We start from the raw sequence: 115,343 nt of genomic DNA, 5'->3' as shown, positions 1-115,343 counted from the left end.
TGTGAGCAGGAAGTCCGCGGCGCCGGCCTTGGCGCCCTGGATGAACCTCTCGATTTCATGGTGGGTGTAGATCAGGGCAGGGCCGTCCGGATCGGTCGACTGACGCAGGGCGACCCGCCCGTCCTTCAGCCGCAGGGCCTCCACACAGGCACCGCCGTTGGGGCCGCTCCAGGGCTTGGCCCAGCCTTCGATCGCCAGCTGTTTGGCCGGCATGCCGTTGTACACATCTACCTGATCCACAGTCAGAGCTCCTTGCGAATCCCACGGAGAAAGCTCTCCGTGCGCCGCGCCGGTGTGGCCTGGGTGCCCATGCGGTCCAGGGCCTCCAGATACGCGACCACATCGGAACGTTGGTCGAGATAGCCGGCGCCGGTCAGGCCCTCGGCATAGACGATGTCCGGCAGTTCCGGGATCTGGAACCGGAAGAGCTGGAAGGGGCCGCCCATGCCCGGGTGCGGGCCGGCGGAGAACGGCACCACCTGAAGGGTGACGTTCGGTCTTTGCGCGGCCTCGATCAGGTGGTCCACCTGGGCGCGCATCACCTCGGGGCCGCCGATGGCCAGACGGAGCACCGTCTCGTCCATCACGACCCACAGATGTGGTCCGTTCGGGCGGTGGAGCAGCTCCTGGCGCTCCATCCGCAGGGCCACCCGGCGCTCGAGCTCCCGGTCGGACCCGTGCGGGAAACCGATGGAGAGGAGCGTGCGGGCGTAGTCCTCGGTCTGAAGCAGCCCGGGGACGAAATGCGGCTCGTAGGCGCGGATGCGGCTGGCCGCGCCCTCGAGGCTCACATAGAGACTGAACCAGTCCGGCAGCACATCACGGAACCGGTGCCACCAGCCGGGCCTGTTGGCCTCCTCGGCGAGTGCGAGGAAGGAGTCGATCTCTTCCTGGTCGGCGCCATAGGTTTGCAGCAGCTTCTCGACGTAGGGCAGTTTCAGGCCGACTTCGGCCTTCTCCATCCTGCGCACCGTGGTCTGGTTGACGTGCAGCGCCCTGGCAGCCTGGTCGTAGTTGACGCCGGCTTTCTCGCGAAGGTCCCGCAGCCGCATGCCGAGGACCATCTGCCCGACGGTCGGGGCAGATCGCGCTTCACCCACGTCGTACCTCCTGGGACGGTCTTGTCAGGAATCAGTGTGCCACGTGCGAGGTGAGGGCAACAGAGTGCGCTGGCTATTCTGCATTTTGCAGATCGCGCCTTGCCAACTGATGCTCGCAGCAACGATAGTGACGGGTGTGACCGGTCCAACGTGACTGCTGTGTCGCGCACTTGCGGCATTCACGTACGGCATTCACGCCCCACAGGTAGACGGACGGAAGGCACATGGCCGTGGCATTGCGTCAGCGCTCGACGATGGCCCACCACCCGAGCCCCGGGAGCGTTGACTCCGCCCTCCGCCAGGAGAGGTTCCAGCTGCCCGCCAGAGGCGCGTCGGTCGCCATCGCCCGGCACCGGGTCCGCTCGCGCGTACCGGAGTGGGGCTTCCACGAGGATCTCTGCGACGCCGCCGAGCTGGTGATGTCCGAGCTGTTCACCAACGCCCTGGTGCACACCGGAAGCGAGCAGATCCTCTGTGTGCTGCGCGCCCATGAGCGGCGCATGCTCTATGTCGAGGTCGCCGACCAGGGCGGCGGACCGGCCGTCCCCACGCCGCGGGAGGCCGGTCTGGAGGATGAGTGCGGACGCGGACTGGCGCTGGTCCGCGCCCTGGCCGACGCGTGGGGGGACAGGCCGGGCGTGGACGGCGGACGGGTGGTCTGGGCCCAGATGAGCGTGGCCGTCGGCCGCTGACACCGGATCCGGCCCGGACACCGGATCCGGCCCGCCGCCCCCGTCACACCGCCGTCGTCCGCTGCTTCCCCGGGGCGGCCGGGCCATCGGCGCGGTCCCGGGAGAGGGCGGCGTCGCGGGTCTCCCGCATGGTGAGGTAGACGATGAGCGAGACGGCCGCACACGCCGAGACGTACCAGTAGTACCCGGACTCCACACCGCCCTTCTTGAACCACAGCGCCACATACTCGGCGGTGCCGCCGAACAGCGCGTTCGCCAGCGCGTACGGCAGGGCCACCCCGAGCGCCCGGACATGGGTGGGGAACAGCTCCGCCTTCACCACCGCGTTGATCGACGTGTAGCCGGTGACGATGACCAGCGCCGCGAGCGAGAGCAGCAGCGCCCCGGTGAAGGTGTCGGCGTGTGACAGCGCGGTCATGATGGGCACGGTGCCCAGCATCGAGCCGAAGCCGAAGGTGATCAGCAGCGGACGGCGGCCGATCCGGTCCGAGAGCGATCCGGCCAGCGGCTGCAACAGCATGAACAGGAACAGGGCACAGAAGCTGACCAGCGACGCGTCGGACTTGCTCATTCCGGCCGTGTTCGACAGGTACTTGGTCAGATAGGTGGTGTACGTGTAGTACGCGACCGTGCCGCCCATGGTCAGCGCGATGACGAGCGCCGCCTCCTTGCGGTGGCGCAGCAGCTCGGCGATGGTCCCCCGCTCCTGGTCCTGGCGGGCGTCCTCCTCGGCGTAGATCTCGGTCTCCAGCAGATTGCGCCGCAGCCAGAAGACCACGGCCGCGCCCACGGCGCCGACGATGAACGGAATGCGCCAGCCGTAGGAGTGCAGCGCGTCATCGGACATGGTGTGCTGGAGCACGATCTGGAGACCGAGGCCGATCAGCTGACCCATCGTCATCGACACGTACTGGAAGCTGGAGACGAAGCCCCGGCCGCCGGGCCGGGACGCCTCGGTGAGATAGGTGGCGCTGGCCGCGTACTCACCGCCGACCGACAGGCCCTGGAGCAGCCGCGCCACCAGCAGCACGCCCGCGCCGAAGTAGCCGACCTGGTCATAGGTCGGGGCGATGGCGATGAGCAGCGCGCTGGCCGACATCAGCGACACCGTCAGGGTGAGCGCCGCCTTACGGCCGCGCCGGTCGGCGAACCGGCCCAGCAGCCAGCCGCCGACGGGACGCATGAAGAACCCGACCGCGAAGATCCCGGCGGTGTTGAGGAGCTGTGCGGTGTCGTTGCCCTTGGGGAAGAAGGCTCCGGCGAAGTAGGTGGCGAAACTGGCATAGACGAACCAGTCGTACCACTCGACGAGATTTCCGATCGAGCCGCCGAACACGGCTCGCCAGGGTGTGCGTGGTTGGCTCCGGGGAGCGCTGTCGGTCACGGGGCCTCCAAGTGAGCGGGGTGATCCCTCACCCCTACCCCGCACAGGGCCAGTTGGAAAAGGGATTCCGCGGCGGGGTCGCGCCCCTGGGCGACCTTCTCGGGCCGAGCGGCCCGGCGTCCAGCGGAGCGCTCAGCCCCGGCCGGTCTCCGCCAGCGTCGCCATCCGGCCCTTGCCCCAGGCGCCCAGCGGGCGCAGCGCCGTATTCAGCTCCTCGCCCAGCTCGGTCAGCGAATACTCCACCTTCGGCGGCACCACGTCGTAGCTCTCCCGGTGGACGATTCCGTCCGCCTCCAACTCCCTCAGCTGCTGTGTCAGCACCTTTTCACTCACACCGGGAACAAGCCGCTTCAATTCCCCGAAACGGCACCGCTGGTGATTGAGCGCCCAAATGATCAGCACTTTCCACTTGCCGTCGATCACATCCACGGCCGCGTCCAGACCGCAGACATACGGCTGCTTTTCCATGGCCCCCACTGACCTCAAGGTAAGTACGCACTTTTTAGTGCGTACTTGTCCACATTACCGCCGAGGAAGGAGTCTGTGATCGGCGCGCCGGACCCCTACGACAAAGCGGTATCGGAACAACTGGAGCAATGAAGATGAGCGAAACCCCCGTGACGGTGCTGGGCCTGGGCGACATGGGCACCGCGCTGGCTCGCGCCCTGGTCGGGGCCGGGCACCGGACGACGGTGTGGAACCGTACGGCCGCCAAGGCCGAGGCGCTCGCGGCCGAGGGCGCGCGGACCGCCGCCACGGCCGGTGCGGCCGTCGCGGCGAGCCCCCTGGTGGTGGTCTGCCTGCTCGACTACGACTCCGTACGGCAGGTGCTGACCCCCCTCGGGGAGGCCCTGTCCGGCAGGGCCGTCGTCAACCTCACCAACGGCACTCCGCGGCAGGCCCGTGAGCTGGCCGCATGGGCGGCCGGACACGGCGCCCAGTATCTCGACGGCGGCATCATGGCCGTCCCGCCGATGATCGGGACGCCCGCCGCCTTCCTCCTCTACAGCGGCTCGCCCGCCGCCTTCACGGCCCACCGGACCGTGCTGGACCTCTTCGGCGAGAGCCACCATCTCGGCGAGGACCCCGGCCGGGCCCCGCTGTACGACCTCGCCCTGCTCAGCGCCATGTACGGGATGTTCTCCGGCGTGCTGCACGGCTATGCCCTCATGCGGTCGGACGGGGTGGCGGCGGCCGACGCCGCCCCGCTGATGGGACGCTGGCTGACCGCCATGTCCGGGGTGGTGGACGGCTACGCACGGCAGCTCGACTCCGGTGACCACGCCACCGGGGTGGTCTCCAACCTCGCCATGCAGTCGGCCGCGTTCGTCAACTTCACCGGCTCCGCACGGGACCAGGGCATCAGCCCCGAACTGATCGCCCCGATCGGCGACCTCATGGCCCGGCGGGTGGCCGACGGCCATGGCCATGAGGGCCTCTCGGGGCTGGTGGAGCTGCTCGGCCGGGAGCGGCCGGGCGGCGCCGTCTAGGCGTGGTGCTGTAGGACGGCCTCGCCGCGGCCGGGCAGCCGGGGGTCGGGCTTCTCCTTGCCGGTGGGCTGGCGGGGGATCGGACGGGGGAGATGGAGCGGGGGAACGGGCTCGGCGGGGCCGCCCGGCACCGCATGCGGTCCGGATCCGCCGGGCTCCTCCGGAGCCTTTGGCCCGGCACCTCCGCCGGCGGCATCGCGCCCGTCCTGCCCGTCGGGTGCGAGGGTGTCCGGCCCCACGGCGGCCGCGACCCGCGCCTGAGGGGCGTCCTCGGTGGCCGCTTCGCCCTCGGCCTCGGCGTTGTGCACCGTCAGCATCACCAGGCCGGTGCTCGCGACGAGCGCCGCGACCAGGGCGAGCAGGGTGCCGGGCGCGCCGTGCCGGAAGTGCTCGCCCAGCGCCGCGATGCCGACCGCGGTGGCGACCACGGGATTGACCACGGTCGCCGTTGCCAGCGGTGAGGCCAGCCCGGCGCCCCGGTACGACGCCTGGGACAGCAGTACCCCACCCGAGGCCAGCAGCCCGATCGTGACCAGATTGGGCAGGGCGTCCTCCCACGCGTCCCAGGTCCACTCCACGGCCACGTTCTTGGTGACCACCGACGAGATGCCGAAGGCCGTCCCCGCGGCCGCCGCCAGCAGCACACCGCGGATCCCGGGCGAGCGCATCAGACGGGCTGCCCCGGCCAGCACGGCGATGACGGAGACCGTGATCACGATCAGCCAGAAGCCGTCCCGCTCGGCCAGCGACTGGGCCCGCGAGGAGCCGGTCAGCGAGAGCAGTCCGGCGAGCCCCACGGTGGCCAGCAGCGCGCCCCGCCAGCCGGCCGCGCCGACCCGGCGGCGGACGAATATCGCCGCCATCGGCAGGGCGAAGACGATCGTGAGAGCCCCTAGGGGTTGCACCACGCTCAGCGGGCCATAGGCCAGGGCGATCACATGGAGGACAGCGCCCGCCCCGTTGAGGGACACCGCGGTCCACCAACTCCCGCGCCGCAGCGGAGCGGACGCGAGGCGCGGCGTCGTGGCCGCGACATGCTCCTGGAGTATGGCTCCGGCGGCGTAGCAGACCGCCGAGGCCAGGGCCAGCAGCACAGACAGCGCGAGGGATGTCACGTCGCGGCCCCCTGGGCCGATCGGTCGTCGTCCATGCCCTCATCCTTGACGGTGGGAGGACCCCTCGTCGTCGTCCTTGAGCACAGACTTGCGCGTACTACTTGCGTAGTAGGGCCCTCCACCGATGGGGTGCCTTCGCGGCGGCCGTACGGGCCCGCTGGAGCAGCTCGTTCTGCGGCTCGGCGGGGCGGTAGACGGTGAGCGCCCCGGGCCACTTGTCGACCAGCAGCTCCTCCGCCGGGTCGGCGGCCACCTCTCCATCGTAGGCACGGCTGTCCACGTTGTGGAGGCCCGACAGGCGCAGTTGGCGCATCCGCCGAGTGGTGTAGACGTGCGACCGCCCGAGCGTGCCGGTGAGCGCCGCGATCAGCAGCCGGGTGCGGGCCAGCCGCTCCTCCCCGTCGATCGCCCGTACGTCGAGCAGTCCGCCGTCGAGCTGCTGACGGTAGGTGGGCGCGAAGCCCTCGGGGGAGTAGATCCCGTTGCCCGCGAACAGCATCCACAGCCGCCGCGACCGCCCGTTGACCTTCACCTCCATGGGGCTCGCGGTGCGCAGCACCCGGGTGAGCGCGACGGCGGCCGCGGGCCACTTGCCGAGCCGGCCCTCCAGGCCCTCCCGGATCCGCACCATCTCCGGGTAGAACCCGAGGCTGAAGGTGTTGACGAAGTGGCTGGTCCCGCCGCCTCCCGCGAGGGGGGTGGCCCGGCCGAGGTCCACGGCCACGGCGTCGCCCTCGGTCACGGCGTGCGCGGTGTCCTCGAAGGCCGGTACGCCGAGGTCCAGCGCGAAGTGGTCGAGGGTGCCGCCGGGGAACACGGCGAGCGGCAGCCCGCGTTCGGCCGCGATCGTGGCGGCCGCGTTGACGCTGCCGTCCCCGCCGCAGATGCCCAGCGCCCCGGCCCGGTCCACGGCGCGCTGGGCGGCCTGTCGGAGCAGGTCCATGAGGTCGTCGCCGGGCCCGCACTCCAGGATCTCCGCGCCGGGCAGCAGCACCCGCAGCTGCTCGGCGACCGTGAATCCGCCGGTGGTACCGGCCACCCCGGCCCGCGGGTTGACCAGGACCACCAGCCCCTCGCCCTTGGGCAGGGCGGGTGCCGAGACCCTCGGCCTGGCCTGCGCCGGGACCTCGGGGCGCGGCGGCCAGTAGCGGCAGGTGAGCGCGGCGGCCCCGGCGCCGAGGGCGATACCGGCCAGCACATCGCTGGGGTAGTGGACGCCCACGTACACCCGGGAGACGGCGACGGCGGCGGCGAGCGGGGCGACCAGCAGGCCGTACCGCGAGGACTCCAGGGCCACCCCGGTGGCGAAGGCGGCGGCGGAGGCCGAGTGCCCGGAGGGGAAGGAGCTGGTCCACGGCTGCCGGCGCAGCCGGCGCATCAGGGGCACCGTGTCCAGGACCGGACGCTTGCGCTCCACGGTCCACTTGACCACGACGTTCGAGACGAGCGACGCGGCGGCGAGCGAGCCCATCCCGCGCAGCGCGGCCCGCCGCGCGGTGCGGCCGCCCACCGTGGCGAGCACTCCGGCCGTGGCGAACCACAGCCGGCCGTGGTCGGCGGCCCGGCTGAGCCGGGGCAGCATCGGATGGACACCGCGGAGCCGGCTGTCCGCGACCCGCGCGAACAGCCGGCGGTCGAAGTCACTGATGCGTCTCATGCGTGATGGGTATCCCGGAACCGCGGTCGGCACGCGTCATCCGATGGCGCCCCGGGCCGGGGGATCAGGACGCGGGGAGCCCCCAGCGCGCCGCCGGCTCATCGGCTTCGACCGGGCGGACCGTCAGATCCGGGCGGTCGCCGTGGGCGGTGATGACGGCCTCCTGGCCCCGGGTGAGCGCGATCCGGATCGTTCCCGCGCCCACGGTCTCGTACGGCAGCCGCCGCCCCCGCGCGTCCCGCACCTCGATGGGCCCGTCGAGCGAATGCCGTACGACACACGGCGCGCCCGCCTCGCTGCGCAGCCGCACCCAGCGGGTCCGGCCGTCCTCGCGGGCGGCGCTCAGCAGGAAGGCGCCCTGGGTACGGAAGTCATGGACCACCAGTTCCCGCCAGGCGGCGGGCAGCGCGGGAAATACGCGAATGACGCCGTTCACCCCGCCCCAGCTCTGGCACACCATGTCGTGCAGCGACTGCGCGGCGGACAGCGGCGTCTCGATGACCGGCCCGGACTCCTTGTACATGGTGTTCGGCTGGATGAAGCGGCGCATCAGCTCACCCAGGTACCCGAGCGCGTCCTCACCACGCCCCATCTGGGCCGACATCGAGGCGGCGCCGGTGAAGGTGTAGCCCTGGAGCGCGCCCTCGAAGCCGACCCAGTGGTCGAGGGAGGTCTCGATCAGCTCGCGCTTCGCGGGGTCCTCCCAGGTGACCTCGTACAGCGGATAGACGGCGAGCATATGGGAGTAGTGGCGGTGGGACTTGGCGAAGGGAACACCCGCGCCGATCATGAAGCCGTTCTCGTCCACGGGGTACGGCGTGAGCCTCGCCAGCACATCCCGCCAGCGCGGCGCCGAGGGGTCGTCGACGCCGAGGAGCCGGGCCGAGTCCAGGAGGGTGGCACAGCCCCAGCGCAGCAGCATCAGGTCGTAGTTGCAGTCGGGCGCGTTGACGCCGTACTCGGGCGAGAAGGTGGCGGGCAGATGCAGCCTGCCGTCGCTGCCGGGGGCGAGGAAGTGGAGGTAGTAGGCGACGGCCTTGCGCAGCAGGGGGAAGACCACATCGCGCAGCACCGACTCGTCCATGGTGTGGCGGTAGGTCAGCCAGACGTTGTGCAGCGCCCAGGTGAGGTTGCCGACCTCGGGGGTGGGCGGGTCCTGGCCGGGGATGCCGACCGCGTAGCCGCCGCCTTCCACGCCACCGCCGTTGACCAGGTGGATGTCGGTGGTGCGGGGGATGCCCGCCGAGTCCTTGCGGTACGGGGTGTCGAGCTGGCTGGAGAGGTTGTCGCGGAATTCGCCGAGCGCCCGCGTCACCGCGTCGAGTTCCAGGTGGTTGGAGCCGTGGATCAGCCAGTACTCCAGCTGCACATTGAGGTTCCACCAGGTCGCGGGCCACGGGGTGGACTCCAGCCAGGGCCCCGAGGTGGCCATCACGGGGGCGTCGGCGCGCGCGGCCGCGGCCACCTTGTACAGCTGGATCCAGTAGAAGCGCTGTAGCCGGGCGTCGGGGAGGGAGAGGAAGCTCTTCCGGTAGTACGCGTGCACCAGGAGCGGTGGGCGGGCGCGAGGGCGTCGTAGGAGAGCGCAGAGGCGGACCGGATGTCCTTGAGCGCGCGGTCGCGCGCGGTGCGCCGGGGGTGGGAGTGGGCCACGGTGACGTACAGCGTCCGCCGCCCGGCGCGGGTCCGCTCCCGCCAGGCCGTCACATGCTGCCCCGGCGAGCAGCGGCTGCACGGCGGCCAGGACGCCGCCGTGGTCCTCGACCACGGCCGGGGGATTGCCGGTGTAGCCGTCGGGGACGGGTTTGAAGGCGACCCGCGGGCTGATGGCCTCGGCGGGGTGGAACACCCAGCGGAACGCGGCCTCACCGGCGCTCGGAGTCACCTCGATCGCCAGCACGGAACGGGAGTTGTGGACGAGGGCGCGCAGGTCGAGGGTGCCCTGATCGGTGGTGATGGTCCCGGTCAGCTCGGCGTCGCGCAGCCGCAGCCGCCAGTCGACGGCGGTGATGGCCCCGACCGGCTCCAGGGTGAAGTACCCGATGGGCAGCCGGGCGAGCCCGAAGAGGGAGCCGAACTCCGGCCGGTGGTCCTGGACCTCGCTGTGCTGCACATTGAAGCGCACCGCGTTCGCGCCGCCCGGCTCCGCGTAGATGCCCGAGCCGAGCAGGGCGTTCCCGAGGAAGGGGCCCTCGTACCAGGTCCGCGGCAGCTTCCGCCACACCATGTCGGCGTCGGCGAGGACCCTGGTCCAGGGGTCCTCCGCGGGGCGGGCGGCCGCGGCGGGTGCCCGCGGTCCGGCGGCGTACGCGGTGGCCGGGCCGGCGAGCCCGGCGGCGGTACCGGCGGCCACGGCGGTGCCGACGACGGTCCTTCGGGTGGGTGCGGATGACATGACGCTCCAGGGGGTGTGAACCGGGTGCGGGCGGTCTTCTGCGGGGGCAGCGGCGGCGGTCACGTACATGCCTGAGGTTCCTCGATCTGAACCCCTCGGGCATGATGCAGCCGCGTGAGGTAACGGGAACCCCTTGTGCGCCATAAACATCGGATGGACGGCGGCCACGCAAGGGGGAAATGGCGCCTTAGAGCTGGAGACGCGGTAAGACCTCGGATCTCCCGGCCCTGAAAGTGCTGTCGGCGCCCGCGCCACCACGGAGGCGATCACCGGGAGTCCGGACCGGATACGGTCCGTGAGCACGCGCCCGGTCGCGCCCGGTCGCGCCCGGCCACCGCCCATGGCGGCTGGGCGGGGCGGCGTACGGCCCTGCCGCGGTCCGACGGCCGTGTCGCCTGGGATACCGCCGTGTCCACCTGATGAGACGAGTTCGGCGGGCCTCGCACGTACCAGCTCACCACGGGAGGTTTTCGGCGGTCACCGGGGGTGGAACGCGGTCCGGTCGGCGGCTCGTTGTCCACTTCATGAGAATCGACGCGCGCCGCGTTCGGGCGCTGGTTAATCTGACGACAGATCCGGTTCAGCCGACACGAGGGAGTGTGCGGTGACCCCCGAACAAACACAGAGCGACGACGCGCCCGCCGATAGCAGCGGGCGGTTCGTGCAGACCGCGGAGGTGGGAAGTCTGGAGGTATGGGCGCGTTCCGCGCCGATCCGACTCGCCGGTTACGAGGACGACCTCGCCGAGCCCCACATCCTCCAGAGCGTGGACTGACGACCCGGCGCATGCGCTGGGACGCGAGGGAGGACACCGGTTCCCCGGCCGCGGCCGCTGGCAACAAGCGGACATCGCGGCCGTCGGCCGGCCGCCTCCCTCGCCCCACGGATCACCCTTTTGGCTCAGCTACCAACTGGTAGTTAAGTCGGTCGGCCCCCCGCGATCAGGAACCGGTCTGGTGCCCCGCGCGACGCTCATGGCAGGATGCATCGCGCGGCGTCGTCCGCCTTAACCAACCGTGAGGGTGCTGAACCCGGGAGCCGGCCGTGAGGGGGCGCAATGGCAGCGGATGCCGACAGGTCACCGGACGCGGCCGGCAGCCCGCTGGCGGAGCGGCTCAACTACCTGTTCACCACCATGCACCCGCCGGGCGCGCCGTACACCAACGCACACGTGGCCGAGGAGATCAGCGGCCGCGAGGAGTACGGCGGGGTGAGCCTGACCGAGCAGTATCTGTCGATGCTGCGCAACGGCAGGCGCACCAACCCCAGCCCGGATGTGCTGCGGGCGCTCGCCAAGTTCTTCGCCGTGCCCGTCGGCTACCTGCTGGGCGATCTGTCGCCTTCGCAGGCGGAGCGGGTCGAGGAGGAGGTACGGTTCCTCGTCGCGATGCGCGACAAGCGGGTCCGCAGCATCGCGCTGCGCTCCGTGGGCCTCCCGCCGGAAGTCCAGGACAGCCTCACCACGATCATCTCCCAGTTCCGGCAGCAGATGAACCTCCCGCCCGAACCACCCGGCCCGAACGGCGCCGGAGGGGCGGACGGTTCGGACGGTCCGGACGGCGGGGCGACGAATGGCCGTGGCTGACCCGCAGCTGTTCTCCTCCTGGCGGCGGACCGGATACGAGGGTGGTACAGGCATGCGAGTGGGCCGGATGCGGCGGCGGTGCAAGCAGCTCATCAAGGAGCTCGGGCTGCCCGCCTCGACCGATCTGCCCGGTCTGTGCGACCTGGTCGCCCGCCGCGTCGGACGCCCCGTCCAGCTGGTGCCGATGAGCCTGGGCGGTGTGGTCTCGGGCATGACCGCCTCCACCGACCAGGACTACTGGATCTTCTACGAGCTCAGGACGTCCCCCTGGCACCAGATCCACATCGTGCTGCATGAAATCGGCCATCTGCTGCTGGGGCACGAGCAGGACCCGGCGGTCACCGAGGACGCGCTGCGGATGTGGACGCCGTCGGTGGATGTGACCACCGCGATGCGCCGGCTGGGGATGACCCCGGACTTCGCCCGCCACCACTGCTACGACAACCTCACCGAGCGCGAGACCGAGGTGCTGGGCACCCTCCTGATGGAGCATGTGGTGCCCACCTCGCCGGACCACGGGCTGCCGCCCCAGGGCCGGGCGGCCGAACTCGCCGCGGCGCTCGGCCCGGCGCTGGGCCATGTGCGTACGGACAGGACCGACGGCGGCGACCGCGCCGGCAGGGCCCGACGCACGGACGGCACCGATGGCACCAACGGCACCCATGGCACCAACGGCACCGATGGCACCGACGGCACCGACCGCGACCACGGTGGCGTACGCGGTGAACCGGGTGGTGAGACCGGTGTTTGACCTCGTCTATCTGTGCTTCGGCGCCGCCGCCTGGACGATGGCCGGCTACAAGACCCGGGCCTGGTTCCGCGACCGCGCCAACGCCGATCTCGGCCTGGCGTGTGTGATGACCGCGGCCGTGGCGAATGTGTTCCTGCTCTCCGCGCCCAGCGTCTACCGCTGGTTCGACGGCCTGGTGGGCGTCGCCAATCTCGCGATGGTCTTCCTCTACTCCTCCGTCGTGGTGTTCGCCACCGGCGCCCTGGTGCTGCTGCTGCGCTGGACGGGGTCGGCGGTGCGGCCCGGCCTCGTGGTCGCCGCAGTGGCCGTGGCATGGACCGTGGCCATCGTCGCGTTCGCGGTGGGCCGCCCCGACGCCGTGGAGCACCCGCGCGACTTCAGCACCGCCTACGCCGACGCCCCCGGAGTGGTTCTCTTCCTGGTGCTGTATCTGGCCATTTTCGGAGCCGGTCTGGCGGGGCTCGGGATGCTGTGCCCGCGCTATGCCGCCACCCTGCGCGGCTCTTGGCTGGCCCGGGGGCTGCGGGTGCTGGCGGCCGGATGCTGGCTGGGGCTGGCGTACTGCGCCTGCAAGCTGATCGGTTTTGTCTTCTCCTGGGCGGGCCATGAGCTGTACTGGCTCTCCAATGGGGTGGCCCCGCTGACCGCCTCGGTCGCGGCGCTCCTGGTGCTGGCGGGTTTCGCCATCCCGGCCGTGGGCCCGAGGGCCTCCGCGTGGCGCCGCTTCCGGAGGCTGCGGCCGCTGTGGCGGGAGGTCACCACGAAGGCCCCCGAGGTGTCCATGGGGCACTCCCGCTGGACCGGCTGGTGGCCGTTCGCGGACCTGGAGTGGCGGGCCAACCGTCAGATGGCGGAGATCCGGGATGTCCAGCGCGGCGTACGGCGTCATGTGGAGGCCCGCGCGCTGGAGATCGCCCATGTCAAGGCCGGCGCGGCGCGACTCGACGATTGGCAACTTGCTGCCGTAGTGGAAGCGGCGGCGCTCAGACGCGGTTTGCTGAATCAAGCAGACGGACATGTGCCGGAGTCCGCGGCGGACAGCGTAGTGGTGGCGACGGGAGCCGAACTGGTGGCGGAGCATGAGCATCTCGCCCGTGTCGCCGACGTCTACCACCTGCCGCTGGTGGACGAGGTGCTCGCGGAACTGAGGGAGGAGACCGCCGCCCAGCGGCGGTGAACGGGGGGATCACAGACGAGGTGGCCCTGGACGGGGGTCGGGGCCGCCCGTGGCACAGGCGGCGCCGGGGAGATTCAGCCCCGGCGCCGCCTCCCGGCCACACCATTCGCCCCGGCGTGCGCATCACCTGGACGGGCTGGAACGGCCCACCCGTCCAGGCCCGGAGGACGCCGGCGCCTTGGGCCTGTCTGGGGTTGTGATCTGGGCTCGCGGGGCGTGGCACGCTCCCCCAGCTACCGCTGGGAGGTGCCCCCTCTCGCCGCGTTGCCGGAAGGTCCTAGTAGCTCCGCTACGAGGGCCTTCCGGCGCCTTGCGATCGCACGCACCACGCCCCGCTCCCTGATCCAGATCACAACCCCAGACAGGCCCTAGAGTCGGGAGCCATGCAGAACACCGCGAACGCCGCCGGAGCGGACGGCCCGGAACTCGTTGACACCGCCCCGATGATCGAGGACCTCCACCCGGCCCTCGCCCAGCTCCGCGAGGCCGGTCCGGTCCACCGGATCGCCGGTACCGACGGGCGCCCCGCCTGGCTGGTGACCCGTTACGAGGATGTGCGGCGGCTGTTCGCCGATCCGCGCCTCGCCCTGGACAACCGCCACGCCGCGCCGGGCGACTACAGCGGCTTCTCCCTGCCGCCCGCCCTGGACAGGAATCTGCTCAACATGGACCCGCCGGACCACACCCGGGTACGCCGGCTGGTGGTCAAGGCGTTCACCCCCGGCCGCGTGGAGAAGATGCGCGAACCGGTCCGGCGGATCGCCGACGAACTGCTCGACGCCATCGAGCCCGACGGCCGCGCGGACCTCCTCGCCGCCTACGCCGGGCAGCTGCCCATCATCGTCATTTGCGATCTGCTCGGCGTTCCGCAGCGCGACCGGCGCGACTTCCGGGCCTGGAGCGACGCCCTGATCACCCCCGATCCGGCGCGGCCGCGGGCGGCGAAGGAGGCGGTCGGCAGCATGCTGCGCTTCTACACCGGGCTGATCGCGAAGAAGCGCGCCGAGCCCGGGGACGATCTGCTCTCCGACCTCATCCGGGTCCGTGACGACGAGACCGGGGACGGCAGGCTCACCGAGGACGAACTGACCTCGCTCGCCTTCCTCATCCTCCTCGCGGGCTACGAGAACACCGTCCACCTCATCGCCAATTCGGTGCTCACCCTGCTCGACCACCCCAAGACCCTCCAGGAGCTGCGCGAGGATCCGAGCGGACTCGCGGCCGCCTTCGACGAGCTGGCGCGGTACGAGGGCCCGGCGTCGCTGGGGATCCGCCGCTTCCCGCTCGAGGCGATCGAGATCGGCGGTGTGACCATCCCCGCCGGGGAGACCGTGCTGCTCTCGGTGGCCTCTGCACACCGTGACCCGGCCCACTTCGAGGATCCGGACGGGTTCAATCCACATCTTGGCCGGTCCGGTCACCTTGCGCTGGGTCATGGCATCCACTACTGCGTCGGCGCACCCCTGGCCCGAATCGAGACGGAAATCGCTCTGGCCGCGCTACTTCGGCGTTTCCCGGGGCTTCGGCTGGACGTTCCGAGGGAGCGGCTCCGATGGCGGCCGTCGATCCGCGCGCGTGGCCTGATCTCGCTGCCTGTCGCATGGTGAAGCGGGGAGGGGAACACGTTTTTGATGCATAACCCCCCGCCGATGCGGTAAAAAGGTCTTCGAGCCCGCCCGGTGTGCATCCCCCGTCGCACCGGGCGGGCTTCTGTACGCCCGGGGCCGCCGTCCACGCGGGCCCCTGTATGCGCGAGGCGGTGTCGGCAACGGGCGAGGAGGCGGTCGTGGACATCCGGCACAGTCCGGCACAGAGAGTGTCGCGGACAACGGGCACGGTGGCCGTCGTCGGCAACGGGCATGCGTTCCGCGTCCCGCGCCGGGCCCATCCGCCTCACGCGCCCCGGATGTCGGCATTCGCCACTACGGAATTCCCTGGGAACCATCCCCGAGACCCCTAGAGAGTAAGGTCACAGCCGTACCCTCTGCTCGGGCTTCAGAAGGTCCCATTAGCCTCCTCCTATGACGGTCCTGCCAGACGGGCTTCCCCTAGCCGACGATTTCCCGGAAGTGACGCGAGACCAATGGCGCCACCTCGTCGAAGGCGTGCTGCGTAAAACCGGCACCTCGGACGCCGTGGGCGCCGAGGCCGAAGAGGCCCTCGCGACCGCACTCGAGGACGGAATCACCGTCCGCCCCCTCTACACCGCCGAAGACGCCCCCGAAGACGCCGGATTCCCCGGTTTCGCGCCCTTCGTGCGCGGCGGCCGGGCCGAGGGCTCCGCCCTGTCCGGCTGGGATGTGCGCCAGCGCCACGCCCACCCCGATCCGGTGCGCACCAACCAGGCGATCCTCACCGACCTGGAGAACGGCGCCGGTTCGGTCTGGCTCGCGGCCGGCCGGGCCGGGGTGCCGGTGGACGCGCTGCCCGAGGTGCTCAAGGGGGTCTATCTCGACCTCGCCTCCGTCTGCCTCGACGCGGGCGCCGACTTCGAGGACGCCGCCCGCGCCCTGCTGCGGCTCTATTCCGGACGCGAGGTGCCGCCTGGCGCCGCGCTCGGCAACCTCGGCGCGGATCCGCTGGGGCTCGCGGCCCGTACCGGACGCGATGACGGCCTGGCCGGACAGCTGGCCGCCGCGGCCGACCTCGCGCGGATCTGCGACCGCGACCACCCGGGGGTGCGGGCCTTCGCCGTGGACGCGCTGCCATACCACGAGGCGGGCGCCGGGGCGGCCCAGGAGCTCGGCTGCTCCCTCGCCGCCGCGGTGGCGTATCTGCGCACCCTCACCGAGGAGGGGCTGAGTGTCGAAGCCGCCTGCGCCCAGCTGGAGTTCCGCTACGCGGCCACCGCCGACCAGTTCCTCACCATCGCCAAGCTGCGGGCCGCCCGGCGCCTGTGGGCGCGCGTGGCGCAGGCGTGCGGCGCGCCCTCACAGGCGCGCGCCCAGCGCCAGCACGCGGTGACCTCGCCGGTGATGATGACCCGGCGCGACCCCTGGGTGAACATGCTGCGCACCACCGTGGCCACCCTCGCCGCGGGCGTCGGCGGCGCGGACGCGGTCACCGTGCTGCCCTTCGACAGTGCCATCGGCCTCCCCGACGACTTCGCCCGGCGCATCGCCCGCAACACCTCCACGATCCTGCTGGAGGAGTCGCAGCTGGCCCGGGTGATCGACCCGGCCGGCGGCTCCTGGTACGTCGAGAAGCTCACCGACGACGTGGCCCGCGCCGCCTGGGCCTGGTTCCAGGAGATCGAGCGCGCCGGGGGAATGGCCGCGGCCCTCGCCTCCGGGCTGGTGCGCGACCGGCTCGCCGAAACCTGGGCGCGCCGCGGCCGCGACCTCGCCCGCCGCAAGGAGCCGATCACCGGCGTCAGCGAGTTCCCGAACCTCGCCGAGCGGCCCGTCGAGCGCGAGCCCGCGCCCGAGCCGCCCGCCGGTGGGCTGCCGAGGGTGCGCCGCGACGAGGCGTACGAGGCGCTGCGCACCCGCGCCGACGCCCATCCGGCGGCCGAGGGCGGCCGGCCCAGGATCTTCCTGGCCGCGCTGGGCCCCGCCGCCGCGCACACCGCCCGTGTCTCCTTCGCCACCAACCTCTTCCAGGCGGGCGGGATCGAGGCGGTTCACGAGCCGGTCACCGTGACCGCGGAGTCGGTCGCCGAAGCGTTCACCGCCAGCGGCGCCCGCGTGGCCTGCCTGTGCTCCAGCGACAAGCTGTACGCGGAGGGGGCGGCCGCCGTGGCCGAGCGGCTGAAGGCGGCCGGGGCGACCCGGGTCTACCTGGCCGGACGGCCGGGGGCACAACAGGAAGAGTATGAGCGGGCCGGAGTGGACGGATACGTCTTCGCGGGCTGCGACGCGGTCGAGGTGCTCTCCTCGGCTCTGGACACCATGGGGGTGGCGTGATGACGGGCTCTCCGGTGGAGCCCGGGAAGATCCCGGACTTCTCGGCGGTCGATCTGGACGGACCGGCCGAAGGTCCGGTGCCCAGCTCGGACGACTGGGCCGCCGCCTTGCAGAACAGCGTGGGCAAGGGCGTGGAGGACCTGGTGTGGGACACCCCCGAGGGCATCGGGGTCAAGCCGCTCTACACCGCCGAGGACCTCACGGGCGTCGACTTCCTGGGCACCTACCCCGGCGCCGCGCCGTATCTGCGCGGCCCGTACCCGACGATGTACGTCAACCAGCCCTGGACCATCCGGCAGTACGCGGGGTTCTCCACCGCCGAGGAGTCCAACGCCTTCTACCGCCGCAATCTCGCGGCCGGCCAGAAGGGCCTGTCGGTCGCCTTCGACCTGCCCACCCACCGGGGCTATGACAGCGACCACCCCCGGGTCACCGGTGACGTCGGCATGGCGGGCGTGGCCATCGACTCCATCTACGACATGCGGCAGCTCTTCGACGGCATCCCGCTGGACCGGATGAGCGTGTCGATGACGATGAACGGCGCGGTGCTGCCCGTGCTCGCGCTCTACATCGTGGCCGCCGAGGAGCAGGGCGTACCGCCCGAGAAGCTGGCCGGGACCATTCAGAACGACATCCTCAAGGAGTTCATGGTCCGCAACACCTATATCTATCCGCCGCAGCCCTCGATGCGGATCATCTCCGACATCTTCGCCTTCACCTCGCAGCGGATGCCGCGCTACAACTCCATCTCCATCTCCGGCTACCACATCCAGGAGGCCGGGGCCACGGCCGATCTGGAGCTGGCGTACACCCTCGCCGACGGTGTGGAGTACCTGCGGGCCGGGCGGGACGCCGGGATGGACGTGGACGCCTTCGCGCCCCGGCTGTCGTTCTTCTGGGCGATCGGCATGAACTTCTTCATGGAGATCGCCAAGCTGCGGGCGGCCCGGCTGCTGTGGGCCAAGCTGGTCAAGCAGTTCGACCCGAAGAACCCCAAGTCGCTGTCGCTGCGCACCCATTCGCAGACCTCCGGCTGGTCGCTCACCGCCCAGGACGTCTACAACAACGTGGCGCGCACCTGTGTGGAGGCCATGGCCGCCACCCAGGGCCACACCCAGTCGCTGCACACCAACGCGCTGGACGAGGCGCTCGCGCTGCCCACCGACTTCTCCGCGCGGATCGCCCGCAACACCCAGATCCTGCTCCAGCAGGAGTCGGGCACCACCCGGGTCATCGACCCGTGGGGCGGCAGCGCCTACGTCGAGAAGCTGACGTACGACCTGGCGCGGCGGGCCTGGCAGCACATCGAGGAGGTCGAGGCGGCCGGCGGTATGGCCAAGGCCATCGACGCGGGCATCCCCAAGCTGCGCGTCGAGGAGGCCGCGGCCCGCACCCAGGCGCGGATCGACTCGGGGCGCCAGCCGGTGATCGGCGTCAACAAGTACCGGGTCGACAGCGATGAGGCGATCGAGGTCCGCGCGGTCGACAACTCCGTGGTGCGCGCCCAGCAGATCGAGAAGCTGCGGCGGCTGCGCGCGGAGCGCGACGAGGCGGCCTGCCAGGACGCGCTGCGCGCCCTGACCGCGGCCGCCGAGTCCGGCCCCGGCGCGGGCCTGGAGGGCAACCTGCTGGCGCTGGCCGTGGACGCCGCCCGCGCCAAGGCCACCGTGGGCGAGATCTCCGACGCGCTGGAGAAGGTCTATGGCCGCCACTCCGGCCAGATCCGTACGATCTCCGGTGTGTACCGAGAAGAGGCCGGACCGTCGTCCGGCGTGGACCGCACCCGCACGCTGGTCGAGGCGTTCGAGCGCGAGGAGGGCCGCCGCCCCCGCATCCTGGTCGCCAAGATGGGCCAGGACGGGCATGACCGCGGCCAGAAGGTGATCGCCACCGCCTTCGCCGACCTGGGCTTCGACGTCGACGTCGGCCCGCTGTTCCAGACCCCCGAGGAGGTCGCGCGGCAGGCGGTGGAGGCCGATGTGCACATCGTCGGCGTGTCGTCGCTCGCGGCCGGCCACCTCACGCTGGTGCCCGCGCTGCGCGAGCAGCTGGCCGAGGCGGGGCGGGCGGACATCACGATCGTGGTCGGCGGGGTCATCCCGCCGCAGGACGTCCAGACCCTGCACGAGGCCGGTGCCGCCGCCGTCTTCCTGCCGGGCACGGTCATCCCGGACGCCGCCCACGATCTGGTGCGGAAGCTGGCCGCCGACCTGGGCCACGAGCTGTAGGCCATGCCGCGGACGATCGACATCGAGGAGTACGCCAAGGGCGTGCTCGACGGGAAGCGCGCGTACATCGCCCGTGCGATCACACTCGTCGAGTCCACCCGGCCCGACCACCACGACCTCGCCCAGCGGCTGCTGGTCGAGCTGCTGCCGCACACCGGAGGGGCGCGGCGGATCGGCATCAGCGGGGTGCCCGGGGTGGGCAAGTCCACCTTCATCGACGCCCTGGGCACCATGCTCACCGGAGTCGGCCACAAGGTCGCGGTGCTCGCCGTCGACCCCTCGTCGACCCGCACCGGCGGCTCCATCCTGGGTGACAAGACCCGGATGGAGCGGCTGGCGGTGGACCCCGACGCCTTCGTACGGCCCTCGCCCAGCGCCGGGACGCTGGGCGGGGTCGCCCGCGCCACCCGCGAGTCCATGGTCGTCATGGAGGCGGCGGGCTATGACGTGGTGCTGGTGGAGACCGTGGGCGTGGGCCAGTCCGAGACCGCGGTGGCCAATATGGTCGACTCCTTCCTGCTGCTCTCCCTGGCCCGTACCGGCGATCAGCTCCAGGGCATCAAGAAGGGCGTGCTGGAGCTGGCCGACGTGGTCACCATCAACAAGGCCGACGGCCCCCACGCACGGGACGCCAAGTCGGCGGCCCGGGAACTGGCGGGCGCGCTCAGGCTGTTGCAGCCCCCGGACGCGCCCTGGAACCCGCCGGTGCTCACATGCAGCGCCCGCGAGTCCACCGGGCTCGATGTGGTGTGGGAGCGGCTGGAGCAGCACCGCCGGGTGCTGGAGGCCACGGGCGCGCTGCACGCCAAGCGGCGCGACCAGCAGGTCGACTGGACCTGGTCGATGGTGCGCGACCAGCTGCTCGCGCGGCTGCACGCCCACCCCGAGGTGCGGCGGCTCGGACCCGAGCTGGAGCAGCGGGTCCGCGAGGGCACGCTGACGGCCACGCTGGCGGCGGACCAGCTGCTGGAGGCGTTCCGGGCCCCGGCCGACGGTGGATGAGGCGCCGCTTTCCGAAGCGGCGCGGGCCGGGCCGTTCTTCGCCCTGCGCACCGGCACCGGCGAGCCACGCGAGGAGGGGTACGCGCGGATCGGCGAGGCGTACCGGCTGACGAGCGCGGGCGCCGCCGGGCCGGTGCTGCGCGCGCGTGTCGAGGCGGTTGCCGCGAGCCTGCGCACCGATGAGCCGAGGGTGGCGGCCTCGCTCGTCTTCCAGGGGCTCGCCGCCCGGGTGTGGTCGCTCGCGCTCGGCCCGGCCGCCCTCTCCGGCCGGGTGCCCCACCTCCGGCCCGACCGGCTGTGGTGGAACCCCGGGCGTGTCGCCCCCGACGACCTGTGGTGGCCCGGCGTGCCGCCCATCATGGGCGAACCGGGGGGACTCGCCGGTCAGGTGGGCACCGCGGCCTTCGTCCATCTGATGCCGCTGCACCATGCCGTTCGACGCGGCTACCGGGTCTCGGGGCGGCTGCTGTGGGGCAACGCCGCCTCGGCGCTGACCGGTTCGCTGCGGGTGCTGCACGACTGGTGCCGGGAGCGGGGCCTGGCCGAGGCGGCGGACCGGGCCGTCGAGCTGACGCGGGCCCAGCTCGTCCACCCGCCGCTGCGTGACGCCGGCACTCTGACCATTGAGCCGCTCGGCTACCGGCGCCGCACCTGCTGTCTCTACTACCGGGTGCCCGGGGGCGGGCTGTGCGGCGACTGCGTACTGCGCGACGCGCCGGGGCGCGGGGGCGTGTAGGGGCGCCGGGGTGTGGCGGACGGCCTTCCGGGGTGTGGCAGACGGCCTTCCGATGGGCCGATACGGTGGGCGAATGCCGAAGAACGAGAACCTGTTCTCATCCTGGCGGGGCTGGTGCGGACGCGTCACCTCCCGTCTGGTCCACCGCGGGTGGCGCGCCGTCCAGCGGGCCGGCGCGGTCACGGCCGAGCGCCCCGGACCGTACCGGTTCGGCCGTATCGGCGTCGGCACCCGGCTGGCGTTCCCCCAGGGCACCGTCTTCGGTGAACCGTGGATCGAACTCGGTGAGCACTGCGTCATCGGCGAGCAGGTGACCCTCACCGCCGGCATGATGCCCGATGTGGACCTCGGCCCCGAGCCGGTGCTGCGTATCGGCGACGGTGTGGTGCTGGGCCGGGGCAGCCATGTGATCGCCTCCGTAAGCGTGGAGTTCGGCGACGATGTCTTCTGCGGTCCGTATGTCTACGTGACCAGCGACAACCACTCCTACGACGATCCGGAACAGCCCATCGGCCGCCAGTGGCCGCGCTCCGCACCCGTTCACATCGGCCCCGGCAGCTGGCTGGGCGCGGGCGCGGTGATCCTGCCGGGGGCCCGGCTGGGCCGCAATGTGGTGGTCGCGGCGGGCGCGGTGGTACGGGGCGAGGTGCCCGACCATGCCGTGGTGGCCGGGGCGCCGGCCCGGATCATACGGCGCTGGGCCCCGGACGAGGGCTGGCAGCCGCCACTGCGCACCCCGGCGCCGGTGCCGATACCCGAGGACATGACCGTCGAGGAACTGCTCGCGCTGGCGGAGCTGGAGCGCGGGCGGGAACTGGAGTTGGATCGGGAGCAGGCGGGGGAGCGGGGCCCGGATTGGGGGCCGGAGCGGGAGCGGGGACTGGAGCGGGAGCCGGGGGCCGGGGCGTCGTAGCAGGTCAGTAGAGTTTCGTGGACCGTCCCCGACCCACGAGGTGACCACTGTGAGCCCGCCGCCTCTCCCCGTGACCGTCATCGGCATCGGCGCCGACGGCTGGGACGGACTCGGTCCCGCGGCCCGCGAGGCGCTGCGCACGGCCGAGGTGGTCATCGGCGGACGGCGCCATCTGGGCCTGCTGCCGCCGGAGTGCCACGGCGAACGCGTCCCCTGGCCATCCCCGCTGCGCCCCGCCGTCCCCGGGCTGTTCGCCGCGCGTACCGGGCGCCGGATCTCCGTGCTGGCCAGCGGCGATCCGATGTTCTTCGGCATCGGCCGCACACTGGCCGAACTGCTGGGCGCCGAGCGGCTGCGGGTGCTGCCCCATCCGTCGTCCGTCTCGCTGGCCTGTGCGCGGCTCGGCTGGGCGCTGGAGGAGACCGAGGTGGTCAGCCTCGTCGGCCGCCCCCTGGCCACGCTGAACCGCGAGCTGTACGCGGGACGGCGGCTGCTCGTGCTCAGTGCGGGCGCCGACACCCCCGCCGAGGTGGCCGGTTCGCTCGCGGAACGCGGCTTCGGCCCGAGCCGGATGCGGGTGCTGGAGCAGTTGGGGAGCGCGCGGGAACGCTGTGTGGAGGGCACGGCCGAGGAGTGGCCCCATCCGCCCGGCGACCCCCTCAACGTCATCGCCGTCGACTGCGCACCGGCGGACGGCACCCGGCCCCTGTCGCTCGCCCCTGGGCTGCCCGACACGGCGTACGACCACGATGGACAGCTGACCAAGCGCCATGTGCGGGCCGCCACCCTCGCCGCGCTCGCCCCCGCCCCCGGGGAGCTGCTGTGGGACGTCGGCGGCGGCTCGGGCTCCATCGCCGTGGAGTGGATGCGCGCCCACCGGACCTGCCGGGCGGTCTCGGTCGAACGCGATCCGGTGCGCGCCGAACGCATCGCCCGCAACGCCGCCGCGCTCGGTGTACCCGGGCTGACCGTCGTCACCGGCGCCGCACCGGACGCCCTGGCCCAACTGCCCGCCCCCGACGCGGTGTTCATCGGCGGCGGCCTGACCGTGCCCGGGGTGTTGGAGGCGTGCTGGGCGGCCCTGCCGCCGGGCGGCAGGATCGTCGCCAACACCGTGACCCTGGAGTCCGAGGCGCTGCTCGCCGACCGCCACCGCCGCCACGGCGGCGACCTCGTCCGGCTCGCCGTCTCCCACGCCACCCCGGTCGGGGCCTTCACCGGCTGGCGGCAGGCGATGCCGGTCACCCAGTGGTCCGCCACCAAACCGCTCGATTCCCCAGGCCCCGGCGCGTACGCCGCCGATCCCACGGGGTCCGTCGAAGCGGCTCAGGCCGCACAAGGAGAGACACGATGACGGTGTACTTCATCGGCGCGGGCCCCGGCGCCGCCGATCTGATCACGCTGCGCGGCGCCCGGACCCTGGCCCGCTGCCAGGTGTGTCTGTACGCGGGCAGCCTGGTGCCCCGTGAACTGCTCGACGAATGCCCGCCCGGCGCCCGCCTCGTCGACACCGCCCGGCTCGACCTCGACCGGATCACCGCCGAACTCGTCGCCGCCCACGAGGCGGGCCATGATGTGGCCCGTCTCCACTCAGGCGATCCGTCGGTCTTCAGCGCCGTGGCCGAACAGATGCGCCGCCTCGACGCGGCGGGCGTTCCGTACGAAGTCGTCCCGGGCGTACCCGCCTTCGCCGCCGCGGCCGCCGCGCTGAAACGCGAACTGACGGTCCCGACCGTCGGCCAGACCGTCATCCTCACCCGCGTCGCCCAGCAGGCCACCCCCATGCCGGAAGGCGAGGACCTGGCCACCCTCGGGCGCGGCGGCGCCCTGCTCGTCCTGCACCTCGCCGCCCGCTACGTGGACCGCGTCGTCGCCGAACTCCTCCCGCACTACGGCGCCGACTGCCCCGCGGCCGTGGTCGCCATGGCCAGCCGCCCCGACGAACTGGTCCTGCGCGGCACCCTGGACGACATCGCGCCCCAGGTGAAGGCCGCGGGCGTGGTACGGACAGCGGTCATCCTGGTGGGCCGCACCCTCGCCGCCCACCAATTCCGCGACAGCCACCTCTACTCCCCGAACCGCGAACGCCCCCACGAGCCCTGCGACACACCCGGCAGCTGAGCCCACCGTTCCCGGGTGCGGGAGGCCACCGCTTCTGCTCTCCGGGGGCTCTTCAGCCGCTCCTCCCGGCTCGGCGGAGTCGGTCAGCCGTCCCGTGGGGCGCGTGGTTCCGCGCGGCCGACGATCGTACCGGCGCGGTCGACGCAGATCACGTCCACCGCTACCGGGGCGCCGCGCAGTACCCCGAGGGCCGTGTCGCGGGCCGTGGCCGCGACCAGGTCGCCGAGGGGTACGCCATGGGCGGCGCACAACTGCACCGTTTCCAGGCCGGTGTTGGCCGTTGCCACGGCCTGTGCCAGCTTCTCGTCCGCCCCTCCCCGGCGGGCCAGTTCCGCGAGGAACCCCTTGTCCACCTGGGAGCGCGAGGAGTGCAGATCCAGGTGGCCCGCGGCCAGCTTGGAGAGCTTGGCGAAGCCTCCGGCGATCGTCAGCCGGTCCACCGGGTGGCGGCGCAGATACTTCAGCACGGCCCCCGCGAAGTCGCCCATGTCCAGGAGCGCGTCCTCCGGCAGCCCGTGGACGGCCACCGCCACCTTCTCGGATGTCGAGCCCGTACAGCCCGCCACATGGCTGCGCCCCGCCGCGCGTGCGACGTCCACCCCGCGCCGGATGCTGTCGATCCACGCCGAGCAGGAGTAGGGCACGACGATGCCCGTCGTGCCGAGGATGGACAGTCCGCCGAGGATGCCCAGCCGCGGATTCCAGGTGGAGCGGGCGATCTCCTCGCCGTGGTCCACCGAGATCTCGATCTCGACGTCACCGGTTCCGCCGTGCCGGGCCGCGACGGAGGCGATGTGGTCGCGCATCATCTGGCGCGGCACGGGGTTGATGGCCGGTTCGCCCACGTCGAGCGGCAGCCCGGGCCGGGTGACCGTACCGACGCCCGGACCGGCCCGGAAGACCACTCCACTGCCGGGCGGCAGAACCCGCACCGTGGCCCTGACCAGCGCGCCGTGGGTCACATCGGGATCGTCCCCCGCGTCCTTGACGACGGCGGCCATGGCGCGGTCCGCCGTCAGTTCCTCGGCGGCGAGCGCGAACGCGGGCCGCTGCCCCTTGGGCAGTTCGATGGTCACCGGATCGGGGAACTCCGCGCCCAGCAGCGCGGTGTACGCGGCCGTCGTCGCGGCGGTGGCACACGCCCCCGTGGTCCAGCCGTGCCGCAGTCCCGACCGCTCCAGCTGCGCGCCCCGGCCCCCGGTCGCCTCGGCCGTCGTCTCCGCCTCAGCCATGGGCGGGCCGCCGCGCATACGATGACGGGCGCACGGACGACGAAAGGCACCCGATCCCGATGAACAGCGCACCGGCGCGCCATGTGCTCATCCTCGGCGGCACCACCGAGGCGCGCCGCCTCGCCGAGGAACTCGCCGGTGACCCCGCCCTGCGCGTCACCAGCTCCCTCGCGGGGCGGGTCGCCGCACCGCGGCTGCCCGTGGGGCAGGTGCGGATCGGCGGGTTCGGCGGTGCCGAGGGCATGGCCCGCTGGCTCCGCGAGCACCAGGTGGACGCGCTCATCGACGCCACCCATCCTTTCGCCGACACGATCAGTTCCCACGCGGCCCGGGCGGCCGCCGACGTCCATGTTCCCCTGCTCGCCCTGCGCCGCCCCGGGTGGGTGCCCGGTCCGGGCGACCGCTGGCATTCGGCCGGCTCGCTGGCCGAGGCCGCGCGGCTGCTGCCGGACCTGGGGGAGCGGATCTTCCTCACCACGGGGCGGATGGGCCTGGCCACCTTCGCCCATCTGACCCGGCAGTGGTTCCTGGTCCGCTCGGTCGACGCCCCCGAGCCGCCGGTCCCGCCCCGGATGGAGGTGATCCTCGACCGCGGTCCGTTCACGCTCGAGGGCGAGGCGGAGCTGCTGCGCCGCCATCGCGTCGAGGTGCTGGTCACCAAGGACAGCGGCGCCCACGCCACCGTCCCCAAACTCACCGCGGCCCGCGCCGCCGCCCTCCCGGTCGTCATCATCCGCCGCCCACCCGCCCCCCAGGGCATCCCGGTGGCCGAAACCCCGTCGGAGGCCGCGACCTGGCTCCGCACGACGCTGGCCTGAGGCCGGTGTCCGGGTCCGGTGTCCGGCTCCGGTGGCTGAGCCCGGTGCCTTAGCCCTGTGCCTGGGTCCGGTGCCCGAGCCCATCGCCCGGGTCCGGGCCCGAAGCCCGGGTCCGGGCCCGAAGCCCGGGTCCGGGCCCGAAGCCCGGGTCCGGGTACGGGCACGAGCCCGGAGGCTATGCCTCCGGATAGCGGCGCGGGGTCCAGACGACCTCCGTGTCGTCGCCGCGGCGGGCCGTGCGGGTCTGGGAGGAGCCCACCAGGATGATCGTGCGCATGTCGACCTGGGCCGGGTCGAGGTCGGCCAGGCGGACGATCCGTACCCGTTCCCCCGGGCCGCCGATGTCGCGGCCCAGCACCACGGGGGTGTCGGGGGCGCGGTGTTCCAGCAGGAGTTCGCGGGCCTTGCCCACCTGCCAGACGCGGCTGCGGGAGCCGGGGTTGTAGAGGGCGAGCACCAGGTCGGCCGCGGCGGCGGCGCGCAGCCGCTCGGCGATCACCTCCCAGGGCTTGAGCCGGTCGGAGAGGGAGATCACCGCGTAGTCGTGGCCGAGCGGGGCACCGACTCGGGCCGCGGCGGCGTGGGCCGCCGTCATACCGGGGACGATCCGTACCGGGACCTCGCGGTAGGGGTCCTCGCAGGCGGCCTCCAGGACGGCGGTGGCCATGGCGAACACGCCCGGGTCGCCCGAGGAGACGACGGCGACACGCCGGCCCCGCCGGGCCAGGTCGAGGGCGAACTCGGCGCGTACGGCCTCGACCTTGTTGTCGGAGGAGTGACGCCGCTGGCCCGGCCGTACCGGCACCCGGTCCAGATAGGTGGTATAGCCGACGAGGTCATCGGCGGCGGCCAGTTCGCCGCGCGCTTCGGGGGTGAGCCACAGCGGACCGGCCGGGCCCAGGCCGATGACCACGACCTCGCCCGCGCCGGACGCACCGCGCGGCGCGTCCACCCGGCTGGGCAGCACCGCCATCGAGAAGTACGGCACCGACTCCGGATCGACCTCGGCCAGCGCGGCGGTCCGTTCCGCGCTCATCGTGGCGCGCTCCACATAGCGCGCGTCCGCGAGCCGCCCCGAACGCTCCAGCGCCCGCCGCACCGCCGGGAAGGTCCGGCCGAGCTTCATCACGGCCGCCGCGTCCGCCGTCGCCAGCCGGGCCGTCAACTCCTCCTCCGGCAGGGTGCCGGGGAGGACCGTCAGCACCTCCTCGCCCTCCACCAGCGGTGCGCCGAGCCGGGCGGCCGCCGCGCTGACCGAGGTGACACCGGGGACGACCTCGGTGGGGTAGCGGTCGGCGAGCCGCTTGTGCATGTGCATATACGAGCCGTAGAAGAGCGGATCGCCCTCCGCGAGCACCGCGACCGTGCGTCCCGCGTCCAGATGCGCGGCGAGCCTGGCGGCCGCGTCCGCGTAGAACTCCTCCATCGCGCCGCGATAGCCGCCCGGATGGTCGGTGGCCTCCGTGGTGACCGGGTAGACCAGCCGCTCCTCGATGTGGTCGGGCCGCAGATGCCGCTCGGCGATGGAGCGCGCGATGCTGCGGCCGTGCCGGGCGCTGTGGTACGCGATGACATCGGCCTCGGCGATGACCTCCACGGCGCGTACGGTCATCAGGGAGGGGTCGCCGGGGCCGAGCCCCACACCGTAGAGCCGGCCCGTCTGCTGCTCGCTCACTCTTCCTCGCTCGCTATCGCGTTGATCGCGGCCGCGGCGATGGCGCTGCCGCCGCGCCGGCCGTGCACCACCAGGTGGTCGAGCGCCGCCGGATGCCCGGCCAGCGCCTCCTTGGACTCGGCGGCGCCGATGAAGCCCACCGGCACACCGATCACGGCGGCCGGGCGCGGCGCGCCCGCCCCTCCTGCCCCCCCTTCTTCGATTATCTCCAGCAGGCGGAAGAGCGCCGTGGGGGCGTTGCCGACCGCGACCACCGCCCCCTCGAGCCGGTCCCGCCACAGCTCCAGCGCGGCGGCGCTGCGCGTGGTGCCCATGCGCCGCGCCAACTCCGGTACGGCGGGGTCCGCGAGGGTGCAGATCACCTCGTTGTCGGCGGGCAGCCGCTTACGGGTCACCCCGCTGGCGACCATGCGCGCGTCACAGAGCACGGGCGCGCCGGACCGCAGCGCGGCGCGGGCGCGGGAGACCACCCCGGGGGTGTACGCGAGGTCCTTGACCAGGTCGACCATGCCGCAGGCGTGGATCATCCGCACCGCCACCTGACTGACGTCGGCGGGAAGCCCGCCGAGGTCGGCCTCGGCGCGGATGGTGGCAAAGGAGGCGCGGTAGATGGCCGCCCCGTCCTTCTCGTAGTCGAACACGGTGTCCTCGATGTCCTCGATCATGTCGTTCCATGGGCCGCCGCCACAGCGCCGGCCAATTGCTCCGCTGTCACATCCACGCTGTCCGTCTCCGGTGTGTCTCCTCCCGCGCCCCGTACGGTGACCCGATAGCCCGTGTCGCCGATCGCCAGCGCGTCCACCCAGTGGCCCCCGGGGTGACCGCAGCGGCGTTCGCAGCCGGAGACGTACACCGGCAGTGGCTCGGGCCCGGCCCGGCCGCCCCCGGATGTCGTACCGCTCACCGGCCACGGCGGCGAACCGCCCACGACCATGTGTCCGGTGTCCGCGTGTCCGCTGTCCGCGTGTCCGCTGTCCGCGTCCCTCCGTGCCGGGGCCGCGACCGCACCCGCCGTGCGCGCGACCGCTCCCGCCGTGTTTGCGGACGCCCTCGCCGTGTCCGGCGTGTCTGCCGCGCCCGCCACGACTCGCCCGGTGCCCGTGGTCCGCCCCCGCGCCACGTCCGCGACCATGCGCGCCGCGTCGGCCCGCACATCCGCCAGGGACTTGGCGCAGCCGGGGCGCCCCGTGCACGCGCCGACCCCGAGCCACGGTGAGTCCGGCGTGGTCACCAGCCCCGCCCCGGCGAGTTCGGACATGGCGCCGGGCGCGTCGTCCCGGGCGAACCCGGGGAGCACCACGCCGCGCCAGGGTGTCATACGCAGCTCATCCGCTCCGCCCCGGGAGGCGAGCGTCGTGAGCAGCCGCCATTGCGCGGCGCTCACCCGGCCCAGGGGGAGGGCGATGGACAGCGCGTGGCGCCCGTTCGGGCCGGGGACCGACCCGGGGGCGGGGGGTGCGGCGGAGGCGGGTGCCGGGGCGTGTTCCACCGGTACGGCCTCGATGCCCGCACCGGCGAGTCGCGCGGCCAATCCGCCGGTCGTCACGGCGTGTTCGGCGGGGAGGTCGCGTACCCGCCACGCCCGTGTCCCGCTCTCCCGCACCCGTGTCAGGAACTCCACCGCGGCAAGCGCCGCCGCCCGTGGCGCGTCCTCGCCCCGCACCCGGAGGCCGCCGCCCCCTGCCACCGACCCGTCCGTGGCGAGGCTCGCCGCGCCCTCACCGCCGGTGTCCGCCTCCGCGCCACGGCCGAGCGGGTCCGAGCCGTCCGTACGACGCGCCCGCCGCGCTGCCGTGTCCGGGTGTGTCGCGCCCGACGGCGGTGACACACCCGGGCCCGGCAGCGGACCACCGCATCGCAGCACCGCTCCACCGTCCGCCGTTGCGATCAATGTCACATCCGCGCCCAAGGCGGCCACATCGCCACGGCCATCGTCCAGCGCGAACAGAAACCTGCCCGACAAGCCGGATAGAGCGGACAATTCCCCGCGCCCCGCCGGTCCCGCCGGTGTGTCGTCACACAGCGCGGCGTCCAACTCCCGCACCCACGCCACCACATCCGCGTGCCCCCGGCCGTCCAGACCGGACAGCGGCGACGCCACGATGTTGCGCACCCGGTCATGGCGGTCCGAGGGAAGCAGTCCGGCCGCCCGCAGCCGGGCCGCCAGCTCCGCGCCGCACCCCGCCGCCAGGCCGCGGACCTGCGCATTGCCTCGTGAGGTGATGTCCAGCCGCCCGTCCCCGAGCTCCTCGGACACCCGCCCCAGCGCCTCCGCCTGACGGGCCGTCAGCAACCCGCCGGGCACCCGGATCCGGGCCAGCGAACCATCGTCCGCCGGGTGCAGCCGCAGCGCGCCGGGACAGGCGTCATCGCGTCCGCGCACGGGGGTTTCATCCCCTGGTGGGGTGGTTGTCGGGGGGAGGGGCATGGCGGCGAGCATACCGACGATCCGGTCCGGCCCACCGCCCCGGCCAGGCTCCACGGAGGCCGGAACGCACCATCCCGCGGCAGGTCAGCAACGCTTACTATGCTCAGCGGTGGGTCGGTCCCGACCCGCGACACGCATAAGACGGCACTCACGGCAGGAAGCCGGTGGAAATCCGGCGCGGTCCCGCCACTGTGAGCGCGGTGGCTGCCAGAAACGGCAGCGGCCGAGCGAGCCAGGAACTGCCGCCGTCTTCAACCCGCCCGGGGCGCGGACCCCGAGGAAGGTATGCCGCCGCATGATTCTGCTGCTGTCGACGTCCGACACCGACCTGCTCAGCGCCCGTGCCGCCACGGGCCCGGTGCCGTACCGCCTCGCCAACCCGGCCCGCCTCGCCCTCGACGACCTGCCCGGTCTCCTGGAGGGCGCCGAACTCGTCGTCGTACGGCTCCTCGGTGGCCTCCGCGCATGGCAGGAGGGGCTCGACACGCTGCTCGCGGGCGACCTCCCCGTGGTCGTCCTCACCGGTGAACAGGCGCCCGACGCCCAGCTCATGGAGGCGTCCACGGTCCCGGTCGGCATCGCCGCCGAGGCCCACGCCTACCTCGCCCACGGCGGGCCCGCCAACCTGGGCCAGCTGGCCCGGTTCCTCTCCGACACCGTGCTGCTCACCGGCCATGGCTTCGAACCGCCCGCGCCCGCGCCCACCTGGGGCCCGCTGGAGCGCACCGGCCGCGCGGCCAACCCCGCCGATGCCATCGCCCCGACCATCGCGGTGCTCTACTACCGCGCCCACCACATGAGCGGCAACACCGCCTTCGTGGAAGCCCTGTGCCGGGCCGTGGAGGACGCCGGGGGCCGCCCGCTGCCGCTGTTCGTCGCCTCGCTGCGCGCCCCCGAGGCCGAGCTGATCGAGGCCCTCGGCGCGGCCGACGCCATCGTCACCACCGTCCTCGCGGCCGGTGGCACCCGACCCGCCGAGGCGTCCGCGGGCGGCGACGACGAGGCGTGGGACGCGGGCGCGCTCGCCGCGCTGGACGTGCCCGTGCTCCAGGCGCTGTGCCTGACCTCCTCGCGCGCCGTGTGGGAGGAGAACGACGAGGGGCTGTCGCCGCTGGACGCCGCGACCCAGGTCGCCGTCCCCGAGTTCGACGGGCGGCTCATCACCGTGCCGTTCTCGTTCAAGGAGGTGGACGAGGACGGCCTGCCGGTCTATGCCGCCGATGCGGAACGGGCCGCGCGTGTCGCCGGAATCGCGGTACGACACGCCCGGCTCCGCCACCTCCCCGCCGCCGACAAGCGGCTGGCGCTCGTCCTCTCCGCCTACCCCACCAAGCACTCCCGGATCGGCAACGCCGTGGGCCTCGACACGCCCGCGAGCGCCGTCGCCCTGCTGCGCCGACTGCGCGCGGAGGGCTATGACCTCGGCCCCGAGGACGGGCCGGACGCACTCCCGGGCCTGGTCTCCGGCGACGGTGACGAGCTGATCCGCGCCCTCATCGAGGCGGGCGGCCATGACCAGGAGTGGCTCACCGAGGAGCAGCTCGCCCGCAACCCCGTCCGCGTCCCCGCCGCCGACTACCGCCGCTGGTACGCCACGCTCCCCCAGCAGCTCCGGGACGCGGTCGAGGAACACTGGGGCCCGCCGCCCGGTGAGATGTTCGTGGACACCAGCCGCGATCCGGACGGCGACATCGTCCTGGCCGCGCTGCGCCGCGGCAACCTCCTGGTCGTCATCCAGCCCCCGCGCGGCTTCGGCGAGAACCCCATCGCCATCTACCACGACCCCGATCTGCCGCCCTCGCACCACTACCTGGCCGCCTACCGCTGGATGGCCACACCCCGGACGGACGGCGGCTTCGGCGCGGACGCCATGGTCCACCTGGGCAAACACGGCAACCTGGAGTGGCTGCCGGGCAAGAACGCCGGACTGTCCGCCGCCTGCGGCCCCGACGCCGCGCTCGGCGATCTGCCGCTGATCTACCCCTTCCTGGTCAACGACCCGGGCGAGGGCACCCAGGCCAAGCGCCGCGTCCACGCCACCCTCGTCGACCACCTCGTCCCGCCGATGGCCCGCGCCGACTCCTACGGCGACATCGCGCGGCTGGAACAGCTGCTGGACGAGTACGCCGCCATCTCCTCGATGGACCCGGCCAAGCTCCCCGCCATCCGCGCCCAGATCTGGACCCTCATCCAGGCCGCCCGGCTCGACCACGACCTGGGCCTGGAGCAGCGGCCGGACGACGACGGCTTCGACGACTTCCTGCTGCACGTCGACGGCTGGCTGTGCGAGGTCAAGGACGCCCAGATACGCGACGGACTGCATGTCCTGGGCGCCGCGCCGACCGGGCCCGGACGGGTCAACCTCGTACTGGCCATCCTCCGCGCCCGCCAGATCTGGGGCGGTACGTCCGCGCTCCCCGGTCTGCGCGAGGCACTCGGCCTGGACGAGTCGGCCGCCACCCGCACCGGCGCCGACGAGGCCGAGGAGCGGGCCCGCGCGCTGGTCCAGGCGATGGAGGACGCCGAATGGGCCCCGGAGGCCGTCGAGAAGGCTGTCCTCACCCTGCCCGATGACCAGCGCCCCGCCGTCTCCGCGATTCTCGACTTCGCCGCCCGCGAGGTCGTGCCCCGGCTGGCCGCCACGACCGACGAGATCGACCACGCCGTGCACGCCCTCGCCGGCGGGTTCGTCCCCGCCGGGCCGTCCGGCTCACCGCTGCGCGGACTGGTCAACGTCCTGCCGACCGGCCGCAACTTCTACTCCGTCGACCCCAAGGCCGTGCCCAGCAGGCTGGCCTGGGAGACCGGCCAGGCCCTCGCCGATTCGCTCCTGGAGCGCTACCGCGCCGACAACGACGGTCAGTGGCCGAAGTCCGTCGGCCTCTCACTGTGGGGGACGAGCGCGATGCGCACCTCCGGCGACGATGTGGCCGAGGCGCTCGCGCTGCTGGGCATCCGTCCGGTGTGGGACGACGCCTCGCGCCGGGTGACGGGACTCGAACCCGTGACACTCGACCAGCTGGGCCGCCCGCGCGTCGATGTCACCCTGCGCATCAGCGGGTTCTTCCGGGACGCCTTCCCGCATGTCGTCGGGCTGCTGGACGACGCCGTACGGCTCGCCGCCGCCCTCGACGAGAGCGACGAGGACAACTACATACGCGCGCACACCCGCGCCGACCTCGCCGAACACGGTGATGAGCGCCGCGCCACCACCCGCATCTTCGGCTCCCGCCCCGGCACCTACGGCGCCGGGCTGCTCCAGCTCATCGACAGCCGCGACTGGCGCACCGACGCCGACCTCGCCGAGGTCTACACGGTCTGGGGCGGCTACGCCTACGGCCGCGGGCTCGAGGGGCGGCCGGCGCGGGCCGAGATGGAGAGCGCCTACCGCCGGATCGCGGTCGCGGCCAAGAACACCGACACCCGCGAGCACGACATCGCCGACTCCGACGACTACTTCCAGTACCACGGCGGCATGGTGGCCACCGTGCGCGCCCTGAAGGGCACCGCCCCCGCCGCGTACATCGGCGACTCCACCCGCCCCGAGACGGTCCGCACCCGCACCCTCCACGAGGAGACCTCACGGGTCTTCCGCGCCCGGGTGGTCAACCCGCGCTGGATCGAGGCGATGCGCCGCCACGGCTACAAGGGCGCCTTCGAGCTCGCCGCGACGGTCGACTACCTCTTCGGCTACGACGCCACCACGGGTGTGGTCGCCGACTGGATGTACGACAAGCTCGCCCAGACCTATCTGCTCGACCCGGAGAACCGCTCCTTCCTGGAGGAGGCCAACCCCTGGGCGCTGCACGGCATGGCCGAGCGGCTGCTGGAGGCCGAGAGCCGCGGGCTGTGGGACGAGCCCGACCCGGAGGTGCTGGAGCGGGTGCGGGAGCTGTATCTGGAGACGGAGGGCGGCCTGGAGGGCGGGGACGAGTAGGCGCGATCCGCGCCGCGCCGCGGCGGCGTCCGGGTCTCCCGCACGGTGACCTCCGCGCTCGCCGTGCGGTGATGTCCGGGATGCCCGCGCGATGACGTTCGCGGTGTCCGCGCGATCCCCGCGCGGGGACCCGGGCGGTGGCTCAGTCGGCGGACGACGACCGTGCGGCCGGGCGGGTCGCCGCCCGGATCCGGTCCGGCCAGGGTGGACAGTTGACCAGTTCGGTCCACTCGCGGTCGTAGCGCCCGGGTACCGCGCGCCCCGCGGACGCCCAGCGCTCGACCAGCGCGGCGTAGATCGGTACGGATGTGGATGTCTGAACGGTCTGATGAACCGTTCCGTCGCCTTCGGTGCTCCGGTCCAGCGCTCTGCTCGGCTGCGAGAGAGAACGGCGTCGCATCGTCGTCGTCATATTCGGACAACGCGCCCTGCCCCGCCCGGTCACCTTCCGCGAGCCGGTCTCACCCGCATCGGCGGGGTGTCGCACACGTCAGCGACTCTCCGGCGGCATGCCAGGGCGACCGGACCGCGCACCCTTTTCACACTCCGAAATGAAAAGCATTGCCGCATTCATAAAGCCCATTCGCCGCCGGTGTGAGAAGTCTATTGATAACCGTGTCCATTGCAGCCTTTGGCGAATTCCCCCCGGTGCTGTTTCAATTGCGCTGTCCCGAAGACGATCCGAGACGATCCGAGGAGGAGCCGGTGGGGGCTCATGCGCACGGACCCGACGAGGGGCACTGCGGACCCGGGCACGGTGGCCACGCGCACGGCGTGGCGGAGAATGCCGACCGCCGGTGGCTGACCCTCGCCCTCGCGCTGATCAGCGGCTTCATGGCGGTGGAAGTTGTCGTCGGGATCATCGCCCGCTCCGTGGCGCTGCTGTCCGACGCGGCTCATATGCTCACCGACGCCGCCTCGATCGTGCTCGCGCTCATCGCGATCCGGCTCTCGGCGCGCCCCGCACGCGGCGGATACACCTATGGGCTCAAGCGGTCGGAAATCCTTTCCGCCCAGGCCAATGGTCTTTCCCTGCTGCTGCTCGGCGCCTATCTCGGCTATGAGAGCGTGGGGCGGCTGATCGACCCGCCCGAGGTGACCGGCGGTCTGGTGCTGATCACCGCGCTGGCCGGTGTGGCGGTGAATCTCGCCGCCGCGTGGTGCATGTCGAGGGCGAACCGCTCCTCGCTCAATGTCGAGGGCGCCTTCCAGCATGTGCTCAACGACCTCTACGCCTTCATCGCCACCGCCGTCGCGGGACTGGTGGTGGTGACGACGGGCTTCGCGCGGGCCGACGCGATCGCCGGTCTGCTGGTGGTCCTCCTCATGATCAAGGCGGGCGTGGAACTGCTGCGGGCCTCCGGCCGGGTGCTGCTGGAGGCCGCCCCGACCGGTGTCGAGCCCGATGAGGTGGGCGGCCGGCTGGTCGCCCATGGACAGGTGGCCGAGGTGCACGATCTGCATGTCTGGCAGATCACCTCGGGCGAGGTCTCGCTCTCCGCCCATGTCCTGGTCGCGGCGGGCGGTGACTGCCACGCGGTCCGGGAGGACCTGGAAGCGGTGCTGAGCGGCGAGTACGGGATCACCCACACCACGCTCCAGGTCGACCATCTGGACGACCCGGCCGCGCGGGGACGGGCGGACGGGGAGCACTGCCCGACCGCCCACGGTCCGGTGCACCGGGCGGCGTCGTACGGCCACTGAGCGGGGCCGAGCGGCGCCGCTCAGTGGCCGTACGGAAGGCCCGGGAGCGGCATGGCGTTTCCGGGCCTTGATGACGATGAAGCCTTGATGGGCGTATCAGGCGGCGGCCGGCGCGGCGGCCGGCCTGAAGGCCGCTGTCAGAAGCGACTTCGCGAGCTGGGCGACCAGCGCCTCCAGGGCGATCTGGGCCAGCTTGACCAGGACGGTCGTCAGGATATTGGCCATGGGTACCTCACTGGATGGAACACGAGCGGAAGCGAGGCATCCGCTTCCAGTTCGTAGGTTGACCCGGGCCGGGAAGCGGGCGGCGCACACCAGGTAACCATTCGGTGAATGAAAGGAAAGATCTGGGTGAGAAACGCCTGAGATGTCCCGTTCCCGGGTGACGCGTTCAGACCGCGAGCGGCATCCGCCGGGGGAAGAGCAGCCGGGGTGCGACGGCCGCCCCCAGGGTGGCACCGGCCGAGCAGACTCCGACGACCGACCAGGCCATCGGGCCCAGGGGCGTACAGCCGAAGAAGTGGCTGACCACCGGAGTCTCCACGATGGCGAACAGCGTGGCCGCCGACGCCAGGCTGGTGACCAGCACCAGCGGGCTGTGCCAGTCGGTCATGAAGGTCTGGCCCAGCTGGGTGCCGACCAGCGCCGCGAGCCCCATGGTGCTCGCCCGCCGGGCCCGGCCCGTCATCCGTCCGCACTGCCAGGCCGCGGCCGCGCCCAGTGCGGTGGCGCTGCCGCGCACCGCGAGGATACGGCCCAGATCGGAGCCGAACAGCGCGGATGCGGGGCCGCCCACCAGCGGGTCCTCACCGGACTTGGCGCGCTCCGGACGCCGCGCCCGGGCCAGGGCCACCGCGAGGGCGGGCAGCATATCGGTGAGCAGATTCACCAGGAGCAGCTGACGGGTGCCCAGCGGGGCCCGTCCGGCCACCGCCGCGCCGAGCAGGGTGAAGGCGACCTCGCCCGCGTTCCCGCCGACCAGGATCGCCACCGCGTCGCGCACACTGCGCCACAGCGCCCTGCCCTCCCGCAGCGCGTCGAGGATCCGGGTCGGGTCCGGGTCGGTGAGGACCAGGTCCGCGGCGGCGCGGGCCGAGGCCGAGCCGCGTGCGGACAGTCCGATGCCGATGTCCGCGAGGCGGATCGCGGCCGCGTCGTTCACCCCGTCCCCGGTCATGGCCACCACCTGTCCGGCCTGCCGCAGCGCCTGGACGATACGGACCTTGTGCTCGGGGGAGACCCGGGCGAAGACGGTGGTACGGGTGATCCGCTCGACCCGCTCGCCCTCGGGCAGGGTGTCCAGCTCCGCCCCGGTGAGCACCGGCTCGGCGTCCGCGATGCCGAGCTCCCGGGCGATGGCGACCGCCGTGGTCGGGTGGTCGCCGGTGACCATGGCGACGCGTACCCCGGCGTCCGTCAGCCGCTTGACGGTCTCGGCGGCGCCCGGCCGCGTGGTGTCGGCGATGGCGATGAAGCCCAGCAGGGTGAGCTCCCGGGCGATCGCGGCCACTTCCGTTGTCGGCGTGTCGGACCCGGCGGGCCGGGTCTCGGCCACCGCCAGCACCCGCAGCCCGTCGGAGGCCAGCGAGTGCAGCAGGCGCTCGGTGGCGCGCAGCCGTTCCGGGGTCAGTGGCCTGGTGCCGTCGGCCGCCCCCGGGGTCAGTGGCATGGTGCCGTCCGCTGCCCCCGGGGGCAGCGGCCCGGTGTCGTACGCCGCCATCGGGCTCAGTGGCATGGTGTCGTCCGCCGCCCCGGGGCTCAGGGTGTAGGCGCATCGGGCGAGCACGATCTCGGGCGCACCCTTGACGGCCAGGTGCGGGCGCCCGGACTCGGTGCCCAGACACGCCGAGAATCCCCGGCTGGCCTCGAAGGGCAGTTCGGACACCGGACGCCACACGCCGTCCCCGTCGCAGTGCGCCGCCGCGGCGTCGATGACGGCCTGGTCGGTGGCGTGGGCCAGCGCCCGTCCGCCCTCGGGGCAGGCGCGGGCCGCCGTGCGCAGCAGCCGCTCGCCCAGCGCGCTGCCGGTCGGCAGCTCGTGGTCGTACGCGGCGACCCGGGCCACGGCCAGCCGGCCCTCGGTCAGGGTGCCGGTCTTGTCGAAGCAGACGATGTCCACCCGGCCCAGGGCCTCCAGCACCCGTGGCGAACGTGTCAGCACCCCGCGGTGCGAGAGCCGGCGCGCCGCGGCGGACTGCGCCACCGTGGCCACCAGCGGCAGCCCCTCGGGCACGGCGGCCACCGCGATGGCCACTCCGGTGGACAGCGCCTCGCGCACCGGCGCCCCGTGCAGCAGCCCCAGCAGGGTGACGGCGGCGCCGCCGAGGCCGGTGGCGGGCAGCGCGACCTTGGTGAGCGCGGCCAGCCGGCCCTCGATCCCGATGGGCGCGATGGGGCGCCCGGCCAGTTCGGCGGCGCGCCCCGCCTCGGTCTGTGCTCCGGCGGCCACGACCACGGCGTATCCGGTTCCGGCGAGCACCGTGCAGCCCTGGTAGACCATGCAGGAGCGGTCCGCGAGGTCGGCGCCCGGAGTGGCGGCCGGGTCCTTGGCGACCGGCCCGGACTCGCCGGTCAGCCCGGCCTCGTCCAGCTCCAGCCGTTCGCTGACCAGCAGCCTCGCGTCGGCCGGTACGACGTCCGAGGGCCGCAGCGCGACGATGTCCCCGACCCGCAGCTCCTCGGCGGCCACCGTGTGCACCGGGGCGGTGGTCAGCCCCGCGAAGAACACCTCCCGGTCCGCCGCCACCCCGTCCGCCAGGGACATCGCGGGCGCCCAGCCGACCAGCCGGCCGTTCATCCGCTCGCTCAGCAGCAGGCCGCGCAGCGAGCGCTCGGCCCGCAGCCGCTGTGCGCCGCTGATCACCGCGTTGCCCGCCATCACGCTGAGGACGAGGAAGGAGTCCACCCCGGATCCCACCGCCGCGGAGGCCGCGGCGCCGAGCGCCAGCACGGGGGTGAGCGGATCGTGCAGCTCCTCGCGCACCGCGTTCACCAGCGAGGCGGTGTTCCGGGCCAGGGCCACGAAACGGGAGGCGGCGGCCCCCACGGCACCGGCCCCTACGACACCGGCCCCCACGGCACCGGCCCCCATGGCACCGGCCCCCATGGCACCGGCTCCCACGGCACCGGGCGCCCCGGCCCGTACGTCCGTCCCGGCCGCATTGGGCACGAGGCGTGTCGCGTCGGCCCACAGCGCCCGGGAGGACCGCGACGCGCCCGGGTCCCCTGGAGCCGCGCCCGGTTCCCCGGGGCCCGCGCCGTGGGGCGCGCCCGAGCCGTCGGGCGGCTCCGTCCCGTTCTCCCGGAAGGCGCACAGCACGCTGAGGGTCTCCCGCGCGCCCAGGGCGTGCCAGTTGCCGCGGACGCGGGGCGCCGGCGCGGGGCGGCGCTCCACCCGGCGCGCCGCGCGGATCCCGCCGAGCATGGCCAGGAACGCCGCGCTGTACACCGGAGAGGTGGCGAGCCCGGCCACCGCGGGCCGGGTCCCCGCCGCGGCGATCAGCGCGCCGAGCGCGGACCCGCCCGTCGACAGCCGGGCCGAGCGCCGGCTGACCGAGCGCGCGTCCTCCAGGGCCCGCAGGACACGCCACGCGTGGACCAGTCCGGGGCCGCAGAGCAGATCGGCCGACCAGCACACCCGGCCCGCACCGCGCGCCATGACGGCGACGCCGAGATCGGCCGCGCCCAGCGCCTCGTCGTCCGCGCCGCTGATCACCAGCACGCCGTGACCGTCGAGCTGGAGGCGGCGCACCGTGTCGGGGAACGACGCGCCGGGCGGGAGCAGCTCATCGGCCCAGGGAGCGATCTCGTCCGTACTGGCGTGGTGGGTGAGCACCAGTCGCCGCGCGCCGCGGCGGGCCGCCGCCACCAGGGCGTCGGCCAGTGGGTCGAGTTCGCAGCCGATCCGGACCCGGGCCTGCCGCCGGCCGTCCGCGCCGTACAGGTCCGCGGTCAGGGCCGGCGGACTCGCCGGGAGCGCCGCGGGGAGTTCATGGGGCCGCTCCAGCCGCCAGGGTCCGCGCGTCCAGGGCCCGTCGCCGGACAGCTCCCGCAGCGGGCGGCGGTCCAGGACGGACTGCGCGGCGCTCCATGCCTCGGCCTCCCCGAGGTCGCCGACGGCGGCGACCGACAGCAGCCGCGGCCGGCCGGCGCACAGCACCCGCGCGTCGATCAGCACCGCCGACACGCGGTCCAGCAGCCGCAGCGCGGTGCCGTCCATGGGCACCACACCGTCCCGCGCCAGTACGTCGCCCAGCCGGGCGGCGAACGCCTCCCGGCCCATCGCGGCCGCCTTCGGCACGGTGGCCAGCAGCGCCTTACCTGCCTGCTCGAGGTCGCGGGTCCACGCCAGCAGCCCGCCCGCACCGGACAGCGAGGCCAGCGAGGTGCGGTCGACACAGGTCTCCACCGGCCCGGGAGGCAGGGGAGCGGGCCGGGGTGCGGCCGGGCGCGAGCGCTCCGGGAGCCCGTCGCCGTCCGCCACCAACTCGGGCTCGCGGCGCCGCCATACGGTCTGCCGGCCGCGGATCTCGGCGAGTTGCAGCAGACGTTGCAGCGCGTCCAGGGCGAGCGGGGCCTCGCCCCTGGTCAGGGCGTGCACCACGGCGTTCGACACGCCGATCAGCGCGTCGGCCTGGGCGCGGCCGAGCCGGGACTCCAGCACACCGCGCAGCCGCGGCTGGATCTCCGCCATCACCGTCGGGATCCGCAGCGTGGGGGAGAGCGCGGGCCGCATCGTCACCCGCCGGATGGCGGCCGTCGCCAGGCCGAGGCAGTCGGCGGCGAGCGCGGTCGCGGCGAGCGTCGCCGGTGTGGAGGCGAACGGCGGTTGCGGACGGCCCGCCGGGAAGTCGTCCGCGCCCGTCCCATGGGCCGCCTCGACGCGTTCGACCACCTCCAGTACGTCCTCGGGGCCGAGCTCGTCCTCGTCGAAGTCGACCAGCACCTGGCCGAGCGACGCGTTCACCCCGGCCCAGTTGACGCCCTTCACCTGCCGCAGCGCGGACTCCAGCTCATGGACCAGCCGTTCATGGCCCGCCCCGTGGCCGGTCAGCCCGCGTACCTCCATATGGGCCCGCCCCGCCCGGGTCCACACCCGCCGGCTGGTGCGCCGGTCGCCGGTGTCGCGCAGGACGTCGGAGATGTCCGCGAGCCGCAGCCGCAGACCGCTGATTCCGCGGGACGGTGCGGAGACGAGGCCCGTGAGCGTAGTGATGGGCAGCACCCGCTGCTCTCCCCTCGGTCCTGGTATGCCGGGTTCGTGAAATCGGCCTATACTTACCTAATTCCGCCATAAAGTAATCAAAGGGGCATCTGGCAGGAGGAAGGCGTGAGCGCAGCGACGACGACACCCAAGACCACCGACACCCGGAAGACGGGCACGTCCTCCGGGAAGAACGACCGCACGGTCACCTTCACCGTTCCCCGTGTCGCCATGGCCACGGCGAATGTGGCCGCGGTGCCGATCAGGACCGCACGGCGGGTCCTGCCCGCCAAGGGCGGGCTTCCGCTCTACCTCGGCCTCGGCGCGATGGGCCTCGCCGGAGTGCTGGAGTGGCCCATCGCGGTGGGCGTCGGCGTCGGCTACGCCGTGCTGCGCAACCCCCCCGCCGGGCGCCGAGACTCCGAACGCGAAGGGCGCCGCCGCCTGAGTGTCGGCCGGCCTGGTGTCACACCCGCGGCGAGTCGTGGTCTTCCAGCCTGACCGGCGGCAGGAACTCGCCCAGCAGGGTCCGGTGCCACCAGGCCCCGGTGGCCCGCCGCTCCGCCGGGGTGGTGAAGCGGTAGAGATACAGCCGCGCGCGCAGATGGGTGGGCGGCGCCCCCGGGAAGGGCGTGGCCCGCAGCAGGCGCACCGTCGCCCGGTCGTTGACCAGCAGCTTGCCGATCAGCGGGGTGAACCACGACCCGGCGTAGGCCGGTGAGATCCCCGCGAACCACATCATCCAGTCCAGCCGCAGATGGTACGGGGCGTACTGGCGCGGCATCCGGCGCACATCGCCCGGCTTGCCCCGGAACTCGTAGTCCTTCCAGACCGTGTCCGGGGTGAGCACCGCATCGCCGGTGCCCTGGATCACCACTTCCTGCCGACTGCGGTTGACGCTGCCGAAGGCCCCGTAGGTGTTGACCAGGTGCAGCGGGTTGAACGAATAGTTCATCAGCTGGCGGCCCGACAGCAGATTGCGGGCCGGCCAGTAGCTGAGCACCAGCACCAGCGCGGTGGCCGCCAGCACCACCGCCTCGTACCAGACCGGGGGAGCGGCGAGCTCCGGCGGCCCGGGCAGCCCCAGCAGCCCGGCCGCCCGGCGCCCGTCGACCGCCGGGAGGGCCAGCAGGATCGTCAGCCAGTTCAGCCAGGAGAAGTTCCCGGACGCGACCAGCCACAGCTGGGTGACCACGACGATCCCCGCGGCCACGCTCGCGACCGGCTGCGGGGTGAACAGCACCACGGGCACGATCAGCTGCGCCGTATGGTTGGCCGCCACCTCCACCCGGTGCAGCGGCTTCGGCAGATGGTGGAAGAACCAGCTCAGCGGACCCGGCATCGGCTGGGTCTCATGGTGGTAGTACAGACAGGTCAAGTCCCGCCAGCAGCGGTCCCCACGGATCTTGATCAGCCCGGCGCCGAACTCCACCCGGAACAGCAGCCAGCGCAGCAGCCACAGGATGAGCACGGGCGGCGCGGTGCGCCCGTTGCCCAGGAACACGGCGAGGAACCCCGCCTCGAGCAGCAGGGACTCCCAGCCGAAGCCGTACCACACCTGTCCCACATTGACGATCGACAGATACAGCAGCCACAGCACCAGCCACGCCACCATCGCGACCGCCAGTGGCGCCCGGTCCCCGGCCCCCACCAGCAGCGCGACCGACAGGGCGGCCCCCAGCCAGGCGCAGCAGACGAAGAACCGGTCGGAGTAGTGCAGATGGAACAGGCTGGGCGAGCGCCCGAACGGCACCTGCGCGAGGAAGCGCGGCACCGGGGTCAGCCCGCGCTCGCCGAGCAGCGCCCGGCCCTGCCGGGCCGCCACCACAAAGGCGATCAGATAGACGGCGGCCAGACCCCGTTGGAAGACCAGCCGGCTCAGCCAGTAGTCGGATGAGGTGAACCACTCCATGGGGGCCGCTCCCTGGGCCTGTCTGCGGTTGGCCTGCATGTATCCGGTACCACCTCCGGCGGGTGCCCGCCATGCGCACGGGTCTGCGGCGGTGCGGAGTTCGCCCGGTAGGGGGCCTAGGGGGGTGATGGGTTAGGGGTTATCCGTGCCGTGCCCGGTCCGTAGCGTCGAAGCCCGGCATGGATCCGGAGGGAACCACTCAATGCTTCTTCTCGAGCACCGCCTTCTTCGTGAGCACTGCCGCACCCCGCGAACCGCGACGACAGCGACGGCACCGGCGAAGGCGGCGGCCGCGTGGGCCGGGAGACCCGGATGACCGAGCACCCGGTCCGGACACCCGGTGGCCGGCCCATCGGGACCCTCGGCACCGGCTCGTATCCGCCCGCCGGGACCGTGTCCAACGAGCTGGTGGCCGAACGCGCGGGGACGACCCCGGAGCGGATCTCCGTTAAGGCCGGGATCCACAGCCGTTGTTACGCCGCCGACCACGAGGCCACCTCCGATCCCGCCGTGGAGGCTGCCCGCGCCGCCCTCGCGGACGCCGGGATCCGCGCCGATCAGCTCGGCCGGATCGTGGTCGCCACCTCGACCCCCGATCACCCCCGGCCCGCCACCGCCTGTCCGGTGCGGCACCGGATCGGCGCTCCGGGCGCCGCGGTCCGTGAGCACACGCAAGGTACCGGCCAGTGAAAGGACTCATCGGCATGGCACAGCGCTTTTCCACCGTCGCGGTGTTCGGGCTCGGCACCACCGGCCGCCACCTCGTGGACGCCCTGGTCCGCGGCGGCCGGCGGGTGATCGCCGTGGAGCGGGACGAACCGGCCCTGCGGCGCGGCCGGGAGCGGGTGACCGCGGCGGAATCCGCCGTCGAGTTCACCACCGACCCGGCGGCCGCCGCACGGGCCGATCTGGTGGTCGAGGCGGTCCCCGAACGGCTGGAGACCAAGCGCCGGCTGCTCGCCCGCGCCCACGCCGAGTGTCCGCCGGAGACGGTGTTCGCCACCACGACCACCGGGCTCCCGGTGACGGAGATCGCCTTCGGCTCCGGGCGGACCGACCGCACGGTGGGGCTGCACCTCTTCCCGCTGGGACCCGACCGCGAGGCCCCGGCGGTGGAGGTGGTGGGCACCCCGCTCACCGCGGACGCGGTGCTGGCGGACGTCCGGGAGCTGATCCGCGACCTGGGCCGGATCCCGGTGCCGGTGGCCGACCGGCCGGGCTTCATCGGGGGCGCGCTCACCATGGCGTACCTCAACAACGCGGTGGCCATGTACGAGCGGCGCTACGCCTCGCGCGACAGCATCGACACCGCCATGACCCTGGGCTGCGGACTGCCCATGGGGCCGCTGGCCCAGCTGGACGCCATGGGCCTGGACACCGCGCGGGACTCCCTGGAGGCGCTGTACGAGCGCACCGGTGATCCGCGGTACGCGCCCGCGCCCACCCTGGCCCATATGGTGACGGCCGGTCTGGTGGGGGTGAAGGCGGGCCGCGGCTTCTACGAGTACGGGGCGGGCGGCGCGGCGCGGGGTGGCGCGGCGGACGGCCTGGGCGAGCCCGTACCGGCCCGCGCCGTGCGGCGGATCGGGGTGGTGGGCTCGGGCACCATGGCCGTCGGTATCGCGGAGGTGTGCGCGCTCCGGCTATCCGACGGCGCTGGTGGCCCGGAGCGAGCGGCGCGCGAAGGAGGCGCGGCCGCCGTGGAGCGCTCGCTGGAGCGCGGGGTGCGGCGCGGCAAGCTGGCGCCCGGGCTGCTCACCGAGGCGATGGGCCGGCTGACCGCGGGGTGCGAACTCCAGGCGCTCGGCGCCTGCGACCTGGGGTCGAGGCCGTGGCCGAGGGCATCGACGTCAAACGGGGCGTCTTCGCCGATCTGGACCGGGTGTGCGCACCGGGGGCGGTGCTCGCCACCTCCACCTCGAGCCTGCCCGTCATCGAGTGCGCGATGGCGACACGGCGGCCCGAGGACGTCATCGGGATGCACTTCTTCAACCCGGCTCCGGTGATGCGGCTGGTGGAGGTGGTGCACACCGTGCTGACCTCCAAGGAGGCCCTCGGCACGGCGCACGCGCTGGCCGCGGCGCTCGGCAAGCGTGCGGTGGACTGCCCGGACCGGGCCGGTTTCATCGTCAACGCCCTGCTCTTCCCCTATCTGAACAGCGCGGTGACGATGCTCGACGAGGGCTGGGCCACCGCCGATGACATCGATACGGTGATGGCGGCCGGACAGGGCTATCCGATGGGGCCGCTGCGCCTGCTGGATGTGATCGGCCTGGATGTCTCCCTCGCCATCCAGCGCACCCTGCACGGCACCTTCCGGGATCCGGCCCTGACCCCGGCCCGCCATCTTCAGCGGCTGGTCGAGGCGGGTCACCTGGGCCGCAAGGGAGGGCGGGGGCTGCACCTCCATGAGCGATGACAATGGGCGCGCGGATGTCATTGGAACAGTGCGGCGGCGGGTGGCGGCAAAACCCTCGAAGCCGTCACGGCTCATGCGGCGAAGGCCGGAGCCCTCGTCCTCAAGGCATACGGCACCTCGGCCGACCGGGCTCCGCTCGGCACGCTGCGCCAGCTCCTGGACTCCCCCCGGCTGCCCAAAGCCACCGCCGACCATCTGCACCGGGCCCTCGACCAGGCCCCTCCTCGGCGTCGCACAGCCCTGTGAAACCCCTGGTGGCGATCGCGCCGACGCAACCCCGACCCATGTTCAGGGAGCCCGCGAGTTCCGCGCCGCACTCCATGAACTCGCCTCCCGCGAACCGGTGGTGATCTGCGTCGACGAACTCCAACTCGTCGACGCGGCGTCACTTCAGTACCTGCTGTATCTGGCGACCCGTTCGCGCTCCGCCAAACTCCTCATGGTGTTCGCGCAGGCGACGGACAGCGAGCAGAAAGACGCCGTCTTCAATACCGAACTGCTGCGTCAGCCCAATTTCCAGCGGCTGCGGCTGGAGAGGCTGTCCTGGGAGGAGACCGCGCAGCTGCTCACCACCCGGCTGGGGCTTCCGGATTCGGCCGATGTGGCCTACAGCTGGTATGAGGTGAGCGGCGGTAATCCGTTGTTGCTACGCGCGGTGATAGACGATTACCGCACCGCGGGGGCGCCGCCACGGCGCGGCGGCGCGGTGGAGCCCGTGGTGGGCGACATGTTCGTCCAGGCCGCGCTCACCTGTGTCTACCGCAGCGGGCGCATCGTCTCCCGGCTGGCCGAGGGTATCGCGGTGCTCGGCGCGTCCACCTCCCTCGAACTCCTCGGCCGGCTGCTGCGCACCGGCCCCACCGGAACCCGGCGCGGAGCCGCCGCGCTGGACGCGGCCGGCCTCGTCGACGGGCTCGCCTTCCGCCACCCGTACGTCGAGGCCGCGGTGCTGGAGGACATGGACCCCGAGGCCCGGCTGGACATGAACCGCCGCGCGGCCGTACTGCTGCACCAGGGCGGCGGGGCGACCCTCGCCGTGGCCCGCCATCTGCTCGCCGCCCAGTCCGCCGACGAGCCCTGGGCGGTGCCGCTGCTGCGGGACGCCGCGCAGCAGGCGCTCGCCGAGGACGACGCCAAGCTGGCGGTCGCCTGTCTGGAGCTGGCGTACTCGGCCTGCGAGGACGAGGAACTGCGGGCCGGCATAAGGATCGGCACCGCCGGGATCATGTGGCGGCTCAACCCGTCGGCGTCCGAGCGGATGCTGGCGGAGCCGCTGGCCGCGCTGTACGCCGACCGGCTGCCCGCCGCCCATATCGGGCGGCTGATCGAGCTGTTGCTCGCGCACGGCCGGATCGAGGAGGCGCGCGGCGCCATCGGCCGGCTCAACGCCGTCATGAGCAACGCGGGACCCGCCTCGATGTCCCAGTTCCGGATGACCGCCCGCTGGGCCCAGGAGTCCGGTGCGCAGGACCGGGCCCTCGGGGCCGCGGCGCGCCAGGGCGAGGACGCCGGCGCCACCCGGGCGCAGCTCAGGTCCCGCAGACCCTCCGCGCTGTCGACGATCACGGCCGCGTTCAGCGGCTTCTTCGGCCGCGGGGGGAGCGAGGAGTCGCCGGTGGCCGCGGCGGAGAAGGTGCTCGAGGTCCCGCCGCTCACCGACGCCACCTTCGAACCCATCGTCAACTCGGTGAACGCACTGGTGTACGCGGGCCGCCCGGACAAGGCGGCGCCGTGGTGCGATGCGCTGATGGACGAGGCCGAGCGGCGCCGGGCGCCGGGCTGGCGGGCCATCTTCGACTCGATCCGGGCCGAAATCGCCCTGCGGCAGGGCAATCTCGTGGAGTCGGCGGCCTATGCGACCACCGCCCTGGAGATCGTGCCAGGCCGCGACGGAAGCGTCTTCATCGGCGGCCCCCTGGCCAGCCAGATCCTCGCGTACACGGCGATGGGCAAGTACGACGCGGCGGCCCGGCAGCTGAGCCGCCCGGTCCCCGAGGCGCTGTTCAAGAGCATCTACGGACTGGGCTACACCCGCGCCCGCGGCTGTTACTACCTGGCCACCAACCGCATCAACGCCGCGCTCGGCGAATTCCTGATGGCCGGCCGGCTCGCCCAGCTGTGGGAGCTCGACCATCCGGCGCTGCTGCCCTGGCGCTCCGACGCCGCCGAGGCATGGCTGGAGCTCGGCGACCGGGAGAAGGCCGCGAACCTGGTCTCCGAGCAGCTGGCCAGGAACGGCGCCGGGGACTCCCGGGTCCGCGGGGTCTCGCTGCGGATACTGGCCGCGGCCGGGGACATCGAGAACCGGTCCCGGCTGCTGGGCCAGGCCGTGGAGGAGTTGCAGTGCTCCGGCGACCGCCTGGAGCTGGCCCGGGCGCTGGACGATCTGGGCCGTACGCTGCGCGGCTCCGGGGAGCTGGGGCGGGCCGACGCCATCATGGGCCGGGCCTGGCGGATGGCCAAGGAGTGCGGCGCCGAGGAGCTGTGCGCCCGGATCCGCCTCGACTCCGGTCTGGAGGCCCGCGATCCACGGCCGGTGGTGCGTCCGGTGTCCGGACCGCTCGGCCCGAAACCCGCGGTGCCGCAGTCCCTGGGGACCAAGCTCAGCGAATCCGAGGCCAGGGTCGCCGCCCTGGCGGTGGACGGTTATACGAACCGGGAAATAGCCGCCAACCTGTTCATCACCATCAGCACGGTCGAGCAGCATTTGACGCGGGTCTACCGCAAGCTGAATATAAGGAGCCGACAGCAGCTGCCGACCGCGCTGCGGGCCCAGGTGGATGAAATCGCCTGAGCGATGACGGGGGCGATGTCCCGCGGAAGGGGTGGCCGCATGAGGCCACCCCTGTTCCATGCCCACCCCTGATTACCCCCCTATCGCACCGGCAGACCTGGAGCGCGGGCCGACGGCGTTGATAGCTTCTGGCCGCATGAAGGGCATAGTCCTCGCCGGAGGAAGCGGTACCCGACTGCATCCTTTGACACATGCGGTGTCGAAGCAGATCCTTCCCGTCTACAACAAACCGATGATCTATTACCCGCTGTCGGTGCTCATGCTCGGCGGTGTCAGGGAAATCCAGATCATCTCGACCCCGCTCCATGTGGGGCTGTTCCGCGCGCTTCTCGGCGACGGCGGCCGACTGGGCCTTTCGATCGAGTACGCCGAACAACCCGATGCCAATGGAATCGCCGAGGCATTCATCATCGGAGCCGAATTCATCGGCGATGACCAGGTGGCGCTGGTCCTCGGCGACAACATCTTCCATGGGCCCGGATTCTCGAAGATGCTGCACCATGAGGCAAGTCATGTCGACGGCTGTGTGCTCTTCGGCTACGGAGTCAAGGACCCCGAGCGCTACGGTGTCGGAGAAATGGATGAGCACGGTCGGCTGATCTCCCTCGAGGAGAAGCCGGCCGCACCCAAATCCAACCTCGCCATCACCGGTCTCTATCTCTACGACAACGACGTCGTGGACATCGCCAAGAACGTACGGCCCTCCGCACGCGGCGAACTGGAGATCACGGACGTCAACCGCGTCTATCTGGAACGCGGAAAGGCCAGGCTCGTGGGGCTCGGCCGCGGATTCGCCTGGCTGGACACCGGAACCCATGACTCGCTGCTCCAGGCGGGCCAGTATGTGCAGCTTCTGGAACAGCGCCAGGGAGTGCGGATCGCCTGTCTCGAAGAGATAGCCTTCCGCATGGGGTTCATCGACGCCGCCGCCTGCTATGAGCTCGGAGCCGAGCTCGGCAAGACGGACTACGGAAAATATCTGATGGATATCGCGGTCAATCACCGCTGAAGGGTTGTCTCCAGTGCGCATAGTTGTGACCGGCGGCGCGGGCTTCATCGGCTCCCACTTCGTCCGGCAGACCTTGACAGGGGCGTACCCGGCGTGGGCGGACGCCCAGGTCGTGGTGGTCGACAAGCTCACCTACGCGGGCAGCGAGGCCAACCTCGCCGAGGTCGCCGACAGCCCCCGGCTGCGCTTCGTCCGCGGCGACATCTGTGACGGCGAACTCGTCGGCGAGCTGCTGCGGGGCACCGATCTGGTGGTCCACTTCGCCGCCGAATCACATGTCGACCGCTCGATATCCGGCGCCGAGGAATTCGTGCGCACCAATGTCCTGGGCACGCACACCCTCCTCAACGCGGCCGTGAACGGGGAGGTCGGAAAATTCGTCCACATCTCCACGGACGAGGTCTACGGCTCCATCGAAAGCGGCTCCTGGAGCGAGGAGGAACCGCTGGAACCCAACTCGCCGTATTCCGCTTCCAAGGCGTCATCCGATCTGCTGGCCAGGGCCTTCCACCGCACCCACGGACTGCCGGTCTGCGTGACCCGCTGCTCCAACAACTACGGTCCCTACCAGCACCCCGAGAAGGTCATTCCGCTCTTTGTCACCCACCTCATGGACGGCAGACCGCTGCCGCTCTACGGCGACGGCGGAAATGTGCGGGACTGGCTGCATGTGGACGACCACTGCCGCGGTATCGCCCTGGTCGCCGAGAACGGCCGACCGGGCGAGGTCTACAACATCGGCGGCGGCACCGAACTGACCAATCTGGAACTCACGGAACGGCTGCTCGAACTGCTCGGCGCCGACCGGTCGCTGATCGAGCGGGTGCCCGACCGCAAGGGCCATGACCGCCGTTACTCGGTGGACATCGCGAAGATCTCCGCGGAACTCGGATACCGTCCCGAGATGTCATTCGAGAACGGTCTCGCGGAAACCGCCAAGTGGTATATGGCTCACCGCGGTTGGTGGGAGCCGCTCAAGAAGATATGACCACCCCTACACCTGCGGTTAGGGGTGGATGCGGTTAGGGGTGGTTGAGTCGACTCCCGCCCCATACCGTCGACTTCCGGATCATGGTCAGTCCAGTCGCGTCGTATCTCAACTGAGAGAAGAGTCTGAGGTCGTGATGTCGGAGAACTCCCTGGTGCGTGACGGGCACATCGCGGTCATCGGTATGGCATGTCGCGTGCCGGGCGCATCGACCCCGGATGAGTTGCGGCAGTTGCTGCGCAATGGAGAGAGCGCCATTACTCGGATCCCGGCGGACCGGTATGCCGATGAGCTGCGGGACGCCGGCATTCGATTCGGCGGGTTCGTCGAAACGGCAGCGGAGTTCGATCCGGAGTTCTTCGGGATTTCCCCCCGCGAGGCACTGGCGATGGACCCCCAGCAGCGGTTCGCGCTGGAACTGTGCTGGGAGGCACTGGAAAATGCCGGACTCCTTCCCGCACATCTCGAAGGCAGCCGCACCGGAGTCTTCATCGGCGCGATCGCCGATGACTACGCGACGCTGGTCCACCGGCGCGACCCGGCCGCCATCACCCAGCACACCCTCACCGGTCTGAACCGCGGCATCATCGCCAACCGCGTCTCCTACGCCCTCGGGCTGCGCGGCCCCAGCGTGGCCGTGGACACCGGGCAGTCCTCCTCGCTGGCCGCCGTACACCTGGCCTGCGAGAGCCTGCGGCGCGGCGAGACCGAGACCGCCGTGGCGGGCGGCGTCCAGCTCAACCTCGCCCCCGACAGCTTCATCGCCGCCTCCCGGTTCGGCGCGCTCTCCCCGGACGGCCGTTCCTACACCTTCGACGCCCGCGCCAACGGGTATGTGCGCGGTGAGGGCGGCGGTCTCGTCGTGCTCAAGCGGCTCCCGGACGCGCTGCGCGACGGCGACCCCGTGCTGTGTGTGATCCGCGGCTCCGAGGCCAACAACGACGGCGGCGGCGACAGCCTCACCACCCCCGCGGCCCACGGGCAGGAAGCCATGCTGCGCGCCGCCTACGAGCGCGCCGGGGTCGACCCCGCCAAGGTCCAGTACGTCGAACTGCACGGCACCGGACCCAAGGTCGGCGACCCGGTCGAGGCCGAGGCGCTGGGCGCGGTCCTTGGCGCCCGCAGGGCCGACGACGCGCCCCTGCGGGTCGGCTCCGTCAAGACGAACGTGGGCCACCTCGAAGGCGCGGCGGGCATCACCGGCCTCATCAAGACGGTGCTCTCGCTCGCCCACCGCGAGCTGTTCCCGACCCTCAACCACGAGACGCCGAACCCCGCGATCCCCCTGGACACCCTGGGCCTGACGGTCCAGACCAGCCTTGACGCCTGGGCCACCGAGGCGGACGCCCCACGGCTCGCGGGCGTCAGCTCGTTCGGCATGGGCGGCACCAATGTGCACATGGTGCTGGAACAGGCACCCGCCGAGAACCCGACCCCGGCCCTGACCCCGGCCCCGACCCCGGAACGGCCGACGGCCCCGGACGCGGTGCCGTGGGTGCTCTCGGCGCGCGGTGAGGGGGCGTTGCGGGCTCAGGCGCGGCGGTTGCGGTCGTTCGTCGCGGAGCGGCCGGAGCTGGGTGCGGTGGATGTGGGGTACTCGCTGGCGTTGACCCGGTCCGCCTTCGGTCACCGTGCGGCGGTCGTCGGCCGTGACCGCGAAGCTGCTGAGGGGCCTCGACGATCTGGCCGCGGGCATGGTCCCGGGCATGGCGACGAGCGGCGGTGGGACGGCGTTCCTGTTCACCGGGCAGGGTGCGCAGCCGCTGGGTATGGGGCGGGAGTTGTACGGAGCCTTCCCGGTGTTCGCGGTGGCGTTCGATGCGGTGTGTGCGGAGTTGGACCGTCATGTGGATGGTTCGGTGCGGGATGTGGTGTTCGGCGGGGATGCGGTGGCGTTGGACCGGACGGTGTTCACACAGACCGGGCTGTTCGCTTTGGAGGTGGCGCTGTTCCGGTTGGTGGAGTCGTGGGGTGTTGTGCCGGATTTCCTGGTGGGGCATTCGGTGGGGGAGTTGGCTGCGGCGCATGTGGCGGGGGTGTTCTCGCTGGCGGACGCCTGTGCGCTGGTGGCGGCCCGGGGGCGGCTGATGCAGGCGCTGCCCGAAGGGGGCGCGATGGTGTCGCTGAAGGCCGCCGAGGCGGATGTGACACCGCGTCTGGCCGGTTACGAGGACCGGGTGAGCGTGGTGGCGGTCAATGGTCCGGCGGCGACGGTGATTTCCGGTGAGGAGTCGGCGGTGCTCGCGGTGGCGGAGGCGGTGGGGGCCAAGAGCAAGCGGCTGAGTGTCTGCGGGACCATCTGGAGGAGCGGCCGGAGCTGCGCCCGGCGGAGGTCGGTTACGCGCTGGCGACCAGCCGCTCGGCCTTCGGCCACCGGGCCGTGGTCGTCGGCGCCGAGCGGGAGGAGCTGCTGCGGGGCCTGGCGGAGCTGGCCTCGGGGGCGGCCCCGGAGACGGTGGCCGACACCGGGAAGACGGCCTTCCTGTTCACCGGCCAGGGCGCTCAACGGCCCGGAATGGGAAGCGAGTTGTATGCGGCCTTCCCGGTGTTCGCGGCGGCGTTCGACACGGTGTGCGCCGAGCTGGACCGCCATCTCGACGGTTCGGTGCGGGAAGTGGTCTTCGGCGCGGACGCGGAGCCGCTGAACCGGACCGTGTTCACCCAGACCGGGTTGTTCGCCGTCGAGCTGGCGCTGTACCGGCTGGTCGAGTCCTGGGGTCTGCGCCCGGACTTCCTGGTCGGCCACTCGGTGGGCGAGCTGGCGGCGGCGCATGTGGCGGGGGTGTTCTCGCTGGCGGACGCCTGTGCGCTGGTGGCGGCCCGGGGGCGGCTGATGGACTCGCTGCCCGCCGGAGGCGCGATGGTCTCGCTCCAGACCGGCGAGGCCGGGGTGCTGCCCCATCTGGAGGGCCACGAGGACCAGGTGGCCCTCGGCGCGGTCAACGGCCCGGCCGCCACGGTGATTTCCGGCGAGGAGACGGCCGTCCTGCGGATCGCGGAAGCGGTCGGCGTCAAGAGCAGGCGGCTGCGGGTCGGCATCGCCGCCCACTCGCCGCTGATGGAGCCCATGCTGGAGGAGTTCGCCAAGGTCGCCGGTGAGCTGTCCTATGCCGCCCCCCGGATCGCGGTGGTGTCCAATGTGACCGGCGAGGCGGTGGCGGAGGAGCTGTGCTCGCCCGAGTACTGGCTGCGCCATGTGCGGCAGCCGGTGCGTTTCCAGGACGGGATGCGGTTCCTCGAGGACCGAGGCGTGACCCGCTATGTGGAGGTCGGCCCGGCCGGTGTGCTGTCCGTGATGGGCCAGGAGTGTGTCGCCGACGCCGGTGCCGCCGCCTTCATCGCCCCGCTGCACGAGGACCGCGACGAGGCCGAAGCGCTGCTGGCCGGGGTCGGCCGGGTGCACGCCCATGGCGGCGCGGTGGACTGGGAGATGGTGTTCGCGGGCCGCGGCGCCCGCCGGGTGGAGCTGCCCACATACGCCTTCCAGCGGCAGCGCCACTGGCTGGACGGCCCCGACCGGGCGGGCGATGTGACCTCGGCGGGTCTTGGCGCGGCCGGGCATCCGCTGCTGGGCGCCGCCGTCGAACTCGCCGACACCGACGGCCTGGTGCTCACCGGACGGCTGTTCCTGGCCACCCAGCCCTGGCTGGCCGACCACGCCGTCTCCGGTACGGTCCTCTTCCCCGGCACCGCCTTCCTGGAACTGGCCGTCCAGGCCGGACCAGGTCGGCTGCGACCAGGTCGAGGAGCTGACCCTCCAGGCGCCGCTGATCCTCCCCGCCCGTGGCGCGCTCACCCTCCGGGTGACCGTCGGCGAACCCGACGAGAGCGGGCGGCGCCCGCTGAACGTCCACTCCCGCCCCGAGGGCGCCGGGTTCGGCGAGCCATGGACCCCGCACGCCACCGGTACGCTCGCCACCGCCGGATCCGCCACCGCCGCATCCGCCACCGCCGCATCCGCCACTCCCGCGGAGCTGACCGCGTGGCCTCCGGCGGACGCCACCGAACTCGACGTCAGCGACATGTACGAGCGGTACGCGGCGGGCGGCTTCGGCTACGGCCCGGCCTTCCGGGGCCTGCGGGCCGCCTGGCTGCGCGGCGACGAGGTGTTCGCCGAGGTGCGGCTGGCCCAGGAGCAGCGGTCGGCCGCCGCCGGGTACGGGATCCACCCGGCCCTGCTCGACGCCTCCTTGCACGGCATAGCGCTCGGCACCCTCTTCGCCGGGGAGGACCCCGGGACGGCCCAGGGGCGGCTGCCGTTCTCCTGGACCGGGGTGTCGCTGCACGCCGCCGGGGCCGACGAGGTGCGGGTGCGGATCTCCCCGGCCGGGGAGGACACCGTGGCGCTCGCGGTGGCCGACCCGACCGGCCGCCCGGTGGCCACCGTCGAGGGGCTGCTGCGGAAGATGGCCGGCGACCAGCTCAGCGGCGCCCGCGCCGCGAGCAGCGAATCGCTGTTCCAGCTCGACTGGCCCGCTCTCACCGGCTCCGACCGGCCCACCCCGCTGACCCGGGCCGCGCTGGTCGGCGACGACGGGCTCGAGGTGACCGAGAGCCTCTTCGCGGCCGGGGTCCACCTGGAGTCGTATGTGGACCTGGAGTCGCGCCCGGACGTCCATCGTGACGAGCGCGGCGCGTTCGTCGCCCACTACACCGAATCCGCCTTCTCCGCGGCCGTCGGCCATCCGCTGCGCCTGGGCCAGAACCACCACAGCGTCTCCCGGCGCGGCACCGTCCGCGGGGTGCACTACGCGGACGTCCCCCCGGGCCAGGCCAAGATGGTGACCTGCGTCAGCGGTGAACTCCTCGATGTGGTGGTCGACTTGTGGGTGGGCTCGCCCACCTTCGGGCGCTGGGACAGTGTGCGTCTCGACCCCGTCTCGTACCGGGCGGTCTATCTGGAGGAGGGCCTCGGCCACGCCTTCATCGCGCTGCGGGACGACACGGTGGCGGCCTATCTGAACTCGGCGGAGTACAACCCGGGCGCCGAGCACGAGATCGACCCCTTCGACCCGGCGCTCGGCCTGCCCTGGCCCGGGGACCTGGAGTATCTGGTCTCCCGGCGCGACCGGAACGCCCCCGGTCTGGCCGAGGCCGAACGGGCCGGTCTGCTGCCGTCCTACGAGGTCTGCCGGGCGCTGCACCCCCGGCGCGGCTGACCCGGCCCGGCCTGCCCCCATCCACCGATCGGTTGATGCGGCCGCTCAGCCGGTCGGTGGAGGGAGGATCAGCCCGGTGGGCAGCCGATGGGCCGATCCGCGGGGGATATCCGCTTCCTACGGTGGAAGAGTGAAGGAACCGAGCGAGGAGGACCCGGGCCGATGCCGCTGATCGAGGTCAGTAACCTGCGCAAGGAATACCGCAATCATGTGGCGGTACAGGACGTGTCCTTCTCCGTGGAGGAGGGCGAGATCTTCGGCATCCTCGGGCCCAACGGCGCGGGCAAGACCACCGCCGTGGAGTGCATCGAGGGAATGCGCAAACGCGACGGCGGCGAGATCTCCGTGATGGGCCTGGACCCGCTGAAGGACAAGGACCTCGCCGAGCTGCGCGAGTCCATCGGGATCCAGCTCCAGCAGAGCGAACTGCCGCCCAAGATGAAGGTGTGGGAGGCGCTCGAGCTCTACAGCACCTTCTACCGCGACCCCGTCGACTGGCGCGAGCTCATCGAGGAGTGGGGTCTGTCCGGCAAGGCCGACGCGGCCTACGGATCGCTGTCCGGCGGACAGCGGCAGCGGCTGTCCATCGCGCTCGCCCTCGTCGGCAACCCCAGGATCGCCGTCTTCGACGAGCTGACCACCGCACTGGACCCGCACGCCAGGCGCGAGACCTGGAAGCTGATCGAGAAGGTCCGGGAGCAGGATGTGACCGTGCTGCTGGTCACCCACTTCATGGAGGAGGCCGAGCGGCTCTGCGATCGGATCGCCATCATCGAATCCGGCCGGGTCGTCGCCCTGGACACCCCGTCCGGACTGGTGTCCAGGGTCGATGAACAGCAGATCATCCGCTTCAAGCCGTCCGTTCCGATGGACGACGAACTGCTCACCTCGCTGCCCGAGGTGAGCAGTGTGACCCGGTCCAAGTCCCAGGTGACGGTGGTCGGCAAGGGCAATGTGGTCTACGCGGTGATCTCCGTCCTGGCCCGCAATCAGATCGTGGCGAACGAACTCCGCCTGGAACAGGCGAGTCTCGATGACGCCTTCGTCGCCCTGACCGGCTCCAAGCCCGCCAACTAAAGCCGCCGAGGAGACCGCGCCGAACCCGGCTACACGGACGTGGTGGAGCTGGCACCCACCGTGCAGTGCACCCCGCGCAACTACACCCATCTGCCCGCGGGGGCCACCCCGCCGTTCCTCGAGGACGTGGTGGAGGCGCCGGCCGACCGGGTGCGGTTCGACACCGTGCTCTCCGAGGAGGGTGGCCGCTTCTTCCACGCCTTCAACCGCTATCTCGTCGTGGAGACGGAGCTGAGCGCCGTTCCCGAGGAACCGCCGCACTACCGCTGGATGGCGGTGCGTCAGCTGCTCGACCTGATTCGCCACAGCCATTACGTCAACGTCGAGGCCCGCACACTCATCGCCTGTCTGCACTCCCTGGCCGTATAGGGGGGCGCCTAGGGGGCCGGACCTGGGCGGAGCTAGGGGTTATTCGGATCGTGGCCGCTGCCATAGCCTCCGGGACACAGGGTGCCCGGAGCGGTACATCGGAGGACATGTCGTGCAGGACATCATCAGTGCCATGCTGGCAGAGGATGCGGTGGCCGCGGATTTCGCCGCCTTGAAGGTTCCCGAGTCCTATCGGGGCGCGGTGATCCTCAAAGAGGAATCCGAAATGTTCGAGGGCATGGCCACCAAGGACAAGGACCCCCAGAAGTCGCTCCACATACGTGAGGTGCCCACCCCCGAACCGGGCCCGGGTGAGGCGGTGATCGCGGTCATGGCCAGCGCGATCAACTACAACACCGTCTGGAGCGCCATCTTCGAGCCGCTGCCGACCTTCGGCTTCCTGGAGCGGTACGCGCGGACCGACGACCCCGGAGCCGCCCGCCACGACCAGCCCTACCACGTCCTCGGCTCCGATCTGGCCGGTGTGGTGCTGCGCACCGGGCCGGGGGTGCGCCACTGGAAGCCGGGCGACCGGGTGGTGGCCCACTGCCTGTCCATCGAGCTGCGCTCCCCGGACGGCCATGACGACAGCATGCTCGACCCCGAGCAGCGCATCTGGGGTTTCGAGACCAACTTCGGCGGGCTCGCCGAGCTCTCGCTGGTCAAGGCCAACCAGCTGATGCCGATGCCCGCCACCTCACCTGGGAGGAGGCCGCCTCCTCCGGCCTGGTCAACTCCACGGCCTACCGGCAGCTCGTCTCCCGCAACGGCGCCCGGATGAAACAGGGCGATGTGACCCTCATCTGGGGCGCGGCAGGTGGACTCGGCTCGTACGCGTCCCAACTGGCCGTCAACGGCGGGGCGATCCCGGTGTGTGTGGTCTCCGGGCGGCGCAAGGCCGAACTCGTCCGCTCCATGGGGGCCGAGCTGGTCATCGACCGGGCCGAGGAGGGCTATCGCTTCTGGAAGGACCCGGTCACGCCCGACCCCAGGGAGTGGAAGCGCTTCGGGTCCCGGATCCGCGAGCTGACCGGCGGCGAGGACCCGGACATCGTCGTGGAGCACCCCCGGCCGGGAGACGTTCGGCGCCAGTGTGTATGTGGCGCGGCGCGGCGGCACGATCGTCACCTGCGCCTCGACCTCCGGCTTCCGCCATGAGTACGACAACCGCTATCTGTGGATGGCGCTCAAGCGGGCGGTCGACTCCTCAGGGAGCGGTCTTGCCGAGGCCGAACCGGCGCAGTGTCCGGCCCAGTGTGACCGGGTTGAGCAGCCCCAGCGGGGCCGGTAGCCGGTGCCAGGGCACACAGCGGTTGACCAGGCCGAAGGCGGCGCGCACCGGCAGATCGACGGCCGCGCGCACCGGGTCGGGCAGCAGCGGGGCGCGCGGCGGTTCGGCGGTGTGGTGGAGGCGCGGGCCGAGGCGGTCCGCCGCGGCGGTCTCGGACGCGGCCTTGCGGGCCCGGTTGAGATTGCCGAGCGGACGGAACTCCTCGGTGGTGTGCCAGGGGTTGAACGCCAGCCGCTCGACCCGGCCGGCCGCGGACCGGGCCCGGTCGCTGTCCAGGTCCTGGCGCGGCACGGTGAGCACCGCGACCGGGACGACCGGCGCGTCGCTCTCCCGCCACTCCACCGAACCGTCCTCGACCGGGGTGCGCCGGTCGTCCAGATAGCGCTGCACACACAGCTCGAAGGCGATGTCGCCGGTGGACAGCCGCATCGCCAGCTCACGGTGGAGATAGTCCGGGTCGCCGCGGTCGGGCGGGGGAGCGGGGGTGCCGCCGGGCGCCGGGCGCAGCTGGAAGCGCACCGGACCGGCCGGGCCCCACAGGATCGCGCCCCGGCTCCAGAAGGTCTCGCGGGCCAGCGAGCCCACCGTATGGCGGGTGGCGATCCGCAGATTGCGGCGCATCCGGTCGGCGGTGGCCCAGCCCACCGCCAGCGGCAACTGGACGAAGAGCCCGAACGCCTTCTCCACGGTGCTCCCCGCGCCCGCCGTGGCCTTGGCGAAGGCCACGAACTCATGCGCGTCGGCGGCATGCGACACCGGGAAGCTGGTGGCCAGCAGATCGTGGGTCTCCTCCGGACCTGCCTGCACCCGCACCGCGATCCGGCGCAGATCGGGCGTGGCGCCGTACGGCTCGGTGCCGCTCGCGCTGGACAGCCGCACCACGGCCGGGTACTCGGCGCCCGGCCGGGCGTAGCCCACGCACAGCCCCGGCGGAAGGCCGTCATGGAACCGCAGCCGGGCGTTCTCCACGCCCAGCGCCGCCCTGGCGCGGAAGGGGCGCAGCAGCTGGGGGACGCCCGAGCCGTCCGCGCGGTCGGGGTGCACCCGCTGCATCCGCAGCAGCTCACGCGTCAGCTTCTCGAAGCGCAGCCGCTCCGCCTCGGGGCTGCCGCCCTCATACGCCTCATAGCCCTCGTACCTCGCGCCCCGCGCCCCGCCCATCGCCTCGTGCCGCGCCACCTCGCCGACGCGTACCACCTCACCGCCGTCTGCCGTCTCGCTTCGTACGGACTGCTGTCCGGTGTTGATCATGAGGAACGCTCCGTACGGGGCAAAGGGCGACGATAAGGAACAAAAGAGACGGTAGGGGAGCGTTCGCGCGACCGCAGCCCGGAGCGGTGCGTCGGTGGTAATCGGTGGTGATCGAGGTGATCGGTGGTGATCGGGGTGATCGGGGCGATCGGGTGGTGATCGGCTCCTCGGGGCGCCCCGGCGGGTTCCGCCGCGGGCCCCGGGCGGTTCCGTCGCGGCCTGCGGCACACTGGTGGCATGCCGGAGCTGCCCGAGGTGGAGGCCCTCGCCGCGATCCTGGCCGAGCGCGCCGCCGGCCGGGAGATCGCCCGTGTCCTCCCCGTCGCGGTGAGCGTCCTGAAGACCTACGACCCGCCGCTGAGCGCGCTCGAAGGCCGCACCGTCACGGCGGCGGCCCGCCACGGCAAGTTCCTCGACCTGGCCACCGACGGCCCCCATCTGGTCGTCCACCTCGCCAAGGCGGGCTGGCTGCGCTGGCGGGACGGACTCCCCGAGGCCCCGCCCCGCCCCGGCAAGGGCCCGCTCGCGCTGCGGCTGCTCCTGGCCGGCCCGGAGCGCTCCGGCTTCGACCTCACCGAGGCCGGGACGCGCAAGGGGCTCGCGGTGTACGTGGTCCGCGACCCCCAGGAGGTCCCCGGGATCGCCCGGCTGGGCCCGGATCCGCTGGACGACTCCTTCACCCTGGAGACCTTCGCCGGGCTGCTGCGCGGCGTACGCCACCGGATCAAGGGGGTGCTGCGCGACCAGAGCGTCATCGCCGGGATCGGCAACGCCTACTCCGACGAGATCCTGCACGCCGCCCGCATGTCGCCCTACCGGCTCGCCTCGGACCTCACCGAGGAGGAGATCGCCGGGGTGTACGAGGCGATGGGCACCACGCTGCGCTCCGCCGTCGAGCGCTCCCGCGGCCTGGCCGCCACCGACCTCAAGGGGGAGAAGCGCGACGGCATGCGGGTGCACGGCCGCGCCGGACAGCCGTGCCCGGTGTGCGGGGACACCGTCCGCGAGGTGTCCTTCCGCGACTCCGCGTTGCAGTACTGCCCCACCTGCCAGACCGGTGGCAAGCCGCTCGCCGACCGCCGGCTGTCCCGGCTGCTCAAGTAGCGGGGCCTCCACCGGGAGTGGGCTGCCGGCGTCGGCGGCCGTCTCAAATGCCGCCCGCCACCGGCCAGTTGATCTCCCGCTCTTGACCCGAGGAGCTCCGGCCCGCCATATGGTGCTGTCGCAACCCCACGACACGACACCCCACGCCACGTCACGGAGCACCATGACCACAGCCCTGATCATCGGTGGCGGCATCGCCGGCACGGTGACCGCGATGGCCCTGCAAAAGGCCGGGATCGACGCGGTCGTCCACGAGACGTACCCCACGGACGCCATCGACGCCGGTGCGTTCCTCGTCGTCGCCGCCAACGGCCTGGAGGCACTGCGCACCATCGACGCCCATGAACCCGTGCTGGAGAACTCCTTCCCGGTCGGCCGCGTCGACTTCATCAGCAACACCGGCAAACGGCTCGGCAACCGCCCCATGTCCGGATCACAGGACGGCGGCCTCGGCTCCGTGACGCTCAAACGCGCCACCCTCGCCCGGGTGCTGCGCGAGGAGGCGGTGCGCCGCGGAGTCCGCATCGAGCACGGCAAACGGCTGCTCGCCGCCCACACCAGCCCCGACGGCCGGATTGTCGGCTCCTTCGCCGACGGCGGCCGTGCCGTGGGCGACATGCTGATCGGCGCCGACGGCATCCACTCGCTCGTCCGCAGGATCATAGACGCGGGCGCGCCCCGCCCCCGCTACACCGGACAGCACACCGTCTGCGGCTACACCCGCGACGCCGACTCGCCCCCGGACCCCGACGCCTACACCATGATCTTCGGCAAGCAGGCGTTCTTCGGCTGCACCACCGCCCCGGACGGCGAGATCTGGTGGTTCTGCAACGCCCCGGCCCAGGAGATGTCCAAGGCCGAGCTCGCCGCCGTCAGCGCCGAGGAGTGGCGCGAGCGGCTGCTGGCGCTCCTCGCCGACGACAACACCCCCGCCGCCGACCTGGTCCGCGCCACCGGTGACTCCATCGTGGCCACCGCCGCCTACGACATCGTCTCCACCCCCGCCTGGTCCGAGGAGGCCATGGTCATCGTCGGCGACGCCGCGCACGCCTGCGCGCCCAACGCCGCACAGGGCGCGTCGATGGCCATCGAGGACGGTGTCGTGCTCGCCAAGTGCCTGCGTGATCTGCGCACGCCCCAGTCGGCCTTCGCCGTGTACGAGGCGCTGCGCCGGGGGCGGGTCGAGAAGGTCGCCATGGCCAGTGCGGGCATGGCCCGCCGCACGGCACAGGGGCCCGTGGGGCGCGCCCTGCGCGATGTCACCATGCCGCGCAAGCTGGACCGGGCCGCGGGCGGCGCCTCGGACTGGCTGACCGGCTACCGCATCGACTGGGACGAGCGGATCGACGCACAGACGGCCCGCCGGCGCCGCTGACGCGAGCGCGGCCCCGCCCCCGGGACCGTAGCGGGACCGGGGGCGGGGCCGGGGGCGGGGCCGCCGGGACCGTAGCGGGACCGTCCGGAAGGCGTTCGGAAGGCGGTCCCCGGGGCGGGCAGACCGGGCCGCACGTTTGGTCCGGGCTCTCACGGGCACTTGGAGCGCCCTGGCCCCCGTACGCCCGGGAGATTCGTGTGAGCCCAGTACGCATAGTGATCGTCGGTGCCGGTTTCGCCGGTTACCAGACCGCCCGTACGCTCTCCCGCACCCTTCGCGGCGCGGCGGACATCGTCCTGATCAATCCCAACGACTACTTCCTGTATCTGCCGCTGCTGCCCGAAGTGGCGGCCGGGGTCCTGGAGCCCCGGCGGGTCTCGGTCTCCCTCACCGGCACCCTCCCGCATGTCCGGCTGGTGCTGGGCGAGGTCCACGGCGTCGATCTGGACGCCCGCCGGATCTCCTGGCGGGACCCGGACGGACGCCCCGGCGAGATGGCCTACGACCGGCTCGTCCTCTCCGTGGGCAGCGTCAACAAGCTGCTGCCCATCCCCGGAGTGGCCGAGCACGCCCACGGCTTCCGCGGTATGCCGGAGGCGCTCTACCTGCGCGACCACATCACCCGGCAGATGGAGATGTCCGGCACCACCTCGGACCCGGCGGAGCGGGAGGCCCGCCGCACCTTCGTGGTGGTCGGCGCCGGCTACACCGGCACCGAGGTGGCCGCCCACGGGGTGCTCTTCACCGACTCGCTCGCGCGGAAGAACATCTCGCTGCGCGACGGGCCGCGCCCCCGCTGGCTGCTGCTCGACATCGCCCCCAGGGTGCTGCCCGAGCTGGACGAGAAGCTGTCCCGCACGGCCGACCGGGTGCTGCGCAAACGGGGTGTGGAGGTCCGCACCCGCACCACGGTCAAGGAGGCCACCTCGGAGGGGGTGCTGCTGGACGACGGCGAGTGCATCGCCACCCGGTCGCTGATCTGGTGCGTCGGGGTACGCCCCGACCCGCTGGTGGAGCGGCTCGGACTGGCGGCCGAACGCGGCCGGCTGAGGGTCGACCAGTATCTGGCCGTGCCCGGCTATCCGGACGTGCTGGCCTGCGGGGACGCCGCCGCGGTGCCCGATCTGACCCGGCCGGGCCAGTTCACCCCGATGACCGCACAGCACGCCCAGCGGCAGGGAAAGGTCGCGGCCCACAACATCCTCGCCTCCCTCGGGCACGGCGACCCCAAGCCGTACAAACACCATGACCTCGGGTTCACCGTCGACCTCGGCGGGGTCCAGGCGGCCGCGGACCCGCTGCGCGTACCGCTGTCCGGGCCGATCGCCAACGCGGTCACCCGCGGCTACCACCTGATGGCGATGCCGGGGAACCGGGTCCGGGTCGCCTCCGACTGGCTGCTCGACGCGGTACTGCCCCGCCAGGCGGTGCAGCTCGGGATGGTCCCGCCGTGGGCGGTGCCGCTGGACACCGAGTCGCCCGAGATCGCTCAGACGGGCCGGGCGGGCCGCCGCTGACCGCCGGCGCGCCCCGAGCCGCGGCCGACCGCCGCAACCTGGAAGGAGAACAATGCGACACGAACAACTCAGCGAGCTCGGGCAGCAGCTCCGGGTGGACTCGGTGCGTGCCGCCGCGGCCGCCGGGTCCGGCCATCCCACGTCGTCGATGTCGGCCGCGGACCTGATGGCCGTCCTGATGGGAAACCATCTGCGCTATGACTTCGAGCAGCCCGACCACCCCGGCAATGACCACCTGATCTTCTCCAAGGGCCATGCCTCCCCGCTGCTCTACTCGGTCTACAAGGCGGCCGGCGCCCTCCGCGACGAGGAGTTCGTCACCTTCCGCAAGCGCGGCAGCAGGCTGGAGGGCCACCCCACGCCCCGGCTGCCGTGGGTGGACGTGGCCACCGGATCGCTCGGACAGGGCCTGCCCTACGGCGTGGGCACCGCGCTCAGCGGCAAGCGGCTGGACCATGTGCCCTACCGCGTATGGGTGCTGTGCGGCGACAGCGAGATGGCCGAGGGGTCGATGTGGGAGGCGTTCGAGCACGCGGGCTACGAGCGGCTGGACAACCTCGTCGCCATCATCGATGTGAACCGGCTCGGCCAGCGCGGGCCCACCCGCCACGAATGGGACCTGGACGCCTACGCGCGGCGCATCCGCGCCTTCGACTGGCACACCATCGAGATCGACGGCCATGACATCGAGGCCATCGACCGCGCCTACGCCGAGGCGCTGTCCACCGTCGGGCGCCCCACCGCCATCGTCGCCCGCACCATGAAGGGCCGCGGTGTCGCCTCGGTGGAGAACCGCGAGGGCATGCACGGCAAGCCGCTCACCCATCCGGACGAGGCCATCGCCGAACTCGGCGGCGTACGCAACCTGGCCGTGCCGGTGCTCGGCCCGCCCTCGGTGACCCCCGCCCGGCCCGCCTCCGAGGGCCCGCTGGCCCTGCCGCGCTACAACACCGGCGACTCGGTGCCCACCCGGGACGCGTTCGGGGAGGCGGTGGCCGCCGTCGGCACGGCCCGCGGCGATGTGGTGGCGCTCGACGGCGAGGTGGGCGACTCCACCCGGCTGGAGTACTTCCACAAGGAGCACCCCGAGCGGTACTTCGAGTTCTTCATCGCCGAGCAGCAACTGGTGGCCGCCGCCGTCGGCATGCAGGCCCGCGGCTGGAACCCGTACGTCTCCACCTTCGCGGCCTTCTTCACCCGCGCCTACGACTTCATCCGGATGGCCTCCGTCAGCGACGCGAACCTCAACCTCATCGGCTCCCACGCCGGGGTGGCCATCGGCGAGGACGGCCCCTCGCAGATGGGCCTGGAGGACCTGGCGGCCCTGCGCGCGGTGCACGGCAGCACGGTGCTCTACCCGTGCGACGCCAACCAGGCCGCCCAGCTGACCGCGGCCATGGCCGGGGAGTCCGGGATCCGCTATCTGCGCACCACGCGCGGCGGAACGCCGGTCATCTACCCGTCCTCCGAGACCTTCCCCATCGGCGGCTCCAAGGTCGTCCGCGCCACCGACGGCGACCGGGTCACGCTGATCGGCGCGGGGGTGACCCTGCACGAGGCCGTCGAGGCCGCCGACCGGCTCGCCGAGGAGGGCATCCCCGCCCGCGTCATCGACCTGTACTCGCTGAAGCCGGTGGACGCCGAGACGCTGCGCACGGCCGCCGAGGTGACGGGGCGCCTGATCACCGTGGAGGACCACCACCCCGAGGGCGGACTGGGCGACGCGGTGCTCGGGGCATTCGCCGACGGCCGTCCGGTGCCCCGGATGGTCCGGCTCGCGGTGCGCATGATGCCGGCCTCCTCGACCCCCGCCGAGCAGCTGAGCGACGCGGGAATCGACGCGGACGCGATCGTCGCGGCCGCGCGGGAGCTGGTCGGCAAGGGCTGAGGACGGCTGAGGGGCGGGATCGCCGAGAGCACGAAACGGCCGGAAGGAGCGGACAGATGGGCGTCAAGCAGGGAATGCGTGTGGTGGTGGTCGGGGCCACCGGCAATGTCGGTACGAGCGTCGTCCGCGCCCTCGGCGAGGCCCCGGACATCGCGTCGATCGTGGGCATCGCCCGCAGGGTGCCCAACTGGTCGCCGCCCAAGACGACCTGGGTACGGGCGGACATCGGGCGGGACTCCGGCGAGGAGGCCGACCTCGTACGGCACTTCGAGGCCGCCGACGCGGTCATCCACCTCGCCTGGCTGATCCAGCCGAGCCACCGGCCCGCCGTCACCTGGGACACCAATGTCCTGGGCAGCATCCGGGTCTTCGAGGCGGTGGCGCGGGCCGAGGTGCCGGTGCTGGTGTACGCCTCCTCGGTGGGCGCCTACTCGCCCGGCCCCGAGGACGGCCGCCCGGTGGACGAGTCCTGGCCCACCCATGGCTGGCCGGAGGCCGCGTACTGCCGTGAGAAGGCGTATGTGGAGCGGGTGCTGGACGCCTTCGAGCTGGAGCATCCGCAGATCCGGGTGGTGCGGATGCGACCCGGCTTCCTCTTCAAGGAGGAGGCGGCGGCCGAGCAGCGCCGGCTGTTCATGGGCCCCTTCCTGCCCCGGCGGCTGATCCGCGACACCTTCCTGCCCGCCGTCGTCGACCTGCCAGGACTGCGGCTCCAGGTCCTGCACACCGACGACGCCGCCGAGGCGTACCGGCTGGCGCTCGGCCGCGAGGTGCGCGGCGCCTTCAACCTCGCGGCCGAACCGCCGGTGGACGGCGACACGCTGGCGGGCCTCCTCGACGCGCGCAAGGTGCGCATCCCGCGCCTCGCCGCCCGCTCCGCGATGGCCACGGCCTGGCATCTGCGTCTGCTGCCGCCCTCGCCCCAACTGCTCGACGCCGCCTTGCGGCTGCCGCTGATGGACACCACCCGCGCCCAGGAGGAACTGGGCTGGCGGCCCCGGCACACCGCCGTCGAGACGCTCCGGGAGTTCCTCACCGGGCTGCGGCGCGGCACCGGTATGGATCTGACCGCCCCGCTGGCTCCCAAGCCGCCCGGCGGACGGCCGCACGAGACCGCGACGAGCGGTGCGGGGGAGCGCCCCTGACCCCTGAACGGCCCCCGGCGGTGTGAGACGCGGCCCTCGGCGGTGTGGGAAACCGCCCCCGGCCGTGTGAGACGCGGCACATGAGACGGGCTCAGCGGCAGCAACGCCGCCGGGCCCGTACCGCTGTGACCCATGACCCCTCGTAACCCGTGACGCGACTCCCGTACGCTTCTGCCCAGTTGGTCGGGACATCGACGAGGGTGGGGGCACATGGGCAAGGCGGGGAGTCCGGTGCGCGGTCATGCCCGGCGCACGGGAACGGTGGCGGTCGCCGTGGCGGCCGCCGCACTCTGTCTGACGGCATCGGCGGAGGCCCGGCCCGCCGCGGCGGACGATCCGTCGTATTCCGCCACCACCTCGGTGGGGGTGCACAACGCGTACGAGGACGCCAAGTACCCCTACTTCGCCGACGCGCTGGACTCAGGCGCCTCGCTCCTGGAACTCGATGTGTGGACCAACGCGTTCGGCGCGGGCTGGCGGGTCTCACACAGCAATCCGCTCGGCAACGACAACAACTGCGAGAACGCCGCCGGACCCGGCGAGCTGCGCACCAAGCCCCGCAACCAGAGCCTGGCCGGCTGCCTCGCCGACATGCGGGCCTGGCACCAGGCCCATCCCGGACACCGTCCGATCTTCGTCAAGGTGGAGCTGAAGGACGGCTTCAACGGCAAGAAGGGACGCGGTCCGGGCGACCTCGACGCGCTCCTCGGCGCCACGCTGGGCGACGCGCTGCTGCGCCCGGCGGATGTGGTGGGCGGCCATGCCGACCTCGACGAGGCGGTGCGGGCGGACGGCTGGCCGTCCCGCTCGGCGCTCGCGGGCAAGTTCGTCTTCGAGCTGATACCGGGCACGGTCGAGGAGAACAACCCCCTGGACACGCTGTGGACCGACCGTGAGTACGCCACCCATCTGCGGGATCTGTCCGCCGCCGGGAAGCTCGGTCAGGCCGCCGCCTTCCCCGCCGTCCACAACGCCGCCTCGGGCGACCCGCGCACCCGCTATACCGACGCCACGCTCCGGCCGTGGTTCGTGGTCTTCGACGGGGACGCCTCCACGTATGTCACCAGCGGGATCGACACCGCCTGGTACGACGACCGGCACTACCTGCTGATCATGACGGACGCGCACAACGTGGCCCCCGCGATCGACGGCACCAACCCCACCGAGGCCCAGGCCAGGGACCGGGTGTCCGAACTCGCCGCCCGCCACGCCAGCTTCGCCACCGCCGACTGGTATCCGCTGCCGTCCGTGCTGTCCACCGTCGTCCCCCGTGGCTGAGCACGCGCCCGCCGGGGCCGCGGGGTCAGCCGGCCCGGTTCCCGGTGCCGGAGTCGGGGTCCTCGAGCCGGAAGCCGACCTTCAGGCCCACCTGGTAGTGCGCGATCCGGCCGTTCTCGATATGCCCGCGCACCTGGCCGACCTCGAACCAGTCGAGATTGCGGAGCGTTTTCGAGGCACGGCCGATGGCGCAGCGGATCGCGTCGTCGACGCTCTCGCTGGACGAGCCGACGATCTCGGTCACCCGGTAGGTGTGGGCCATCGCAGTCTCCCCGGTGCGTGGGGCGGTCCGTTCGCTTCTCCCACCGTGCCTCACCACGCCGGGCTCCGCGAGCCGGCAGGGGCCCTAAGCGGATCGACGGAAGTCGGCTGCGGTTCGGTGGCGCCCCGAAGGGGCGCGGGGCTGTGTCGATATGCGGCTCCGCCGCGGGGCGCGGCCGGCCACGACGGCGCTGCGGACGATCGACGGCAGGTCTGGGTACTTCCAGCGGAGCGCTTAGGGCACCACGGTGACCGGCCAGCGCCCCGCCTTGACCAGCCGTACCGCCACCGAGCCGATGAAGCGGTGCCCGGCCTGCTCGGACGCGCCCACCACCACGGCGTCGGCCTTCAGCTCATCGGCCGCCTGGACCAGTCCGTTGTACGGATCGCCCCGGAAGGTGTGGAACTCCCAGCGCACCTCGAAGGCGCCGCGCAGCCGTTCGGCGGCCTGCCGGATCTCCCCCATCAGCTCCTCGGCCACCTCGCCCGTGGTGTCGGCCACCGATGCCCCCAGCGCGGCCCCGGCCGCCAGCACCGGCTGGATGTAGACCACGGCGAGCAGCGCCTTCTGCCGTCTGGCCAGTCCGGAGGCGTAGGCCGCGGCACGCCAGGAGGATTCGGAACCGTCCAGTCCGACCACGATGACCTTCGGTCCGTCGGTTCCCCGTTCAAAAGACGGAGGGAGTTTGTCCACCACATCTGCGAGGCTAGCGCCAGGGACGGTCCGGTGATCAACCGGCCCGTAACCGCGGTGCCCGCGCACCGCGACCGCGTCATGACCGCCACCGTACGACAGGAGAAACAATGGGCGGCACCCACGGGGGCGAACTCCTCGCAATCAGCGACCTTCATGTGGCCTATCCGGAGAACCGGGCGATCGTGGAGCGGCTGCGGCCCGGCTCCGACGACGACTGGCTGATCGTCGCGGGGGACGTCGGCGAGGTGTTCTCCGAGATCGAGGAGGTCCTCGGCCTGCTGAGCGAGCGTTTCGCCAAAGTCATCTGGTCACCGGGAAACCACGAACTGTGGACCCATCCCAAGGACCCCTTGGAAGTCCGGGGGGTGGCTCGCTACGACGCGCTGGTGGAGATGTGCCGGGCCAAGGGCATCGTCACCCCCGAAGACCCCTACCCCCTCTGGGAGGGCATCGGCGGGCCGCTGGTCATCGCCCCGCTGTTCCTGCTCTACGACTACACCTTCCGGCTCGACGGCCTGGCCACCAAGGAGGCCGCGCTGGCCCACGCCCACGAGGCGGGCGTGGTCTGCACCGATGAGCACTTCCTGCACCCCGACCCGTACCCCACCCGCGACGCGTGGTGCCGGGCCCGGGTCGCCGAGACCGAGGCCCGGCTGGCGGCCGTCGACCCGGAGCTGCGGACCGTGCTCATCAACCACTGGCCGATGACCCGGCTGCCCACCCGGGTGCTGCGCTACCCCGACTTCGCGCTGTGGTGCGGCACCGAGCTGACCGCCGACTGGCATGTGCGGTTCCGGGCCGAGACCGTCGTCTACGGCCATCTGCACATCCCCCGGACCACGGTGGAGGACGGGGTGAAGTTCCAGGAGGTCTCGGTCGGCTACCCCCGGGAGTGGAAGGCCCACGGCCGGCTGCCGGAGGACCCGCTGCGCCGGATCCTCCCGGTGCCGGTGCCGTAGGGGCGCGGTCAGACAGGGCCGGGATGCCTGCTGGGCTGAGGGGGACGGGTGAGGCCCAGGGCATCCGGCGGCCTTGGGGTGTCCTGACGGGCTGAGGGCGTCCTGATGGGCTGAGGGCGTCTTGACGGGCTGAGGGCGTCTTGACGGGCCCGGAGGGCGGCGCCGTACGGTCTCGGCTGTGAACCCTGTCGAGGCGTTCCTTCCCGAGACCTACACCGCCGGTGTGCCCTACGCGCTCTTCGCCGAACAGCGCGCCACCCGCCCGGTCTGCCGGATAGACGAGCCGGCGGTCGGGGCCTGGCCGGCCGGCCCCGGCTTCTGGGCGGTGTTCCGGCACGCCGACGTCAAACACGTCCTGCGCACCCCCGAGGTCTTCTCCTCCCACCTCGGGGCCACCCAGATCCGCGACCCCGACACCCCCGCCGATCTGGAGTTCGTGCGGGCGATGATGCTCAACCAGGACCCGCCCGACCACTCCCGCACCCGCCGTATCGTCGCCGCGGCCTTCACCCCCCGCGCCGTACGGGAGCTGGAGGCGGTCATCGAGGAGCGTGCGCTGGTGCTCGTGGACTCCGTGGCCGGGCGCGGCGAGGCCGACTTCGTGGAGCTCGCCGCCGATCTGCCGGTCTGGACCCTCGCCCATGTGATGGGCGTCCCCGAGGGCGACCGGCGGCTGCTGTTCGACTGGGCCGGCAGGGTCATCGGCTACCAGGACGCCGACTACGCCGGACTGTCCACCGCGGCCCAGGAGGAGCTCAGCCCCATGGCGCGCGCCGCCCTCGTCCGCAGACCCGCCTCGGCGCCGCGCCGCCCCGACGGTCGGCCGATGAACCCGCGCTCCCGCGAGGCCCTGGCCGATATGTTCGCCTATGCCCACGCACTCGCCGAGCGGCCCCGGCCGGGCAGTGTGATGGCGCGGATGCGGGAGGGCGGGCTGAGCCGGGACGAGTTCGAGAACATGTTCTTCCTCTTCGCCGTGGCGGGCAACGAGACGCTGCGCAACGGCATCCCCGGCGGGCTGCTCACCCTCCTCGACCACCCCGACAGCCTGCGGCTGCTGCTCGACCGGCCCGAGCTGACCGGCTCCGCGGTGGAGGAGATGCTGCGCTTCTGGCCGCCCGTCATCGACTTCCGGCGCACCGCCACCCGCGATGTGGAGCTGGGCGGACAGCTCATCCGGCGCGGTGAGAAGGTCGTCGTCTTCCACGCCTCGGCCAACCGCGACGAGACGGTCTTCGCCGACCCCGACCGCTTCGACATCACCCGCGCCCCCAACGACCATCTGAGCTTCGGCTTCGGACCGCATGTCTGCCTGGGCGCGCATCTGGCCCGCGTCCAGATGCGGGCCATGCTGCGCGCCACCCTGGACCGGCTGCCGGGGCTGCGCCGGGCGGGTGAGCCGGTGCGGCTGACCTCCAACTTCCAGAACGGGCTCAAGACCCTCCCTGTGCGCTGGGGAACAGATCGGTGAAGGCCGTGGTCGAGTCGCCGACCGACCGTCCGAAGGGCTCGTCGAAGTCCCACACCAGGAAGAGCAGGAAGACGATGAGCGCGGTGAACATCACCGCGAGCAGCAGCTCCCGGGGCGAGCGGCGGATCTGGAGGGTGAAGACCAGCCCGATGACCAGCGCCGCGCCCAGCACCAGGCCGAACCAGACCAGAGGGGGCATCGTGGGCCCCGCGCTCTGCTGCCGGGCGGTGCGCGCGTCGTCCACCGCGGCCACCTGATCCACCATCGGCTGATACGCCTGCGACTGGAGATCGCTGTGCGGAGTCGCGAAGGTGACATCGCGGCGCAGGGTGGTCAGCAGCTTGGCGCCGCGGTCGGTGAGTTCGCCCTTGTCGATCATCACCTTCCACTCGGTGTGCACCACATGGCGCACATACGCGTCCACGTCGTCACGGATCCGGTCGCGCACCGGGCCGGGGTGGACGCTCGCCCGCTCGGCCACCTCGTGCAGCGCCTGCGCCTCCGTACGGACCCCGTCCTGCGCGGCGGAGCGCCCCTCCCAGACACCGGCGATCGCCAGGCCCAGCACGATCGCGTAGACCACGCCGATCATCATGATCATGTAGTCGAGGACATCGGGGGTCTCGTCCGGATCGTCATCCTCCCCGAGCCGACGGGAGTTGAGGACCGCCCCGGTCACCACGACCGCGCAGGTTCCGGCCATCACCAGGGTCATAATCAGCCATTCGGGCATGGATAGCCTCCCAAGCGGTTCGGCGGTGCGCCGTCAGCCACGCCGTCCGCCACGCCCGCCGCGCGTGCCGGAGCGCGAACGCGGACGGAGCGCGGCGGCCGCGAGGACCGCGGGCGCGGTGAGCAGCAGGGTGAAGGTGACCAAGGAGGTCCCGTTGTCGGGCTTCTCGCGCGTGGGTTTCTGATACGCGTGCATCTCGACGGCACGGGTCCTGGTCGGTGCGGGAGCCGGTGCGGGGGGTGATGCCGGAGGCTTGGTGCGCGGGGGCGAGGGCGGGGGCGGAAACGCCGGCGTGAGTGTGGGCCCCGGCGCGGGGAGCCGCGGAGTGGGCGTGGGGGAGGGGGCCCGCGGTGCCCGGGTGGGTGCGGGAGTGGCGCTAGGGGTCGGCGTAGGCGTCGGCGTGGCGGACGGGCTGGGGGTGGGCGTTGGGGACGGTGTCGCCGTCGGGGTGGGCGTCGGTGTGGGCGTGGGAGTGGGGGTCGGCGTGGGCGTAGGTGTCGGTGTGGGGGTCGGCGTGGGGCACCAGCCGAACCGGGCGATGAAGTGGACGCGGCTCGCCGATGCCGCGACGCAGACGCACAGGCCGGGACCGATCCGGATCCGCACCGAGGCGTGCGGTCCGTCGTCCGGGCCCCCGGCCCCGGCCCCGGACCGGGCATCGGCCGTCGGCCGGGGGGAGGCGGGCGTGGCCGCCGGACCGACACCGCCCTCCTCGGCCAGGGCTGTCGCCCCCGCCGAGGCGAGAACAAGGGCAGTGGTCAGGACCCCCGCACGCCATACGCGCTGCCATCGCTTCACCAGGAGATGTTCGGCCGAACGGGCGCCCGCCAGCCGGGTGAACGCCTGGATTCCCTCGAATAGGGGAATGAACCCGGATATTGGCGCATTGAGGTTTAGCCGAGGACATTCATCCGACCTGCGCTCAGCTCACCCCGCGGCGGGTTCCGTCCCTGGTCAGAGCTGGCCGAAGCTCCCATGCCGACCCGCGCCCGCCGCGAACCGCGCCGCGCCGTCCAGCCCCTCGGCCAGTGTGGTCTGGCCATGGCGCAGCTCCCGCGCCATGGCGTCGTCCTCCGGCAGCCCCTCCTGCTCCAGCAGCGAGGCCCGGTCCGAGCGCAGACACGTCTGCGGGAAGCGGGCGATCTCGGCCGCCAGCCGCTCCGCCTCCGCGCGCGCCCGCCCCGGCGGTACGAGGCGGTTGGCGAGCCCGATGGCGTACGCCTCGTCGGCTGCCACCGGCCGGCCCGTCAGCACCAGGTCCATCGCCCGGCTCGCACCGATCAGCCGTGGCAGCCGTACCGTTCCGCCGTCGATCAGCGGGACGCCCCAGCGGCGGCAGAACACCCCGAAGACCGCGTCCTCCTCGGCGACGCGCAGATCGCACCAGAGCGCCAACTCCAGTCCGCCCGCCACGGCGTGGCCGCTGACCGCCGCGATCACCGGCTTGGACAGCCGCAGCCGAGTGGGTCCCATCGGGCCGTCGCCGCCCTCGGCCACGCGATTGCCGTGCGGTGTGCCGACCGCCTTCAGATCGGCGCCCGAGCAGAAGGTGCCGCCCTCGCCCCACAGCACCGCGACCCGCGCCTCGGGGTCGGCGTCGAAGGCGCGGAAGGCGTCGGCCAGCGCCGTGGCGGTCGCGCCGTCGACGGCGTTGCGCACCTCGGGGCGGGAGAGGACGACCGTGGTGACCGGGCCCTCCTGCTCGGTGCGAACCGTAAGGGGCGCACCGGCCGCGTCCGCGGCCTCCGGGCCCGCCGCGCCGTCCGTGGGCGTCACCGCGCGTCCTTCGGCCGGGCGCGCTCCAGGATCGGGCCGGTGTCCGTACCGGGCGGCAGGGTGCCGAAGGCATGTCCCCAGTCCCCGTCGAGCCGCGAGGCGCAGAACGCGTCGGCGACCGCGGGGTGGCTGTACCGCACCAGCAGGCTGCCCTGGAGCACCAGCGTCATCTGCTCGGCCAGCCGGCGCGCCAGCAGCTGCGCGCGCTCGGGGTCGGCGAGCTGCGGCAGCAGCCCGCGCAGCCGGTCCACGGCCGCGTCCAGCCGGGCGTCGGCCCCGGCCGCGGCGTCGACCTCGGCGAGGAACGCCTCCAGGGCGCCGTTCTCGCGGCCCAGCGCGCGCAGCACGTCGAGCGCGGCGACATTCCCCGAGCCCTCCCAGATCGACAGCAGGGGTGCCTCGCGATACAGGCGCGGCATCCCGGACTCCTCCACATAGCCGTTGCCACCCAGGCATTCCAGGGCCTCGGCGGCGTGGGTGGCGCCGCGCTTGCACACCCAGTACTTGCTCACCGCGAGCCCCAGCCTGCGCAGTGCCGCCTCGCCCTCGTCCCCGGCCTCCGCGCCGTCCAGGGCGGCCGCGAGCCGCATCGCGAGCGTCGTGGCCGCCTCCGACTCGACCGCCAGATCGGCGAGCACATTGCGCATCAGCGGTTGGTCGACCAGGTCGGCGCCGAACGCCCGGCGGTGCTCGGCGTGGTGCAGCGCCTGCCGCAGCCCTGCCCGCATGCCCGCCGCCGAGCCGATGACACAGTCCAGCCGGGTGACGTTGACCATCTCCACGATGGTCCGCACGCCGCGGCCCGGTTCGCCGACCCGCCAGGCCACGGCGGACTCGTACTCGATCTCGGCCGACGCGTTGGAGCGGTTGCCCAGCTTGTTCTTGAGCCGCATCAGCCGCAGCGGGTTGCGGCTGCCGTCCGGCAGCACCCGGGGCACCAGGAAGCAGGTGAGCCCCTCCTCCGTCTGGGCCAGCGTCAGGAAGACATCGCTCATCGGCGCGGAGGTGAACCACTTGTGGCCGGTGAGGACATAGCGGCCGGCACCGTCCGGTACGGCCCGGGTGGTGTTGGCGCGGACGTCCGAGCCGCCCTGCTTCTCCGTCATCGACATGCCCGCGATCAGGCCCCGCTTGCCGAGCGGCGGCCGCAGCCCGAAGTCGTAGGTGCGGGCGGCCAGCAGCGGTTCGTACCCGGCGGCGAGCTCCGGTTCGGCGCGCAGCGCCGGGACCGCGGCGTACGTCATGGAGATGGGGCAGCCATGGCCGGGCTCGGCCTGCGCGAAGGCGTAGAACTTGGCCGCGCGCACCAGATGGGCGCCGGGGCGGCTCTCGCTCCACGCGGCCGCGTGCTGGCCGCTCTCCACGGCCACGCCCATCAGCTGGTGGTAGGCGGGGTGGTACTCGACCTCGTCGACGCGATGGCCGTAGCGGTCGTGGGTGTGCAGCACCGGGGGGTGCTCCTCGGCCATCCGCGCCCAGTCCTGGACCTCGGCGGAACCGGCCCGCGCGCCCAGCTCCCGCACCTCCCGCTCGCCCCAGCCGCCGCCGTGCCGCCGCAGGGCCTCCAGCAGGGCGGGCTCGTCCGCCGTGCTGAAGCCGACGAGCGGCGGGGCCTGGTTGAGGACCTCGTGCGTAGCGCTCATGGCAGACATCTCCTCGTTCGCGGTCTCCCGGGGCGGCCGGCCGGGGTGGTCTTACACTTCCATAATGCGCGATGGGGAACTGTAATGGATAGGGTTTCGGGTAACCATGGACGACACCGGAACGCTCACCCTGCGGCCGCTGACCGCGCGCTCGATCGTGCTCAGCACCCTGCTGGGCCATCACCCGCCCCAGCTGCCCGCCCGCGCGCTGGTGCGCGTCGGCGCGCTCTTCGGCACCGCCGAGGGGACCATCCGGGTCGCGCTCACCCGTATGGTCGCGGCCGGTGACCTGGAGCAGAGCGGCGGCACCTACCGGCTCACCGACCGGCTGCTGGCCCGCCAGGCGCGGCAGGACGACAGCCGCGCTCCCCGCACCCGGCGCTGGGGCGGCGACTGGGAGATCGCGATCGTCACCTCCGACCGCCGCGAGGCGGCCGAGCGGGCCGCCCTCCGCCAGGCCATGGCCGCCCTGCGCCTGGCCGAACTGCGCGAGGGCACGTGGATGCGCCCCGCCAACCTCGTCCACCCGCGCCCGGACGTCGCCGCCGAGCAGTGCGGCTGGTTCACCGGCGCGCCGGAAGGCGATCCGGCCGAGCTCGCCGCGCGCCTGTGGGACCTGGACGGCTGGGCCCGCCAGGCCAGGCTGCTCGGCGCGGCGCTGGACGCCGCGGAGGAACCGGCCGAGCGCTTCACCGTCGCGGCCGCGGCCCTCCGCCACCTCCTCGCCGACCCCGTCCTCCCCGCCCGCCTGCTGCCGAAGAACTGGCCGGGCGCGGCCCTGCGACGCCGCTACGACGCGTTCGAACGGGACTTCCGGGCTTGGCTGCCGCGGTATGCGGGGGGTGGCTGAGCGGGCGCCTCCGCGGCGGGCCGGCGGTACGGGTTGCCCGGCTCGGGCTGGTCGGCTTGGGCTGCTGGGTTGCTCGGTTCGGGTTGGTCGGCCTGGGTTGGTCGGCTTGGGCTGGTCTGCTTGGGCTGGTCTGCTTGGGTTGCTCGGCTCGGTTGGGTGCGGGTTTCGTCTCGCGCCTTCGGCGCATTTGAGCAGCGGGGCAGGGGGTGGGGGCGTGGCACCGCCGCCGGGCGCCGGCCCGGTGGGTGTGGGCGCCGGTGGCGGCGCCCCTGGCCGAGGGCTGGGGCCGACGCCGGACAGCCGCGAGGGGTTGGGGTACCCCCTCTGAAAACGTTTGACAAATTAGTTGCTTCAGGTCAAGCGTTTTTTCGAGGGGTACCCGGAGGAGCCGCCAGCCCAGCACCAAGCAGCCCCTTCCGGTGCCACGGCCGCACCGTTTTCCAGCCCCCTGGCAGCCCCGCCCCGACCTAGGCACACGACAGCCGCCAGGCCCCGCCAGCTAGGCCCCCACTACCCGCCAGCCCGGGACCGGCCTCAGCTTCCGGCCTCCGGTGCCGCCCCCGGCGCCTACATCCCCTGGCCCGGCGCTCGGCGGCGAGGCCCGCGCCCCCCACTCCCTGCCCCGCTGCTCAAATGCGCCGAAGGCGCGAGACGAAACCCGCACCCAACCGAGCCGAGCCGCCCACGACAGGCCCGCCCACGACAGGCCCGCCCACGACAGGGCCACCCCAAGGGCACCGTGTCGCGCGCCCGACTACGCCGACTCGCGGATCACCAACTCGGTGGGGAGAACCAGCGCCGGTTCTATCGGCTCGCCCGCCGTCAGGCGGAGCAACTGGCGGGCCAGGCGGCAGCCGATTTCGGCTATCGGCTGGCGCACGGTGGTCAGCGGGGGCTCGGTGTAGCCCGCGGGCTCGATGTCGTCGAAGCCGACCACCGCCACGTCCTCCGGCACCCTTCGCCCGGCCCGGCGCAGCGCCCGCAGCACCCCGATCGCCATCAGGTCGGAGGCCACGAACACCCCGTCCAGCCCCGGCTCCCGGTCCAGCAGCTCCCGCATCGCGACCGCCCCGGACTCCTGGGTGAAGTCCCCGGCCGCCACGTACGCCTCCAGCCGCGCACCGGTCAGCGCCACCCGGTAGCCCGAGAGCCGGTCGATCCCGGCCACCATGTCCTGGGGACCCGCGACCGTGGCGATACGGGTGCGCCCGGAGCGGATCAGATGCTCGACGGCCAGCGCCGCGCCCGCCGCGTTGTCCACCCCCACGTACGGCGGCGACGCCGGGCCCGGCACCCGCTCGTTGCAGACCACCGGGATGCCCATCCGGACCAGCGCGGCCGGCAGCGGATCGGCGCCGTGCATCGACGCCACCATGACGCCGTCGACATGGCGGGCCAGGGCGAAGCGCTCGATGCGGTCACGGCTGGCGGGGGAGCGGGCCATCATCAGCACCAACTGCTTGTCCGCGGCCTCCAGCTCCTGGCTCACCCCGCGCACCACGCCCGGGAAGAACCGGTCGTCGGAGAAGACCCGGCCCGGCTCCTCGGGGAGCACCAGCGCGAACGAGTCGGTGCGCTGGGTGACGAGGCTGCGGGCGGCCTGATTGGGGATGTAGCCCAGCTCCTGGATGGCACTCAGGACCGCCTCACGGCTGTCCTCGCCGACCTTCGTGGAACCGTTGACGACACGGGAGACGGTGGCGCGCGAGACGCCGGCGCGGCGCGCCACGCTCTCCAGGGTGGGTCGTGGCCGGTGCATCCGCGCATACCTCGCTGTTCGCTCACTGATGGTCGATACAGCATGGATCAAGACCGGTCAGGGCGCGAGGACGCGGCAGTGAGGACGCGGGAGCGGCAGACCGACGGGGAGCCCCAGGCGGTACGCAGGGCGCGGGCCTTGCGGATCCACAGCGAGAGGTCGTACTCCTCGGTGTAGCCGAGCGCGCCGTGCAGTTGGAGGGCGGTGCGCGCCGCCGTGTACGCGGCCTCCCCGGCGGCCACCTTCGCCGCGGCGACCTCCGCGCGGGCCTCGTTCGCGGGCGTCGATGCCAGCGCGACCGCGGCCCCGTACAGCAGCGGCCGGGCGAACTCCAGCCCGATGAGCGCGTCCGCCAGTCGGTGCTTCACCGCCTGGAACGAGCCGATCGGGCGGCCGAACTGAGTGCGCTGCTTGACGTACGCCGCGGTGCGCTCCACCAGCGCGAGCCCGGTCCCCAGGGACAGCGCGGCCGTGGCGAAGGCGGCCCAGTCCGCGGCGCGCGCGGCGGCCGTGGCCACGGCCAGGCCCCGGGCGAGCGGCTCACCGCCCGGCAGTGGCCGGGCCAGTCGGCGGGCCGGGTCGAACGAGGGCTGGACCGGCCCGTGCCCCGGGGCCAGCCACAGCTCCTCGCCCTCGACGGCGAAGACGGCGTCGGCGGCGTCCGCGTCCAGCGCGTACGGCCCGCCGTCGGCCGCCGCGAGCGTCACCAGCGCCCGCCCGTCGGCGATCCGGGGCAACCAGTGTCCGGCCGCCTGACCGGCCCGCGCCGTACCGCCCTCGGCGAGCGCGGCCAACAGCACCGCGGCGGCGGCCGTCTCGGCCAGGGGCCCCGGCACGGCGTGCCGCCCCGCCGCGACATACGCCACGCCCAGCTCCACCGGCAGCGGCCCGACACCCTCGTACGCCTCCGGTACGGCCAGCCCGGTCACCCCGGCTTCGGCGAGCCGCCCCCACACGGCACGCCCCGGCGCATGCTCGCCGCGCGCCCACGCCCGGACGGCGCGCGGCGTGTCGGCCCCGCCGAGCATCCGGTCCAGGGTGCGGCCGAAGTCCGTCTGCGCCTGATCCAGCATGAATTCCATCCAGGCGTTCCCCTCGTCAACCACTGGTCCGGTCACCGGCGACACCACAGCTCACCGGCGCCCCTTCGGAAGCCCCAGCAGCCGCTCGGCGATGATGTCGCGCTGGATCTCATTGGTGCCCGCGTAGATCGGCCCCGCGAGGGCGAAGGTGTAGCCGTCGGACCAGGGGCCGGGCGCGGCGGGGTCGTCCGCGGTGTCGGCGAGTTCGCCGTAGGGGCCGAGCAGGTCCAGGGCCGTCTCGTGGAGGGCGATGTCCAGCTCCGACCAGAAGACCTTGTTCAGGCTGGACTCGGCCCCGAGCGAGCCCCCGGCGGCCAGCCGGGAGGCGCCCGCGTAGGCGAAGAGCTCATACGCGCGGGCGCGGATCACCGCGTCGGCGACCCGGTCGCGCACCGCGGCCGCCTCGTCCGCCCCGCTCCCCGGCGCGTCCGCCCGCTCCCGCCACAGCGCCACCAGCCGCCGCGCCGCCGCGGTGAACCGCCCTGGGCTGCGCAGGGTCAGCCCGCGCTCATTGCCCGCCGTGCTCATCGCGATGCGCCAGCCCTGCCCCGGCTCGCCGATGACGTCCTCGTCGGGGACGAACACCTCGTCGAGGAAGAGCTCGGCGAAGGCGGGCTTGCCGTCGAGGCGGCCGATGGGGCGCACGGTCACACCGGGCGCGTCCAGGGCGAACATCAGATACGTGAGCCTCCGGTGCGGTGCGTCCGCCGCCGGATCGCTGCGGAACAGCCCGAAGGCCCGGTCGGCGAAGGCCGCCCGGGACGACCAGGTCTTCTGCCCGCTGAGCAGCCAGCCGCCGTCGGCGCGGCGGGCGGTGGAGCGCAGCGAGGCGAGGTCGGAACCCGTCTCCGGCTCGGACCACGCCTGGGCCCAGATCGTCTCGCCACACGCCATCGGCGGCAGGATCCGGGCGCGCTGCTCGGCGCTGCCGTGCTCGAAGAGGGTGGGGGCGAGCAGGCTGATCCCGTTCTGGCTGACCCGGCCGGGCGCGCCCGCCGCGTAGTACTCCTCCTCGAACAGCAGCCACTCGACCAGCGAGGCGCCCCGGCCGCCGTACTCCTCGGGCCAGGTCACCACCGACCAGCGGTCCGCCGCGAGCATGCGCTCCCAGGCGCGGTGCGCCGCGAACCCCTCGGCGGTCTCCAGGGAGGGCAGGGCAGTGGCGGGCGTGTGCGCGGCCAGCCACCGCCGGGCCTCGGCCCGGAAGGCCAACTGCCCCTCGCTGAGATCGAGGTCCACCGGACGCCTCCCCCTCCGTCCCGCCATCGGACGCTTCCCTAACAAGTGTTTGGTAGGTTACCGTGGCGTTGTGATGGACAACAAGGCGCCGTACGTCCCCGGCCACGGCCTCCTCACCGGTCGCACGGCCGTCATCACCGCCGCCGCGGGCGCCGGAATCGGCGGCGCCACGGCCCGCCGGTTCCTGGAGGAGGGCGCGCGTGTCGTCCTCGGCGACGCCCATGGGCGCCGTCTCAAGGAGACGGTGGCCGCGCTCGCGGGGGAGTTCGGCGAGGAGCGGGTCGCCGGATGCGTCAGCGATGTGACCGACGAGGCGCAGATCGCCGCGCTGTACGACCTCGCCGAGGAGCGCCACGGACGGCTGGACGCGGTGGTCAACAACGCCGGGCTCGGCGGCACCGCCCTGCTGATCGAGATGACCGACGAGCAGTGGGACAAGGTCATCGACGTCACCCTGAACGGCACCTTCCGCTGTACCCGCGCCGCGCTGCGCCGGATGAAGGCCGGCGGCCACGGCGGGGTCGTGGTCAACAACGCCTCGGTCGTCGGCTGGCGCGCCCAGGCCGGCCAGGCCCACTACGCGGCGGCCAAGGCGGGCGTCATGGCGCTCACCCGCTGCGCCGCGGTCGAGGCCGCCGGGTACCGGGTGCGGGTCAACGCGGTCTCGCCCAGCCTGGCCATGCATCCGCATCTGGCGAAGGTCACCACCCCCGAACTGCTGGCCGAGCTCACCGAGCGCGAGGCGTTCGGCCGGTACGCCGAGCCCTGGGAGGTGGCCAACGTCATCGTCTTCCTGGCCAGCGGCTACTCCTCGTACATGACGGGCGAGACGGTGTCCGTGAGCAGCCAGCACGCATGAGGCGAGAATGAGAACGTGCCGAATTCCACCAGGAGCCGCGCTTCCACCGGAAACAGTGCGAAGAACAGCGAGAAGAAGACGACCGTGAGCCCGTCCCCCGAGCGGCGGCGCGAACTGCTCTCGACCGCGGCGGAGGTCTTCGCCGCGCAGGGCTACAACGCGACCACCGTCCGCCGGATCGCGGACGAGGCGGGGATGCTCGCGGGTAGCCTCTACTACCACTTCGACTCCAAGGAGTCGATGGTCGACGAGATCCTCTCCACCTTCCTGGACGAGCTCTGGGCCGGGTACGAGGCGGTGCTCGGCGCCGGACTCGGCCCCCGGGAGACCGTCGAGGCACTGGTCACCGAGTCCTTCCGGGAGATCGACCGGCACCGCGCCGCCGTCGCGATCTACCAGAAGGAGTCCAAACACCTGTCCGCGCAACCGCGCTTCGGCTATCTCACCGAGTCGCAGCGGAGGTTCGAGCGGGCGTGGCTGGGCACGCTGGAGCGCGGCGTGGCCGAGGGGGTCTTCCGCGCCGACCTCGACATCCGGCTGGCGTACCGCTTTCTGCGCGACACCGTATGGGTCGCCGCCTCGTGGTACCGGCCGGGCGGACAGCACAGCCCGGAGGAGATCGCCCGCCAGTACCTGTCGATGGTCCTGGACGGCATCACTCCGCGAGAACCACGAGCAGAGCGAAAACCACGAGCAGAGCGAAAACCACGAGCAGAGCGAGAAGCACAAGCAGAGCGAGAACGGCCGGCAGAGCGAGAACGGCCGGCAGAGCGAGAACGACCGTAAGACCGTCATGACCTGAGGGACCTCAAGGAGCTGCCATGCCCGAGGCATACATCGTCGAAGCGGTAAGGACGCCGGTGGGCCGGCGGAAGGGCGGGTTCGCCTCCGTCCACCCCGCCGACCTCGGCGCACACATCCTGCGTACGCTGATGGAGCGCTCGGGCGCCGATCCGGCCGCCGTCGAGGACGTCGTCTTCGGCTGTCTGGACACCGTGGGCCCGCAGGCCGGGGACATCGCGCGCACCTGCTGGCTGGCCGCCGGGCTCCCGGAGGAGGTCCCGGGCGTGACCGTCGACCGGCAGTGCGGCTCCTCGCAGCAGGCCCTGCACTTCGCCGCGCAGGCGGTGCTCTCCGGCACCCAGGACCTGGTGGTCGCGGGCGGGGTGCAGAACATGTCGATGGTGCCCATCGGCTTCGCCAGCCGTCAGGCGTCCGAGCCCCTGGGGCTGACCGAAGGCCCCTTCGCGGGCTCCGAGGGGTGGCGGGCGCGCTACGGCGACCGGCCGGTCAGCCAGTTCTACGGAGCCGAGCTGATAGCTGAGAAGTGGGGCATCACCCGCGAGGCCATGGAGGAGTTCGCCCTGGGCTCGCACCGGCGGGCGCTGCGCGCCATTGACGAGGGCCGCTTCGACCGCGAGGTGGTCCCGTTCCGGGACGTCCTGGTGGACGAGGGGCCGCGCCGGGACACCAGCCTGGAGAAGATGGCCGCCCTCAAGCCGATCATCGAGGGCGGACGGCTCACCGCCGCGCTCTCCTCGCAGGTCTCCGACGGCGCCGCGGCCCTGCTGCTCGCCTCCGAACAGGCGGTGAGGGAGCACGGTTTGACCCCGCGCGCCCGGGTGCACCATCTGTCGGTACGTGGCGAGGACCCGATCCGGATGCTGTCCGCGCCCATCCCGGCGACCGCGCACGCGCTGAAGAAGACCGGGCTGACCATCGGCGACATCGACCTGGTCGAGATCAACGAGGCGTTCGCCCCCGTCGTGCTGGCCTGGCTGAAGGAGACCGGCGCCGACCCCGAGCGGGTCAATGTCAACGGCGGCGCCATCGCCCTGGGCCACCCGCTCGGTGCCACCGGCGCCAAGCTGATGACGACACTCCTGCACGAACTGGAGCGCACCGGCGGCCGCTACGGGCTCCAGACCATGTGTGAGGGTGGCGGCCAGGCGAATGTGACGGTCGTCGAGCGGTTGTGAGGGCCTTGACCACCGGCTCGCCGGACGGAGTCCTACGCATCGTCGAGCGGTTGTGAGGACTCCGACCGGACCCCTTCCCGTGGCGACCGGGCCAGGCCCCGCAGATGATGGTGCTGCTCCGAGGGCCTGACCCAAGCCGGGAGGACAGCGCCATGGCGTGCGGATCGACCAAGCTCTGGAACGGCGAGGCCACCTGGTTCTGTTGTGGCAACTCCTGGGGTCCGTGCGCCACGACGGGCGGCGGCGCGTGCGGCACCTGCCGCTCCAGCGCCCTGCACGCCGCCTGGCCCAACGCCTCCAAGGCGTGCTGGGACATCACCCGGCCGGACCTGTGCGGCGAGGACATACCCCGGCGCGGCTGCGGCTCGGAGATGAAGGTGCGCCACGACTGCTCGGGCGCGAGCGTCTGCGTCACCGTCACCGACTGCGGCCCGCGCACCCGTAGCTTCTGCTCCGAGTCCACCTGCTGCGACGGGGTCTGCCGTACCAACCGGGTCATCGACCTCACCCCCGCCGCCTTCTCCGCCATCGGCAGCCTGAGCACCGGCACCCTGCCGGTCTCCATCTTCGAATGAGGCGGGCCAGGCCATGAGCGCGTACCGAACCGGCGACACCCTCGCCCGCCGTCGCTTCCTCACCGCCGCCGCCCTCCGCGGCGCCACCGTCATCGGCACGGGAGCGCTGAGCGCGAGCGCCCTGAGCACGGGAGTCCTCGGCACCCGAGTCGCCGGAGCCACCGGAACCACCGGAGTCATCGGGGCGACAGCCCTGGGCGCCGTGGACGCCGACGCCGCCTTCGCCGCGCCCATACGCCCCCTGGACCCCGCGGTCGCCGAGAGCGCCTTCGCCGAGGGGCGGATCGCCGCGATCAACGGCGACGTCCTGGAGGTCGCGGGCTCCTACGGCGACCACTCCCGGGTGCGGATCACGGGCGCCACCAGCGTCTGGAAGGGCCGGGCCACCACCGCGGCCGACATCGAGACCGGCGACGGACTCTACGCCCGCGGCCTCCCGCTGCCCGACGGCACCCTCGCCACCGACGCGGTGTGGGTCAACATCGTCAACCTCCACGCCACCATCCGCGGCATCGAGAGGACCCGGCTGCATCTCGCCCACGGGCAGCACGAGATCATCGGCAACCTCATGGCGGAGAGGACCAGCGCCGCGTACGGCGACGCCTCGCCGACCGCCGATCTGTCCCGGCTCACCATCGGACAGAGCGCCCAGGTCCTGGGCGCGTGGCGGCCGTCCGACGGCTCGGTGGACCTCGTACGGGTCGCGGTCGCGCCCGGTGCGGGGAGGCGGCGGTGAGCGCCCTGGCCCGCGACCTCGCCCCGCTGGTGCTCGCCGGGGTGCTCGGACCGGCGGGGGCCGGCAAGCTGTTCGGCCGGGGCACCGCCCGGCAGGCGCCCCGTACCGCGCTCGCGCGGCTGCTGCGCGACGGCGGCCGGGCCGCGCTCGTCCTCCGCGTCCTCGGCGCGGTCGAACTCCTCCTCGCCGCCGCACTGCTGGCGCCGCCCACCACCCCGCTCCCGGGAGCGGCGGCCGCCCTCCTCGGCGCGGGCTTCCTCGGCTATCTCGGCTACGCCCGCGCCGCCGCGCCCGGCTCCTCCTGCGGCTGTACGGCGCGGCAGGAGGCGCCCCTCACCTGGCGCGCCTTCGCCCGCGCCGCCGCGGTTCTCGCGGGCGGTGCCGCGGCGGCCCTGGCGCGGCAGCCCTGGTGGACCGCGGCGGCCCGCCATCCGGCCGCGGCGGCGTGCCTGGTCCTGGCCGCGGCGGTGGTCCTGACCGCCCTCTCCGCCAATCCGGAGCGCCGCTGGCGAATGCCGCTGCGCCGGCTGCGGCTGCGGATCGCCGGACATCCGCTCGCCGCGACGGCGACGGCCACGGCGGTGGCGCCTGCGACCACGCCTGCGACCACGCAGGTGGCCGTGCCGCCCGATGCGGCCGGAGCCCCGCCACCGGTGCCGCTCACCGCGGCCGGAGCGCGGACGGCGGTCCCGGTCGCCGCGACCGTCGAACTGCTGGAGCGCTCCCGCGCCTGGCAGAGCGTCTCCCGCGTGGTGCGCTCCGCTCTGATGGACCACTGGGACGACGGCGGCTGGCGCATCCTCCAGTTCGCCGGGGTGTACGGGGGCGGCACGGCCGCGAGGCCCGTTCTGGTGCTCTTCGCGATGGACGCCGCGGCCAGCCTGGACACGGTGCGTGAGCCCGCCGTCCGGGTCAGCGTCATCGACGCGGACAGCGGAGCCCCGGTCATGGCCACGGCGTGAGGCCCGCCCAGCGGGCTCGCACGGCCGCCGGGACACCGCATGGGTGCCCCGGGCGAGCTCCCGGCGGAACGTCACCACCCCGAGTAGCCTGGACGGCACTGCCCAGGTCGAGCCGGTGGCGCGGGTAGGGGAGTGGGTATGTCCGAGAATCGGTCCGCGTCCGGCTCCCGGGGGCCCAGATGGTGGCGGCGGCTGGAGGGCGCGTTCCACCGGTCGGCACTCGGACGCGGCTGGCGGCGGGGCAGTGAATTCGAGCTGCTGCACCGCGCGATGGGCTTCGCCGCCCTGGGCTTTCTCACCCTGGTGCCCCTGCTGATCGTGGTGGCCGCGGCCGACCCGGTGAACCGGCTGGGATTCGCCCAGTGGCTGGGCGAGGGCCTCGGACTCTCCCCGACCTCGCGGGACGAGGTGCAGCGGCTGTTCGCCCCGCCCAAGCAGGCGCTGGAGTCCACCACCGCCTTCGGTCTGGCGACGCTCGCCATCTTCGGGCTGCGCTTCGGCACGGTGCTCCAGGTCGGCTACGAGAAGGTGTGGGAGCTTCCGGCCGGCCGCTGGCACACCGTCTGGCGCCATCTGGTGTGGCTCGTGGTGCTGATCTGCTACCTGCTGCTCTCCGCCCATCTGGTGCCCGGTCTCTCCCGGGTCCTGGTGGCGGTGGTGGGCACGGTGCTGTTCTTCTGGTGGTCGCAGCATCTGCTGCTCGGCGGGCGGATCAGCTGGGGCGCCCTGCTGCCCGGCGCGCTGGCCACCGGCGTCGGGCTGCTGGGGCTGCGGGTCTTCTCCCAGCTGGTGTTCTCCCCGCTGATCGCCTCCAGCACGGTCTCCTACGGTCCGGTCGGCACCGTCCTGGTCGTCCAGTCCTGGCTGGTCGGCGTCGGCTTCGTGGTCTTCGGCGGTGCGCTCGTCGGGCGAGTGCTGCACGAGGACTATCTGCGGATGGTGGCATGGCGCCGCAAGAGACACCGCGACCGCGCCAAGGCGGACCCACCGGCCGGCTGACGCCCGGACGACGAGCGTACGGGCCGCTTGGCCCGCCGCCCCCGGTGGTTCCCGCCGACGGTCCGCTTTCATGATCGTCAAGCCGGGGGCCGGACCGGAAACGCCATCGCCCCGAGCCGGGCGCGCCTGGCATGCTGGCGGTGTGAACGGACCCGAGATCCACCTCAGCCTCGCCCCTGAACTGCGGTTCTTCACCGTCCCTGAGCGCCGCCGCCCCTGGACGGCCGTCGTCACCGACGGCGCTTCGACTCTCGGCCATGTCGTCGAGTCGCTCGGGGTCCCGCTCACCGAGGTCGGCAGGCTGCTGGTGGACGGCGAGGAGACCGCCGTCTCGCATGTGCCGAGCGCGGGGGAGACCGTGGAGGTCCACCCGGTCGTCCGCCCGCAGCGGGTGCCGGGCGCGCCGCTGCGCTTCCTGCTCGATGTGCATCTGGGCACGCTCGCGCGCCGGCTGCGGCTGCTGGGTGTGGACGCCGCGTACGAGAGCGAGGACATCGGCGATCCCGAGCTGGCCGCGCGCTCCGCCACCCAGCGCCGGGTGCTGCTCTCCCGCGACCGCGGGCTGCTGCGCCGCCGTGAGCTGTGGGCCGGGGCGTATGTCTACAGCGACCGCCCCGATGAGCAACTGCGGGACGTCCTCGGCCGGTTCACCCCGAGCCTGGCGCCCTGGACCCGCTGCACCGCCTGCAACGGCCCGCTGGAGGACGCCGACAAGGAGGCGGTCCGGGAGCGGCTCCAGCACGGCACCCGGCGCACCTACGAAGTCTTCGCCCGCTGTACGGCCTGCGAGCGTGTCTACTGGCGCGGCGCCCACCATGCCCGTCTGGAAGCCATCGTGGCCGGGGCGATGGGCGAGTTCGGCGACGCCAGGGCCGCCCTGACCTGAGCGGAGCCGCAGGTCAGGGCGGTGCCTCGGCGGTGACTGGCGGCGGTGGCTGCTACGGCGACTGGTGGCGGTGGCTGCTTACGGCCGCCTTCGACGGTGGCGGTGACCTCCAGGGTCCTCGACGGTGGCGGTCACCGCCGGCGCGGAAACCCCAGGGCGGAAACTCAGGACACCTCGTCCTGGAGAGCCTCCGGGATCGTGGTGTGGAAGGCCGGATGGGCGTGCAGCCGCCGTACATAGGCGTGCAGCCGCCCGTGCCGGGAGACCCGGTCGGCCGCGTCGGCGTCCAGGAGGGGCCGGTACTCGGTGTCGAGCTGGACGAGGGCCACCCACAGGTCCACATCGGCGGCGGTCAGCTCGTCACCCAGTGCGTACGGCGCGGTCGCCAGCTGTCGGTCGAGCCGGTCCAGGGCGGTCAGCAGTCGCTCGAGCGCCGCGTCCCGGCACTCCGGCTCGTGCGCCGTCCCGGCCTGCCGTGCGGCATGGGTGATGTCCTCGTCGAGGAGTTCGCGGAGGGCGTCGATGTCCGCGGCGAGGGCCGCCGGGCGCAGCCGGGGAGATCCGGCGCCGCCCGGGTCGCTCAGATGGCCGGCGAGATCGCGCAGGATGTCGGGCGTGTGATTGCTGACGACACGTCCGGTCCAGCCGTCGCACAGCGCGGGCGCGTCCAGCGGTCCGCCGTATCGGTGCCAGGTGGCCTCGTAGGCCCCGCGCAGCGCGGCGAACGCTTCGGGGGTGTCGTCCGGGAGCCCGAGGAGAGTGGTGGCGACGGTGTTCCGCAGCCCGAGCAGATCGAGGGTGATGGACACGCGCAGCGAGAGCGGACAGCTCGCGGAGAGGTAAAGCCGATAGCGATGCGGCACCGGATAGAAGCCACCGGCGAGGTCGACGCCGATACGGCTGCGGAAGCGGTGCGGCGGTGCGGGCGGGGCGATCCGGGGGCGCGGCGAACAGGGGTCGGGGTCGAGCAGAGCGGCGGGACCTGAACTGACGGAAAACGTCTCGGACATGGCTCTCCAAGGCAATGACGGAGCCCCGGCCCCGCCGGTCAGGCGGCGCCGATGGCGCAACGGAAGGGAAGCCCGCGCGGGGCGCCCGCCGGGACGGTGCCGGGACACACCCGGCCCGGCCCCGGCGCGCGAGGCCGCGCTCAGTGCTCGGTGACCGCGTCGATTCAGACGGCTGGACTGGAGGCGCTGCAAATGCGCAGCAGATCGATGTGCAGCCGCCTGGTCAGGAGGTGACCCGCCGGAGCCAGGAGACGGCGGAGCGGGGACAACGGCCGGGGACGCCGACGGGCGCCGTCCCTGTGGCTGTCGGTCCTGGGCATCTCCACCGATCCCATCATCGGGGGCTCGCGAGGCAGCGAGACCGCGCTTGTCCCGTCCACGCCGACGGGACCTGGTCGTCACCCGGGGGCACCCCGTCGCGGAAGAAGGGTTGCCTGTCAGCGAGCCGGGGCCGATGACCCACCTGAGCGGGGATACCGCACGGTGGGCGCTGACAATCGTGACCGTCCCTCACAGTGTCGTCGCGCTCCGCGAGGGCGTCAACCCATGCCAAGGCGGCCAACGCGGGCCGACGGTACGGCGGATGTACGGCGCCGGCGTGGCGGAACCCACTCGGAGAACCGGCTGGGAGAATCCACTTCGGAGAACCGGCTGGGAGAACCCACTTCGGAGAAGCGGCTCAAAGAACCCACACAAAGAACCCACACAAAGAACCGGCTCAGAGAACCGGCCGCCCCGCGCCGCCGATGACCCGCTCGATGAGGACCATCGCCGCGTCGTCCGACAGCCGCCCCTCCGCATGCCGGACCAGGGCGTGGCGGAGCCCGTCCAGGTACTCGGACGGAGTGGCGCCGTCCAGCGTCTCCATGGTCCGGTGCAGCGGGAAGAACTCGTTGTAGTGGTTGCGGGCCTCGACCACTCCGTCGGTGTGCAGCAACAGCCGGTCACCGGGCAGGAACGGAAAGGTCTCGACGCGGATCGGGGGAGGGGCGAGGAAATCCTCGAGGCCGAGCGGCGGCAGCGGGCGCACCGGGTCCAGGGAGCGCACCTTGCGCCCGCGCATCACCAGGGGCGGCGGATGGCCCCGGTTGATCAGATGGACCAGTGACTCCTCCGAGACCTGGGCGAGCAGCACGGTGACGAACTGCTCCTCCAGCTCCTGCGGGTCCTGGAACTGGGAACGGTCCAGCAGCTCGTACTCGCGCCCCAGCGCGGCCGCGCAGCGGTGCATCACCTCGGCGAGATCCTGCTCGTAGTGCACCGCCTCCCGGAAGGCGCCCACCACGGCCGCGGCGGACCGCACCGCGGCCAGCCCCTTTCCCCGCACATCGCCGACGATCAGCCGCACTCCGTAGCGGGTGGACATCGCCTCGTACAGGTCCCCGCCGATCTGCGCTCCGCGCTCGGCCGCCATATAGACACTGGCGGTGTTCACCACGCCCATCCGGGCGGGCAGCGGCCTCAGCACCACGTTCTGGGACACCTCGGCGATCCGGCGGATATGGGCCAGCTCACGGTCCCGGCGCACCCGCACCGCGCTGGTCGCCACGCTCGCGACCGCCACCACCACCAGGGCCAGCAGATTCGCGTACACCACCTCGCTGCCCCACGCGTCGTTGTGGGCGGTGGTGATCCCGCAGATCGCCGCGGCCAGCAGCGCCACACCGGCGCTGCCGAACGGCCCCATGGTCACCGCCGCCAGCGCCGGCGCCGGGGAGAGCAGAGAGCCGGTGTAGAGGGTGTGCGCGGGGGAGAGCTCAATGCTGAGCACCGCCGCCAGGACCACGAACGGCAGACACCGTGTGATCGCGAACAACGTCCGGCTGCGACCGCTCGCCCCCGGGGCCGGGCGCATGAATCGCATAATTCGGACTTTAGCCGACGAAAGCCCCCGAAGGGATGATTATCCATAACGCGAGACATCAGCCCCGGGCGTAGCCTGACGCTATGCCCGAGCTACCGGATGTCGAGGGGTTCCGGCGGACGCTCGCCTCCTGTGCGCAGGGCCGCCGCGTCGAGCGGGCGACGGTGGCCGACGCGGGGGTGTTGCACGGGGTGACCGCCCAGCGGCTGAAGCGCGACCTCAAGGGCCGCCGCTTCGCCGCACCGCGCCGCCACGGCAAGTGGCTGATCGCCCCCACCGACGGGCCCACGGTCCTGCTGCATTTCGGCATGACCGGGCGGTTGGTGTGCGGGCCGGACTCCGAACCGGCCGGCCGGTTCGAGCGCGTCGCCTTCGACCTCGACGACGGCCACCGCCTCGGCTTCGAGGACCAGCGCAAACTCCAGGGCATCTGGCTCGCCGCCACCGACGCCGACATCGACCGGATCATCGGCGATCAGGGCCCGGACGCGCTCTCGCTGAGCCGGGCCGAGCTCGACCGGCTGCTGGCCGGGCGACGCGGACGCGTCAAGGCCACCCTGACCGATCAGGCAGTGATCGCCGGGCTCGGCAATCTGCTCGCCGACGAGATCCTGTGGCGGGCCCGGATCCATCCACAGCGGCCGGTGAACTCGCTGACCGACGCCGAACACGATCGGCTCCACACCGCGATGCGCGATGTGCTGCGCGCCTCGGTGCGGGCGGGCCGGGTGCCGGACGACCCGGACTGGGTCACCGGGCAGCGCGACGACCCGGACCCGCACTGCCCCCGCTGCGGTCATCCGCTGCGCCACGGCCGGATCGCGGGCCGGACCACCCTGTGGTGCCCCCACTGCCAGGGAGAGGAAGCCTGAGGCCACGCCGGGGCGATCCGTCCCGCCGCGGCACCCGCACCCGCGTCCCCGATGAGCCCCCCCGCACTCGCGCGCCCGATCAGTAGATCCACGCCTTGTAGGAGATCACGTCGCCCGCTTTGAGCCGGTACTCCGGATCGTCCCGGGTGATCGTCTCCTCGACGTCCAGCACCGTGCCGTCGGCCGGATCGAGGACGATCAGGTACCGGAGCCCGGAAGCGCGCGGGGTGAACCGGAACGCCTGCCCCTCCCGGCCCAGCCGGTCGGTGACCTTGCCCGCAGGGCGCAGCCCCTCGATCCGGGACAGCAGGGTGGTGATGTCCGCCCGCTGGCGCGGGCCCGGAGTCCACACCGTGATGAACGACTCGATGGCCGAGATCAGCTCCGCCGGGTCGCGGTCCGCGCCCGGGGACCAGACGGCGAGATAGTCGCGCAGCGCCGCGGCCCCGGCCGGCGGGTCCTCGAAGTAGTCCTGGTTCGCGCTGTTGATCCCGGGTGGATAGCGCTCCTCGCTCAGCACCTTGCCCTCGTGGACGGTGCGCGGCGGGGGACCGTCCTCGATCACCGCGCGCCTCGGATGACTCGGATCGGTGGCCACCTCCAGCGTGAAACCGCTGCCGTCCGCGTTCCACCGGGTCAGCGACTCCCGGGGCAGCGTCACCGGATCCTCGCCCGACTTCATGCTCAGCGCCCAGCTCTGGAGATGGCTGCCCCGCTCGCTCTTCCCCGGGGACTCCTCGGCCGCCGTCCGCGCCCGCCGGTCGATCTCGGCGAGCGATACGTCCGCCCGGGAGGCATGCGCCACCAGCGGCAGTGGTCTGGACGCCGCCACCGCGGAGGAAGGGGTGCCCGAGACGGTCAGCGCGAGGGCGAGGACCGTCGCGGCCGCCGCGGCCTCCAGGCTCCAGATCACGCGTCGCACCGTACGGCGCCCCCGGTCCCGGGACGGCAGCTGCCGCAGCAGCAGCTCGGCGTGCGCGTTCAGCGGCCGGTCCCGCCAGGGGCCGGTGTCGGCGGACACGGGGTTGGCCTCGCGGAGCAGATCCAGTTCGTCGGTCATGCGTGTCCATCCTTGTGGGCCCTGTCGGCCCTGTCAGCGCTATGGGCCTTGTCGCCCTTGCCGCTCGTGCACCCCACTGAGACCCGGTCGTCCCGGCGCAGGGCCTCTATCTGCTCCCGCAGCCGCCGCCGCGCCCGGTGCAGCCGCATCGCCGCCGCCGACCGGCCGCACCCCAACACGGTGCTGAGCTCCTCGACGGTCAGCTCCTCCCACGCCGTCAGCCGCAGCACCTCCTGGTCGGCCTCGGTGAGCCGGGACAGCGCCTCCAACACCCAGGAGCCCGGCCGCTCGGCGTCCGGGCTCGCCACGGTGCGCCCGCCCACAGTCGCCTCATGGTGGCCCAGCTTGGCCAGCAGCCTGCGGTAACGGCCCTTGCCGCGCACGGTGTTGGCCAGACAGTGCCGGGCCACCCCGTACAGCCACGGCAGCGGTGACTCGGGCACTTCGGCCCGGCGCCGCCAGGCCACCGCGAAGACCTCGGCGACCACTTCCTCGACCTCCCATGCCTGGTCGTCCAGCCGCCGTGCCACAAAACGGCTGACCGCCCAGTAATGCTCGCGGTAGGCGGCGTCGAAGGCGTCGTCGGTGCTCATGATCCGAAGGTGTCCGGCACGTCTTGGATCATCACACCCCGGAGCGGAAAACATCGACTGGCCCTCGGAGTGACGATCCGAGGGGGTGCCGGACACCTAGCGGTCATGAGGAACAACACCGTTGTCGCGGCGCCGGCCGCCTTGCCGTCGCGCCGCCCCGGACCGGGGGCCACGGCCGTCGGATGGCTGACCACCACCGATCACAAGACGATCGGCACGCTCTACCTGATCACCTCGTTCGCCTTCTTCTGCATCGGCGGGGTGATGGCGCTGCTGATGCGTGCCGAACTGGCCCGTCCGGGTTCGCAGATCATGTCGAACGAGCAGTTCAACCAGGCGTTCACCATGCATGGCACGATCATGCTGCTGATGTTCGCCACCCCGCTGTTCGCGGGGTTCGCCAACTGGATCATGCCGCTTCAGATCGGTGCGCCCGATGTGGCGTTCCCGCGGCTGAACATGTTCGCGTACTGGCTGTACCTCTTCGGCTCGCTGATCGCGGTGGGCGGGTTCCTGACCCCGCAGGGCGCTGCCGACTTCGGCTGGTTCGCCTACTCCCCGCTGTCGGACGCGGTGCGTTCGCCGGGTGCGGGCGCGGATATGTGGATCATGGGTCTGGCCCTCTCCGGCTTCGGCACGATCCTCGGCTCGGTCAACTTCATCACCACGATCATCTGCATGCGCGCTCCCGGCATGACGATGTTCCGCATGCCGATCTTCACCTGGAATGTGCTGCTGACCGGAGTGCTGGTGCTGCTGGCCTTCCCGGTGCTCGCGGCGGCGCTGTTCGCCCTGGAGGCGGATCGTCAATTCGGGGCGCATGTCTTCGACGCGGCCAATGGCGGTGCGCTGCTCTGGCAGCATCTCTTCTGGTTCTTCGGCCATCCGGAGGTCTATATCATCGCCCTGCCGTTCTTCGGCATCATCTCCGAAGTCATTCCGGTCTTCTCCCGGAAGCCGATGTTCGGTTATGTCTCGCTCATCGCGGCGACGATTTCCATCGCGGGCCTTTCGGTCACCGTCTGGGCGCACCACATGTATGTCACCGGCGGAGTGCTGCTGCCGTTCTTCTCGTTCATGACGTTCCTGATCGCGGTGCCGACCGGTATCAAGTTCTTCAACTGGATCGGCACGATGTGGAAGGGGTCACTGAGCTTCGAGACCCCGATGCTCTGGGCGATCGGCTTTCTCATCACCTTTGTCTTCGGCGGTCTGACCGGCGTGATCCTGGCCTCGCCGCCGATGGACTTCCATGTCTCGGACACCTACTTCGTGGTGGCTCACTTCCACTACGTCATCTTCGGCACCGTGGTCTTCGCGATGTTCGCCGGATTCCACTTCTGGTGGCCCAAGTTCACCGGCAAGATGCTGGACGAGCGGCTCGGAAAGATCACCTTCTGGACCCTCTTCCTCGGCTTCCACGGCACGTTCCTGGTACAGCACTGGCTCGGCGCCGAGGGAATGCTCCGCAGAATTCCCGACTATCTCGCCGCCGACGGCTTCACCACGCTGAACACCATCTCCACCATCAGCTCCTTCGTCCTCGGCCTGTCGTTCCTGCCGTTTCTCTACAACGTCTGGAAGACTGCCAAGTACGGCGAGAAGGTCGTCACCGACGACCCCTGGGGATATGGCCGTTCCCTGGAATGGGCGACCACCTGCCCGCCGCCGCGCCATAACTTCGTCAGCCTGCCGAAGATCCGTTCCGAATCCCCCGCGTTCGATCTGCACCATCCCGATGTCGGCCAGAAGGAGAGTGTGGCGTGAGCATGGCCAGAGCCGCCGAGCCCCCCGGTATCGCCGCCGGAATCAACCAGATCGAGGGCTATCTGCTGCTCCAGACCGAGCGGGACGCGGCCCGGGAGCGGGCCCGCCGCCTCACCGGTCGGCTCGACTGGCTGACCTCCGCCCAGCGGGCGGAGGTCGAGCGGCTCTACCTCCAGGACCAACTGGCCGTCACCGAGCGGACGTTGCGCACGGTGGTGCGGCGCTGCGAGGAGCTGCGGGCGGAGTACCAGGAGGTGTACCGGACGCTGCGCCGCCGGCTGCTTCTGATCTGCCTCCTCGGGGCAGCGGGCCTCGTCGGCGGCTTCGCCGCCGCGCTCACCGTTCGCTAGATGATCGATTCCAAGGGGTGCCTGCGGAGACAAGAGCGAGGGTGTCCAAGATCGTTTTGTGACGAACAACCTGGACACCCTCGCGACAGCACTCTATGCGACGACCGACGATCTGCTGAAGGAGCGTCTGGACTTGGTGCCGTGGCGGCCGGCCGTGGGGATCGCGCCGCAGCTGACCGACGCCGAGCTGGTCACCCTTGCGATGATGCAGGCCATGCTCGGTTTCACCTCCGAGGCCAGGTGGCTCCGGTATGCCCGGGCCCACCTGCGCCATCTCTTCCCGTACCTGCCGCAGCAACCCGGCTACAACAAGCGGCTGCGCAAAGCAGCCGATCTGCTCCGCCGGATCACCCGGATACTGGCCACCAGCACCTCGGCGTGGAGCGATGACGTGTGGATCGTGGACTCCACACCCGTGGAATGCGGCCGCTCGCGGGAGACCGTCAAACGCTCCGAGCTGGCCGGATGGGCCCAATACGGCTACTGCGCCAGCCACAGCCGCTTCTTCTGGGGTCTGCGCCTGCACCTGGTGTGCACCCTCCAGGGCCTGCCCGTCGCCTTCGCACTGACCGGAGCCAAAGCCGACGAACGCGAAACACTGCTGGACCTGCTCGCGGCCGAACCGCACCTCCTCGCCGCCCGGCCCGGCCAGACACTGATCGGCGACAAGCACTACTTCGGCCGCGCCTTCGAACAGGAACTCGCCCAGCAGGGCATCCAGCTGCTACGGCCGACCCGCAAGGGCGAACGGCAACGGCCCGGTGGATCCCTGTTCAAGCCGTTGCGGCAGGTCATCGAGTCGGTCAACGAGACCTTCAAGGGGCAACTCGACCTCGAACAGCACCGAGCGCGCACGCCTGGAGGTGTCATCGCCCGTGTCATGCAGCGAATACTCGCCCTGACCGCCGTGATCTGGCACAACGACCACACCACACGAGGCACCCTCCGTTCGCTCACCCCGTACGATCACTGACCCCTTGGAATCGATCATCTAGGCGGATCGGCGGAAGTCGGCTGCGGTTCGGTGGCGCCCCGAAGGGGCGCGGGGCTGTGTCGATATGCGGCTCCGCCGCGCGGGCGCGGCCGGCCACGACGGTGCCGCGGACGATCGACGGCAGGTCAGGGCACTTCCGATCCAGCGGAGCGCTTAGGCACCATCTGGTCCGGGACCGGCAGCGTTCCCGGCCCGGGGCCCATGTCGAACCAGGTCGCGGGCACACCCCGCAGCGCCTTCTCGGTGTACTCGCTCCAGAGACCGGCGATCCGCTGAACACCGGCGTTCTTCAAGGGGATCTGCTTCCGCTTCTCGGCGTCCTCGCCGAAGAGGGCGATCGCGGTGACCAGGTCCGGGGTGTAACCGATGAACCAGGCCGCCCTCTTGTCGTCGGAGACCCCGCCCTTGCCCGCGGTGGGCCGTTTGACGGCGCGGGCGGTGGTCGCTGCGGCGTCGTCGACGAGGCTCTGGGTGATCAGCCGGGCCGCCGAGGGGTGGATCGCCTGGTCGCCCACCGCCTTCGGCGGTCCGGCCGTCTCGTCGCCGCGCCGCGCGGACTTCACGATGCTCGGGGTGACCCGCTTGCCCTGGTGGTCGAACGAGGCGTAGACACCGGCCATCCTGAGCGGGCTCGAGCCCATCAGCCCCAGCCCGACCGACTCCTTGGAGTCGAAGCCGCCGCCGTCGGTGTCCATGCCCAGGGCCCCGGCGGTGCGCTTGACCTCAGACAGTCGACCCGCGGCCCGCTCGTTCCGCATCTTGGCGTCCATGGCCGTGGCGGTGGTGACCGGTTCGAAGACGGCGCCCACCTGGTAGTCGCCCCGGGTCGCGTTGGACAGATAGTGCCGGGTGTAGTCCCGGCCGCCGTAGAGCGCGAGGATCCGGCCGTTCTCCGGGTCCACCGAGACCGCACCGCCCTGGGTGGCGGCGGCGTCCGCACGGCCCTGCTTGCCCTTGGCGGCGCCGTCCAGGCCCTGCCGCATCGTCTCCTCCAGGGCCCGCTGTTTGTCCGGATCGACGTTGAGGGTGATGGTCCAGCCGCCCGCGGCGAGTTCCTGTTCGCTGACGCCAGAGGCGATCAGCTCATTGCGGGCCGCGTCCACCAGATAGCCGGCCTGGCCCCCGAGGCCGGGGGCGGGCTCCGGCGCGACGGGGGCGGGGAAGCGCATGCCCTTCCGCTGGTCGGGGTCCAGCCACCGCATGTCGACCATGTTGTCCAGCACATAGTTCCAGCGCCGTTTGACCAGGCGCTTGGCCGTGGGGCTCGCGACGGCCCAGTCGTACTGGCTGGGGGCCTGCACCAGCGCCGCCAGATACGCGCCCTCCTCGACCGTGAGGTCGTCCACGTCCTTGTCGTAGTACGCGCGGGCGGCGGCCTGGATGCCGTAGGCGACGCGGCCGAAGTAGCTGGTGTTCAGATACCCCGCGAGGATGTCCTCCTTGGAGTTGCTCTGATCGACCTTGAGGGAGATCACCAACTCCTTGATCTTGCGGGTGGCGGTCTGCTCCTGGCTCAGGTAGTAGTTCTTGACGTACTGCTGGGTGATGGTCGAACCGCCCTGGGTGCCCTTGCCGGTCGCGGTGTTGACCAGCCCTCGCAGGATGCCCATCGGGTCCACGCCCGAGTCCTTGTAGAAGGACTTGTTCTCGGCCGCCACGAACGCGTGCTGCACACCGGTGGGTACCCGGCCGAGGGTGACCATCTCGCGGTTGATCTCACCGGTCCGGGCGAGGATCGTGCCGTCGCTGTACTTGTAGATGTTGCTCTGCGCCTTCGCCTGGGCGTTGGCCCTGGGGATGTCGATGGAGTAGTAGAGCACGGTGAACGCCCCGATCAGCAGGGCGCACAGGGTGAGCACATAGGCGACCAGCTTCCGCCAGGTGAAGAACCGCCGGATGCCGGTCCGCTTCCGCCTCCCGTGCCCTCTCGTCCGGCGGCGGCCCGGGGGTCTGGTGTCCCGCGGCGTCTGCTCCGAGTCCGGTGTGAACCGTACGCGTAGTGCCGTCAGGGGACCTGCCATGCCGATTGCTCCTCCGTCGATCCCGGCCGCGAGGTTTCGCGGGGGTCGCCGCCATCCTCCTCAGCGAAGATCTTCGGAACCGCAACGGACGGTGTCGGCCTGGGCTCGGCCGTGTCTCGACTTCCGCTCGACGATGTATCAGCCGTGTATCGGTCCGGGATCGGGCAGCTCAGGCAGGTCGGAGAGCTCCGGCCGCTCGGGCCCTTCGGGCAGACGCAGCGTGGCGACCGCGCCGCCGTCCGGTGCGTTGCCGAACTCCAGCGTGGCGCCGATGACTTGAGCCTGGCCGACCGCGATCGTCAGCCCGAGGCCATGGCCCCGGCCGCGCTCCCGGACCCCGGTGCGGAACCGCTGCGGGCCCTTCTCCAGCAGATCGTCCGGATAGCCGGTGCCGTGGTCGCGCACGGTCACGGTCCGGCCGTCCGCCGCCACCGTCACCTCGACCGGTTCGCGGCCGTGGCGATGGGCGTTGACCACCAGATTGGCGACGATACGGGTGAGCCTGCGGGGGTCCGTCCACACCTTCGGGCCGTCCGTGGAGTGCCACGGCCCGGTGTCGTCCGCGGAGTCCCGCTGTCTGGTCCGGTCCGTGGCATCCCGCTGCCCGGTGTCCTCCGCGGAGTCCGGCTGTCCGGTGCCCTCCGCCGTGCCGGTCCGCAGCCGTGCCGACAGCCCGGTGCCGGCGATGGCCTCGTCCAGCACCGGCCCCAGAGGACACGGGGACAGATCGGCCTCCTCCGCGCCCGCGTCCAGCCGGGAGATCTCCAGCAGCTCCTCGACCAGGGTGCTCAGCACCCGTACCCGGTCGCGCACATACCCGGCCGCCTCGCCCGGCGGCAGCAGTTCGGCGGCGGTGACCAGCCCCATCAGCGGCGTGCGCAGCTCATGCGCCACATCGGCGGTGAACCGCTGCTCGTCCAGGAGCCGTTCCTGGAGCGCGGCGGCCATCGAGTCCACGGCCCCGGAGATCTCGGCGATCTCGTCGTGCGGGCGGGCGGCGGGGGAGATCCGGGCGTCCAGGTCCCCGGCCGCGATCCGCCGCGCGGTGGCCGCCGCGAGCCGCAGCCGCCGGCTCATCCGCTCGGCGGTCAGCACGCCGAGCGGCAGCACCACGGCGGTGGTCATCAGCCCGGCCAGGATGATGTTGGTGTCCAGCGCGCTGATGTTGCGCATCGCGGTGCTCATGTCGATGCGTACGGACAGGACTTGGCCATCGGCGGGCCGGGCCGCCCACATCGCGGGTCCGTCCGGGCCGGTGGCGAACTCGGTGCCCTGATGCCCCTTGGCCACCAGCCGCCGCAGACCTCCGGGGAGCCCGGGTGCGTCCAGCACCGCGCCGGAGCCCTGGACGCCGCCGGTGCGGGCGTAGCCGAGCGCGGCGCGCTCGAGGGTGGTGCGCGCCCCGTCGCGCGCCTGGGACAGTTCGCGGTCGCGTGAGGCATGGTGCACCAGCACCCCCACCGCGGCCGCGGCGGCACAGGTCGCCGCCGCCACCAGGGCGACGATCCGCCATCGCAGCGTCATCGTCAGCGCCGCAGCTTGTATCCGAAGCCGCGGACCGTCTCGATCCGTTCGGCGCCTATCTTCGCGCGCAGCCGCTGCACATGGAGGTCGACCACCCGGGTGTCGCCCTGCCACGCGTGGTCCCAGACCCGGCTGAGCAGCGTACGGCGCTCCAGCACCACACCCGGCGAGCCGGCGAACTCCAGCAGCATCCGCAGTTCGGTGGGGGTCAGGGCGAGCGGCTCGCCCGCGCGGCGCACCTCCATCCCGAGGGTGTCGATGGTCAGTTCGCCGAAGACGAGGGTGTCCGGTCCGGCCGCGCCATCCGGCTCCGGAGCCCCGCCGCGCGCCTCGGCGTGCGGGGCGCGGGCCATGGGGGTGAAGGAGGCGCGGCGCAGCAGCGAGCGGATACGGGCCACCAGGACGGCGCTCTCGCAGGGCTTGACCACATAGTCGTCGGCTCCCGCCTCGAGACCGGAGACGACGTCGAGGGAGTCACCGCGCGCGGACATCATCAGGATCGGCGCCAGGCTGAACTCGCGGACCCTGCGGCACAGTCCGATGCCGTCCAGTTCGGGCAGCATCACATCCAGCAGGAGCAGATCGGGCTGTCTCTCGCGGAAGATCTCCAGCCCGGTGAGGCCGTCGCCCGCGGTGGACACGGTGAAGCCGTACCGCTCCAGGGACATCCATACCGTATTGCGGATCACCTCGTCGTCCTCGACGAGCAGCAGATGCGCCTCGGTCGGGGAGCCGGGGCCCGGGGCGGCGCCGGGTGGGGTGAAGCCGGTGGTCATCGCGTCGTCCTCGTCTCCGTACGGTTGGCCGGGTCCGCCGCGCCGCCGTCCGACGGTACGGCCCGCGGTTCGGACGTGACGTCCGGCCGGGGGCCCGCGCCGTCCTCGGGCGTCAAGGCGGCCATGACGGTGCCGTTCCAGTGGAAGCGGGTGGTGACCCGGCCGTCCTCGCCGATCGCGCTGATCAGCAGATCGCGGCCGAAGGTTTCGCCGGTGAGCCCCGGCGGGCCCCAGTAGATCAGCACCGGGCGGACCGTGTGGCCGGAGGCCGTGTAGACCTGGAGCAGCGTCCGGTCGAATCGCGGCAGATCGACCGCGACCACCAGTTCGTCCCGGCCGTCGCCGGTGAGATCGCGGTGGACGGCGTCCCGCAGCGCGCAGTTGCCACCGCCCGGACAGACGGAGATCTGCTTCTGCACCAGCGCCGGCACATTCGGGTCGTGGAGCAGCAGGTCCTTCGCGGAGAGGGCGGCCAGTCCGCCCGCGGGCAGCCGGACCTTGTCCACTGGCAGATAGCGGGCGAGATCGGGTTTCTCACGGGGCGGGGCCGTGACCGAGGGGGTGTACCCGGGCCAGAGCGGAACCGCGCTGGCCGGTGCCGAAAGCGAGGGCGCCGCGCCGTCGTCCCGCACCCCCGCCTGGGCCGCGCATCCCGTGGCGGTCAGGGCGGCGCATACGGCGAGCACGGCGGGCGGCAGGCCGCGTGGCAGCCGGTGGCGGGGGCGCCGTCGCGCGGGGCGCGACCGGGAGGGGAGTGAACGCATGGCCGTCTCAGCCTACTGAGCGGCGGAGGTGTCCCACGCGGGGCCCGTGAAGTCGCCGGAATGTGAAGTGCCCGCCGGGCGGCGGAAATCCACAGGCCCGGGGCGCTGGCGCCCCGGGCCCGAAGGGAGTGACACGGCGTCACATGATGAACATCACTTGATGAATTCGGGGCGTACCCGGGCCGGCCAGGTGCCCACGGTCAGCATGCCCGCCGCGTAGGCGCGCGAGACCAAGGCGGCCCGGTTGGGTGCCTTCATCTTCCGCAACATCGCTCCTACGTGGTATTCGACGCCCTGTCTGCTGAGATAGAGCTTGGCGGCCATCTGCACGGTGGACGCACCGGTGGCCACTCCCTCGAGTATTCGGGCCTCCAGCGGAGACAGTAGCTTCTGGCCGGTGGGAGGCGGTTCCTCCGCCGGCCGTTCATCGTCCGGTTTGACCATCACGACGATGGCCGAGAGCCGGTCGGACCGGCCCTGGATGGCCGTGCCGGTCAGCTTGCCCGAGAAGACCCGGCCGCGTGAGTGGTAGCCGAGGACGCGCTCGGTGAAGCGGGTGCGCCGCCCGTCGTGCAGTCGCGAGAAGTGTTCCCGTAGGACGGAGGGGGCGCTGGGGTGCAGCAGATCGAACAGGCTGCGCCCGCACAGCTCGGCCGATGACGCGCCGAAGTGTCGGAAGAAGTCCTCGTCCCCGGCCACCACATGGAGGTCGGGGGCGAGTGTGGCCATTCCGGTGGCCGAGTGCCGTGAGGCGGCGGGCACTGCCTGTCCGGGCACTCGAGGGGCACTCTGAGCGCTGTGGGGGAGGGCCAAGAGGAGTCACCGCTTTCGGTCGATTCGTGACGGAGTGGTCAGTCCGCCTCGGGTGAACCCCCAGATGACGGAGGGTCGACGACACCGCGGCCAAGCAATGCGCCGGACCCCAGGGGGATTTCAGTGACGGGTGTTAGGCCCGCTTCCTGGTGTATACCAACGCTACAGTGACTGTGGGGTGCCCGTTTCCAGCAGAGTCGTGCCCGATTTCTGCCCGCTTTGCGGACGGAATCGACCTGATGCGGAGCCGCTGGTCGTAGCGTTACGTCGCGGCCTTGGCGGATCCGCGTGTCTGGGAACGGCCTCCGGAGCGGCCGCTCTTGGCCCGTCCGGCGGTGCGGCCCTCGGTGCCCTTCTCGGGCTGGGCCATCATGCCGCCTTTGCGCAGCACCGCGTAGCCGACCCCGATGCCGAGCGCCACCGGCCATTCGATGACCTCCGCGGCACCCAGCGCGCCGAGCCCCACGTACAGGGGGAGTCCGCCCTTGGCGGGCAGCACCCGGCGGGCCATCTCGATCGGCTTCATCGCCACCTTCGCGGCCCCGCCGGTCGCGCGGCCGGTGGCCTGGCCGACCGTGTCGAGGGTCTCCTTGGTGGCGTGGCCCACGGTGTCGAGGGTTTCCTTCGTGGCGTGGCCGACGGTGTCGAGTGTCTCCTTGGTGGCGTGGCCCACGGTGTCGAACGTGGGCACGGTGACGGTCAGGCTGCGCCTGCCGTCGGCGGACGATATCTCCATGGGGCCCTTGGCGGCCTTCGCCGTCCGCTGCCGCTGCGTGGTCTTGGACGGCCTGCCGGCCCTCGTCGGCCGCTTCGCCTGTGAGGTCTTCGACGCGGCCGACGGAGCCGCCGCGGTCCGGGCCTTCGTCGACGTGCCGCCGCGTGCCGGTGCCGTCTTCTTCGCGGCTGTCGAGGAACTGCGCTTGCGTGAAGTAGCGGGAGTGGTCACTGGTCTCACGTCCACACGGTGATGGCGAATTGAATCTTCTTCCCTTTTCAGGGTAATAGGGATGAACCGGGCAGGCTGCCCGGGGAGCGGAGGTTCCCTCGATGTCACCGCTGTCCTCGCTGTCCTCGCTGGCGGCACTGCGCCTGCCCATGCCGCCGGCACTGCTGCTCGCACCCCTGAAGGGCGGTGTGGCCGCGGGTATGCGGGACGCCGCCGGAGCCGTCGGGCGGCTGGTCCGGCCCTCCCAGCGGGGGGTCTGGTCCTATCCGGGGCGTTACTACATCGAGGTCCGCGGGGTGCACGGGATCGGGGGCGAGCTGGTGGCCCGCCGAGTGGAACGGGCCCTCGAAGACCATCCGCGGGTGCGGTGGGCACGGGTGAACGCCCCCTCCGAGCGCGTCGTGGTGGCCGTGGACAAGCCGCCTCCGTCCGAGCAGAACCTGATCGCCCGGATCGAGCGCGCGGAGGTCCAGGCGCCCGTCGCGCCCACCGAGGAGTTCGACGAGTGGGCACCGGAGCCGCGCCACCCCTCCGGCGGCCCCAAGGAGGCCCAGTCGCTGGCCGTCGTGGCGGCGGACGTCGTGGGGCTGAGCGTGGCCACCGCCCTGCGCCTGACCCCCTGGCTCAAGCTGCCGACCGAGGTGGCGGCGGCCATGTCGATCATCCAGGGCCACCCCCGTCTGCGGCGGCTGGTCCTGGCCATCACCCGCGGGGAGCCCACCGAGGCGGCACTGCCGGTGCTGACCGCCCTGACCCAGGGCGTGGCCACCCGGGGCGGCGGGCTCGCGCTCGACCTCATCCAGCGGATGGCCCTGTGGCGGGAGGCGGAGGCGGAGGGCCGGGCCTGGGCCACGATGGAGCCGCACCTGGTGCACGGCCCCCAGGACGTGGTGGCCGAGCCCATCGTGGTCGAGCGGCCGGGGCCGTCCCCCAAGGACACCGTGGAGCGCTTCGCGGAGCGCTCCATAGCCGCCGGGGCCGTGGCCGGTGTCCTCGCCGCCCCCTTCGCCGGGCCGCGCCGCGGGTTCGCCGTCGGGTTCTCGTCCGTGCCCAAGGCGCCGGGGGCCGGCCGGGAGGGGTTCGCGACCAGCCTCGGCCGGTTCCTGGCGCTGCGCGGCGTGCTGGCCATGGACCGCAGCTGTCTGCGGCGGCTGGGCCAGGTCGACACCGTGCTGCTGGACGAGGCGGCGCTGCGCGGCGACCGCTACGAGCCCATCGACCTGGAGCTCCTCGGCGGCGCCGACCCCGAGCGCACCGCCGAGCGGCTCTTCGGCCTCTTCGACCCCGACGAACCCCTGGAGACCCGCCGCGACAGCGGATGGGTGCTCGGCCCCCTGGACCGGCTGGAGCTGACCGGCCGCACCGGGCGGCAGACCGCGGCCAGGCTCCGCCGCCGAGGCAGCGAGCGCGTACTCGGCCTGGCCCGGGGGCGCACGCTCCAGGCGGTGGTGGGCCTCGCCCCGCAGACCGTGCCGGGCGCCGAGGCCGTGGCGGCCGCCGCCCGCCGGGCCGGAGCCCGCATCGTCCTGGCCACCGACCGGCAGCAGCCCACGGACATCACCTTCGCCGACGCGGTGGTGCCCTCCGGCGGCCGTCTCGTGGCCTCCGTACGCTCCCTCCAGGCCGATGGCGCCGTGGTGCTGCTGCTCTCCGGCAACCGCCGGGCCCTGGGCGCCGCCGACTGCGGCATCGGGGTGCACCGCGAGGGCGAGCCCCCCGCCTGGGGCGCCCATCTGCTCGTCGGCGCCGACCTGGAGTCGGCCGGGCTCATCGTGGACGCCGTCGGCGTGGCCGCACGGGTCGACCGGGAGAGCGCCCTGCTGTCCTCCGGCGGCAGCGCCATCGGCGCCGTGGCCGCCCTCCAGGCGGTCCCGAACCAGGCCACCGCGCGCGCCGCGGCGTCCAGCACCAGCGCGGGGACCCTGGCCTTCGCCCTGGGCAACTGGCGGGCGCGCCAGCTCCTCGCCCGCCCCATGGACCCGCCGGTGACCACCACCCCCTGGTATCTGATGCCCGTCCCCCGGGTGCTGGAGCGGCTGCGGACCGGGCATGACGGCCTGACCACGGAGGAGGCCGCCGCCCGCACCGGGCAGGGGCCGCGCCGGGGCGAGCCCACCGGCACCAGCCTGCCCGCCGCGTTCATCGAGGAGCTGGCCAACCCCCTGACCCCGGTCCTCGCCGCCGGGGCCGCCCTGGCCGCCGCCGTGGGCTCGCGCACCGACGCCGCGCTCGTGGCCACCATCACCGGCATCTCCGCCCTCGTCGGCGGCTTCCAGCGGGTCAGGACCGAGCGGGCGCTTTCGGAGCTGTTCGCCCGGTCGGCGATCGGCGCCCGGGTCCGCAGAAGTGGTACGGAACGCCTGGTGACCGCCGGGGACCTGGTCCCCGGCGACATCGTCGTACTGGGCCCCGAGGACGTGGTGCCCGCCGACTGCCGGGTGCTGGAGGCCGAAGGGCTCGAGGTCGACGAGTCCTCGCTGACCGGCGAATCCCTCCCCGTGAACAAGTCTCCGGTGCCGGTCGTCGCCGCCCACATCACCCAGCGCCGCTCGATGCTCTACGAGGGCACCACAATCAGCGCGGGGCGGGCCGTGGCCGTCGTCGTGGCCACCGGACCGGCCACCGAGGTCGGCCGCAGCCTGGCCACCGCCCGCCAGGCCGCCCCCGTCACCGGTGTCGAGGCGCGGCTGACCTCGCTCACCCGGGCCAGCGTGCCCATCGCCCTCGGATCCGCCGCGGCGGTCGCCGGTGCCGGACTGCTGCACGGCCTCCCGCCCACCGAGAACCTCGCCTCCGCCGTCAACCTCGCCGTCGCCTCCGTCCCCGAAGGGCTTCCGTTCCTGGTCAACGCGGCCCAGCTCGCCGCCGCCCGCCGACTGGCCGACCTCGGCGCCCTGGTCCGCAACCCCCGCACCATCGAGGCGCTCGGCCGTGCCGATGTGCTGTGCTTCGACAAGACCGGCACCCTCACCGAGGGCAACCTCGAACTCGCGGCCGTCAGCGACAGCGGCGGCCCGCTCCCCGCCGACCGGCTCGACGCGCCCCGTAAGGCGGTGCTCGCCGCCGCGCTGCGCGCGACCCCGCCGGCCCGCCAGGCCGAGCCCATGGCGCACCAGACCGACCGCGCGGTGAGCGTGGGGGCGCGCCGGGCCGGGGTCGGGGTGCGGCGCGGAGCGCCCCGCTGGCGCCGCACCGACTCGCTGCCCTTCGAACCCTCCCGCGCCTACCACGCCACCGCCGGGCGCACCACACACGGCGCGCTGCTCAGCGTCAAGGGGGCGCCCGAGGGCGTCCTGGAGCGGGTCGCCCGGCGGCGCGCACCGGGCACCGGAGAGGCCACCGAACTGGACGCGCGGGACATCGAGAAGCTGGCCGACGCCGCGGAGGAGCTGGCCGGTGCGGGGCGGCGGGTGCTGGCGGTGGCCGAGCGCCGGATGCGGGAGGGCGAGGAGCTGACCGACGACACCGTGCGGGACCTGGACTTCCTCGGCTTCATCGCCATCGCCGACCCCGTCCGCACCAGTGCCGCCCCGGCCCTCGCGCGGCTGCGCGAGTCGGGTGTGCAGACCGTGATGCTCACCGGCGACCACCCCGCCACCGCGGACGCCATCGCGGCCCCCATCCTGGACGTCCCCGAGCCGAAGGTGTCCACCGGTCCTGAGCTGGACGAGATGGACGACGAGCGGCTGGACGAGCTGCTGCCGACGGTGGACGTGATCGCCCGGTGCAGCCCGCACCACAAGGTCCGCATCGTCCAGGCGTACCAGCGCCTCGGCCGGGTGGTGGCGATGACCGGGGACGGCGCCAACGACGCCCCCGCGATCCGGCTCGCGGACGTCGGGATCGCCCTGGGGCGGCGCGGCACCCCCGCCGCGACCGCCGCGGCGGACCTGGTCGTCACCGACGACCGCCTGGAGACCATCGTCTCGGCCCTCATGGAGGGGCGCGCCATGTGGGCCTCGGTCCGGGCGGCCCTCGCCATCCTCATCGGCGGCAACTTCGGCGAGGTCACCTTCAGCGTGGCCACCTCCGCCCTGACCGGCTCCACCCCGCTGAGCGCCCGTCAGATCATGCTGGTCAACCTGCTGACCGACCTCGCGCCCGCGCTCGCCATCGCGGTGCGCGAGCCGACCGGGCACACCGGCGAACGGCTGCTCAAGGAGGGCCCCAGCCGCTCGCTGGGAGTGGCGCTGACCAAGGAGATGCTGCTGCGGGGCGTCATCACCGCCGCCGGGGCCGGACTGGCGTGGACCGGCGCCCGGCTCACCGGCAGGGGCCGCCGGGCCAGTACGGTGGCGCTCGCGGCCCTGGTCGGCACCCAGCTGGCGCAGACCCTGACCACGGGCGGCCTGGACCCGCACGTCCTGATCGCGGGACTGGGCTCCGCCGCGGTGCTCGCCGCCATCATCCAGACCCCGGGCGTCAGCCACTTCTTCGACTGCACCCCGCTCGGGCCGGTGGCCTGGGGCCTGACCCTGGGGTCGATCGCGGTGGCCACCCTGTTCGGCCCCGTCCTGGCGCCGCTGCTGCACCTGGAGCAGGCCCCCCTCGTGACGGAGGCGGCGGAGGGCGTGGACGCCGCCGACGGGGCGGAGGTCCCCGCCGCATCGCGGTGAGCCCCGAACCTCTTGCGCCGCCCGGCCTGAGCGATAGTGTTGATTGTCCCGGTTTGGGATGGCGGGGGCGGGGCGGTGCAGAGGAGGGCGTGATGCGGAGCCGAGAGCGGTATGAGCTGGTCTTCGTGGATACGACCGCCCCGGACCCGGGGGCCGAGGACGTGGTGGTGGTGCACCGTACGGACACCAGTGGTGCGGGCGGGCACCCCGTGTACGTGGACGACACCGGCATCGTGCGGGCCGAGATCAGCGACCGTGCCGAGGTGCGGATGATCGCCAGCGGCGGGCATCAGGTGCACGCCGCCGCGGTCAGTGCCCGACCGATGCCCTGAGGCATCCGTCCTGTGCCCCGAGCCGTCTGTCGTTTCCGCAGGTCGGCGCCGTTGTCAGTGGTGCCCGCTAGTTTGGCGGCCATGGGAGTCCGAAGAGCGATGAAGCGATGAGGTGCGGCGATGAGTGATGTGGCGGCGGTGGACGGCGCGACCGGTGTGGAGCTCCAGCTGGAGCCGTACCGCACGCAGCTGACCGGTTACTGCTATCGGATGCTGGGCTCGGCCTTCGAGGCCGAGGACGCCGTTCAGGAGACGATGGTGCGCGCCTGGCGGGGGCTGGACCGCTTCGAGGGCCGGTCCGCGCTGCGGTCATGGCTCTACCGCATCGCCACCAATGTGTGCCTGGACATGCTCAACGGGAGCAAGCGGCGGGCCCGCCCCATGGACCTGACCTCCGCGGCCACCCCGTTCCCGGCGGCGCTCGCCGAGCAGCCGGAGGCCACCTGGATCGGGCCGGTCCCGGACGGCCAGGTGCTGCCCGACGGGGGAGACCCCGCCGAGGTGGCCGCCCAGCGGGACGCGGTGCGGCTCGCGTTCATCGCCGCGCTCCAGCATCTCGCGCCCCGCCAGCGGGCGGTGCTGATCCTGCGCGAGGTGCTGGCGTGGAAGGCGAGCGAGGTCGCCGAGCTGCTGGGCACCACCGTCGCGTCCGTCAACAGCGCCTTGCAGCGCGCCCGGGCCACCCTCGCCGCGAGCGAGATCAGCGACACCGACCCGGTCAAGCCGCTTGACGAGGAGCAGCGCGCGCTGCTGGCCCGCTATGTGGACGCCTTCGAGCGCTATGACCTGGACTCCCTCACCGCCCTGCTGCACGAGGACGCCACGCTCTCCATGCCGCCGTACGAGCTGTGGCTGCGCGGCCACGAGGACATCCGCCAGTGGCTGCTGGGCCATGGCATCGGCTGCCGCGGCTCACGTCTGGTCCCCACGGTGGCCAACGGCATGCCCGCCTTCGGCCAGTACCGTCCGGGCGGCGCCGACGGCCGCCATGAGCCCTGGGCGCTCCAGGTCCTGGAGATATCAGGGGGCCGGATCACCGGGCTCAACTCCTTCCTCGACACCGAGCGCCTCTTCCCGCTGTTCGGCCTCCCCGCCTCGCTCGGGCCCGAGGACGCCGCCTAACGCGGCGGGGGCGGACAGGGCCTCGTCCAGCCCCGTCCAGGCGAGCAGCCGCCGCAGCTCGCCGCGGGCGTTGCGGAGCTGGATCCGGCACCCCAGCCGGCCGGCGGTCAGCCGCAGCCGGGCCAGGGCCTCGACCACGGCCAGGTCCGGCCGGCCCACCCCGCCCACATCCACGGTGACCGGCCCTGGACCGGCCCGGCGCGCCAGCGCGCTCAGCCGTTCGCACAGCCGCTCCACCTCGGCGCGGGTGACCGGCTGGTCCAGGACCAGCACGGCCGGGGACAGCGTGGGCGGGTTCTCGGGCTCGGGACCGGCCAACGTCCACCTCCTGTCGTGGCGTTCACCGATGAAGACCGCCCGGCCGGGGAAAAGTCATCGGCTCCACCCTCCGGCCGCGCCCGGGGGAAGCCGCCGCTCGGCTGCACGACGACTGGGGTGCACGGCCGCCGACGGCCGTGCACCCCAGTGCGGTCGCCGCCGATGGCGGCGGGGTCAGTTGCTCTGGACGAACTGCTTCGCCAGCCCGTCGCCGACCGACACGGCCTTGTCGTGGTTCTCGATGGGGGAGACGGAGGAGTTCTTGAAGAGGATGTACGTCACCCCCGATTCGGTGCCGCCGGTCTCCGGGTCGGGGTCGATGCCGAGCGCGCCGGCCGTGGCGTAGGACGCCTCACCGATGATCGCCGTCGGCCCGGTGTCGCCCACCACCGCGTACTCGACCTTGTTGTTGTAGATGACCGCGACCACACCGCCGCCCTTGATACCGGCCTGGCGGTAGTCCCAGGTGGAGCTGGGGCTCGGCACCACGACATACGGCAGCTTGTCGGCGATCAGGGGCTTGCCGTCCGACTGGTGGAAGGCGGTGTCGTCCTGGAACCACGGGTCGGTGTCCCCGTTGCACCGGGAGGTCACCTGGCCGTCGCAGTCGATGTCCATGTCGGCTTTCCAGAAGACCGCCCCATTGGCGCCGCAGACCGGGATGGTCGCCGAAGTCTCCTCGTCGGTGCGGTACTTGCCACTGGATATCTGTGAACAGCCCTGCACCTTGGCGAGCAGCTGCGCCGCGGTGACCGTGCCCTCCTTGGCGGACGCGGGGGCCGGTGCGGGGCCCCGGGTGTTGGCGTGGGCGCCGGCGGTGACGGACCCGGCCAGCAGACCGGTCGCGGCGAGCACGAAAGCTAAACGCTTGCGCATAGGACACCCCTTTGTTAGGAACCTTTCCTAACCTCGTCGGGGGCATCCTGGACGAGTTGATAAGCTCATGTCAATACGCCCGGCCCGCGGAATCCCGATGCTCATTACCGCGTGAATCGACTGCGTTGGGAACAACTTCCGGCAAGCGCTCTCAGCGCGTGGCCCGGACCAGCTTCAGCAGCCGGGTCACCTCGCGCGCCACCGCGTCACGCGCGGCCGCGACATACCGTCGGGGGTCGACCACATCGGGATCGGCGGTGAGATGGTCGCGGATCGCCCGGGTGTAGGCCACGTTCAGATGGGTGGCGATGTTCACCTTCGTCAGACCCGCCCCCACCGCCCGGGTCAGATCGGCCTCGGGCACACCGGAGGAGCCGTGCAGCACCAGCGGTACGGGCACGGCCGTGCGCAACGCCGCCACCAGCGACAGATCCACCACCGCGGCCTTGACGACCATGGCGTGCGAGGTGCCCACCGCGACCGCGAGGGCGTCCACACCCGTGGCCGCCACATAGGCGGCGGCCTCGGCCGGGTCGGTCCTGGCCCCCGGTGCGTGGACGCCGTCCTTGCCGCCCACCTCGCCCAACTCGGCCTCCACCCACACCCCGTGGGCATGGCAGTCGGCCGTCACCCCGGCCGTCGCCGCCACATTGCCGTCGTAGTCCAGGGCCGAGGCGTCGAACATCACCGAGCCGAAGCCGAGATCCACCGCCTCCCGCACCAGCTCCGGCCCGGTGGCGTGGTCCAGATGCACGGCCACCGGCACCCGCGCCGCGCGGGCCACCTCCACGGTCGCCCGCCCGATGGCGGCCAGGGCGCCGTGATACCGCACCGCGTTCTCGCTGATCTGGAGGATCACCGGCGCGCCCGCCGCCTCCGCCCCGGCCACGATCGCCTGGGCGTGCTCGATCTGGATGACATTGAACGCACCCGCGCCGAGCCCGGCCCGCGCGGCCGTCCCGACGATCTCCCCGGTGGCCACCAGTGGCATCAACCGGCTCCTTCCACCCGTTCCCGTGCTCCGGCCGTATCCGTCATGCGCCCGTCCCCGTTCCGCCGAGGATCACCGAGCGGGTGAGATGGCGCGGCTCGTCGGGGTCCAGCCCGCGCTCCGCCGCGATCGCCACCGCGAGCCGCTGCACCACCACCAGCTCCGCGAGCGGATCCCGGCCGTAGCCGGCGACCCGGCCACCGGTGCGGGTGATCTCCTCCTCCGCCACGTCCGACACCCCCTCGCCCAGCCACCACACCGCGCTGCGCGGGCCGGTCACGCTGATCGGGCCATGCCGGTACTCCTTGGCCGGATACGCCTCGGTCCACGCCCCCGCCGCCTCGCGCATCTTGAGCGCGGCCTCCTGGGCGACCCCGTAGGTCCAGCCCCGTCCGAGGAAGGTGAACTGCCCGGCCGCCACGAGTTCCCCGGGCAGCGGCTCGGCCAGCGCCGCCCGGCCATCCGCCTCCAGATGCTCCAGTGGCGCGCCCAAGTGGGCGCGGAGCAGGGCGAGTTCGCTGGTGGCCCAGCGGGTCTGCACCACCGAACGCTCATCGGCGAAGTCGAGCACGACCGCGGCGTCCGCCGCGTCCACGACCGGGGAGTCGGGGACCGCCGTGACGACGGTGGTGGGCACCCGGCCGCGCGCCGCGCCCAGCAGCTCCAGCACCTCGGTCGTGGTGCCGGACCTGGACAGCGCGAGCACCCGGTCGTAGGCGCGGCCGGCCGGCATCTCCGACGCCGCGAACGCGTCCGTCTCGCCGTGGCCCGCCGCCTCGCGCAGCGCCGCGTACGACTGGGCGATGAACCAGGAGGTGCCGCAGCCGACGACGGCGACCCGCTCACCCGCCCCGGGCAGCGCCGCCGCTACGGGCCCCTCCGGATCCCGGGCCAGGGCGATGGCACGCCGCCAGCAGTCGGGCTGGCTCGCTATCTCGGCCTCGGTGTGGCTCATGGGACTCCCCTCGTCGGATGACCCCGACAGCTCGAATGCTCGGAGTTGTTTCGTACGAGCCGATAATGCGCAGAATCACGCACGGAAGTCCAGAGCCGATGTGTGCGCGGGGTAGGGTGATCGACGTGAAACGGCCCGAGCGCTGGAACGCCCTGCTGGATCTGCTGACCAGGGACGGCAGGATCGATGTCGAGGAGGCGGCCGCCGAGCTGGCGGTGTCCGCCGCGACCATCCGGCGCGACCTGGATGAACTCGCTCAGCAGCAGATGCTCACCCGTACCCGGGGCGGCGCGGTCGCGCACAACCTCTCGTACGACCTTCCGCTGCGCTACAAGACGGCCCGGCGCGCCTCGGAGAAGCAGCGGATCGCGGCCGCCGCGGCCCGGATGGCCGAACCGGGCTCGATCGTGGGCCTCAACGGCGGAACGACCACCACCGAGGTCGCCCGCGCGATCTCCACGCGCGGGGATCTGTCCACCACGGGCGGCGGCCCGGCCGTCACGATCGTCACCAACGCCCTGAACATCGCCAGTGAGCTGGCGGTGCGCCCCCAGGTGAAGATCGTGCTCACCGGCGGGGTGGCCCGGCCGCAGTCCTTCGAGCTGATGGGGCCGCTGGCCACCGGGGTGCTGGCCCAGGTGTCGCTGGATCTGGCGATCCTCGGCGTGGACGCGGTGGACGCGGTCCAGGGCGCGACCGCCCACCATGAGGGGGAGGCCAGCATCAACCATCTGATGGCGGGCCGGGCCGCCCGGGTGGTGGTCGTGGCCGACAGCTCCAAGCTGGGCCGCCGGGCGTTCGCCCGGATCTGCGCGCTGGACGAGATCGATGTGCTGATCACGGACACCGGCGCCGATGGGGAGCTGGTCGCTCCGTACACCGAGGCCGGTGTCCGCGTGATCAGGGCCTGAGGTCTGGCGCGCTCACGCCTTGGCGGCGGCCAGCAGGGCGGCCACCCGCTCGACGGCGAAGGCGTAGCCCTGGACACCGCATCCGGCGATCACCCCGTTGGCCAGCGCGGAGACATAGGAGTGGTGCCGGAACGTCTCCCGCTGGTGGATGTTGGAGATATGCACCTCCATGATCGGCAGACCGTCGCAGATCGCCAGGGCGTCGCGCAGGGCGACGGAGGTGTGCGAGTAGCCCGCGGGGTTGATGATGATCGCCGCGTGGCGCTCCCGGGCCTCATGGATCCAGTCGATCAGCTGCCCCTCGTGATTGCTCTGCCGGCAGTCGGTCGTCAGACCGTGCGGCGCGGCCGTCTCGGCGACCAGCTTCTCGATGTCGGCCAGGGTGTCGGTGCCGTAGATCTCGGGTTGCCGGCGGCCCAGGAGGTTCAGGTTCGGTCCATTGAGCACCATGATCGTGGAACGGTCGCGCACGGGGGTGGTCGCCATGGCGTGGTGGTCCTTCCTGGGCGTTCGGCTCTTCGAGGGGGCGGTTCACCGGGGGCACCGACTCCCGCGAGGCATCGTAGATCAGGGATATGACACCACGGTGGACGGCACGGTGGAGGTGCCCGAGGTGGGAGATCCGGTGTCATTGATGACGCGCTCGTACTGGCCCTGGCCGCCGAGCGAGACGACCAGCAGATTGTGGAACTTCACCCCCGAGTTGTTCGGGGCGGCGAAGCCGTGGTGCTGCACGATGCTCGGGTCGACGTTGTAGTAGCAGTAGCTGCCGAGCCCCCATCCCTCGTGCGTGGTCACCGAGTCCGCCACCTTGTAGGCCGCGTAGCCCTTGATGGAGCCGTTCTGGATGGCCGCCTGGTTCGGGGCGTCGTACGCCTTCTCGTTCTGGAAGAAGATGGTGCGGCCGCGCTGCCCGTACCACTCCACGTCGTACTTGTTGAAGTGCTCCACGAAGAGACCCGTGGCGAGCACATCGTCGCCGTTGACCCGGACCCCGTAGTCGGAGCGGTTGGTCTCCCAGCCGACTCCGTCACCGTGGTCGGCCCGCCAGACCCAGGTGTGGTCCACGATGGTGTGACGGCTGTTGATGACCATGCAGGTGGTGGCCTTGCCGGGGCCCGCGCCACCGATGCGGATGAACACGTCCTGGACGGTGGTGGGGTTGGCCGAGTGGTCGGCGGAGGCGCCCTGCGGACCGACCTCCAGCAGGGTGGCGGAGTTGACCGGCCCGGCGTCGATGAGGAAACCGGCCAGCCGCACCCCGTCCACATCGGCCACCTTCATCGCGGTGACGCCGTTGTCGGGGATGAGGGTGGCGTAGCCGAGCCCGAAGACGACGGTGTTCGCCCGGTTCACCTGGATCGTCCGGTCGAGGTGGTAGATGCCCGGGGTGAACAGCAGATGGAGCCCCTGGGTGAGCGCCTCGTTGAGGGTGGCCGCGGTGACACCGGGCTTGGCCACGTAGAACTGCGACAGCGGCAGCGAGGTGCCTCTGGGGGTGCCGTTGCCCCAGGTGACGCCGCGGGCATTGGTCCGCTTCTCGGGCAGGAAGACCCGGTACTCGTTCCCGTTGAGGTACAGGAAGGGCTTCTCCCGGGAGATGGGGGTGTTGTTCAGCGTGGTGTACGGCGGGTTGGGGAAGCTCTGGCCTGGCGCGCCCTCCACACCCGAGAACACCATGTTCCACACGCCGTTGAGCCAGCTGCCGATCGCGCTGTCGCGGGTGTACCACTGCTGCTGGGAGTACGGCCCGACCTCGCCGTCGATACGGCTGTCCGCGATGTAACCGCCGCTCGCCCAGCCGTAGCCGTTGGGGGCGAGGTTCAGCCCGCCGCGCACATGCATCCGCCGGAAGGGCGCCGCCTGCGCCACCGCCCAGCGGTTGGTGCCGTTGACCGGTACGACCGCGAGGTTCTCCGCCGAACGCCAGAAGTTCTGGGTGGCATTGCCGTTGAACCACCCGGCGTCCACCGTGATGTCGCCGTTGATGGTGGTGTCATCGGGGGACAGCCCCAGCCCGGCGATGGAGGTGTAGAAGCCGATCTGGGCGTTGAGCCCGCTATAGCTGCCGGGCTTGAACAGCAGGGCGTAGCGCCCGGTGCCGAACTGCGCCGACTCCTGCTTCTTGAACACCTCGTCCAGCTTGGCCTGGATACCGGCCGTGGACGGGTCGAAGACAATGACATTCGGGCCGAGGTCGCCGCCGCCCGGCAGGGCCCGCGGGCTCTTGCTCCGGCCCGCGGGCGCGGCGGAGGCGGGAGTGGACAGCCCGGCGAGGGCGGGGGCCGATGCGACGGCCGCCGCGGCGCCGAGTACCGCCCTGCGGCCGACCGCGGAGCGGCCGGAGGAGGAGGGCGTGGGGGAAGGTGTCATGGGGGCGTCTCTCCTGGTTCAGTAAATGAACGGGATGGGGGGTGAGGGAGCGCTCTCTTGCCGTCGCATGCTTCAGCCATGTGAATGACTCGTCAAGAGTTGTGACCGCAGTCCTTACATCTTGTTGCCTTTTGAGCGCCAATTGACCTGGTAAATCCGGTGGTTCGGGCGCACTTGGGGGAGATTCGCGGGGCCGTGCGTCCAA

Annotated in this window: 90 protein-coding genes, 8 pseudogenes and 2 riboswitches (1 of these 100 only partly in view); of the genes and pseudogenes, 56 read left to right on the top strand and 42 right to left on the bottom strand. The window is 72.4% G+C overall.

Translation table 11 applies throughout. From position 1 onward, the window contains the following. On the bottom strand, positions 1-213 hold the 5' portion of the coding sequence (locus NQU54_RS02210) for a DUF397 domain-containing protein (protein ID WP_202544203.1). 57 nt of this gene lie to the left of the window's left edge; the window shows 213 of its 270 coding nt (coding positions 1-213); the start codon lies at positions 211-213; its stop codon lies beyond the left edge, outside the window. A 29-nt stretch (positions 214-242) separates the two neighbouring features. Continuing rightward, positions 243-1,100: a Sco1979 family transcriptional regulator gene (locus tag NQU54_RS02205; RefSeq protein ID WP_069860414.1), complete on the bottom strand. Its 858-nt coding sequence runs from the start codon at positions 1,098-1,100 to the stop codon at positions 243-245. Positions 1,101-1,324: 224 nt separating this feature from the next. Here NQU54_RS02205 and NQU54_RS02200 point away from each other — a divergent pair, with 224 nt between their 5' ends. Continuing rightward, the gene (locus NQU54_RS02200; RefSeq protein ID WP_069860415.1) at positions 1,325-1,792 is read left to right on the top strand and encodes an ATP-binding protein; all 468 of its coding nucleotides are present in this window, start codon (positions 1,325-1,327) and stop codon (positions 1,790-1,792) included. A 43-nt stretch (positions 1,793-1,835) separates the two neighbouring features. Here NQU54_RS02200 and NQU54_RS02195 read toward each other — a convergent pair whose 3' ends face one another. Further along, complete coding sequence (locus NQU54_RS02195; protein ID WP_257629481.1) at positions 1,836-3,176, bottom strand: MFS transporter; 1,341 nt, start codon at positions 3,174-3,176, stop codon at positions 1,836-1,838. 132 nt (positions 3,177-3,308) lie between these two features. Next, a complete protein-coding gene (locus NQU54_RS02190; RefSeq protein ID WP_257629580.1) occupies positions 3,309-3,644 on the bottom strand; it encodes a winged helix-turn-helix transcriptional regulator in 336 nt (111 codons plus the stop codon). A gap of 134 nt (positions 3,645-3,778) precedes the next feature. Between NQU54_RS02190 and NQU54_RS02185 the strand changes: the two genes are divergently transcribed. Then, positions 3,779-4,666 carry an NAD(P)-dependent oxidoreductase gene (locus NQU54_RS02185; protein ID WP_257629480.1) on the top strand — a complete coding sequence of 296 codons (888 nt, stop codon included), beginning with the start codon at positions 3,779-3,781 and terminating at the stop codon, positions 4,664-4,666. Here NQU54_RS02185 and NQU54_RS02180 read toward each other — a convergent pair. The 3 genes and pseudogenes from NQU54_RS02180 to NQU54_RS02170 all read right to left on the bottom strand — a co-directional run bounded on the left by NQU54_RS02180 (position 4,663) and on the right by NQU54_RS02170 (position 9,833). Continuing rightward, on the bottom strand, positions 4,663-5,781 hold the full coding sequence (locus NQU54_RS02180; protein ID WP_257629479.1) for a DMT family transporter: 1,119 nt from the start codon (positions 5,779-5,781) through the stop codon (positions 4,663-4,665). The genes NQU54_RS02185 and NQU54_RS02180 overlap by 4 nt on opposite strands. Positions 5,782-5,878: 97 nt before the next feature. Continuing rightward, positions 5,879-7,438: a bifunctional phosphatase PAP2/diacylglycerol kinase family protein gene (locus tag NQU54_RS02175; protein ID WP_257629478.1), complete on the bottom strand. Its 1,560-nt coding sequence runs from the start codon at positions 7,436-7,438 to the stop codon at positions 5,879-5,881. A 64-nt stretch (positions 7,439-7,502) separates the two neighbouring features. Further along, positions 7,503-9,833, bottom strand: a pseudogene (locus NQU54_RS02170) (glycosyl hydrolase family 95 catalytic domain-containing protein). A gap of 604 nt (positions 9,834-10,437) precedes the next feature. Between NQU54_RS02170 and NQU54_RS02165 the strand changes: the two are divergent. The 12 genes from NQU54_RS02165 to cobM all read left to right on the top strand — a co-directional run bounded on the left by NQU54_RS02165 (position 10,438) and on the right by cobM (position 24,251). Next, entirely contained in the window at positions 10,438-10,608 is a 171-nt protein-coding gene (locus tag NQU54_RS02165) for a hypothetical protein (RefSeq protein WP_167459967.1), read from the top strand. Positions 10,609-10,890: 282 nt separating this feature from the next. Next, positions 10,891-11,418: a helix-turn-helix domain-containing protein gene (locus NQU54_RS02160; protein WP_257629477.1), complete on the top strand. Its 528-nt coding sequence runs from the start codon at positions 10,891-10,893 to the stop codon at positions 11,416-11,418. Then, positions 11,405-12,169 carry an ImmA/IrrE family metallo-endopeptidase gene (locus NQU54_RS02155; protein ID WP_257629476.1) on the top strand — a complete coding sequence of 255 codons (765 nt, stop codon included), beginning with the start codon at positions 11,405-11,407 and terminating at the stop codon, positions 12,167-12,169. The genes NQU54_RS02160 and NQU54_RS02155 overlap by 14 nt, the downstream gene beginning before the upstream one ends. Next, the gene (locus NQU54_RS02150; protein WP_257629579.1) at positions 12,162-13,346 is read left to right on the top strand and encodes an MAB_1171c family putative transporter; all 1,185 of its coding nucleotides are present in this window, start codon (positions 12,162-12,164) and stop codon (positions 13,344-13,346) included. Before NQU54_RS02155 ends, NQU54_RS02150 begins: the two co-directional genes overlap by 8 nt. A gap of 383 nt (positions 13,347-13,729) precedes the next feature. Continuing rightward, complete coding sequence (locus NQU54_RS02145; RefSeq protein ID WP_257629475.1) at positions 13,730-14,953, top strand: cytochrome P450 family protein; 1,224 nt, start codon at positions 13,730-13,732, stop codon at positions 14,951-14,953. Positions 14,954-15,367: 414 nt separating this feature from the next. Next, positions 15,368-17,251: a methylmalonyl-CoA mutase small subunit gene (gene mutA, locus NQU54_RS02140; RefSeq protein WP_257629474.1), complete on the top strand. Its 1,884-nt coding sequence runs from the start codon at positions 15,368-15,370 to the stop codon at positions 17,249-17,251. Beyond that, complete coding sequence (scpA, locus tag NQU54_RS02135; RefSeq protein ID WP_257629473.1) at positions 17,251-19,479, top strand: methylmalonyl-CoA mutase; 2,229 nt, start codon at positions 17,251-17,253, stop codon at positions 19,477-19,479. Before mutA ends, scpA begins: the two co-directional genes overlap by 1 nt. 3 nt (positions 19,480-19,482) lie before the next feature. Next, positions 19,483-20,481, top strand: a complete 999-nt coding sequence (gene meaB / locus NQU54_RS02130; protein WP_069860426.1) for a methylmalonyl Co-A mutase-associated GTPase MeaB — start codon at positions 19,483-19,485, stop codon at positions 20,479-20,481. Next, on the top strand, positions 20,474-21,217 hold the full coding sequence (locus NQU54_RS02125) for a (2Fe-2S)-binding protein (RefSeq protein ID WP_257629472.1): 744 nt from the start codon (positions 20,474-20,476) through the stop codon (positions 21,215-21,217). Before meaB ends, NQU54_RS02125 begins: the two co-directional genes overlap by 8 nt. Positions 21,218-21,290: 73 nt before the next feature. Then, a complete protein-coding gene (locus NQU54_RS02120) occupies positions 21,291-22,130 on the top strand; it encodes an acyltransferase (protein ID WP_257629471.1) in 840 nt (279 codons plus the stop codon). 40 nt (positions 22,131-22,170) lie between these two features. Beyond that, the gene (gene cbiE / locus NQU54_RS02115; protein ID WP_372505752.1) at positions 22,171-23,484 is read left to right on the top strand and encodes a precorrin-6y C5,15-methyltransferase (decarboxylating) subunit CbiE; all 1,314 of its coding nucleotides are present in this window, start codon (positions 22,171-22,173) and stop codon (positions 23,482-23,484) included. Next, a complete protein-coding gene (cobM, locus tag NQU54_RS02110) occupies positions 23,481-24,251 on the top strand; it encodes a precorrin-4 C(11)-methyltransferase (protein WP_257629469.1) in 771 nt (256 codons plus the stop codon). Before cbiE ends, cobM begins: the two co-directional genes overlap by 4 nt. Before the next feature lie 83 nt (positions 24,252-24,334). Here the strand turns inward: cobM and NQU54_RS02105 are convergent, their stop codons facing one another. Continuing rightward, on the bottom strand, positions 24,335-25,483 hold the full coding sequence (locus NQU54_RS02105) for a cobalt-precorrin-5B (C(1))-methyltransferase (RefSeq protein ID WP_257629468.1): 1,149 nt from the start codon (positions 25,481-25,483) through the stop codon (positions 24,335-24,337). Positions 25,484-25,542: 59 nt separating this feature from the next. On the opposite strand from NQU54_RS02105, the gene NQU54_RS02100 reads away from it, so the two are divergent. Beyond that, positions 25,543-26,301, top strand: a complete 759-nt coding sequence (locus tag NQU54_RS02100; RefSeq protein WP_257629467.1) for a cobalt-precorrin-6A reductase — start codon at positions 25,543-25,545, stop codon at positions 26,299-26,301. A 175-nt stretch (positions 26,302-26,476) separates the two neighbouring features. Here the strand turns inward: NQU54_RS02100 and NQU54_RS02095 are convergent, their stop codons facing one another. From NQU54_RS02095 to NQU54_RS02085, 3 genes are read right to left on the bottom strand one after another with little or no spacing between them, the layout of a single operon-like run. Next, positions 26,477-27,976, bottom strand: coding sequence for a precorrin-2 C(20)-methyltransferase (locus tag NQU54_RS02095; protein WP_257629466.1), 1,500 nt, complete (start codon positions 27,974-27,976; stop codon positions 26,477-26,479). Continuing rightward, the gene (locus NQU54_RS02090) at positions 27,973-28,641 is read right to left on the bottom strand and encodes a precorrin-8X methylmutase (RefSeq protein ID WP_257629465.1); all 669 of its coding nucleotides are present in this window, start codon (positions 28,639-28,641) and stop codon (positions 27,973-27,975) included. Before NQU54_RS02090 ends, NQU54_RS02095 begins: the two co-directional genes overlap by 4 nt. Continuing rightward, positions 28,638-30,416, bottom strand: a complete 1,779-nt coding sequence (locus NQU54_RS02085; RefSeq protein ID WP_257629464.1) for a ferredoxin-like domain-containing protein — start codon at positions 30,414-30,416, stop codon at positions 28,638-28,640. The genes NQU54_RS02090 and NQU54_RS02085 overlap by 4 nt, the downstream gene beginning before the upstream one ends. 142 nt (positions 30,417-30,558) lie before the next feature. Next, positions 30,559-30,646: riboswitch (cobalamin riboswitch) on the top strand. A 53-nt stretch (positions 30,647-30,699) separates the two neighbouring features. On the opposite strand from NQU54_RS02085, the gene cobN reads away from it, so the two are divergent. Continuing rightward, positions 30,700-34,341 carry a cobaltochelatase subunit CobN gene (cobN, locus tag NQU54_RS02080; RefSeq protein WP_257629463.1) on the top strand — a complete coding sequence of 1,214 codons (3,642 nt, stop codon included), beginning with the start codon at positions 30,700-30,702 and terminating at the stop codon, positions 34,339-34,341. A gap of 142 nt (positions 34,342-34,483) precedes the next feature. On the opposite strand, the gene NQU54_RS02075 is transcribed toward cobN, so the two are convergent. Next, complete coding sequence (locus NQU54_RS02075) at positions 34,484-34,741, bottom strand: hypothetical protein (RefSeq protein ID WP_069860792.1); 258 nt, start codon at positions 34,739-34,741, stop codon at positions 34,484-34,486. 305 nt (positions 34,742-35,046) lie between these two features. On the opposite strand from NQU54_RS02075, the gene NQU54_RS02070 reads away from it, so the two are divergent. Further along, positions 35,047-36,045: a cation diffusion facilitator family transporter gene (locus NQU54_RS02070; protein ID WP_257629462.1), complete on the top strand. Its 999-nt coding sequence runs from the start codon at positions 35,047-35,049 to the stop codon at positions 36,043-36,045. Positions 36,046-36,141: 96 nt separating this feature from the next. On the opposite strand, the gene NQU54_RS02065 is transcribed toward NQU54_RS02070, so the two are convergent. After that, positions 36,142-36,270, bottom strand: coding sequence for a hypothetical protein (locus NQU54_RS02065; RefSeq protein WP_257629461.1), 129 nt, complete (start codon positions 36,268-36,270; stop codon positions 36,142-36,144). A 166-nt stretch (positions 36,271-36,436) separates the two neighbouring features. Then, the gene (locus NQU54_RS49050; RefSeq protein WP_308408460.1) at positions 36,437-41,269 is read right to left on the bottom strand and encodes an HAD-IC family P-type ATPase; all 4,833 of its coding nucleotides are present in this window, start codon (positions 41,267-41,269) and stop codon (positions 36,437-36,439) included. 105 nt (positions 41,270-41,374) lie between these two features. Here NQU54_RS49050 and NQU54_RS02055 point away from each other — a divergent pair, with 105 nt between their 5' ends. Further along, a complete protein-coding gene (locus NQU54_RS02055; protein WP_257629460.1) occupies positions 41,375-41,749 on the top strand; it encodes a hypothetical protein in 375 nt (124 codons plus the stop codon). Here the strand turns inward: NQU54_RS02055 and NQU54_RS02050 are convergent. Next, a complete protein-coding gene (locus tag NQU54_RS02050) occupies positions 41,715-43,160 on the bottom strand; it encodes a lipase maturation factor family protein (RefSeq protein ID WP_257629459.1) in 1,446 nt (481 codons plus the stop codon). The genes NQU54_RS02055 and NQU54_RS02050 overlap by 35 nt on opposite strands. 312 nt (positions 43,161-43,472) lie before the next feature. Here NQU54_RS02050 and NQU54_RS02045 point away from each other — a divergent pair, with 312 nt between their 5' ends. The 12 genes and pseudogenes from NQU54_RS02045 to ccrA all read left to right on the top strand — a co-directional run. Then, positions 43,473-43,850 carry a beta-ketoacyl-[acyl-carrier-protein] synthase family protein gene (locus NQU54_RS02045; RefSeq protein ID WP_257629458.1) on the top strand — a complete coding sequence of 126 codons (378 nt, stop codon included), beginning with the start codon at positions 43,473-43,475 and terminating at the stop codon, positions 43,848-43,850. 14 nt (positions 43,851-43,864) lie between these two features. Next, positions 43,865-45,579 (top strand): annotated as a pseudogene (locus NQU54_RS49920) (3-hydroxyacyl-CoA dehydrogenase family protein). Between the two features lie 343 nt (positions 45,580-45,922). After that, the gene (locus NQU54_RS02035) at positions 45,923-48,373 is read left to right on the top strand and encodes a helix-turn-helix transcriptional regulator (protein WP_257629457.1); all 2,451 of its coding nucleotides are present in this window, start codon (positions 45,923-45,925) and stop codon (positions 48,371-48,373) included. Between the two features lie 136 nt (positions 48,374-48,509). Continuing rightward, entirely contained in the window at positions 48,510-49,382 is an 873-nt protein-coding gene (gene rfbA, locus NQU54_RS02030; RefSeq protein WP_257629456.1) for a glucose-1-phosphate thymidylyltransferase RfbA, read from the top strand. Positions 49,383-49,395: 13 nt separating this feature from the next. Continuing rightward, the gene (gene rfbB / locus NQU54_RS02025; protein WP_257629455.1) at positions 49,396-50,370 is read left to right on the top strand and encodes a dTDP-glucose 4,6-dehydratase; all 975 of its coding nucleotides are present in this window, start codon (positions 49,396-49,398) and stop codon (positions 50,368-50,370) included. 28 nt (positions 50,371-50,398) lie between these two features. Further along, a pseudogene (locus tag NQU54_RS02020) lies at positions 50,399-51,976 on the top strand (type I polyketide synthase); the annotation flags it as partial. Positions 51,977-52,064: 88 nt separating this feature from the next. Then, positions 52,065-52,583: pseudogene (locus NQU54_RS49915) on the top strand (acyltransferase domain-containing protein); the annotation flags it as partial. A gap of 74 nt (positions 52,584-52,657) precedes the next feature. Next, positions 52,658-54,031, top strand: a pseudogene (locus NQU54_RS02015) (acyltransferase domain-containing protein); the annotation flags it as partial. A 142-nt stretch (positions 54,032-54,173) separates the two neighbouring features. Continuing rightward, on the top strand, positions 54,174-55,529 hold the full coding sequence (locus NQU54_RS49035) for a dTDP-4-dehydrorhamnose 3,5-epimerase family protein (protein ID WP_372505751.1): 1,356 nt from the start codon (positions 54,174-54,176) through the stop codon (positions 55,527-55,529). Positions 55,530-55,691: 162 nt separating this feature from the next. Further along, complete coding sequence (locus tag NQU54_RS02000) at positions 55,692-56,606, top strand: ABC transporter ATP-binding protein (RefSeq protein ID WP_257629453.1); 915 nt, start codon at positions 55,692-55,694, stop codon at positions 56,604-56,606. Positions 56,607-56,621: 15 nt separating this feature from the next. Next, positions 56,622-56,975: pseudogene (locus NQU54_RS01995) on the top strand (NDP-hexose 2,3-dehydratase family protein); the annotation flags it as partial. Between the two features lie 112 nt (positions 56,976-57,087). Then, positions 57,088-58,206 (top strand): annotated as a pseudogene (ccrA, locus tag NQU54_RS01990) (crotonyl-CoA carboxylase/reductase); the annotation flags it as partial. Here the strand turns inward: ccrA and NQU54_RS01985 are convergent. Continuing rightward, a complete protein-coding gene (locus NQU54_RS01985) occupies positions 58,183-59,517 on the bottom strand; it encodes a catalase family protein (protein WP_306278275.1) in 1,335 nt (444 codons plus the stop codon). The pseudogene ccrA and the gene NQU54_RS01985 overlap by 24 nt on opposite strands. A gap of 237 nt (positions 59,518-59,754) precedes the next feature. Here NQU54_RS01985 and NQU54_RS01980 point away from each other — a divergent pair, with 237 nt between their 5' ends. The 6 genes from NQU54_RS01980 to NQU54_RS01955 all read left to right on the top strand — a co-directional run bounded on the left by NQU54_RS01980 (position 59,755) and on the right by NQU54_RS01955 (position 67,824). Further along, a complete protein-coding gene (locus tag NQU54_RS01980) occupies positions 59,755-60,621 on the top strand; it encodes an Fpg/Nei family DNA glycosylase (RefSeq protein WP_257629452.1) in 867 nt (288 codons plus the stop codon). Positions 60,622-60,784: 163 nt separating this feature from the next. Further along, complete coding sequence (locus NQU54_RS01975) at positions 60,785-61,996, top strand: FAD-dependent monooxygenase (RefSeq protein ID WP_257629451.1); 1,212 nt, start codon at positions 60,785-60,787, stop codon at positions 61,994-61,996. A 197-nt stretch (positions 61,997-62,193) separates the two neighbouring features. After that, positions 62,194-63,513 carry an NAD(P)/FAD-dependent oxidoreductase gene (locus NQU54_RS01970; RefSeq protein ID WP_257629450.1) on the top strand — a complete coding sequence of 440 codons (1,320 nt, stop codon included), beginning with the start codon at positions 62,194-62,196 and terminating at the stop codon, positions 63,511-63,513. A 52-nt stretch (positions 63,514-63,565) separates the two neighbouring features. Further along, positions 63,566-65,401 (top strand): transketolase, encoded by a 1,836-nt coding sequence (locus NQU54_RS01965; RefSeq protein WP_257629449.1) that lies wholly within the window; start codon positions 63,566-63,568, stop codon positions 65,399-65,401. A gap of 56 nt (positions 65,402-65,457) precedes the next feature. Then, complete coding sequence (locus NQU54_RS01960) at positions 65,458-66,546, top strand: NAD-dependent epimerase/dehydratase family protein (RefSeq protein WP_257629448.1); 1,089 nt, start codon at positions 65,458-65,460, stop codon at positions 66,544-66,546. A gap of 210 nt (positions 66,547-66,756) precedes the next feature. Then, positions 66,757-67,824 carry a phosphatidylinositol-specific phospholipase C domain-containing protein gene (locus NQU54_RS01955; RefSeq protein ID WP_257629447.1) on the top strand — a complete coding sequence of 356 codons (1,068 nt, stop codon included), beginning with the start codon at positions 66,757-66,759 and terminating at the stop codon, positions 67,822-67,824. A gap of 25 nt (positions 67,825-67,849) precedes the next feature. On the opposite strand, the gene NQU54_RS01950 is transcribed toward NQU54_RS01955, so the two are convergent. Both NQU54_RS01950 and NQU54_RS01945 read right to left on the bottom strand, forming a co-directional pair. After that, positions 67,850-68,086, bottom strand: a complete 237-nt coding sequence (locus NQU54_RS01950; RefSeq protein ID WP_167505299.1) for a dodecin — start codon at positions 68,084-68,086, stop codon at positions 67,850-67,852. A 234-nt stretch (positions 68,087-68,320) separates the two neighbouring features. Next, a complete protein-coding gene (locus NQU54_RS01945) occupies positions 68,321-68,782 on the bottom strand; it encodes a universal stress protein (RefSeq protein WP_079259979.1) in 462 nt (153 codons plus the stop codon). Positions 68,783-68,889: 107 nt separating this feature from the next. Here NQU54_RS01945 and NQU54_RS01940 point away from each other — a divergent pair, with 107 nt between their 5' ends. Further along, entirely contained in the window at positions 68,890-69,741 is an 852-nt protein-coding gene (locus NQU54_RS01940) for a metallophosphoesterase family protein (protein WP_257629446.1), read from the top strand. A gap of 178 nt (positions 69,742-69,919) precedes the next feature. Further along, positions 69,920-71,212, top strand: a complete 1,293-nt coding sequence (locus NQU54_RS01935; RefSeq protein WP_257629445.1) for a cytochrome P450 — start codon at positions 69,920-69,922, stop codon at positions 71,210-71,212. Here NQU54_RS01935 and NQU54_RS01930 read toward each other — a convergent pair. The 5 genes from NQU54_RS01930 to NQU54_RS01910 all read right to left on the bottom strand — a co-directional run bounded on the left by NQU54_RS01930 (position 71,175) and on the right by NQU54_RS01910 (position 75,364). Continuing rightward, complete coding sequence (locus NQU54_RS01930; protein WP_257629444.1) at positions 71,175-71,945, bottom strand: bestrophin-like domain; 771 nt, start codon at positions 71,943-71,945, stop codon at positions 71,175-71,177. The genes NQU54_RS01935 and NQU54_RS01930 overlap by 38 nt on opposite strands. A 33-nt stretch (positions 71,946-71,978) precedes the next feature. Further along, on the bottom strand, positions 71,979-72,140 hold the full coding sequence (locus tag NQU54_RS01925) for a hypothetical protein (RefSeq protein ID WP_257629586.1): 162 nt from the start codon (positions 72,138-72,140) through the stop codon (positions 71,979-71,981). Positions 72,141-72,321: 181 nt separating this feature from the next. Continuing rightward, on the bottom strand, positions 72,322-72,468 hold the full coding sequence (locus NQU54_RS49030; RefSeq protein WP_306278274.1) for a hypothetical protein: 147 nt from the start codon (positions 72,466-72,468) through the stop codon (positions 72,322-72,324). 431 nt (positions 72,469-72,899) lie between these two features. Beyond that, positions 72,900-73,721, bottom strand: a complete 822-nt coding sequence (locus NQU54_RS01915) for a crotonase/enoyl-CoA hydratase family protein (protein WP_257629443.1) — start codon at positions 73,719-73,721, stop codon at positions 72,900-72,902. Next, positions 73,718-75,364: an acyl-CoA dehydrogenase family protein gene (locus NQU54_RS01910; RefSeq protein WP_069860464.1), complete on the bottom strand. Its 1,647-nt coding sequence runs from the start codon at positions 75,362-75,364 to the stop codon at positions 73,718-73,720. Before NQU54_RS01910 ends, NQU54_RS01915 begins: the two co-directional genes overlap by 4 nt. Before the next feature lie 106 nt (positions 75,365-75,470). Here NQU54_RS01910 and NQU54_RS01905 point away from each other — a divergent pair, with 106 nt between their 5' ends. After that, entirely contained in the window at positions 75,471-76,214 is a 744-nt protein-coding gene (locus NQU54_RS01905) for a PaaX family transcriptional regulator C-terminal domain-containing protein (RefSeq protein ID WP_257629442.1), read from the top strand. A 754-nt stretch (positions 76,215-76,968) separates the two neighbouring features. Here NQU54_RS01905 and NQU54_RS01900 read toward each other — a convergent pair. The 3 genes from NQU54_RS01900 to NQU54_RS01890 are packed head-to-tail and all read right to left on the bottom strand — an operon-like array spanning position 76,969 to position 80,294. Continuing rightward, positions 76,969-77,973 carry a LacI family DNA-binding transcriptional regulator gene (locus NQU54_RS01900; RefSeq protein WP_257629441.1) on the bottom strand — a complete coding sequence of 335 codons (1,005 nt, stop codon included), beginning with the start codon at positions 77,971-77,973 and terminating at the stop codon, positions 76,969-76,971. Between the two features lie 47 nt (positions 77,974-78,020). Beyond that, the gene (locus tag NQU54_RS01895; RefSeq protein WP_257629440.1) at positions 78,021-79,055 is read right to left on the bottom strand and encodes an acyl-CoA dehydrogenase family protein; all 1,035 of its coding nucleotides are present in this window, start codon (positions 79,053-79,055) and stop codon (positions 78,021-78,023) included. Positions 79,056-79,106: 51 nt separating this feature from the next. Next, the gene (locus NQU54_RS01890; RefSeq protein WP_257629439.1) at positions 79,107-80,294 is read right to left on the bottom strand and encodes an acyl-CoA dehydrogenase family protein; all 1,188 of its coding nucleotides are present in this window, start codon (positions 80,292-80,294) and stop codon (positions 79,107-79,109) included. A 73-nt stretch (positions 80,295-80,367) separates the two neighbouring features. Between NQU54_RS01890 and NQU54_RS01885 the strand changes: the two genes are divergently transcribed. The 8 genes and pseudogenes from NQU54_RS01885 to NQU54_RS01850 all read left to right on the top strand — a co-directional run bounded on the left by NQU54_RS01885 (position 80,368) and on the right by NQU54_RS01850 (position 87,290). After that, positions 80,368-81,153: an SDR family oxidoreductase gene (locus tag NQU54_RS01885; RefSeq protein ID WP_257629576.1), complete on the top strand. Its 786-nt coding sequence runs from the start codon at positions 80,368-80,370 to the stop codon at positions 81,151-81,153. Positions 81,154-81,168: 15 nt separating this feature from the next. Next, a pseudogene (locus NQU54_RS01880) lies at positions 81,169-81,819 on the top strand (TetR/AcrR family transcriptional regulator); the annotation flags it as partial. A gap of 155 nt (positions 81,820-81,974) precedes the next feature. Beyond that, positions 81,975-83,132 (top strand): acetyl-CoA C-acetyltransferase, encoded by a 1,158-nt coding sequence (locus tag NQU54_RS01875; protein WP_079259987.1) that lies wholly within the window; start codon positions 81,975-81,977, stop codon positions 83,130-83,132. A gap of 152 nt (positions 83,133-83,284) precedes the next feature. Continuing rightward, positions 83,285-83,707, top strand: a complete 423-nt coding sequence (locus NQU54_RS01870; protein WP_257629438.1) for a septal ring lytic transglycosylase RlpA family protein — start codon at positions 83,285-83,287, stop codon at positions 83,705-83,707. 13 nt (positions 83,708-83,720) lie between these two features. Further along, the gene (locus NQU54_RS01865) at positions 83,721-84,443 is read left to right on the top strand and encodes a cell wall protein (protein WP_257629437.1); all 723 of its coding nucleotides are present in this window, start codon (positions 83,721-83,723) and stop codon (positions 84,441-84,443) included. Further along, positions 84,440-85,405, top strand: coding sequence for a MauE/DoxX family redox-associated membrane protein (locus tag NQU54_RS01860; RefSeq protein WP_257629436.1), 966 nt, complete (start codon positions 84,440-84,442; stop codon positions 85,403-85,405). Before NQU54_RS01865 ends, NQU54_RS01860 begins: the two co-directional genes overlap by 4 nt. 138 nt (positions 85,406-85,543) lie before the next feature. Continuing rightward, positions 85,544-86,404 (top strand): YhjD/YihY/BrkB family envelope integrity protein, encoded by an 861-nt coding sequence (locus NQU54_RS01855; RefSeq protein WP_257629435.1) that lies wholly within the window; start codon positions 85,544-85,546, stop codon positions 86,402-86,404. Between the two features lie 142 nt (positions 86,405-86,546). Then, positions 86,547-87,290, top strand: a complete 744-nt coding sequence (locus NQU54_RS01850) for a Mut7-C RNAse domain-containing protein (protein WP_257629434.1) — start codon at positions 86,547-86,549, stop codon at positions 87,288-87,290. 164 nt (positions 87,291-87,454) lie between these two features. On the opposite strand, the gene NQU54_RS01845 is transcribed toward NQU54_RS01850, so the two are convergent. Beyond that, entirely contained in the window at positions 87,455-88,300 is an 846-nt protein-coding gene (locus NQU54_RS01845) for a glutathione S-transferase C-terminal domain-containing protein (protein ID WP_257629433.1), read from the bottom strand. Between the two features lie 358 nt (positions 88,301-88,658). Next, a riboswitch (SAM riboswitch) is annotated at positions 88,659-88,805 on the bottom strand. A 213-nt stretch (positions 88,806-89,018) separates the two neighbouring features. After that, positions 89,019-90,164 carry a PP2C family protein-serine/threonine phosphatase gene (locus NQU54_RS01840; protein WP_257629432.1) on the bottom strand — a complete coding sequence of 382 codons (1,146 nt, stop codon included), beginning with the start codon at positions 90,162-90,164 and terminating at the stop codon, positions 89,019-89,021. An 83-nt stretch (positions 90,165-90,247) separates the two neighbouring features. On the opposite strand from NQU54_RS01840, the gene NQU54_RS01835 reads away from it, so the two are divergent. After that, positions 90,248-91,036 (top strand): Fpg/Nei family DNA glycosylase, encoded by a 789-nt coding sequence (locus NQU54_RS01835; RefSeq protein ID WP_257629431.1) that lies wholly within the window; start codon positions 90,248-90,250, stop codon positions 91,034-91,036. Positions 91,037-91,115: 79 nt separating this feature from the next. Here NQU54_RS01835 and NQU54_RS01830 read toward each other — a convergent pair whose 3' ends face one another. Next, positions 91,116-92,096 (bottom strand): CU044_5270 family protein, encoded by a 981-nt coding sequence (locus NQU54_RS01830; protein WP_257629430.1) that lies wholly within the window; start codon positions 92,094-92,096, stop codon positions 91,116-91,118. Next, complete coding sequence (locus tag NQU54_RS01825; RefSeq protein ID WP_167505318.1) at positions 92,093-92,689, bottom strand: RNA polymerase sigma factor; 597 nt, start codon at positions 92,687-92,689, stop codon at positions 92,093-92,095. The genes NQU54_RS01830 and NQU54_RS01825 overlap by 4 nt, the downstream gene beginning before the upstream one ends. Positions 92,690-92,794: 105 nt before the next feature. Here NQU54_RS01825 and ctaD point away from each other — a divergent pair, with 105 nt between their 5' ends. The 3 genes from ctaD to NQU54_RS01810 are packed head-to-tail and all read left to right on the top strand — an operon-like array spanning position 92,795 to position 95,779. Next, positions 92,795-94,456 carry an aa3-type cytochrome oxidase subunit I gene (gene ctaD, locus NQU54_RS01820; RefSeq protein WP_257629429.1) on the top strand — a complete coding sequence of 554 codons (1,662 nt, stop codon included), beginning with the start codon at positions 92,795-92,797 and terminating at the stop codon, positions 94,454-94,456. 2 nt (positions 94,457-94,458) lie between these two features. Further along, positions 94,459-94,806, top strand: a complete 348-nt coding sequence (locus NQU54_RS01815; protein ID WP_257629575.1) for a hypothetical protein — start codon at positions 94,459-94,461, stop codon at positions 94,804-94,806. Positions 94,807-94,864: 58 nt separating this feature from the next. Next, entirely contained in the window at positions 94,865-95,779 is a 915-nt protein-coding gene (locus NQU54_RS01810; RefSeq protein WP_257629428.1) for an IS982 family transposase, read from the top strand. 146 nt (positions 95,780-95,925) lie between these two features. On the opposite strand, the gene NQU54_RS01805 is transcribed toward NQU54_RS01810, so the two are convergent. From NQU54_RS01805 to NQU54_RS01780, 6 genes are all read right to left on the bottom strand, one after another. After that, positions 95,926-97,821 (bottom strand): transglycosylase domain-containing protein, encoded by a 1,896-nt coding sequence (locus NQU54_RS01805; RefSeq protein WP_257629427.1) that lies wholly within the window; start codon positions 97,819-97,821, stop codon positions 95,926-95,928. A gap of 138 nt (positions 97,822-97,959) precedes the next feature. Continuing rightward, complete coding sequence (locus tag NQU54_RS01800) at positions 97,960-99,345, bottom strand: sensor histidine kinase (RefSeq protein ID WP_257629426.1); 1,386 nt, start codon at positions 99,343-99,345, stop codon at positions 97,960-97,962. A 2-nt stretch (positions 99,346-99,347) separates the two neighbouring features. Further along, positions 99,348-100,121 carry a two-component system response regulator CseB gene (gene cseB / locus NQU54_RS01795; protein WP_257629425.1) on the bottom strand — a complete coding sequence of 258 codons (774 nt, stop codon included), beginning with the start codon at positions 100,119-100,121 and terminating at the stop codon, positions 99,348-99,350. Further along, complete coding sequence (locus NQU54_RS01790) at positions 100,118-100,885, bottom strand: hypothetical protein (protein ID WP_257629424.1); 768 nt, start codon at positions 100,883-100,885, stop codon at positions 100,118-100,120. Before NQU54_RS01790 ends, cseB begins: the two co-directional genes overlap by 4 nt. 153 nt (positions 100,886-101,038) lie before the next feature. Next, positions 101,039-101,662, bottom strand: coding sequence for a helix-turn-helix transcriptional regulator (locus NQU54_RS01785; RefSeq protein WP_231981170.1), 624 nt, complete (start codon positions 101,660-101,662; stop codon positions 101,039-101,041). 298 nt (positions 101,663-101,960) lie between these two features. Continuing rightward, positions 101,961-102,434: a hypothetical protein gene (locus tag NQU54_RS01780; RefSeq protein ID WP_257629423.1), complete on the bottom strand. Its 474-nt coding sequence runs from the start codon at positions 102,432-102,434 to the stop codon at positions 101,961-101,963. Here NQU54_RS01780 and NQU54_RS01775 point away from each other — a divergent pair. The 4 genes from NQU54_RS01775 (at position 102,433) to NQU54_RS01760 (ending at position 108,714) form a co-directional block, all read left to right on the top strand. Continuing rightward, a complete protein-coding gene (locus tag NQU54_RS01775; RefSeq protein WP_257629422.1) occupies positions 102,433-102,666 on the top strand; it encodes a hypothetical protein in 234 nt (77 codons plus the stop codon). The two genes, NQU54_RS01780 and NQU54_RS01775, sit on opposite strands and share 2 nt — an antisense overlap. Positions 102,667-102,745: 79 nt before the next feature. Next, positions 102,746-107,260 (top strand): cation-translocating P-type ATPase, encoded by a 4,515-nt coding sequence (locus NQU54_RS01770; protein ID WP_257629421.1) that lies wholly within the window; start codon positions 102,746-102,748, stop codon positions 107,258-107,260. A gap of 92 nt (positions 107,261-107,352) precedes the next feature. After that, the gene (locus NQU54_RS01765) at positions 107,353-107,592 is read left to right on the top strand and encodes a DUF6296 family protein (protein WP_257629420.1); all 240 of its coding nucleotides are present in this window, start codon (positions 107,353-107,355) and stop codon (positions 107,590-107,592) included. Between the two features lie 120 nt (positions 107,593-107,712). Beyond that, on the top strand, positions 107,713-108,714 hold the full coding sequence (locus tag NQU54_RS01760; RefSeq protein WP_232639829.1) for a sigma-70 family RNA polymerase sigma factor: 1,002 nt from the start codon (positions 107,713-107,715) through the stop codon (positions 108,712-108,714). On the opposite strand, the gene NQU54_RS01755 is transcribed toward NQU54_RS01760, so the two are convergent. The 4 genes from NQU54_RS01755 to NQU54_RS01740 all read right to left on the bottom strand — a co-directional run bounded on the left by NQU54_RS01755 (position 108,613) and on the right by NQU54_RS01740 (position 111,854). Beyond that, positions 108,613-109,032, bottom strand: a complete 420-nt coding sequence (locus tag NQU54_RS01755) for an STAS domain-containing protein (RefSeq protein WP_257629419.1) — start codon at positions 109,030-109,032, stop codon at positions 108,613-108,615. The two genes, NQU54_RS01760 and NQU54_RS01755, sit on opposite strands and share 102 nt — an antisense overlap. Before the next feature lie 174 nt (positions 109,033-109,206). After that, positions 109,207-109,908 (bottom strand): glycoside hydrolase family 75 protein, encoded by a 702-nt coding sequence (locus NQU54_RS01750; protein ID WP_257629418.1) that lies wholly within the window; start codon positions 109,906-109,908, stop codon positions 109,207-109,209. A gap of 151 nt (positions 109,909-110,059) precedes the next feature. Continuing rightward, positions 110,060-110,899 carry a class II fructose-bisphosphate aldolase gene (locus NQU54_RS01745; protein ID WP_257629417.1) on the bottom strand — a complete coding sequence of 280 codons (840 nt, stop codon included), beginning with the start codon at positions 110,897-110,899 and terminating at the stop codon, positions 110,060-110,062. A gap of 43 nt (positions 110,900-110,942) precedes the next feature. Beyond that, a complete protein-coding gene (locus NQU54_RS01740) occupies positions 110,943-111,854 on the bottom strand; it encodes an SIS domain-containing protein (protein ID WP_257629416.1) in 912 nt (303 codons plus the stop codon). Between the two features lie 125 nt (positions 111,855-111,979). Between NQU54_RS01740 and NQU54_RS01735 the strand changes: the two genes are divergently transcribed. After that, a complete protein-coding gene (locus NQU54_RS01735) occupies positions 111,980-112,765 on the top strand; it encodes a DeoR/GlpR family DNA-binding transcription regulator (RefSeq protein WP_257629415.1) in 786 nt (261 codons plus the stop codon). A gap of 12 nt (positions 112,766-112,777) precedes the next feature. On the opposite strand, the gene aroQ is transcribed toward NQU54_RS01735, so the two are convergent. Beyond that, a complete protein-coding gene (gene aroQ / locus NQU54_RS01730; RefSeq protein WP_069860494.1) occupies positions 112,778-113,251 on the bottom strand; it encodes a type II 3-dehydroquinate dehydratase in 474 nt (157 codons plus the stop codon). A gap of 81 nt (positions 113,252-113,332) precedes the next feature. Then, positions 113,333-115,138, bottom strand: a complete 1,806-nt coding sequence (locus NQU54_RS01725) for a pectate lyase-like domain-containing protein (RefSeq protein ID WP_257629414.1) — start codon at positions 115,136-115,138, stop codon at positions 113,333-113,335. Positions 115,139-115,343 lie beyond the last annotated feature (205 nt).

It is taken from the genome of Streptomyces malaysiensis subsp. samsunensis, assembly GCF_024519315.1.
Lineage (GTDB): Bacteria > Actinomycetota > Actinomycetes > Streptomycetales > Streptomycetaceae > Streptomyces > Streptomyces malaysiensis.
Note: the sequence above shows the minus strand (reverse complement) of the source record. Positions and strands in the feature narration are given on the sequence as shown.

Excerpts from the sequence above, each read along its gene's own strand:
- NQU54_RS02200 (WP_069860415.1), top strand. The coding sequence starts at position 1,325 with ATGGCCGTGGCATTGCGTCAGCGCTCGACGATGGCCCACCACCCGAGC.
- NQU54_RS02190 (WP_257629580.1), bottom strand. The coding sequence starts at position 3,644 with ATGGAAAAGCAGCCGTATGTCTGCGGTCTGGACGCGGCCGTGGATGTG.
- NQU54_RS02185 (WP_257629480.1), top strand. The coding sequence starts at position 3,779 with ATGAGCGAAACCCCCGTGACGGTGCTGGGCCTGGGCGACATGGGCACC.
- NQU54_RS02175 (WP_257629478.1), bottom strand. The coding sequence starts at position 7,438 with ATGAGACGCATCAGTGACTTCGACCGCCGGCTGTTCGCGCGGGTCGCG.
- NQU54_RS02160 (WP_257629477.1), top strand. The coding sequence starts at position 10,891 with ATGGCAGCGGATGCCGACAGGTCACCGGACGCGGCCGGCAGCCCGCTG.
- NQU54_RS02155 (WP_257629476.1), top strand. The coding sequence starts at position 11,405 with ATGGCCGTGGCTGACCCGCAGCTGTTCTCCTCCTGGCGGCGGACCGGA.
- NQU54_RS02145 (WP_257629475.1), top strand. The coding sequence starts at position 13,730 with ATGCAGAACACCGCGAACGCCGCCGGAGCGGACGGCCCGGAACTCGTT.
- mutA (WP_257629474.1), top strand. The coding sequence starts at position 15,368 with ATGACGGTCCTGCCAGACGGGCTTCCCCTAGCCGACGATTTCCCGGAA.
- scpA (WP_257629473.1), top strand. The coding sequence starts at position 17,251 with ATGACGGGCTCTCCGGTGGAGCCCGGGAAGATCCCGGACTTCTCGGCG.
- meaB (WP_069860426.1), top strand. The coding sequence starts at position 19,483 with ATGCCGCGGACGATCGACATCGAGGAGTACGCCAAGGGCGTGCTCGAC.
- NQU54_RS02120 (WP_257629471.1), top strand. The coding sequence starts at position 21,291 with ATGCCGAAGAACGAGAACCTGTTCTCATCCTGGCGGGGCTGGTGCGGA.
- cobM (WP_257629469.1), top strand. The coding sequence starts at position 23,481 with ATGACGGTGTACTTCATCGGCGCGGGCCCCGGCGCCGCCGATCTGATC.
- NQU54_RS02105 (WP_257629468.1), bottom strand. The coding sequence starts at position 25,483 with ATGGCTGAGGCGGAGACGACGGCCGAGGCGACCGGGGGCCGGGGCGCG.
- NQU54_RS02100 (WP_257629467.1), top strand. The coding sequence starts at position 25,543 with ATGAACAGCGCACCGGCGCGCCATGTGCTCATCCTCGGCGGCACCACC.
- NQU54_RS02090 (WP_257629465.1), bottom strand. The coding sequence starts at position 28,641 with ATGATCGAGGACATCGAGGACACCGTGTTCGACTACGAGAAGGACGGG.
- NQU54_RS02085 (WP_257629464.1), bottom strand. The coding sequence starts at position 30,416 with ATGCTCGCCGCCATGCCCCTCCCCCCGACAACCACCCCACCAGGGGAT.
- cobN (WP_257629463.1), top strand. The coding sequence starts at position 30,700 with ATGATTCTGCTGCTGTCGACGTCCGACACCGACCTGCTCAGCGCCCGT.
- NQU54_RS02075 (WP_069860792.1), bottom strand. The coding sequence starts at position 34,741 with ATGCGACGCCGTTCTCTCTCGCAGCCGAGCAGAGCGCTGGACCGGAGC.
- NQU54_RS02065 (WP_257629461.1), bottom strand. The coding sequence starts at position 36,270 with ATGGCCAATATCCTGACGACCGTCCTGGTCAAGCTGGCCCAGATCGCC.
- NQU54_RS02050 (WP_257629459.1), bottom strand. The coding sequence starts at position 43,160 with ATGGAGTGGTTCACCTCATCCGACTACTGGCTGAGCCGGCTGGTCTTC.
- NQU54_RS02045 (WP_257629458.1), top strand. The coding sequence starts at position 43,473 with ATGACCGAGCACCCGGTCCGGACACCCGGTGGCCGGCCCATCGGGACC.
- rfbA (WP_257629456.1), top strand. The coding sequence starts at position 48,510 with ATGAAGGGCATAGTCCTCGCCGGAGGAAGCGGTACCCGACTGCATCCT.
- NQU54_RS02000 (WP_257629453.1), top strand. The coding sequence starts at position 55,692 with ATGCCGCTGATCGAGGTCAGTAACCTGCGCAAGGAATACCGCAATCAT.
- NQU54_RS01985 (WP_306278275.1), bottom strand. The coding sequence starts at position 59,517 with ATGATCAACACCGGACAGCAGTCCGTACGAAGCGAGACGGCAGACGGC.
- NQU54_RS01980 (WP_257629452.1), top strand. The coding sequence starts at position 59,755 with ATGCCGGAGCTGCCCGAGGTGGAGGCCCTCGCCGCGATCCTGGCCGAG.
- NQU54_RS01975 (WP_257629451.1), top strand. The coding sequence starts at position 60,785 with ATGACCACAGCCCTGATCATCGGTGGCGGCATCGCCGGCACGGTGACC.
- NQU54_RS01965 (WP_257629449.1), top strand. The coding sequence starts at position 63,566 with ATGCGACACGAACAACTCAGCGAGCTCGGGCAGCAGCTCCGGGTGGAC.
- NQU54_RS01960 (WP_257629448.1), top strand. The coding sequence starts at position 65,458 with ATGGGCGTCAAGCAGGGAATGCGTGTGGTGGTGGTCGGGGCCACCGGC.
- NQU54_RS01955 (WP_257629447.1), top strand. The coding sequence starts at position 66,757 with ATGGGCAAGGCGGGGAGTCCGGTGCGCGGTCATGCCCGGCGCACGGGA.
- NQU54_RS01950 (WP_167505299.1), bottom strand. The coding sequence starts at position 68,086 with ATGGCCCACACCTACCGGGTGACCGAGATCGTCGGCTCGTCCAGCGAG.
- NQU54_RS01940 (WP_257629446.1), top strand. The coding sequence starts at position 68,890 with ATGGGCGGCACCCACGGGGGCGAACTCCTCGCAATCAGCGACCTTCAT.
- NQU54_RS01930 (WP_257629444.1), bottom strand. The coding sequence starts at position 71,945 with ATGCCCGAATGGCTGATTATGACCCTGGTGATGGCCGGAACCTGCGCG.
- NQU54_RS01925 (WP_257629586.1), bottom strand. The coding sequence starts at position 72,140 with ATGCACGCGTATCAGAAACCCACGCGCGAGAAGCCCGACAACGGGACC.
- NQU54_RS01910 (WP_069860464.1), bottom strand. The coding sequence starts at position 75,364 with ATGAGCGCTACGCACGAGGTCCTCAACCAGGCCCCGCCGCTCGTCGGC.
- NQU54_RS01905 (WP_257629442.1), top strand. The coding sequence starts at position 75,471 with ATGGACGACACCGGAACGCTCACCCTGCGGCCGCTGACCGCGCGCTCG.
- NQU54_RS01900 (WP_257629441.1), bottom strand. The coding sequence starts at position 77,973 with ATGCACCGGCCACGACCCACCCTGGAGAGCGTGGCGCGCCGCGCCGGC.
- NQU54_RS01895 (WP_257629440.1), bottom strand. The coding sequence starts at position 79,055 with ATGGAATTCATGCTGGATCAGGCGCAGACGGACTTCGGCCGCACCCTG.
- NQU54_RS01885 (WP_257629576.1), top strand. The coding sequence starts at position 80,368 with ATGGACAACAAGGCGCCGTACGTCCCCGGCCACGGCCTCCTCACCGGT.
- NQU54_RS01875 (WP_079259987.1), top strand. The coding sequence starts at position 81,975 with ATGCCCGAGGCATACATCGTCGAAGCGGTAAGGACGCCGGTGGGCCGG.
- NQU54_RS01870 (WP_257629438.1), top strand. The coding sequence starts at position 83,285 with ATGGCGTGCGGATCGACCAAGCTCTGGAACGGCGAGGCCACCTGGTTC.
- NQU54_RS01865 (WP_257629437.1), top strand. The coding sequence starts at position 83,721 with ATGAGCGCGTACCGAACCGGCGACACCCTCGCCCGCCGTCGCTTCCTC.
- NQU54_RS01855 (WP_257629435.1), top strand. The coding sequence starts at position 85,544 with ATGTCCGAGAATCGGTCCGCGTCCGGCTCCCGGGGGCCCAGATGGTGG.
- NQU54_RS01845 (WP_257629433.1), bottom strand. The coding sequence starts at position 88,300 with ATGTCCGAGACGTTTTCCGTCAGTTCAGGTCCCGCCGCTCTGCTCGAC.
- NQU54_RS01840 (WP_257629432.1), bottom strand. The coding sequence starts at position 90,164 with ATGCGATTCATGCGCCCGGCCCCGGGGGCGAGCGGTCGCAGCCGGACG.
- NQU54_RS01835 (WP_257629431.1), top strand. The coding sequence starts at position 90,248 with ATGCCCGAGCTACCGGATGTCGAGGGGTTCCGGCGGACGCTCGCCTCC.
- NQU54_RS01830 (WP_257629430.1), bottom strand. The coding sequence starts at position 92,096 with ATGACCGACGAACTGGATCTGCTCCGCGAGGCCAACCCCGTGTCCGCC.
- NQU54_RS01825 (WP_167505318.1), bottom strand. The coding sequence starts at position 92,689 with ATGAGCACCGACGACGCCTTCGACGCCGCCTACCGCGAGCATTACTGG.
- ctaD (WP_257629429.1), top strand. The coding sequence starts at position 92,795 with ATGAGGAACAACACCGTTGTCGCGGCGCCGGCCGCCTTGCCGTCGCGC.
- NQU54_RS01815 (WP_257629575.1), top strand. The coding sequence starts at position 94,459 with ATGGCCAGAGCCGCCGAGCCCCCCGGTATCGCCGCCGGAATCAACCAG.
- NQU54_RS01805 (WP_257629427.1), bottom strand. The coding sequence starts at position 97,821 with ATGGCAGGTCCCCTGACGGCACTACGCGTACGGTTCACACCGGACTCG.
- NQU54_RS01800 (WP_257629426.1), bottom strand. The coding sequence starts at position 99,345 with ATGACGCTGCGATGGCGGATCGTCGCCCTGGTGGCGGCGGCGACCTGT.
- cseB (WP_257629425.1), bottom strand. The coding sequence starts at position 100,121 with ATGACCACCGGCTTCACCCCACCCGGCGCCGCCCCGGGCCCCGGCTCC.
- NQU54_RS01790 (WP_257629424.1), bottom strand. The coding sequence starts at position 100,885 with ATGCGTTCACTCCCCTCCCGGTCGCGCCCCGCGCGACGGCGCCCCCGC.
- NQU54_RS01775 (WP_257629422.1), top strand. The coding sequence starts at position 102,433 with ATGGGGCCCTTGGCGGCCTTCGCCGTCCGCTGCCGCTGCGTGGTCTTG.
- NQU54_RS01780 (WP_257629423.1), bottom strand. The coding sequence starts at position 102,434 with ATGGAGATATCGTCCGCCGACGGCAGGCGCAGCCTGACCGTCACCGTG.
- NQU54_RS01770 (WP_257629421.1), top strand. The coding sequence starts at position 102,746 with ATGTCACCGCTGTCCTCGCTGTCCTCGCTGGCGGCACTGCGCCTGCCC.
- NQU54_RS01765 (WP_257629420.1), top strand. The coding sequence starts at position 107,353 with ATGCGGAGCCGAGAGCGGTATGAGCTGGTCTTCGTGGATACGACCGCC.
- NQU54_RS01760 (WP_232639829.1), top strand. The coding sequence starts at position 107,713 with ATGAGTGATGTGGCGGCGGTGGACGGCGCGACCGGTGTGGAGCTCCAG.
- NQU54_RS01750 (WP_257629418.1), bottom strand. The coding sequence starts at position 109,908 with ATGCGCAAGCGTTTAGCTTTCGTGCTCGCCGCGACCGGTCTGCTGGCC.
- NQU54_RS01745 (WP_257629417.1), bottom strand. The coding sequence starts at position 110,899 with ATGCCACTGGTGGCCACCGGGGAGATCGTCGGGACGGCCGCGCGGGCC.
- NQU54_RS01740 (WP_257629416.1), bottom strand. The coding sequence starts at position 111,854 with ATGAGCCACACCGAGGCCGAGATAGCGAGCCAGCCCGACTGCTGGCGG.
- aroQ (WP_069860494.1), bottom strand. The coding sequence starts at position 113,251 with ATGGCGACCACCCCCGTGCGCGACCGTTCCACGATCATGGTGCTCAAT.
- NQU54_RS01725 (WP_257629414.1), bottom strand. The coding sequence starts at position 115,138 with ATGACACCTTCCCCCACGCCCTCCTCCTCCGGCCGCTCCGCGGTCGGC.